Below are 115343 nucleotides of genomic sequence, written 5' to 3'. Positions count from 1 at the left end.
TTGGATTCTAACTGCTCGGTATATTCATCAGCCAACGGCAGACGCCATGCACGATCGCCAGCTTGCTCTGACGCATTCAGTAGTTCATGTGCCAGTGGATTATGGTTAGACATCAGGCCGGTATAATGGCCGCCCAGAGCGACGACACAGGCGCCGGTCAAGGTTGCGACATCAATAACCAATTCTGGCTCAAAACGCTCAACATAAGTCAACGCATCACACAATACCAGACGACCTTCCGCATCGGTGTTCGTCACTTCAACAGTCTGGCCGGACATGGTAGTCAGAATGTCTCCAGGGCGATAGGCGCGTCCGCCCGGCATATTTTCACAGCCTGCCAGAACACCGATGACATTGATTGGCAATTGCAGCTCGGCAACAACGCGCATGGCACCATAGACAGAAGCAGCCCCACACATATCATATTTCATCTCATCCATGCCTTCGGCTGGTTTGATAGAAATACCGCCGGAATCAAAAGTCAGCCCTTTGCCCACTAATACGATAGGTTTCGCATTGGCGTCTGTGCTGCCTTTATACTCCATAACTGCCATCAGGGATTCATTCTGCGACCCTTGACCAACCGCCAGATAAGAATTCATACCCAGCTCTTTCATCTGCTCTTCACCAATCACTTTGGTGGTCAGATTAGCCGCATTGTCAGCAAGCTGGCGCGCCTGTGATGCTAAATAGGCAGCATTACAGATATTGGGTGGCATATTGGCGAGATCTTTCGCCGCCTTGATACCCGACGCAATGGCAAGACCGTGCTGAATAGCGCGTTCACCACTGGTCAATTCGCGGCGGGTTGGTACATTGAACACCATTTTACGCAGTGGGCGACGAAGTTCATTTTTGCTGCTTTTGAGCTGATCGAAAACATACAGTGACTCTTTAGCTGTTTCGACCGCCTGACGCACTTTCCAGTAATTATTGCGTGCCTTCACATGCAGTTCTGTCAAGAAACAAACTGCTTCCATTGAACCAGTTTCGTTGAGGGTATTGATCGTTTTCTGGATAATTTGCTTATACTGACGTTCATCCAGTTCACGCTCTTTTCCACATCCAACCAGCAAAATACGTTCAGACAGTACGTTCGGAACATGATGTAGCAACAAGGTTTGACCTACCTTGCCTTCAAGTTCACCACGGCGTAATAAGGCACTGATATAGCCATTACTTATTTTGTCAAGTTGCTCTGCGATAGGGGAAAGACGGCGGGGTTCAAACACGCCGACAATAATACAGGCACTGCGCTGTTTCTCCGGACTACCGCTCTTTACACTAAACTCCATGAGTTCTCCTGAATCTTAAAGACAAAGACGGATACAATCGCTAAAATATCGCGTTCCGCATTAATTCATCCCAAAGAAAATTAACGGTTATGTTAACTAAGCATATTATTTTTTGGTACTTAGATAACGATAACTATGTTCTAATTGGGAACCAATATATGGAATGCTTTGGTATCATTTTAGCGATGGGGAAGCCAAACTGATTCATATAAATGGTAGATATACGACGAAGTTAGCGACTTTCCTGCAAAAAGACAAGTTTTCACAGGCGTAATAAGCGTGATCATCATTAGATATCTAGTACGGGAAACCCTGAAAAGTCAAATCGCAATACTGTTCATCTTATCGCTGATCTTTTTCAGCCAGAAATTAGTTGAAGTATTGGGTGCGGCAGTGGAAGGGAATATTCCCGCAAATTTGGTTTTATCGTTGTTAGGTTTAGGTGTGCCAGAGATGGCGCAGCTTATTTTGCCCCTGAGTTTATTTCTTGGGGTATTAATGACGTTCAGTAAACTCTATACCGAAAGTGAAATCACCGTCATGCATGCCTGCGGGTTGGGCAAAAGTGTCTTGGTGAAATCAGCCCTTATTCTGGCTCTATTCACATCAGCCTTGGCGGCGGCTAACGTTATCTGGATCACGCCGTGGTCTGCCAAATATAAAGCGCAAGTGCTGGCGGATGTAAAAGCCAATCCAAGCCTTGCAGCGATTGTCGAGGGGCGGTTTAAACCTTCTCGTGATGGCAACATGGTGCTGTATATCGGTAATGTGAAGGGTAATTCTTTTGAAAATGTCTTTCTGGCTCAGCTCCGTCCGACAAATGACCAGCGCCCCTCTGTGGTAATTGCAGATGGTGGGCATATGGAAGAGCGCCCGAATGGTAATCAGGTGGCGGTACTCCATCAAGGAACGCGCTATGAAGGCACAGCACTGTTACGTGACTTCCGCATAACTGAATTCACTAATTATCAGGCCGTGATTGGGCATCAAAAAGCGGATATCGATAATAAAGTTGAACAAAAATCGATTGAGCAGCTTTGGCATGGCACCGACAACGACTCCCGCGCGGAATTTCACTGGCGTCTGACGTTGATTGTTTCGGTGCTAATTATGGCGTTGATGGTGGTGCCGTTAAGTGCCGTAAACCCACGTCAGGGGCGGATACTCAGTATGCTGCCAGCCATGTTGCTCTACCTGATTTTCTTCCTGTTGCAAAGCTCTCTGCACTCTAATGGTAGTAAAGGCAAGTTAGACCCCCTGTTCTGGATGTGGTTAGTCAATGGCGTGTATTTTGCGTTGGCTATAACGCTTAATCTATGGGATACCGTACCCATGCGTAAACTGCGTTCACGCTTTAAGACTCAAGGAGCATCATGATGTTTGGGGTATTGGATAGATATATTGGCCGAACCATCCTGCAAACCATCCTGATGACTTTGTTTATGCTGGTATCACTTTCCGGCATTATTAAGTTTGTCGATCAGCTCCGCAAAGTGGGGCAAGGGGAATATACTGCACTTTCCGCAGGCATTTATACCCTGCTGAGCGTTCCCAAAGATATTCAGATCTTCTTCCCAATGGCCGCTCTGCTTGGGGCATTATTGGGTTTGGGAGCACTGGCAACACGCAGTGAGCTGGTGGTCATGCAGGCATCTGGTTTTACCCGCCTGCAAGTGGCAGGCTCTGTCATGAAAACGGCAATCCCGCTGGTCTTGCTGACGATGGTAATTGGTGAGTGGGTTGCTCCGCAAGGAGAGCAGCTTGCCCGTAATTATCGCTCCCAAAAAATGTACGGTGGTTCATTGATGTCCACCACTAAAGGGCTTTGGGCGAAAGATGGCTATGATTTTGTCTATATCCAGAGTGTTGATAAGGACAATGCCCTAAACGGCGTTAGTATCTATCATGTTGATGACAATCAAAAACTGTTATCCATAAAATATGCAGCTTCAGCGGTGTATGACCCAAATCACCATCAATGGAAGTTATCTCAGGTTGAAGAGTCTGATTTAGTCCAAAATGGACAGATCACAGGGTCACAACGTATTTCTGCGGACTGGAAAAGTCGTCTGACACCAGAAAAATTAGGCGTAGTTTCCCTCGATCCTGAAGCGCTTTCCATACGCGGCCTGCATCAATATATTACCTACCTGAAACAGGGGCAGCAGGATGCCGGACGTTACCAGCTTAATATGTGGAAAAAAATCTTCGCACCTTTATCGGTTGCGGTGATGATGCTGATGGCTCTTTCCTTCATCTTCGGGCCACTGCGTAGTGTGCCGATGGGATTTAGGGTCGTTGTGGGTATCAGCATGGGGTTTGTGTTCTATGTCTTGAATGAGATATTTGGTCCACTGAGTCTGGTTTATAGTATGCCGCCGATATTAGGGGCGCTGTTGCCAAGTTTATTGTTTTTTATAGTGAGTGTTTACTTACTTCTGCATAGAAAATAACACTACTAAACTGCTCATTCAGTAAACCTATCTGACGCCTCCACCTTAATCGTGGAGGCAATCCCTTCCTTAACGAAACTACATTTGATGATGGTTTTGTGCCAATGCGGCAACTAATTCATTAACGCCATTTGTCACGCGACTAAATTTACTTTGCTCCTTGCGCGTCATCACTACAAAAACGCCGATATTGCTTTCAGGTATCATCGCCATATAGGTATTAAATCCGCCACCACCGCCAGTTTTCTGATAAATGCCGGGAACATTGCCTTTGGCATCCATATATACCCAGCCAAGCCCGATACCATCTGCCGAACCGGCAACATCCATCCCTTTGATTGAGGTCAGTTCGGCACGTTTAAAGTAGATACCTTGTTCACGGCTGGCAGTCTGTTTTCTCAATTGATTATGGGAAGATAAAAATTGTTGCATCCAGCGTTGCATATCTGCGGGAGTGGAATAAATTCCGCCACTACCCGCTGCGGCAGTGGTATGCATACAAGGACTTGATTCCACGCCAGCCATCAAACGGGCACATTGGGATTTCGTGGGGGTCAGCGTTGTATCCCGCATGTGATAAGGATGGGTAATCTCCTCTTGCAACAGATGGGGATATGGCTTTCCCATAGCCTTGGAAAGGGCATCTGCCAGTAAATCATAGGCCAGATTAGAATACGAAGCTGTTTTGCCAGGGAGAACCTCTATTCCTGCGGTTTTCAGCCATGTCCAGCGGTTCGATTGGGTCGGCCAAATAAACACAGGGCGTCCCCACTTTCCGCCCGGCTGTTCCCGTGGTAACCCGCTGGTATGGCTCGCCAGATGATACAGCCGGATTGGTTGAGCGCCATAATCCGGTACACGGACACCGAAATAAGCGTATTTCTGCAATGGATCGGTAATCTTAAGGTGCTTTTTCTGCGCCAACTTAACCATGACCTCGCTGGTCATCAATTTGGTAATAGAAGCAATACGAATCAAAGAATCCTGTCGTGGCCGAACGCCGCTTCCTGGATAAGTTTCTCCAAAACTGCGATGTATGACTTGATTATTATCGATGACCACCATCGCCATTCCCAAAGGATTGCCCTCTTTAAAGATGGATTGGGAATACTGCTCGACCAATGTTGTAGCCATTTTCTTGATATTGTCATTACTTTCGAACACTTCCCATTTTGCCGGTTGCACATTGGATTGCTGAAGTTTTTTCTGGTGTAAATGACCATAATCCGCACAAGCTGAAATCGTCCATGCCATGACGGAAACTGCACACAGTTTATATAGCCGTTTTTTCATTTTTGGATTAACCAATCAGGAAGTATTCAAATGGAAGGATAAAGCTGTTATTTATTTTTCTTAAATATCGCCATAATGGCACCAATAGCGATACCCAACAGGATACCTGTAAAAATCCAACTGATAATAGTCATGATAATTTACCTCATAGCAGTGTATTGTTTTGAATTATATAAGGAGTTTATAGGTTGTCTATGGGGTGGAAGGAATTGTGTGAGGAGGAATTTGCGGAGTGTGGTGGAAAAGATGGTTGTGTTTTAAGCGCTGCGGGTAAGAAATTGGTGAAAAAACAGAATAAACGATTCTTTTTTCGGCACTTGAACAAAATCGAAAGGATAAGTGTTGCGAATGCGCTTCTGACAGGTATAATTAGCCCCGTTCTCCGAATCATTTCAGTGCCGAAGTGGCGAAATCGGTAGACGCAGTTGATTCAAAATCAACCGCCTTCGGGTGTGCCGGTTCGAGTCCGGCCTTCGGCACCATTCGTTAGTTTCCTAACGTCTACCCAAGTCTACAAACTCCCAAAAAACTCCAATAAATCAATAAAGTTTGTTATTTTGATGTCTATTGTGGTCTGTTGCAATCAACACGCAGTAAGGGGCATAATTTGGGGCACCGACACTTCGATTTTAAATGTGCCCCAAAAATGAAACTAAACGCCCGACAAAACATCAACACGCCCTAATAACATTAGCAGGCTTTTGAGGTGTCTGAGATCTTTATACCATTACAAGCTCGCTTAAAACCCATTCTCCCGTTCAGCTTTTGCCACCATCTTTTTCAATGCGTGGGATACAGCAACAAAACCAAAAGTCGCCGTAACCATCGTTGCGGCACCAAAACCAGAAGCACAATCCATTCGCTTAGAACCATCCGCCGTACTTTTGGCAGTACAGACTGAGCCGTCAGATTGCGGATAAACTAGCTGTTCTGTTGAAAAAACACAGTCAATACCTAACTTACCCTTGCCGTTTTTCACTACGCGGAAATCTGACTTCAAGCGCTCTTTCAATTTCGCCGCCAATGGATCTTGCACCGTTTTCGCTAAATCCACCACCTGAATCTGGGTAGGATCAAGTTGCCCACCCGCTCCGCCAGTCGTCACAATCGGGATCTTATAGCGGCGACAATAGGCCAATAACGCTGCTTTTGGCCGTATGCTATCAATAGCATCAATAACATAGCCAAATCCCGTGGACATCAATTCAGCCACATTATCAGGTGTGACAAAATCATCAATGCAAGTGACCTGGCACTCAGGATTGATCGCTCGTATCCGCTCCGCGATGACTTCCGTCTTTGGCAAGCCCACATTCTGTACCAAAGTGTGTAATTGGCGATTGGTATTGGTGATGCAAACATCATCCATATCAATCAACGTAATAGCACCAATACCGGTACGTGCCAGCGCTTCTGCCGCCCATGAACCCACACCGCCAATACCCACAACACAGACATGTGAACGGGCAAATAATGAAAGCGCTTTCTGGCCATATAACCGCGCCGTACCAGCAAAACGCTGAAGATAAGCATCAGAGAGAGAAACTTGCATTGCTAAATAAATCCTGCATAAAACCCACCTCTATTGAGACAGGTTATCGATTGATGGTTTGAATTGGAGGGGATCTTACTGGTTTGCCGCCAAAAAACCAGATGATGCTTTCTTCAATACCCAAACACGGCCATAGTGATTATAAAAACCCGCCATTTCACCAGCCTTCTCCCCAACTCCGTGATAAATATCGAAATGATTCCCTTTAATGGCACCACCAACATCCAGTGCCACCATCAGACGCATTCGATACTGGCCGGTGAATTTGCCTTTTTCATCCAGCACAGGCACTTCCGCCAGTAATGCGGTTCCAGGAGGGATCAATGATTTATCAGACGCTACTGAGGCTTTTGCAATAAGGGGCACAGCACTGGCTCCTCTCACAAGGGTATAGGATTCAGGCTTAAAGAAAACAAATGAAGGATTCTTCTCCAACAATTCTCTCACTTCGGCCTCGCTGTGTTGTTCTCCCCACTGACGGATCGCTTTCATCGACATTTTTTCGCTCGGTACTTCTCCCCTATCGATCAGCACTTTGCCAATACTACGATAGGCATGCCCATTTTTTCCCCCATAACCAAAAAAGGTCAATGGACGTCCATCACCAAAATCGACATAGCCACTCCCTTGTACTTCCATCATAAAATTATCCATCAGGGAGTTACTGTACCCAATAATAAATTTCTTGCTCAGGGCACCTCTATATATCTCAGAGCGACTTGGCAAACGGGTACGTAAATGAGTTGGCATACGATACAGCGGATATTTAAACTCTCCTTGCTTGGTATGCCGTGCTTGCAAAACGGGCGTGTAATAACCGGTAAACTTCACGTTGCCGTATTTATCTTCACCTTCCATCTGATAAGCCAGCAGACCGAACTCATTTAAATCACGGGTATCACCACCAGATAGCATCCAGTGCTCAATTGCATTAAATAATTCACGATTATTACCATAGAGACGAGGAGAAGTGTCGCTAATATATTTAACTTGAGTGGCAAAGTCCTTAGCATTAACCGGAGAACCTTCGGCATTAGGGATATTAACTAACTGCAAGTTTTGGGTAATTCGCCCATCCTTATATTGCTGTGCCTGATCAGTGGGGCGAAAATGGCATCCCGATAATAACGAAATGACGCATCCAAATAGAAGATATCTGCCGTAAACTCTCATATTAATGCCTTATCTCTGGCTATCACTTACTCGAACCACGAACAATACCAAACACTTATAAATAATGAAATGTAGTTAGATAAAATAGCTTACCATTTTAGCCAGACCTATCGAACAAAAACAAAACAGTTAGATCACTTTCAAAGCAAAGGCCAAATAAATTTAGTAAATATCAATAAAAAAACTTGCAACTGCTGCGTTCCAGAGTATAGTGTGCCGACATCAGACGCGGGGTGGAGCAGCCTGGTAGCTCGTCGGGCTCATAACCCGAAGGTCGTCGGTTCAAATCCGGCCCCCGCAACCAACTTGATTTTATATTAACCTTGGTATGATGTAGCGTAGATTTGCTCTGACAGCAAAGACAGCTTAGTAGTAAAAATGTCATTATTTAGTGTTTGCATTCATGATTGCTAATCAAGATTTGCAGATAGACGGACGCGGGGTGGAGCAGCCTGGTAGCTCGTCGGGCTCATAACCCGAAGGTCGTCGGTTCAAATCCGGCCCCCGCAACCAACACTATATGATGTCATTATTCAGTGTTTGCATTTGATTTGCAGACAGACGGACGCGGGGTGGAGCAGCCTGGTAGCTCGTCGGGCTCATAACCCGAAGGTCGTCGGTTCAAATCCGGCCCCCGCAACCAATTTTCTTTTTTCCTATTTTCCCTTCAGTTTTCATCTCTGCTTTATATTTTCTAATTTGATTACCTAATTTCCACTCATTTTTACATTCGTGTTTAAATATTATTTCATTCCAGCTTAAACATGCTTAAACATGAATGTAAAAAAAATAGCCATCATCGCATCATAAGCAATAAGCTTTAGCGGATATTTCACCGCCGTGCCAATTCTGCTCCGTTTTTGAAATACGCCTTAATACCAGCAAAAATAGATTCCGCCACTTGTTGTTGGAATTTTGCTGTCTTAAGTTTACGTTCTTCTGCCAAGTTACTGATAAATGCAGTTTCTACCAAAATAGAAGGAATATCTGGAGCTTTCAACACCGCAAATCCGGCCTGATCGACGCTATTTTTGTGCAGTTTATTGATTTTTCCTATCCGCCTGAGCACTTCGTTACCAAATTTCAAGCTATCATTGATAGTCGCAGTTTGAACCAAATCCAACATGGTATGATCCAAATATTTATCGCCACTTTTGCTGACTCCACCAATTAAGTCAGCTTCGTTCTGAGTTTGGGCGAGAAAACGAGCTGTATTGCTGGTTGCGCCCTTAGTCGAAAGAGCAAAAACGGATGAACCCCGTGCAGAGCGATTTGTAAAGGCATCCGCATGAATAGAAACAAAAAGATCAGCCCGCATTTTACGCGCCTTTGCCACTCTCACCGTCAAGGGGATAAACACATCTTCATTACGCGTCATGTAAACTTTCATGCCTGGCTCACGTTTGATGAGTGCCTGTAAACGACGGGCAATCTGCAACACGACATCTTTTTCACGGGTTTTATATTTCCCAATCGCACCAGAGTCTTCACCACCATGACCCGGATCGAGCATAATCACAATTGGCCTGTCTTTGCCTGCCTTGCCGGGTTTACGTGTCTGTGCGGGCAAATGCTGTTCTAAACTCCCACTGTTGTACTCTTCAAGCAGGGCTAATAAAGGATCATTAGCCACATCAACAGCCTTTTGGGGATACAGGTCGAGCACCAGACGGTGTTTAAACTTCGCAATGGGTGGCAATGTAAAAATATGCGGGGAGACAGGTTGTTTTATTTCAAAGACTAAACGCACTGTTTTAGGATTAAATTGCCCTGCCCGTACTAATTTTAAGTAAGGATCACGTTGCTGAACCTGTGCCCCCATGCTGCTCAAAATGCTATTAAGCTGGACACCCTGCAAATCAATGACAATACGATTAGGGTTTGAAAGCGAAAATTGGCGATACTTAAGTGGAATATTAGACTCCAACGTCACTCTGGTATAACTCGATGCAGGCCAAATACGAACAGCAATAACTTTTGAAGTCGCTGCATGACCTATTGGGCTGATACTTAATAACCATACAGCGGCTGCTCCTTTCAGCAGGCGACGACGTGAAGTATTATGGTCTGAATAACTCATTGTTTATTCCGCTTCAAAACAACCAAACGCAGTAATTTCTACCAAACATAATAGTTAGGCAGGAACTCTAATTAATTAGCAAACTTCTGTCATCAAAAAACGTATTTTTTGCTCATTTAACTTATTTATATCAATATAAATAATAACGTTATTTTTATCCATGTTTCCTCTTGCCATTTCCCCTCAAAAAGAATAAAAATACAAAAAATACGAATAGAAATTCAATCAGAGAGGGTTTCATGAAAGAACGCAGTACCGAATTGGTTGAAGTCTTCCGTCACTCGGTTCCATATATCAATGCCCATCGCGGCAAAACCTTTGTCATTATGCTGGGAGGTGAAGCCATCGCCCATGAGAATTTCTCCAATATCGTCAACGATATTGGATTACTGCATAATCTGGGCATTCGCTTAATCGTTGTTTATGGCGCCCGCCCACAAATTGAGCAGAATATAGCCGCACACAATTGCCAATCGATTTATCACAAACACACCAGAGTAACCGATACCAAAACACTGGATTTGGTCAAACAGGCAGCCGGCCTATTACAGTTAGAGATTACAGCGCGCCTTTCCATGGGTTTAAACAACACCCCATTACAAGGCGCTAATATTAGTGTTGTCAGCGGAAACTTTGTTATCGCCCAACCTTTGGGAATCGACGACGGAGTCGATTATTGCCATAGTGGCAGGATCCGCCGTATTGATGAAAGAGCGATCAACCAGCAACTGGATAGTGGTGCTATCGTGCTAATTGGACCAGTTGCGGTTTCTGTTACAGGAGAAAGTTTCAATCTCACTTCCGAAGAAATTGCAACACAGTTGGCAATCAAATTAAAAGCAGATAAATTAATTGGGTTTTGCTCATCTCAGGGCGTACTTGACGCTAAAGGCAATACCTTATCAGAGATGTTTCCCAATGAAGGGGAAGTACACCTGAACGAACTGGAAAATGCTGGTGATTATTATTCAGGAACCGTGCGTTTCTTAAGGGGAGCAATCAAAGCTTGCCGCCGTGGCGTTCGCCGCAGCCATTTAATCAGTTATCAAGAAAATGGTTCGTTGATTCAGGAACTATTTTCCCGCGAAGGTATCGGTACCCAAATAGTTATGGAACGTTCGGAACAGATACGCCGCGCCAATATCAATGACATTGGTGGCATTCTCAAACTTATTCGCCCATTAGAGCAACAAGGTATTTTGGTACGCCGTTCACGTGAACAACTGGAAATGGAAATTGATAACTTCACCCTGATTGAACTTGATAATATCACTATCGCCTGCGCCGCCCTATACCCTTATCCTAATGAAAAAATTGGAGAAATGGCCTGTGTTGCTGTACATCCAGATTACCGAAGCTCTTCCAGAGGTGAAATTCTGCTAGATTCTATTTCCAGTCAGGCAAAACAGAAAGGATTGGAAAAACTTTTCGTGCTCACGACTCGCAGTATTCACTGGTTTCAAGAGAAAGGCTTTGAGCCAGCAGGGATAGATATGTTGCCCGTGGAAAAACAAGCGCTGTATAACTATCAGCGCTGTTCCAAAATTTTGATGCTGGATTTACAGAATTACTAACCATACAACCCTTAGCCACATCGCCTTCTTATTGCGGGTTGAACCAATCTGTCAACCCGCTTCGTCGCTGTGTTGCTGTAGCTACAGCTTTATCTAAAACTGGTTTATTGGCATAAATCGTTAGTTTTTCCCTCGCCCGTGTTAGTGCGGTATACACTAATTCTCTGGTGAGTATTGGTGAGTATTGAGTCGGTAACACCAAGGCAGTATGCTCGAATTCAGATCCTTGAGATTTATGCACTGTCATCACATAGGCTGTTTCATGTTGAGGTAATCGACTCGGCTGAAACCCTTTAATCTGTCCATCAGACAACTGGAAATAAGCTTTCAGCTCATTATTCTGATTGTTGAGCATAATCCCGATATCCCCGTTAAACAGCCCAAGGGTACTGTCATTACGCAATATCATGATAGGTCGCCCAACATAACCACGGCTCTCCACATGTTTGGGCAGGATAATAACACCTTTTCTATGCAGTAATTGTTCCATTCGTTGGTTCAGCCCCGTAACACCAAAAGGGCCTTCCCTTAACGCGCACAGCAATCGAAAGCGATTGAATTCCGCTAAAATGGCTTCTTCTGCCGCCCGTTCATTTGCCATTGCTAAATACTGAGAATAACCAGCAGCGGTTTCCGCCAACAAACGCTGATAATCTTCATTCGCTGCAAGTGGATAAAAATTAACATCGGGAAAAGACTGATTCAGCACTGCCGCAACACCTCCTCGATCCCCTTGATTTACAGCCGAAGCCAATTGCCCAATACCAGAAGACGAGTTGAAACGATAACTTTTGCGCAGCAAGCATAAACAATCCCGCACGGTGGAAGCATTTTTATCGGAATGTAAGGTGAAATAAGGTGTTAACTGACATCCGGTTAATCGCGCCAATTGCTCAGTACGCTTGGAACTATAGCCTTGTTCAGCAAAACGGCAAATATCTCCCAATACTGCTCCTGCTTCAACCGATGCAAGCTGGTCTTTATCCCCGAGAAAAATGACTTTCGCCCGCGGTGGCAAAGCATCAATCAAGTGAGCCATCATCGGTAAATCCACCATTGAAGCTTCATCAATGATCAAAATATCTAGAGACAGCGGATTATCACGCCCATAACGCAATTTCTGGCTATTGGGTTGTGCGCCCAGTAAACGGTGGATCGTTTGTGCCTGTTCTGGAATGCTATGCCACTGTTCTGGCGTTAAATCGAGTTTCTTGACCGCTTCCCTTAGCGATTCAGTTAATTTGGCCGCTGCCTTACCGGTTGGTGCCGCCAATTGAATACTTAACTTTTTTCCTTCATGTAACTTGATCAAGGCAGCCAATAATTTCGCTACGGTTGTGGTTTTTCCGGTTCCTGGCCCTCCAGAGATCACTGAAATACGGCTGGTTACAGCCACTGCCGCCGCAACTTTCTGCCAATCGATTTCCCCTTCAGCAGTGATACCAAAAAGCTCATCCAAAATACGACGCAATTGAATTTCATCAAAAGTCGCGGTGAACTCCACAGCAGCAAAAAAATCCGCCACCCGCCGTTCACTTTGCCACATACGTTGTAAATATAGGCGGTAATCACCCTCCCTTTGATGGGTAAGGATCATCGGTGCCGGAGATTCTCCCAGACTTACCGCCGGACATGCCTGCAAAATAGCCAAAATTTGCTGTTGATCGGGTTCTCCGACTAAAGACCAAAGCGATGCAGCTAATTCCGGTTGTCTGCCTTCAAAAAAATATTTTGGGGAAATCCGCTCCAACGGTAAACAAACATGCCCTGCGCCTGATTCAGCGCTTAACAAGGCTGTAATCAATAGTAGCAGCGGATTTTCATCTTCAATCATCGCATAAGCAAACTGGACATCCAAAGGACGCAGCAGCTTCTGGCTCACCGCTTGTTGCAAGAATGACATCATGGAATTCATACGCTTTGCTCCTCATCAACAGCACTGAAAAGCGTATCCAGTTCGTCAATAAATTCAAAGGGAGGCAAGTAGGAGTAAATACCATGCCCTGAGTTATCTTTATCAATACCACGCAGAAACAGATAGATCACGCCACCAAAATGGCGACGATAATCATAATGGGTTAATCGATGGCGTAAATAACGGTGCAGAGCTAAAGTATAAAGCTGGTACTGGAAATCGTAACGATGCTCTATCATGGCTCTTGCCATCGCTTCTTGCGTATATGACTGACTGTTCTCACCTAACCAGTTTGATTTGTAATCCACTACGTAAAATTTATCTTGCCAGCAAAAAACCAAATCAATAAAACCTTTTAACATGCCTTTGACTTGATGAAAGGACAATGGGGCACATTGCGCAGACAACGGATCATAACGACGGGTTATTGCATCCAGCTCTTTTGCATGTAATAAGTTATCCACTGGCAAGTAAAACTGCATTTCACTTTGCTGGAGGTGACGAGGCACACTGGCAAGTTTCATTCCTTGCCCGTCTAACTCTGCGCCCAGAATATCCTCTATCCACTGTTCCAATACGGGTGCCCAGTTTTCATCAAACCCTGACGCTAACAATTTCTCCACCAACCATGCCTGATCAGGGGACTTCCTGAAATCCAGATCTTCTAAGATACTGTGCAGGAATGTACCCGCAGACGTACCACGTGGAAAAGTATGCGGCGTCATCTGTCCTGATTGCTCTCCCTGCTTTTCACCACGAGCATCAATATCCAGCTTTGGCGAAATGGATTGCACAATCACATCAACTGATTCCTCAAATGCACCAACATAAGTAGGGGAAATAGCGTGGGAAGCGGAATATTGTAACCCCGAATAACTCGTCACCCGCCAATCATCCCGAACAGAACGTTGTAATTTTCTGGCTTCCAGCAACAGAGTATTTTCACTTTGTGGACACCATTGCAAATCAGTAGCATCTCCCACTTGCTCTATCTCTGTGCCATCATCACAAAGCTCATTTAAGCTATTAACCAATAGTTCTGCATCACCTTTCTGCCCCTTTTGCAGCAAGTATCCAAGGGCAGATAAGTGCAAATCAGTATCACCAGCTTTCCCTCTATTCCCTTTGATAAGCGGAGCTACCCCAACGCTACAGTGATAAACCGAGCGTGTTAATGCAACGTAGAGCAAGCGTAAATCCTCAGCCAAGCGTTCTTCATCAGCCAGCTCCAAAGCTTCTTTCAACGCTTCATCATCATGGGAAATATTAAGGTGAGCCTCAAAGTTATGGCGATCGTGGTAAACAGCCTGCTTCTGCTTCCTGTAACCACAAACAAAAGGCAGACAAACCAATGGATATTCAAGTCCCTTAGATTTATGAATGGTACAGATCTGCACTAGATGCCTATCACTTTCCAATCGCAGTTGTTGGTTTTCTGATTGCGGATTAGGGCGTGAAATCTGTTGCGCCAGCCAGCGGGCAACGGCATGTTCGCTATCTAATTGCTGAGATTCCTCCTGTAACAGCTCACTAATGTGCATAACATCGGTAAGCCGGCGTTCACCATCATCACCGGCCAGCAGATTTTCTGCTATCCGATATTTCACCATTACTGCCCGCAACATGGGTAATACGCCACGAGTACGCCATAAACGGGCATAACCATCAAATTCATCAACCAGACGATCCCAGGCTTTTTCATCATTATTCAACTGGTCAATTTGTTGTGCACTTAAGCCAAATAGACTACTGGCTAATGCACTGCGTAATTCGCGCGCTTTTTCCGGTGCCAATACTGCCTGTAACAACCACAGCAAATCTTTCGCTTCTGGGGTATCAAACACACTTTCTCGGTTGGAAAGATAAACTGATGGTATCTTCAGCACGTTCAATTCCTTACGGATTAACGCTGCCTCTCGGCGATCACGCACCAACACCGTAATATCTGCCGCCATAACCGGACGGCTTTCTTCTGTTTGTTTATTTTTTGCCTGATATAAAAGCGCCTTCCCTTCTTGCCCTGCCTGCAACCAATCCCGTATCTGGGCAGCACATTGTCGAGCCATAGTTTGCTCATATTCCCCTTTGGAAACACCTTCACCAGACTGTAACCAAAAGCGTAAGGATGCTTGATCCGTACCATGCAAAGAAAATCTCAGGCTATGATTTCTCTCTGCTGCATTGACGTTAATAAATGGGATTTGTGCAAACAAAAACGGGTGTTGCGGGCGAGAAAACAGTTTATTGACAGCCTGAACCATTGACGCAGAAGAACGCCAGTTCGTTTCCAACGTGTAATGGACTTTAACGTTAGAACGGGCACGAATGTAGGTAAAAATATCCGCCCCACGAAACGCATAAATCGCTTGTTTGGGGTCGCCAATAAACAGCAAGCCAGTTTCATTTTTAGCCCGCTCATTTTCTGATTTCTGGCAATATATGGCCTGAAAAATGCGATATTGTTGTGGATCGGTATCCTGAAACTCATCAATCATTGCAACGGGATAGCGCTGCCGAATGGTTGCTGCAAGCTGCTCCCCTTCTACACGCCGCAAAGCACTATCCAGACGGGTTAGCAAATCATCAAAGCCCATATAGCCACGGTTCAGCTTTTCCTGATTAATCGCTTGGCGAACTTCAACAATCGCTTTGGCGATGATGATATCTTTTAATGTCAGCGGATGCTGATATAAACCATCAATTGCTGCAAACAGCGCGTGCTGTGGAGCCTCCCCTTTTTTGGTCTTTTCTAACAAGCGCGATTGACAAAATTTATCCAAATCTTTGGGTAATAGATAATCTTTAGTCGGTGATTTAGCCCACTCAGAAACACTATTCAGCCAATTAGGTAAATACTTTTTGCTGTAACTACGCTTATCAACACCTGAATGAGTAATAAGTTCCTCTAGCTCAGAAGCAGTATCATTCCACTGCTGCTTTATCGCATCAATCTGCTCAATGATTTTCTGATGACGGCTAAACAACGTTTCATCACCATCCGGTGCATTGACGATATACGGCATATCTCCTTGTAAATAGCTCGAAATATCTTTCAATAATGCTTCCGGCCCACTCCATATCCGGCTGACTTCCGCAGCGATTGGCAAGGGTAGGGGATAACAGTGACGCCGCCAAAAATCGGCACAGCCTTGTTTACGTAACTGGTTTTCATCCTGAATTAAGGTCTGATCAAACAGTACACCCGACTCAAACGCATTGTGTACTAACATACGCTGGCAAAAACCGTGGATGGTATAAATCGCCGCCTCATCCATCTGGCGTTCAGCAGCTAATAACCAACTGGCCGCACTTTCCTTGTCAGAAATTTCATCCAATAATTGCTGATAGATAGGATCGCTAGCCGCTGTTTCTTCCCGTATACAAGCCAAACGGAGCTGGTGGATATTCTCTCGGATACGTCCACGTAATTCATCTGTCGCCGCTTGCGTAAAAGTAACAACCAGAATTTCTTCAACATTTAGCGGGCGGGAAAAGGCGGCAGAGCCACCCAATCCCAGTAACAACCGGAGATACAACAAGCCTATCGTATAAGTCTTTCCTGTTCCCGCAGAAGCTTCGATCAGCCGCTGACCATACAGCGGCAGTGTTAACGGATTAAGCTTATGAGAGAGTATTTCTTTGCTCACTGAGCATTCACCTTAACCGGTAATTGTTTTTGGAAATCTGACACATAATCGTAAGTTTGCCAGCCTTTCAGTTCTGCATATTGATGAGCTGTACCTTTTTTTCCTGTAATTTGGGAAATCAGCGCCAATCCCTGACGTTTAAGCACAGCTTTTTCATAAAACGCAATAATCTGTGCTTTAGTGGCTTTCTCCATCGCGGCAATGACTTTCTCACGTGTATCAAATTTGAAGTTGTTGCGCCCAAAATCTGCATCAAAGACAGCCACTTCTGAATAGAAAGTCTGTGGCGGCTCACGCATTTCTGTCAGCAGTGATTTTTTATACTGTTCAAACTCAGCATCAGACATCGCTTTCAGCTTTTTATCAGCCTGTTGATAGAAGCTCTGGTAACGTCGATGCAGGTAATCCGGTTGTTTACTGTTACTTTGCAGCAAGAAACCTAATCCCCACTGTTTACCTATATTTTGGTTAAAAGCAAAAACCGCATAACCAAGCTGTTCTGTCGTTCTCAATTGATCATAGAACCACGGTGACAAAATGTTACTCAGTAAATTGGAATAGACATATCCCTTGATACGGTCATACCCCGTTGGAATAAAAATTTCGGCCAGAGCGTTATCTGTACTATTCGCGGTACCATTGAAATTAGCCGCATAATTACGATCAATGACAAGACGTTCGCCAGTCCACCATATTGTTCCTTGGTTAGCTAGCTGCTTTTGTGCTGACTGAACGATATCGATACTCTGCTGTTCAGTAAAATTACCGAAGACTAAAGCCTGTAATGCCGCGTGTTGGATCATGCTCTGACGGTATTTCACGATGTCATCAATAGTGATGGTATCCAGCACTTGCAATTTTTCGGCTTGTTCAAAGTAAGGTACGCCAGAGAGGCGGGAAATAGGTTGCATAGCCATTTGAAAAGCTTTGCCATTATTGGCAACTTCCATTTGTTCCCGATACCACGATTTCGCTTGAGCCAGTTCTTCTTGAGTCGGTATAAACGAAATATATTGATCAATCGCTGAAGTTAACAACTCTGGTAAGTGTTGTGTATAACCATTAACACCGATCTTCAAACCATCAACATAGCTTGTATAAACCCCCATTCCGCCAACCGATGCCTGATAACCTAGTTGATCAAGTGTAAGTGCAGACAAATAGCTCAATAAGGTATCTGAAACCTGATCTTTGATGTTTTTCAATCCATTGGGGTTACGCATCTCCAGTGCAATACTGCCTTTAGGTTCATCCGCAAAATATTGGCTCGGCATATACAGCAAGCGAACATTTGGCTGTTCCAAAATCATTTTAGGGTGTTCTTGGCTGCCAGATGTTTTAACCAAGGATAAATCATCAGGAATATAGGGATTTAATTCAGGCAAAGAGAATAGATCTCCTTGTTCGAGTTTTTTCCATTCTGCCAACTGTTTTGGCGTAATTTTATTAACTTGATACGGTGCCTGCACAAAGTAAGCTTCTTTGTTATGTGGTTCTGTTGGGCTGATAAACCAGATACGCGCATTTTCAGGTGTTAATTCGTCCAGACGGCTAGCTATCGCTTTTGGATTAAACTCATCTGCAACGTAATCCGCATCCAGCACATGGGATATAGGCAATACCAGCATGGCATCAGACAGCCCTTCAATGTAGTTCATATTCCGTACGATTGATGCATACTGGAAAGACAAATTCAGAACCTTAGCCATTTCATCGAAATAACTCTTGTTAATCCCCTGTTGCTTTAACAGATTAATATAAGAAAAGATGGCTGCAATAACTTGATCACGATGCTCAAGACCCTTATCCGTTAGCGAAACATAAATATCAAACGACCCTGAATTACCATCAGCTTTGGGGTTTGCACTAGCGCCAATACTTTCGATTAATCCCTGCTTTTGCAACCAGTCAGACAAAGTATTTTGGCTGCGATTACCAATCAAATACCCGACATACTCATCTGTTTTGCTGAGAAAATCTGCACTGTTGTCAGCAATGCTAAACTCCAGCCGCAACGCTTTGTAAGGTGTTGCCGGCACATAATGGATAATGGTGCCTTTTTCTTTATCTGTGATAGCCGGAACTGAAATGGCAGGCACCGAAGCATGTCGGTTTGGAATACGGCCAAAGGTTTCTGCTGCAATCTGAGCCAATTTATCGATGGATTGATTACCATACATCACCCCTTTCATCAAATTAGCGGAGTAATAGCGTTGGTAAAAATCAATCAAGGTCGTCTGTAATTTGCTGTCAGGTTTGTCTTTAAGTGTTTCTAAATTTCCACCAGCAAAGCGAGCATTGGGGTGAGCCGGATTAATGGTCTCAGAACGGACTTGCCATAAGCGATGCGCCTCCCCCGCACGAGCGATGGTCATTTCATTATCAACCGCATGGCGTTCACGATCAGCATTGCCTGGTTCCAGTAGAGGTTCAGCAAGCGCATCTGCAAGGCGATCAACTGCTTCTCTTAAGGAACTATTTTCAACTTCCAGATAGAATGCCGTACGATTGGCAGTGGTACTGGCGTTACGGCTTCCCCCATGTTTCTGCAAAAATTCAGCAAACTCTCCTGGTTGCGGGTAACGTTTGGAACCCATCAATACCATATGCTCAAGATAGTGGGCCAAACCAAGCTGATTATCTGGATTTTCCATATGACCAACCGGAAGAGATACAGCAGCTAATGATTTAATCGCTTTTTCATCAGAAACCAGCAGAACTGTCATGCCATTTTGCAATTTAATAGCTTTATATTGACGAGGATCGCGATCACTTTTGTGGATAGTATCTGGCAGTGGCTGCCAAGGTGATTGTGCATATACAGTAACTCCAAAAAATAGCAGAAAGAGCACCGTCACGATACGGATAAGACATTTAGGCATAACCTAATTTCTCCCTAATTATTTAAATAATGATCCATTGGAATAGCGTGCCATTGGCAGTAAATAGCGCTGAGTTTCACGCTTCATTCGCTCCAAAAGTGATTGATCAATTTGCCGGAAAGCCCGTTGTACATAGTGATCAACGCCTTCCCCTTTTCTATCATGTGTTCCTAACCAGAGTTCCATTAATTTGTTTTCTGCACCTTGTTGAACCCCTTCGTTAAAATCGATTTCACGAGTTTCCTTATCAAAACAGCCAACCAGCCATGCCCAGCCGCTTCGGCAAAACAAGGGGAGAGGCTCAGACATTCCTTGAAAATAGCCCTCTACCATTTGGTTCAAATATTGTTTCGCCTCTTCCTGTTTTAGTGGTAAGAAACGATATTCTGACACCTTTTTATCTTCCTTCTCTTTTTTTCCCTTTTTACCGGTTCCATACATACGGCTTTCACTACTTCCACCTGAAAGACAATAGGCAAGATGTTCAATCCATAATTGGATACCATCATTGGCCGTTAAGTTCGCTGGTCGCCAACGTAAAATTCCATCTGGCTGTACCTGATTAATTCTGCCGGTCAATACCACTGTGTCTAATGGCTCATACAGGTCAATAAAAGAGGAAGCCGTTCTCTCTTCACGTACTCTGGAGGCTAAAGGCTGCATGGATTCCAGTTGCTCTATCCAATACACTTCACCAAAGGAACCATATGGCAGCCCTCCCGACGCACGGAGATGGTAAAACAGAGATTCAGGTGCCCCCTGCTCAATCAAGATGCTCAATAGCAGTTGGTTAAATTGATAACGTTGTAGGTTATCCAGCACAAAAGGTTCTTCTTCCGGTAATTCCATCTCTTCAATGATAAAATGCACTTTCAACCGTTGCTGAAAAAATGCCCGGACAGGGTGCCGATAAAAGCGGATCAGTTCATCTAATGCAATTTCTTTTATTTCACTGCGATCGAAAGCAATCGGCTGGCAAAAATCAGTTGCTAAAATCCCCTGTTGTGTCGCGGCTGGCAACCATTCTGCGGCATAACTTTGTAAGTGGTGGTCAGGTAAGAAATTTTCTATCGCAAAAGGCACTCGGGTATGCTGTGAAAGCAGATGTTTTCTGACATTTTTGGCACTTTCATCAACATTCAGCATTTCATCGCCGGATAAGCAAAAACTCTGGCAAATATAATCCAATAATTCGTTGACCAATACGGATGGATTGCACTCCGTATCATCGCGAATCGATTTGCCGATATAGCTAATATAAAGAAATTGTTCAGCCGAAACCAACGCTTCCAGAAAGAGATAACGGTCATCGTCACGCCGTTTTCTATCCCCTCTCTGAGTCTTTTCTGCCATCAGATCAAACCCAAGTGGCGGGATAGTACGTGGATAAATGCCATCATTCATTCCTAACAGACAAACAACTTTAAAAGGAATAGAGCGCATAGGCATCAGGGTACAAAAATTGAGTGCTCCGGCGAGGAAACGCTGGCTGATCTTCTCATCATCAAAACGAAGCACCAGTTCATCACGCAGCAGCACCAAAGGGATGCTTTCTTCATAATAGGCATTCAGACCAGAATCAATCACTTTTTGCCATTGCTGCGTGATAAGCGCCAGAACCAATTCAATTTCATCATCTGCTGCGAAAAAAGTTTCCAGCAGTTGTGGGCATACATTCAGCCAATCCATCAATCGCTGTTCTTCACTCAAAATTTTGCGCCAGCGATTCAGTGCCATTAAAAACTCGGCCAGTTGCCCTGCCAGTTCGGCAGCAAGGCCACTGGATTCATCATAAGGTAAAACATCATTCCACGGTCCGACATGGCTATCCATCGCATAACCCAATAGCATACGTGTCAGGCCAAAGCGCCAGGTATTTTGCCCGGTTGCGGGCAACGATAATGCTTCAATATTGTCATCATCCAGCCCCCAACAAATTCCCGATTCTTTTACCCAACGCCGTAATAAACGCAACCCTTCTTCCTGAATTGCAAATTTATTAGCTAAAGCAGGGACTTCCAATAATGCCAACACCTGTTCCGCCGTAAACCGGCTTTGCGGCAGATCCAATAAGGTAATGAATGCCTGTAAGACAGGATGTGCCTGGCGCACTTTACGGTCAGAGATGGCAAAGGGAATATAACGCTCATCAGGTGCACTACCAAAAATAGCCTGAATATAGGGGGCATAACTATCGATATCTGCCATCATCACAATGATGTCCCTTGGTGTCAGTGAAGGGTCATCATCCAATAAGTGCAGAATTTGATCCTGCAATACTTCAACTTCTCTCTGCGGGCTATGGCATGAATGAAAAGTCAGTGAGCGATCAGCACCATCAAATGGACGCTTCTTCAGACTGTTTTTGAAAGAGTCTTCTGTAGAGCCAATCTGGGCATGATCTTCAAGATTAAGAATATCTTGCTGGATTTGGTGCAAGATAGAATCAGGTTCTAATTCAACAAAGGCATGAATATCAGAATCTGGCTCCAATTGTGACAGCAGGTAGAGGTGATCCCTTCCTAATTTTCCCCAAGATGCCAGCAATGGGTTATTCAGATCCTGCTCTCCTTCTGCATTAAAGAGCGTGGGAGCCTCTTCGGGATTTTTAAATCTTTCCAGCAATTGTTCGCTTTTATAATGCTTTGGTTTACGGCTACTTAGCTTGGCAAGAAAGGCATAACTCTGGATATCCCCCAGTAATATTGGCATGGATTAGTGAACATAAGATGAATATCAATATGTTTACCTAATGCTTTCAATACTTGCAGGTAAGCAGGGGGCAATACAGATACTCCACAGATAAAAATACGCGAGGGAAGATCCTCCAATGGAAAATTCCCTTCTTCCAGTGCCAAGATAAATCGTTGGTATAAATTGGCTCGGTGCCACAAAGGTTGTTGTAGCTGACGGGTATACTCTGTCAGTTCAAACCATAACCTTTTTTGCCATAACTGGTTGCTGTTGCTGCCCAAACTATCAATTAGTTGACCATTTTCCCAACTTTCTAACCATTGGGGGCGATAAACCAGATATTGGTCAAACAGATCGGCAATTCGGCCCGCTAACTGGTGAATTTTGCGTTTATCAATATCTTGATCAAGATAATGCCTGAGCGCTGAAAATTCCGGCTCCGTCAACAAATCAGGCAGTAAGGTCATCAACTTCCACTTCATGGCATCCTTACTGAAAGCACTTTCTTTGGGAATATCAGGCAACACTTTGGTAAACATCTGCCAGATAAATGTTGCAGGCAGTGGGAACTCCATATTCGCAGCAATACCCAATTTTTCTGCCAACTGAATTTGCAACCACTGTGACATTCCCGGGCTTTGAACCAAAATCACTTCTTTGCCAAATGGGTCAGAAAGGGGATTTTCCCTGATCAATATCGCCATCAGCTCTTTGAGAATATCGAGCTGATTTGAATGATAAACTCTAAACATCAATGCTCCCACTTGCACAAAACCAGCGTTCTAATTTACTCGGCTTATTGTAATGTACTGTCAGCTTAATCGTTACCTGATAGCACCCCCAGGAACGAAATTCTCGTTGAACTTCCATTTTCCATCCCCGCGGTATGGCTGCCCTTTCTTCTTTCTGCAAATCAATCTGGCCTGACAAACGTTCATATTGTTCCAATTGATCATGGGCATATCGTACTGTCTTAAGCTGCCCCCAATATTGCTGGAAGTTGGCTGACAGTGTTTGATGGTAACGCATTAAACCCAATAAAGAGATCGCAAATACGGCAGATGCAATCATGACTTCCGGTAAACTCATTCCCTCTTGTCGTTCGATTTTCATAAACAAAACTCGGCTTGAGCAACAGGGCAAAAATCCAGCCAACCGCTTTCAATCGGGATCAGTTCAACAGGAATAAGTGTATCCTGATTTAAGAGTTTCATCTGTTTCATCCATTGATAAAGTTCCAATTTTTCTCCTGATGCAAATTGAGCAACACCTTTTAATAAAAAAAGGGTATCTGAATAGTGTTTGATGCAACTTTTTAAATTAAATTCAGCGTGTTGCAGACAAAACCAAGCCCCTGCTTCTTGCTGATTGATAGGCCATGACTGCGCCTTTCCCCATATCAGTGATGATTCAGCGCGCCAAAAAGCCTGCAAATAATTTTGTTCATCTATCATCATAAGCATCGCACTTTCCTGTTGGTAGTGGAGCGCTTTTAACATCATCAAACTCAGCGCCAATAACATCATTATTGATATCAGCAGAATATTTCCCTGTTGCTTATCTGCCATCTGTTTTTTCTCCCGATATCTTTATTTTCGGATATTGCGTAGCCGAATTGTTGCTTGATGGCGATATACAATCGCTGGGGATTTCAACCAATGGGCATCAATAGACAACGTGACAAAAATCATCCCACCTTTTGCTTGTGATTTCTCAAGATGAAAAGCATCAATAACAATCTCTTTTGGATCAAATAACCGTTCCCAGCCACTTTCCTGACAATCTCCTACTCCTCTCCCCCACTCAATAGCTCGGTTATTTAAGCGATAACCAAAAAATTCAGATTCAATATGACCAGATTTTTCCCATTGGTTATTTAAATTGAGATCAAAAGCAATAATAAAGCAGGAGTTGGCAGTTTCAGTATTTTTATTGTTAATGACCAATGGATCACCTCTACACTGTTCGCTGTCCCTGCAATAACCTGCCCGCCGTATATCCTTTTCCATCAAATAGGCCGTTCTGTTAACCAAATAATGCAATCTATATTTACGATAGAGATCGAGAGTTTGGCCTGATAAAACCGGATATGTTTTTGTCATGGCAACAAAAATTACACTACTGATTAACAGAGCTACCATTATTTCTAATAAAGAGAATCCTTCTTGTTTTTGCTTGAAACAGAAGATAGTCAGAATCATGGGATTTTTATTCCCTCACAATTGGGAAACGATCTAATTGTATTGCTGCATGTCCTGATTCGCCCACGCCCAGAAACGATGACATTAATTTCACCTGCTGAGTTTGCCAACGTGAAACTGGCTGGCATTGCTGTATTCCTGATCCCATAAAAATCAATGCGTTCAATCGTGGAAAATGATAAAAACACATCTTCGTGAGGAGAATAAACTCGCTCTCCATCACCTTCATCACAAGCAGCGACTTTAGTTACAGACGATATCAAACACCAAGGCTGCCCCATCACTAACCATAAGGTACGATCCTGATTTAAATAATTTGCTAAAGCCTGCTGTCTTTCCATAAAAGACAACACATTATGTACTGCTGATTGTAACCGCAGGCGGCTTTGATATTTCCCCCAATGATACAATCCCCAGGATAAGCTAATCGAAATGATGAGCATTGCTATCATTAATTCTAACAATGTAAATCCGTTTTTCTGATTAATGCATTTATAGATCATTATTTTCTGATTTATTTACCGTTCGGATTTTGGTCAGGTGAAATATCTACTATTAGAAACAGAATAAACAGCACTACTGTTTGATTATGCGAAGAGATTTGAAAAAAAAGCAGACACGTTACTTTTTTACACTTTAATTGCGTAATGGCTCACAAAATTACATTTAAAAATCATAACATAAAAAAAGAGTAAATTAGAAATTTACTCTTTAATAGTTGTTTTTATATTGATTGATATTTTTTAATATAAATGTGGTTTTAATAAATTTAAATAAATTGAGTGTAAATAGTTTTAAGTGCTCAAGAGAAATTAATATTCATGCTATTCAAATGTTATTGGATTATTGTTAAAAGAATAAATTATTATCTTTAACACTACGCTAATTAAATTAAAAACACTGAACTGTAACTATGAAGTGGCACACTAATTTTGGTCACCATTGAGATACTCATCGGGATTCAATTCCGGTGAATATGCCGGTAAATAAAACACCACAATCCGATTCCGATGTTTTTCTAACCAACTCGTCACTATTCTGGCATGATGCACCCGTAAGTTATCCAGAATTAAATAGACCTTGCGGCTCGCTTCTTTTATCAAACGTTGAAAAAATGATCACCTCAGCAAGCATCAACCCACTCCACCGCCTCTCGTGCCAAATTACCGATTTTTTTCCATTCCTTATCTCGGATCAACTGTGGGCTAACCATCCATGAGCCACCACATGCCACAATTTGTGGGATAGCAAGATAATTGCGAATATTCTCAATATTGATCCCTCCGGTTGGCATGACCTTTAACTGTGGGTACGGGGCAAGGAGCGCTTTAATCATCGCTATTCCACCTGATGGTTCGGCAGGGAAGAATTTGACAAAATCGATACCTAATTCCAGCGCCTGTTCAATTGTGCTGGCATTGTTCACGCCGGGAATGACAGGGATACCGATTTGCTGGCACGCCTGTACGGTATTTGGGTTAAGCCCTGGTGAGACAACAAACTCGGCACCAGCCGCTTTTGCCTGACGAACATGTTCACGATGAAGCACGGTGCCTGCACCGATCAGCATATCTGGACGTTCAGCTTTCAGCAGGCTAATTGCTTCGGCAGCACTCTCGGTACGAAACGTGATTTCAGCCACAGGCAGGCCGTTGTCGGCTAATGCGTGACCTAATGGAATGATATCTCTGGCTTCTTCAATGGCTATCACAGGCACAATTTTAATCTGACGCAGACGCACCATCATCTCTTGCATTTTCATTCTCTCCAATTTCGTTCGAATTAAAAAAACGGGCGATAACCCCTTGTGTCACGGCTTGTGGAACAATCGCACCTTTATGCCGGATTACAACTCCTGCGAGCTGATGCCCCATTAATGCCGCATCATGAATGGATTTCCCATGTAACCACCCCGCGATAAAACCGGCATTAAACGCATCGCCCGCCGAAGTGGTATCAATGACAGGTGTAACAGGTTGAGTTTCAATATGTTGTGTGGCATCGCAGCCGCTTAAGTCACGATAAAAACAACCCCGTTCACCCGCTTTGATAATGGCTTGTTTAACCCCCATACTTTTCAGGCGATGAAAAATTTCCTCTGTTGACGTATCTCCCCAGAGATCCGCTTCATCATCGTCAGTGACTAGCGCAATATCCGTGATGGCATACATTTGCTGATAACACACACGGGCGTGTGCTTCATTTTCCCATAAGGCCGGACGATAATTACTGTCAAAGAAAATAACCTTTCCTTCAGAAGATAACTGTTTCAAATCAATGAGCAGCCGTTGGCGATCATTTTCCGGCAAAATCGCCAGACTGATCCCGCTGAGATAGAGCACATCCATGCCCTGCAATTGTTGGCGCACTATGGGGTAGTCAGGATGGCGCAAGAGATAACGCGCGGCTGAGTTATTGCGCCAGTAAAGAAACGTGCGTTCACCTTTTTCATCAAGCTGGATCAGGTATAAACCGGACTGACGTGCGTTATCACGCAACACTAACGAGGTATTAATGCCTTCTTGCTGCCAGCGTGAGATCATGCCTTCGCTTAAAGGCTCTGTTCCCATCGCCGTGACAAAATGGACATCAAACTTATCGCCTCTTGCGCGAGCCAGATAGACCGCACTGTTCAGCACATCACCGCCATAGTTTTGTGTCATGGCACCAAATGAGGTGCCATTCAGCTCAATCATACATTCGCCAATCAGGGCAATTTTCTGCATCTGCATTCTTTAATCCTTCCTGGCCTGAAAATAACGTTCAGCATTATTGAAACTGATATCCTGAACTATCTGTCCCAGCATTTTTTCATCATGGGGAATTTCACCATTTTCGACCCCGTTTCCCAGCATATTGCAGAGAATACGCCGAAAATATTCATGACGGGTATAGGATAAGAAACTGCGTGAATCTGTCAGCATACCGACAAACTGGCTTAATAAGCCTAATTGGGCAAGCTGCTCTAATTGACGCTGCATACCGTCTTTTTGATCGTTAAACCACCAGCCCGATCCAAACTGGATCTTACCCCTGATACTTTTCCCATCCTGAAAGTTGCCTATCATAGTCGCGATCACTTCATTATCACGGGGGTTTAAGCAATAGAGAATGGTCTTCGGTAATTCATCAGTTTTGTCCATCTCATCCAGCAAGCGAGATAATGGGTAAGCGATAGGATTATCTCCAATGGAATCAAAACCGCTGTCTGCCCCTAACAGATTAAACATCCGCGTGTTGTTATTGCGCAAAGCACCAATATGCATCTGCATGACCCAGCCGCGTTTTGCGTACTGCTGACCTAACCAAACCAGCACCGCCGTTGTGAACTGCGCTATTTCTAATTCACTGAGTGATTGCCCTTGCCTGCGCTTTTGCAAAATAATATCTAACACGTTTTCATCAGGTATCGGCGCATAACGCATGTGTTCAATGCCATGATCCGATGCCACACAACCGTGATCCTGAAAGTGTTCGAGGCGGCGCTCTAGTGCCTGCAATAAATCAGCAAAACGCCCGATAGCGATATCTGCGACTTCTCCTAATCGTTCGAGATAGTCACAAAAACCCGATAACTCAATTTTGAAAACTTTGTCCGGTCGCCAGCTTGGTAACACTTTGAGGGTGAAATCTTTGTCCTGAGCGATCTGTCGATGATATTCGAGAGAATCAATGGGATCATCCGTTGTTCCTGCCATTCGTACCTGCATTTGCTGCATAATGCCACGGGCAGAAAATTCACTTTGAGAGAGCTTTTCGTTCGCCTCATGCCAGATAACCTCTGCGGTGTCAGGTGCAAATAATTTTCCGCTAATGCCAAATGGGCGTCGCAATTCCAGATGTGTCCAGTGATAAAGTGGATTACCGATCGTCAGAGGAACCGTTTTCGCCCATGCAAGGTATTTTTCGTAATCACTGCTTTCAGCGCCGGTAATCAGCGCTTCTTCAATCCCTGCCGCACGCATCGCCCGCCATTTATAATGATCGCCCTCCAACCAGATTTGACCAAGATTGTGGAAACGGCGGTTTTGTGCAATCTCTTTTGGATCGAGATGACAATGATAATCATAGATAGGCATCAATGCCGCGTAATCATGATAAAGGCGGCGGGCAACGTCATTATTTAACAGAAAATCTTCACACATAAAGGTTTTCATGCTGTTTTCCTCTATGCTCAAAGAGCCGCTACTGCTTGGCGGGCGCCAACATTCAGTAAGTGTTGATAGGCTTTGGTGACGTTAGCGACAAAGTCACGGTTTTTGGCTAATTCCTTACCAAAAATCGATTCAATTGCCAGTAACGCTTCCACCACCGCAACAGAATGACCATATTGCGCATAAATCGCCGCAAAAGCCGCTTTTAATGGATCACGCACATCAATGGGTTGTCCTTGCTCATCCAAGCCACTGATATAACGCATCCAACCCGCCACACCGAGCGCTAAATAACGATAATCACTTCCCTGAGCGAGATGCCATTCAATAGAATCAAGCATGCGCTGTGGCAATTTCTGGCTGCCATCCATCGCAATTTGCCATGTCTGATGTTTTAATGCCGGATTAGTAAACCGCTCAATCAAGTTATCTGCGTAGGCGACTAAATCGGTATCTTCTGGCATCGACAGTGTTGGCGCTTGTTCATTCAGCATCAATGCATACACTGCCCGACGATAATCGGCGTTTGTCATCGTATCGGAGATATGTGCATAGCCGCCCAAATAGCCTAAGTAAGCCAAAAATGAATGAGCGCCATTTAACATGCGCAATTTCATCATTTCAAATGGCACCACATCGTCCACAAATTGCGCACCCGCCAGATCCCAATCTGGACGCCCATTGACAAAATTATCTTCAATCACCCATTGACGGAAAGGTTCGCAGGCAATCGCACAAGGATCTACAACGCCCAGCCGTTGGGCAATTTCGGTTAACGTTTCTGATGTCGCTGCCGGCACAATACGATCTACCATCGTGCAGGGAAATGTCACCTGGCTTTCTATCCACTGCGCCAAGTTTTCGTCCTGCAAACGCGCCAGACTCAATACGGCTTCACGGGCGACATGTCCATTTTCCCGCACGTTATCGCACGACAAAATCGTCACCGCGGATAGGCTTCGCTCAAAACGCAATTTTAATGCCGCAGTAATGTACCCGATGGCTGATCTTGGCACGGCGGGATTTGCAAGATCTTTAATAATCAATTCATTATTTGGATCTAAACGCCCTGTTGCGGCATCAGTACAATAGCCTTTTTCGGTGATGGTCAAAGAGATGATGGCAACATCAGGATGCGCCATTTTTTCGATAATCGCCTGAACGCCATCAATTAAAGGGTGCATCCCTTCTTTCATTGAGCCAATAATTTTTAATGTGATCCCCTCCTGCCCTTTCTCTGCGACGGTATAGCGCATAGATTGTTTTTTAAGGTTTTCGATAAGTGAAGCATCGCTTAGCATCAAATTTACTTCACAAAATCCCCAATCAGTGTCTGTTTGTTCTAATACATGATGTGTATAAAGCGCCTGATGCGCCCGATGAAATGCACCGCAGCCTAAATGCACCATGCGGGAAGTAAGGCGTTCGGTTGTCCAGCGAGGGCATGGAACAGACGCATTGACAAGATTTTTTTCCATAACGGACTCACAAATAAGCAGTAGGGTTCAAGGTCAGAAAGTCCAAGGCCAGAAATTATTTTTGGTAAAATGCACGATGAATACCCAACTCAAGACCACGAATTTCAGCCAATCCTTTCAGGCGACCGATTGCCGAATAGCCGGGATTCGTTCTCTTTTTCAAATCATCAAGTATTTGATGACCATGATCAGGCCGCATTGGGATCAGGTGATTTTCACCCGCTGCCAACCGACGGTGTTCTTCTTCCGCGACCGCTTTGATCACCTCATACATATCCACATCACCGGCAAGATGCGCCGCCTCGTGGAACGTGAAGGGGTTCTCTTCCCGTAGGGTTGAGCGCAAATGGAGGAAGTAGATACGGGAACCAAATAATTTGATCATCTGCACCAAATTATTATCCGCACGCACGCCATAAGATCCGGTGCACATCGTATAACCATTGGCATGACTATCTACCGTTTCCGCGATCCAACGCATATCCTCTATCGTAGAAACAATGCGTGGCAAGCCTAAGATCTCACGAGGTGGATCATCAGGATGAACAGCCATTTTGATGCCAAGTTCTTCCGCAACCGGAATGATCTTTTGCAGGAAATAAGCAAAGTGTTCACGCAGTTTGGCTTTATCAATGCCGGTATAACGTTTTAGGTGTTGGCGAAATTGTTCTAAGGTATAGCCTTCCTCTGCCCCTGGAAGACCTGCAATAATCGTGTTTGTCAGTTTTTGTTTTTCTTCTTTTGTCATTGAAACAAAACGTGATTGTGCCTGCGCAATTTCATCATCGGAATACGCTTTTTCTGCACCACGACGTTGCAAAATGTGGATATCAAAAACAGCAAATTCGATTTGATCAAAACGCAACGCTTTTGAGCCATCAGGTAATTCATATTCGAGATCTGTACGTGTCCAATCCAGAACCGGCATAAAGTTGTAACATACTGTTTTGATCCCGCAGGCAGCGAGGTTACGCAAGGTTTGTTGATAGTTTGCGATCCATTGGTCATACTCCCCAGTATGCGTTTTGATATCTTCATGAACGGGAACACTCTCTACGACTGTCCACTCAAGTTGATTAGCTTCAATCACTGCCTTACGTTGTGTTATCTCTTCGATAGGCCAGATTTCGCCATTAGGAATATGGTGCAATGCCGTTACAATTCCTGTTGCTCCTGCCTGACGAATATCCGCTAATGAAACAGGATCTTCAGACCCATACCAGCGCCAAGTTTGTTTCATAACTCCCCCTATAACTAATTCAAGACTAATTCCGGTAACCATAAACTCAATTGCGGCAGATATGTCACGAGCGCGAGCGCTAAGATCAACGCAACATACATCGGGAGCAAGGGTTTCAGTACCTTATCAATGCTCACTTCCCCCACAGAGCAACCCACAAATAAAGCACTGCCGACGGGAGGTGTACAAATTCCAATGGCTAAATTAAACGTCATGATGATGCCAAAATGAACCGGATCGATCCCCATGCTCATCGCAACGGGTAAGAAAATCGGCGTGAAGATCAAAATGGCCGGAGTCATGTCCATAAAGATCCCCACGATCAGCAAGATGATATTAATGACGAGCAGGATGGTCAGTGGATTATCAGAAACCGCCATCAATGCATCCGCAATCATATACGGCAGATCAGCATTAGCCATCGCCCAGGACATCCCCATTGATACACCAATCAACAATAAAACAATCGATGTGGTCACGGCTGAATCAAGGATAATTTTGGGCAATTGCTTGAAACTGATTTCACGATAAATAACCACTGCGAGGATAAAACTGTAAAGAACCGCAATGGCTGATGCTTCTGTCGCCGTGAAGATCCCCGCGATAATCCCCCCCATAATCACCACAATCAGCATTAATGACGGGATGGCTTTCCACGCTGTATCCAAAAACTCGTGCCATGTTGGTCGGGGAGCAACAGGGTAGCGTTTCCTCTTGGCAATAATGGCAGACACAATCATGAGTGACATTCCCATAATAATGCCAGGTATATAACCCGCCAAGAACAAGGCTGCAATGGATGTTCCTCCGGAAACTAACGAGTACACAATTAAGGTATTGCTAGGTGGGATCAGCAGGCCAGCAGGACAAGACGCGATATTCACAGCCGCAGACAACTCAGGATCATATCCTTCTTTTCTCTGCATCGGCGCCATTGTTCCCCCGACCGCAGCGGCGGATGCCACTGCCGAGCCGGAAATGGCACCGAAAAGCATGTTCGCCATAATATTGACGTGCATTAACGATCCCGGTAAACGGCCGCCGACCACTTTAGCCAGATTGATCAAACGTGCTGCTATTCCACCTTGGTTCATCATATTTCCAGCAAGAATAAAGAACGGGATCGCTAATAATGAGAAGTTATCGACCCCCGCCGCCATCCGTTGCGCAACAACTGTGATCGCAGATTCAAGCGGCAATGTCATCGTAATGGCGACTAACGAAGATAAGCCGATTGCAAAAGAAACAGGGACACTCAATGCCAGTAATAGTGCAAATGTGCCAAAGAGTGCGGTAATGACAGACCAATCCATACTCTAATCTCCACAAATCAATGATTCTCAGACACCACTGGCGGTTGACCAGAAAAATGCTGAAATATTGAGATCACATCAACCATCGCATAGAAAATCATCAATATTCCGCTAATAGGCAAACATAAGTAGATGTATCCCATCTTCCAACCTAATGCCGGTGTGATTTGACCATTTTCCAGTGTCGATGAAACAAGCAGGCTGCCACCATAAAGCAGCACAATTGAAGAAAACGAAATGATGGCTGCCTGAATAATCAGCCCGATAATGCTTTTTTTGACGCCTGTTAATTTCATGACCAGCAGATCGATCGCAAGATGACGATGCTGCCCTGTTGTATATACCGCGCCAATCATTGCAACCCACATAAACAGATAACGCGCTAATTCATCTGTCTCAGTGCTCGGTGCCCCCAGGACATAACGAGAAATAACCTGCCATGACACACATAAAACCAGAAAGGCCAGCAGGCAGACGATAAAAAATGCCAAACTTTTATTGGTAATCGCTACAAGGTTTTTCATTTATTCGCTCCCCTGTCATTTTGGTTTACCAATTAAAGTCTGTGTTGGCAGCAGAGTCTATACCGAACGCACTAAAAACCGTGAAATAACTGCCTGAAAGAGAGTGAGAGAGATCACAAAACCAAAAGGTTAACCAATAGTGCTATCTTTTTGTGATTAAGGTCGACCAATTGGATTTTGCCTTTTGCCCAATCAGTAAGATCTGACTATGGTTTGTCCACAGAAAAGAATAAAAACCAACACTTACCTCTGGAGAATCAAACATGCAAAATCGCAAACGAATCTTAAACACAGTGACGAGCATAGCGACCGGCATTATGTTTATGCTGGGGACATCTCAGGCTTTCGCCGTGACGACACTGAAACTCAGCCATAACCAAAACCGAGAACATGCTGTCCATAAGGCGATGGCCGAGTTCGCTAACGAAGTGAAAGAAAAAACCAACGGGGAAGTTCGTATCCGTATCTATTCTGATTCCCAATTGGGCAACCAACGTGAATCCATTGAATTGATGCAAAATGGCGCCTTGGATATTGCTAAATCCAATGCAGCAGAATTAGAAGCCTTCTCTCCGGCTTATTCCATTTTTAATCTGCCCTACTTATTCCGCGATAAAGCGCACTATCAACAAGTCATCAATAGCGATATTGGTAAAGAAATCCTCGCTTCAAGCCAAAACATGGGATTTATTGGTCTGACTTACTATGATGCGGGCGCCCGCAGTTTTTATGCGAAAAAACCGATTAGAACGCCTGACGATCTAAAAGGTTTGAAAATTCGCGTACAACCCAGCCCTACCGCCATTGCAATGGTGAAAGGGTTGGAAGGAAATCCAACGCCGTTAGCTTATGGAGAACTCTATACCGCATTACAACAGGGGGTTGTGGACGCGGCTGAAAACAACATTACTTCTTTTACGCTAAGCCGCCATAGCGAGGTGACAAAATTCTTTTCCCTGGATGAGCATACGATGATCCCTGATGTGCTGTTAATATCGAACAAATCGTTGAATAAACTAACGGCGGAACAGCAAGAGATTGTGAAAAAAGCGGCGCAAAACTCCTCAGAATATATGGTTCAACTGTGGGAAAAATCAGAACAGGAAGAGCGTGCTAAAGCAGAAAAACACGGTGTTGAGTTTATTGTTGTGGATAAAACCCTCTTTCAAGACGCGGTTAAACCCCTGTATGGCGATATTGCCAAAACCCAACCGGAATTATCCGAAATGGTAAATCGGGTGCGTAAAATAGAATAGTTTTCTCTCAAAACCACCTATTGTAACAAGAATAGGTGGTTATATTTTTGGTATTGATATCTTAGAATAACATCATTTTTAGTCGTTTCATTTAAATCTACTACCTTACGGCGGCATTAAATGATGAATTTTGCAGACTCCAGGCGCCCCTATCATGAAGTAGCCCAATCATTACGTCAGATGATTATAGAGATGGATTATTCTCCCGGCGATCGTCTGCCGACAGAAAGAGAAATTGCAGAAAAATTTGGCGTTTCCCGCACACTTATTCGTGAAGCGTTAATTGTACTGGAATTGGAAAACCTGATTGAAGTACGCAAAAGCTCAGGCATTTATCTCATCCGCCTGCCACGCTCCTTTTCAAGCGATACCACCATCAATGCCGCAGGGCCTTTTGAGCTATTACAAGCGCGCCAATTATTGGAAAGTAATATCGCTGAGTTTGCTGCACTCCAGGTAACTCCGGTCGATATTGCCAATATGCGCAAGGCATTGGAAAAAGAGAAAAAAGATCTGATTTCGGGAGAAAGTGAATCTGGTGATAAGGCGTTTCATTTAGCTATCGCTCAGGCAACGCATAACAGCATGTTAGTTGAATTACTTAAGCAATCCTGGGCGTGGCGTGAAAATAATCCTATGTGGATAAAACTACATAGCCGAATTGCCAATACCGACTATCGTAAAGCGTGGTTGAATGATCATCAGGCAATTTTGGCAGCGATGATCAAAAAAGATCCTGCGGCAGCGAAACAAACGATGTGGCGACATTTAGAAAATGTGAAACAGAGTTTGCTTGAATTATCCGATGTCGATGATCCTAATTTTGATGGATATTTGTTTGAGTCGTATCCGGTAGGGATTGGGAAGTGAGTTTTTGACGCGATCAGAAAGTGAAAGCTCTAGTTGATGATTTCTGGGCTGATGATGAAGGAATAAGACTTACACATTATCTTTAGTCGAGATGTTACCTATAGGTTCACACACAGCAGATCTTATCTTAAATTACATCATTTGCATTTCAAAGATAACGGATTTTCTCTCAAACTGATGCAATTTAGGTGAACTAACGGCTATGTTTCAGTATATTGTTTTGTCTTTTTCGACAGCAAAACCTATCTGTTAATCCGATTATTAAACATTGGGATCACAGCAATCCCAATAACGTGGCGGAAAAGTACAGAGACATCAATCTAATGAATAAGCTGGAAAAAATTGCAAAAGTATTTCCAGGAAAATATCAAATAGTTTATATGGACACTGACTCAACTCAAGTTGGTATCCATATACTTTATTCAGTATCTTCGATGATTAGTCAGGGACTTATCACTCCACAAAAAAATACAATCTAGATTAATATCATAAACATTAATCTACAAGCCATAATTTAATTAATTGACTCTTTAAATAATCGTGCCTTCCGCGTATAGTTTCAATATTCCAATCATTAACTTTACAAACATCACGGGTCAAATCAAAAGAACTCTTGCTATTTTGTTTCTCATATATTGATTTTTTCTTATCAAAATCATAATTTTGAGCTTCTGAGTTTTTTACTCCACTAATTAGTGTTAAATTCCCAATTTTATGCAGCCATGAAGCATGTTCATTAGCATCAAATCTATCAATCCAATATTGGTTAATTCGAGCTTGAGGCATTATGTGTTCAATAGTTATACGTCCAGTATATGTTTTAATAACACTATCATCCTGTTGTTCCATATCTAGACGTAATAAAATAGCCTTAATCAAATTTACCTGATTAGGCCTAGGCTCATATAAATCCGCATCCAAAGATGAAGAAAATCCTTTATTGTCGGCGTGTTGATTAACGTGATTAATTATTTCTTGAAATGGCAAATCGTTATTTATTGCGACCAAAGAAGAATAACAAACCATTTCCCTCTTGCTTTTTATTTGTTTTTTTAACCAACCATGCATATATACTTTTTCAAATGCCGAGATGAACTGTGAAAATTCACTCCAACCAAACTCTTCAGTTCTCATCATTCTATTTAAAAAAGCCATTATAGGAGGGATCCATTCATCAGTAGCTAGGTTAGTAAGAGATACAATTCTGCGCTTAACTTGTGGATGTTCAAAATCATTCTCTAGTATTCTCATGTAATTTTTTGCTGAGTTAACCAGTACTAAAGACATGTCAATAGCATTTCCATGAAATTGCTTCTCTAGGTTATCAATAAATGCTTCAAATCCTTTTTGTAAAACCCTGTCACGATCCTTTTTCTCAGATAGCTTATGAAACGCTAGGAATTTATCTAGTCTTTTGACACCCACCATATCTTCAATCTGAGACCATGCTGATTCGATCTGACCTGCGTTCTTCTTATATAAAGAGGCTGACTCAAAAAGAGCATTTTTTAGTAAATCAGCGTTAGTAAGTGGTAAACCACGGCTATTAAGAACATTAAAAAGGCGAAATGATGAAGCAAAGTCATCAGCTTGAACAAAAACTATATATACATTTTGTAAAATATATTTAGCTAATAATTTTAAATTATCAATTGAGATACACTCCAAATACTTTCTTATAACTTCTGAATTCTCTATAAAAACAAGATCTGTATCAGATGGCTTCTCAGGTCTATAATCTTTTAAATCTTGTAATATATAATACTTATATAATTCATACTCTTTTTTTCTAACAATGAGTCTAGGTTCATCTGTTTCATCTGAATAAACATCTATTGGTAATATACGCTTCTGGAGATCATCTTTAATGCCTTGTACAGGTATTAGTTTTTTGAGTTCCGAGACAATTATACTTAAAGTTGTAAGTCGTTGTTGTCCATCAACAACCTCATACTGGTTATTACCTTTATTTATACAAATCATACTCCCAATAAAGTATTCATTCTCTGATGAGAGAGTACTTTGATAAACATCATCTATTAGTTGTTCTGCATTATCTATAGTCCAACTATACGGACGTTGATAAGATGGTATTATATATTTTTTATTTTCTGTTAAAATATCTTGTATCTTACACTCTTTGGCTTCCATTTTTCCATCTGCACTATATTAAAAATAATAATATAAATTATAATTAATTTTGTGAAAAATTCAATTTTTAATTTCAATTATTTATTGACATCAGTCACATTGTAAATAACCCGAATTCTGGATAAGAAATTGACGAGAAGCCTGTTCCAGGAGCAAAGTTTTGGTGCACACCGAAAACAACTCCGAGGGGGAACAGGCTATGGACAAGTTAGTTGAAATTTTCTGTGATGTCGATGATTTTTGCCGTTTTTTCATTCCTCAATGGGAACAATTTTGTCTTGAGAGTGGGCATCGTTTACGCCGCCGACAAGGTCATATGTATCCCAGTGAAATCATGACCATTTTGATCCTTTTTCATATGTCGCATTACCGTGATTTTAAAAATTTTTATTTGAAACATATTTGGCAATACCACCACCGCGACTTCGCCACTTTACTCAGTTATACCCGTTTTATCAGCGTTGCCCCTTCCGTTTTGATGCCATTATGCAGCTATCTGACTCAATTAAAAGGGAAACCCACAGGCATTGCTTTTATTGATTCCACCAGTTTGAGTGTCTGCCATAACATTCGCATCCCTCGACATAAGGTCTTTGCGGGGATCGCACAGCGTGGAAAAAATTCAATGGGATGGTTTTATGGTTTCAAATTACACTTGGTTGTCAATCATCAGGGGGAAATTCTCGCGCTTAAAGTCACGGCCGGTAATGTGGATGATCGGGAACCGGTTCGCGAATTAACCACAGAATTAATGGGTTCTCTTTACGGCGATAAAGGTTATCTGAGTCAGGAATTGGCGGACGATTTAGCCAACAGCGGTGTCACTTTCATCACGAAAAAACGGCGTAACATGAAAGCCCGTATGCAAGCTGAGTGGGATAGGCTAATGTTAAGAAAGCGTTTTATCATTGAAACGATTAATGGACAATTAAAATTAATTTCTCAGATAGAGCATTCTCGCCACCGAAGTATAAGAGGATTTATGTTGACCGTTTTAGGTGGACTGATCGCTTACTGCCTTAAATTGAAAAAACCATCACTGAAAGTTTTCTACTCAGAAGACGCTGTTCCAATGATGGCTTAAGCAGAATTCGGGTTAAATAACAAAACAAAAACCCATAATATAAAAATACACCTAAATTTAATTATCTATAATAACCAGGAAATAAATCATAAAAATTTGTCTGACTATGAGATTTATCATTATCATCTAATTCTGTTATCCATAATTTAATAGGCATATGAAAAATGGCAATGCTAAAAATACATTTATCAGTTGGAATTTTTGAAACAGATTTCTCTATGGCTCGATCAACATAATAAACTTATTTTCAATAGAAAATAAGTTTTTTGATTATGGCTTTAGCCAGTTTAAGTCGCGTTAGCGTCTTAAACATAAAACCACCCGCTTTGCGGGTGGAGTTCAAAGGTTATACCAAGAAAAACACCTTTCCGTTACGATATAGATGTTCAAGCTAATATTCGTAACTCAAATAAGGAAAGGTGTTTATGGGCATTAAAGCACAAAGCTCAGCGCATACAAAGTGGCTGTGTAAATACCATATCGTCTTTTCGCCGAAATATAGACGGAAAGTGATTTTTAATAATATTCGTTCAAGTGTGGGAGAGATCCTCAGAGACCTTTGTAAGTATAAAGGTGTGGAAATAATCGAAGGTCATCTCATGCCAGATCATGTTCATATGTTGGTGAGTATTCCACCAAAGCTAAGCGTTTCAAGCTTTATGGGATATTTGAAGGGTAAAAGTTCGTTGATGATCTTTGAAAGTTCGTTGATGATCTTTGATAGACACGCCAATTTAAAATATAAATTTGGCAACAGAAAGTTTTGGGCGGAAGGGTTCTATGTCAGTACGGTAGGGCTAAATGAAGCGACAATTCAAAAGTATATCAGAGAGCAAGAAAAGTCGGATTTAATCTCGGATAAATTGAGTAGTAAAGAGCATGTAGACCCCTTCAAGGGGTAGGCCAAAGCAGCAAAGACACTTAGCTTGAACGAAGAGAAAGCAGCGTCATTTAGGCGCAGTCGGTAACAAGCCCTTATAGGGCAAGAGCAAACCACCCGTTATACGGGTGGTTATGATTATGGCTTTAGCCAGTTTAAGATGCGTTAGCTTCTTAAACATAAAACCACCTGCTATGGCAGAATAACCATAATTTGACGTAGCCTACCTACTTCATAAGTAATGCAGTCTTGTCATTCATACTAAAACGTTATGTCATATTATTTTGGTTCTGCTATATGCAGGGCGCGAGCATACTTTGGTTAATATTCACCCAAAGAAAACTCGCGCATGATAATCATCACTCCAGCCTGCTTTTTTAAGTTTATTTCGTTGGCTTGGTGCCCCACAATCACATTGTTTGACCATATTCAATACAATACGCCGGAATAACGCTAAATTTTCAATGGCTCCGTCCAAAACAATTCGTGAATCATCCTCTTTAAAAACCACATCAAGGATGTAATGCTGGCTATTCTCAATGCGCCAATGCTGGCGAATGTAGTGCCCTAATGATTTATGCCGGGGAGACAGCGAATTGACATAATAGGACGTATCTACCGTGCCTTTGCCGTTTTCTGACCTGTGTCGTTCGACCGCAATAGTCCCCGCACCACCGGGTATTTGGGCTAGCCGGGGCAAAATGCTGCTGCAAAAAATCCGGCGACGCCACGTGCTCTTTCCCCGGTGGACGATAACGGTGAGCCCCCGGCTGACGACTTTGCAGGCCGCATTCTTGCATGAGCCGGCGAGCCAGCCAGCGCCCAACCGGTGTGCCCTCATTGGTCAGCAAGTGGCTCAGGGAGCGGCTGCCGATGGCTCCCCGACTTTGGTTATACAATTCACGGGTCCGGATGCGCAGCCGCAGACGCTCTGTATCGACCGGACGTTCTCGCCAATCGTAATAGGCGCTGCGTGACACCTTAAGTGCCTGACAGAGTTCCGTGACCGGCCATTGGGCACTCAGCCGTGTGATCAACGAATAGCACCACTGCGTATCTCGCTCATCAACACGGCCGCCTGCTTTAAAATTTCTTTTTCCATTTCCAGACGCCTGACCTGTTTTTCCAACGCCTGTATCTGGCGTTGTTCGGGCGTTAAGGCTTTACCGGCAGGCGTTACCCCCTGTATTTCGGCCTTATACTGGCGGATCCATTTTCTCAAGGTACTGGCATCAACGGCCAGTGAACGGGCGATATCAATAACCCGTTGATGATGGAGAACAACCTGCTGAACCGCTTCCAGCTTAAATTCAACGGAATAATGGCGTTTGATCGGTTTCAATTTCATTGTCATACCTCATTGTCATGTTAATAACATTAGCAGGCTTTTGAGGTGTCCGAGATCTTTATACCACTATAATCAGAGCGGGTTTCTTTCAAAACGGATAAATGTTCAATCAGGGTCATAAGCGAGCAATGAAAAGGAAAATAAAGCCAATTAGATCATGTCTCTCGTATCCATTCAATCGACTTTTAAAAAGTATGCTCGCGCCCTGTAGGTAAGGCGGAAAGCATTACGAACAGCGAGAGGAAACTCGCTGCCTCTGAATTTATTAACCCTATGCTTAAAAACCACCCATGTCGCCTTGTTTTGTGATTTCTAGCGTTCAGAGTAATTCTTGCGGTGATGACCATAGCAGGCGGCCATGTTCCATCACATATTTAACAGGAATTTTAGGATTGTTTATATCTTTCCCTCCCCTGTCATGCCACTGACTTTCCCATTTATTATAAAAGGACTCTAAATCATTGGGCATAAGTAAATAAACAGACCTGATAGTAATGTTACTATAAATTGCAAAAATCCATGGAACCTTCCGGTATTTCGCAATTATAGTGGGATTCATATGGTGATGCGTAGAGAAGCTTTTAGTTAACTCAATATTAACCGATTTTAATTCAAATTCAGTGCCAGTAATATCCTGCGCATCATTACCTTCCCGTCCTGGGAGAACTTTTAAACTTAAAAGTAAAAGTACCTGTAAAATCTTTCCACCATTGTCTTGGAATATGTCATAAATTCCATGTTTATTGGCTAAACGCTGGTACTCTTCAACTTGTGGCCATAGACGTATTAGATTTGACCAATCAGGATGCAACTCAAATTTCATGTATCATTATTCTCCAATAGGAAACTAGGAGAGACACCAAGGGCTGAAGCAATTCGGTCAATATTATCTATAGATATGTTTCTCTCACACCTTTCGACTGACCCAATGTATGTCCTATGCAAGCCAGCTAAATCTGCCAAGGCTTCTTGCGACAAACCCTGTTTCTCCCTTAACTTTCTGATGTTACGGGCAAAAATTACTCTTGCTCTTGAGGGGTTTATCTTTAGTTCCATTCGCGAGACAATGCAGTCTTGATGACAATAGATCTACAGACTATGAGTAGCAGTTATGATTTTCGACGGTAAAAAGCCTGCATATAGAACTGATTTAGGCGCAATGTACATTGCAGACTCACTAGAAATGCTTGAAGCGTTGCCTGATAGCAGTTTGAATTTAGTGATGACAAGTCCCCCTTTTGCATTGCAACGTAAAAAAGAATATGGTAATTACGATCAAGAACAGTACATTGATTGGTTTCTGAAATTTGGTGAATTGGTGTTTAAGAAACTAAAGAATGACGGGAGTTTCGTTGTCGATTTTGGCGGTGCTTACATGAAAGGAGTCCCCGTCAGAAGTGCTTACAATTTCCGCGTTATGATAAGGATGATTGATGAAATCGGTTTTCATTTAGCTGAAGATTTTTATTGGTTCAATCCATCGAAATTACCAAGCCCCATTGAATGGGTTAATAAAAGAAAGCTTCGAGTAAAAGACTCGGTAAACACTGTATGGTGGTTCAGTAAAACTGAATGGCCTAAATCAGATGTTACTAAAGTGTTGGTTCCCTATAGTGATAGAATGAAGAAACTTATAGAGGATCCTAATAAATTTTATTCTCCTAAAATGCGTCCATCAGGACACGATATTAGTAGCAGCTTCGGCAAAGATAACGGCGGAGCCATTCCACCGAATTTATTGCAAATTCCAAACTCTGAATCTAACGGAGGATACCTTTCTGGATGCAAAAAGATTGGTGTAAAAGTCCACCCTGCTCGCTTTCCATCGAAATTACCTGAATTTTTTATTAACATGCTAACGGATCCAGGGGATTTGGTAGTTGATATATTCGGTGGTTCAAATACCACAGGCAGCATTGCTGAACAATTGAATCGGAAATGGCTTTCTTTTGAGCTTTCCCCTGAGTATGTCGCCGCATCTATATTCAGGTTTACTGACAAAAATATAAGCTCTGAAAAGTTACAAGAAATGTATGACAGCATACTAAATGGAAAAACTCTTGATTTAAGTTCTACAGACAATCAAATCAATTTAGTATTAAATTAACACTTTAATAATAGCCATTCTTATTTATAGATTAGCTATATTAATTTTTAAGAGTCGCAACTTGATCTGGTAATAAAATCATTTTTTATTGTCAGATCAACTTGTTTCATTCAAATGATCACATGAATCTTATTGCATAACAAATAATTTAACTTAAAAATAATCAAAAAACATCACTAAATCAAATAGTTAACTAGCTCCCTCGAACCATCAATATACCCATCCATGTTCCATTCTTTTTAAGAAGAACTGGAGTTTCACCACATCCAATAATAAATTTCTCAACCCCAATATTTTTAAGTTGAGAAATAACTGGTTTTAATAATCGATACGCCATTTCCTCATTTCCACTTTTATAAATCAAAATACTTTCCATAATAATTTTTTGTTGAATATCATCAGGAACTACAAAGTTCAATTTTTCTTTTTCCAACTGAGATTGATAAAGGCCTGCCTTTATCGTCCCAGTGGTAGCAAGAATCGCAACGTTATTCATCCCTTCTTTCACTATTTTATTGCAAGTAACGTCAATTCAGATTGAAAAATAAAATATTAGGTCATGTATTCAAAGCATTGATCACCCTCAAACATAATATTCACGTTCAATGAAAGTACCAATGATTTTGTCATGTATTTCAGGTGATTTTGAATAACCAAGTGTTTTACGGTTCAGGCGCTTAATTCGGTTACGTAACGTTAACGATAATTATCAGTACACCAAAAGGTCACCTTGCATTTAGGGTCTGTTGATGTTTTAAGGTCATAATTCATTCAACCCACATGGGCAACCAGACAATGATAAACGCCAGAGCCAACATACTGGCGTAATTCCGTTCAAGCTTATCGTATCTTGTTGCTATTGCACGAAAATGTTTAACCCTAGCGAACGCATTCTCCACCAAATGACGATAACGATATAAACATTTATCAATCTGTTTATCCGATTTTCGGCTATTTTTCCGGTAGGGAATAATCGGTGTTGCTCCTTGCTGTTCAATATGATTTCTGAAAGCCTGACTGTCGTACCCTTTGTCAGCTATCACAAAGTCCGAAGGGGGCGATTGTTCGACTAAACTTTCAGCATGAACAATGTCATGCACTTGTCCCCCGGACAATTCAAAATGAACAGGCAAGCCATAACTATCGACGGCCAAATGAATTTTGGTTGAACGTCCACCACAACTTTTGCCAATCGCCTCATCATCATCTGAAGCCGCTCCGGCACTGTGCTGATGAGCACGGACGATACTCCCATCAATAAACAACCATTCCCTATCAGCAAACCCAGATAACCACTTGAAAATGAGCTGTAAAACCCCTTTCTTTGACCACGCATTGAAACGTTGAAAGACACTATTCCATTTGCCGAATTCTGGCGGTAAATCGCGCCAGGGAACGCTCGTTCTCATTCGGTAAAGAATGCCTTCAACGGTCAAACGGTGTTCAGGTTTGTGATAAATCCAACCCGCATGTTGCATTAACGCAGATAGCTTATTCCATTGGAGATCTGTTAACATAGTTCGCGGCATGATGGTGAGGTCTGGTTGTTTTTTGGCGAAAGTAATTATACCAAATCATCATGCTATCTAATAATCCCTCACAAAACATCAACACGCCCTAGACAGTTTTTTCAATAACTTTTTCAGCGTTTTCTTATTTCGTTTACCAAAAGTATGCGCGATGATACGTTTCAATCGGGGTTCCCAAGCATACCATAACCAACGCTGGCACTTTTTATTCCCGCCGAATGACCACATTTGGTGAGTAGACCTGCCCAGTCACCCGGGCAGATCCCTCCTCAGAACCGGACATGCAGAACTACCGCATCCGGCTCCCGACAGATCCCAGTCGTCACACCTATTCAGCAAGAATTGAACATTGAATGGACTTTCCAGCTTGAAGGATAACCCAGCACTTTCAGGATCAGAGTCAGCTTTTCCCACGTTAGCCCCCGACGCCCTCCCTTCCGGTTAAACCATCTGTAGAGTACCCGCTTGCTTTGGTAGATAAATTGCCCGACTCGTCTCTGGTTATCAGAAATACCGTGATAATTTATCCAGCCTTTGATAACCCTGATGACGATAGTCAGAACACGCCTTTTGTCAGGTGTATTCAGGTTCTTCCAGAGGAAGTCCCTGAGCCCCTTCAGATATGTAGTGATGTGATGGACGTCCCCTTTTTCAGCAGCAAATAGTGCCATCTTTTTTTCCGATGCACTGAATTTCGGGAGAACATCTCATGAATGCGATTAAAGTCATTGGCATTGACCTCGCCAAAAACGTTTTTCAAGTCTGTGTCTGGATGGCGGACGGTTCTGTCGCCTCGAACCGAAAAATTTCACGGCAAAAATTGCTTGATACTGTGCGCACTTTTTCGTCAGGAACCCTCATTGCTATGGAGGCCTGTGCAACTTCTCACTATTGGGGCAGAACCCTTCAGGCGATGGGATTTATCATCAGGCTTGTGCCGACCCAGCATGTTAAAGCTTTCAGCCATCATCAAAAAAATGATGCCAATGATGCACTGGCTATCTGCGAAACGGCCTGCCGACCCGGTCTCCATTTTGTTCCGGTCAAGACGGTGGAACAGCAAGATATCAAGGCACTGCGCAGTGCCCGACAACTCATGGTGGAACAACGTACCGCACTCGCCAACCAGATTCGGGCTTTCCTCGCTGAGGAGGGGGTGATCGTTCCTGCTGGTCTTCAGAAACTGCAACAGTACCTGCCTGAGATTCTAGAAGAGGAGAGCCATGAGCTGTCCTCTGTACGACGACGTTTGCTTCATACTTTGGGGGAAGACCTACGGGATCTGAACATTCGCATTCATGAAATGGATAATGAAATAGCGGCACTTTCTCGTCAGCAAAGTGGTTATCACCATCTGCTCACGATCCCCGGCGTCGGTCCTCTTATTGCAGCCGCCTTCGTGAGTGAAGTCAGTGCGCCCCAATTTGCCAATGGCCGGCAACTTTCTGCCTGGTGTGGCCTGGTTCCCCGACAACACAGTTCAGGTGGAAAAAACCGGCTGTCTTCCCTGAGCAAAAATGGAAACCGTCATCTCCGAACGTTAATTATCCACGGTGCTCGTGCCGTGATGCGCTGTGTCCAAAATCGTGATGATTGTCTGGGAGAATGGTTGAGAAAACTGATTGCCCGATGCGGGTTTATGAAAGCCACGATCGCTTTAGCCAACAAACTATAGTGGTATAAAGATCTCGGACACCTCAAAAGCCTGCTAATGTTATTAACATGACAATGAGGTATGACAATGAAATTGAAACCGATCAAACGCCACTATTCCGTTGAATTTAAGCTGGAAGCGGTTCAGCAGGTTGTTCTCCATCATCAACGGGTTATTGATATCGCCCGTTCACTGGCCGTTGATGCCAGTATGGTACAAAGATCTCGGACACCTCAAAAGCCTGCTAATGTTATTAACATGACAATGAGGTATGGCAATGAAATTGAAACCGATCAAACGCCATTATTCCGTTGAATTTAAGCTGGAAGCGGTTCAGCAGGTTGTTCTCCATCATCAACGGGTTATTGATATCGCCCGTTCACTGGCCGTTGATGCCAGTACCTTGAGAAAATGGATCCGCCAGTATAAGGCCGAAATACAGGGGGTAACGCCTGCCGGTAAAGCCTTAACGCCCGAACAACGCCAGATACAGGCGTTGGAAAAACAGGTCAGGCGTCTGGAAATGGAAAAAGAAATTTTAAAGCAGGCGGCCGTGTTGATGAGCGAGATACGCAGTGGTGCTATTCGTTGATCACACGGCTGCGTGCCCAATGGCCGGTCACGGAACTCTGTCAGGCATTTAAGGTGTCACGCAGCGCCTATTACGATTGGCGAGAACGTCCGGTCGATACAGAGCGTCTGCGGCTGCGCATCCGGACCCGTGAATTGTATAACCAAAGTCGGGGAGCCATCGGCAGCCGCTCCCTGAGCCACTTGCTGACCAATGAGGGCACACCGGTTGGGCGCTGGCTGGCTCGCCGGCTCATGCAAGAATGCGGCCTGCAAAGTCGTCAGCCGGGGGCCCACCGGTATCGTCCACCGGGGAAAGAGCACGTGGCGTCGCCGGATTTTTTGCAGCAGCATTTTGCCCCGGCTAGCCCAAATACCCGGTGGTGCGGGGACATCACGTACATTCGTACGCAGGAAGGTTGGCGTTACCTCGCGGTGGTGATGGATTTATTTTCCCGCCGCGTGGTGGGCATGGCCATCTCTTCCTCACCGGATGCAGAGTTGGTCTGTCGGGCACTGAGTCATGCGCTGGAAACGCGCCATATAGAAGGGCATCCAAGGCAGTCAATACAGTAGCAAAAAGTTCCGCCGCTTACTTTGGCGAAACCAGATTATCCAAAGCATGAGTCGCCGGGGCTGCTGCTATGATAATTCGCCGATGGAACGGGTATTCCGGAGTCTGAAAAGCGAATGGGTCCCTCCGGAAGGCTATCTGGATATCCATGATGCAATACGGGATATCACGCAATATTTTGGCGGATAATATTATAATTACATTCGCCCCCATAGTTTTAATGGAGGCATTTCTCCCGTTGAATACGAAAAGCAATGGGAACAGGCTAAAATGGTGTCCGGAAGTTCTTGACCACTACATAATTGTTCCGGTCTGTGGATCACGCAGTAAGGCATTTTCAGGGACAACCAATAACGCAATAATCCCAATGAAAACTAACGCTGATAAACCACTCATCAACAACCCACGGTTTTGTTGCGGAGTGAGTTTTTCCAGCTTCTCATTGTGATCACCTTTCCAGGCGGGAAGACGTGGCTCTACAAACTTATCCGTTAAAATTGCCCCTGCAATTGTCAGGACAATCACCGAAGTTGCCATAAAATACCAGTTATCAATAACACTGACTTGTAAATCAGGATCAAGTATTTTGGCTGCTTCTGTGCTGATACCCGATAACAGAACATCGGTTGTAACAATCAATAGGTTCGCAGTAAATCCCGAAGCAACTCCCGCAATTGCGGCCAGTAATCCGGCAACGGGATGTCGGCCTACTGCAATAAAAATCAGCGCCCCTAGCGGTGGCATGATAACGAGCGCTGCATCCGACGAAATATGGCTAAAAAAGGCGATAAATAGCACCATATAACTGGCATAACGTTGATTAATACCAGAAGCCATTTTGTACATCAGGGCTTGCAATAACCCGACTTTTTCCGCAAGCCCCGCATCAATAACCAAAGCTAATATGGCACCAAGTGGGGCAAAGCTACTAAAATTTTTAACGATATTCGGTAAGATCCACTGTAATCCTTCAGCGCCCAATAAATTTTTAACTTCGATAAGCTCTCCATTAGTGGGATTTTTTACGCTCAAATCAAACCAGGAAAAAATAGCTGTCGCTATCATTAACACAGCAGTTATAGCTAAATCATATCAATATGACATAATATCTAAACCTAAGATGACAAGGCATAAAATGAGATGGGCTACAGTTTAGATTTTCGAAAGAGAGTATTGGCATACAAAGACAAGCATTCGTTGACTTTTGAACAAACGAGTGCACATTTTGAAGTCTCCATGCGCACCTTGTTCCGGTGGTGCAATCAGATAGAACCTTGCATGACCCGCAATAAACCTGCCACGAAAATCCCTGATGCAGTGCTCATGGCGGATGTCCAACACTTTCCCGATGACTATCAATGGGAAAGAGCAAAACGTTTAGGTGTCTCACAATCGGCTATTCATTATGCCTTGAAACGGCTTCGGATCACCCATAAAAAAAACGTTAAAACACCCTCGCGCTGATCTTCAGGCTCGTCAGGCATTTATCGAGCGCATCAGCGACTATGAGCGGGCTGGCAGGCCGATTGTGTATTTGGATGAAAGTGGTTTTGCTCAGGCGATGCCACGTCAACATGGCTATTCGGAAAAAGGGTTACGCTGTTTTGGTTCGCATGACTGGCACGCAAAAGGCCGTATCAACGTCATTGGTGCCATTCTCGAAAATACCTTCGTCACCTTAAGCTTGTTTACCGAGAATATTAATGCCGATGTTTTTTATGCGTGGATGACACAAGATTTGCTGCCAAAGCTTCCACACGGCGCCGTGATAGTGATGGACAATGCATCTTTCCATAAACGGAATGATACGGCACAAGCGATAGCAGACAGCAGATGTCAACTGGAATGGCTTCCCGCTTATAGTCCGGATTTGAACCCAATAGAACACAAATGGGGCGGAGCAAAAGCGATCAGGAGGCAAAAAAGATGTTCGGTTGATGAGTTGTTTACGGAGCATATTGAATATGTCAGGTTATGATGATTCTGCTATAAATAAACGAATAAAATAAAAGGATTTGGAATTTTATTACCGATCCTTTCAATCCAACCAAGAATACGCCCCGGATTTTTATTTACAGGAATAGTTGCTTCACTCATCGTTATTTCCTTTGTGCTTGCTGTCGTTATTATTTTGTCATCAGGTAACATCGAAATAAGGGAGATGCAGGGCGATAGTCGCCAAAGTTTTTACTGCGGTTGCCATCACATTTTCATCAAAGTCAAACCGCTCATTATGGTGGCCTGCGCTGAGTTCTGCGCCGAAAATAAGGTAGGTAGCCTGGCCGCCATTCGCTTTGACACGTTCCATAAAATAGGTTGTGTCCTCCGAACCCGCAGATTGCTGACGGCTTTTGACAACAGATGAAAGCTCTGGAATATATTGCTGGGCTTGCTGGTAAATAAAATCGACCCATGCCGGGCTAGGTGGGCTACTTTGCGCAGCACCCATTAACGCTATTTCATATTCAACATCCTGCATTTTTGCCGCCCCATCAATAATATTCAGGGCTTGATGATAGACAAACTCATTGATCTCATTGGTTTTGCCACGTGTTTCTACTTTCATTAAGGCATAGTCAGGAATAACGTTACGGCCAATGCCTGCCTGCAATACTCCGACGTTAATGCGTGAACTGCCCTCACTGTGGTGAGAAATTGCCTGCAACCCTAAAACTGCGTGGGCGGCAGCCAACAATGCATTTTTTCCATCTTCTGGTTTGGCACCAGAATGGGCGGCAATTCCACGATAAGTGACATCTATTTTGGTCGTGGCGAAAAAATTATCACTCCCGCAGACCAATTCTCCTTGAGGCACGCCGAGACCAATATGAAGGGCGATAAATAAATTAACATCATCAACAACTCCCGCTTCCGCAGGCTGAAAAATCAGTTTTATTTTTCCTGTCAGTTGGCTTTCATATTTTTTCAATATATGGGCAAGCCCCAGGCCAATTGCTGTATGACCATCGTGCCCACAGGCATGCATCATGTTTGCGTTGCAAGAGGAAAAACCTTCCGCGTAAGGAAGATGTCGATGAGTTTGTGCTTCATTCTGGTCAAGGGCATTCATATCAACCCGAAAAGCCAGCGTTGGCCCAGGTTTGCCTGTATCGAGCGTCGCAACAATGCCCGTAAATCCACTTGAAAAATGCGGCAACCATGCAGTCAAAGCACCTTGCCTGATTGCGCGCTGTTCCTGTGCTTGTAGTGACTGCTCCGGCGGTACACCCATTCGGGCGTCTGCCTTGATAACTTCTTTTCCCATTTTCAGGTTATAGCCTAAACGATGCAGTTCATCTGCCACGATAGTTGCAGTTCTGAATTCTAACCAACCTGATTCAGCAAACTGGTGAAAATCACGGCGCCAGCTTTGTAATTTTCCGACAATTTGCTTAACAGATTCGCTTAATAAAATATCCATAATTATTATCTCTTTTAGTTATCTAAAAACATGGTGGGTATTTTTATTCCATCAACATTAATTCACGTTAATAAATTAAGTTAATCTGATTCCAATTAAATTATTTTTATTTAATTAAGAGAATAATTAACAAATATTTTTATTCTTTAATGTGGAACCTGTCTTCATTATTCAACTCTAATGTAGACAGTAAATTTTATTTAAATAAGATACAATTAACTTTTCCTATATAATTAAAAGTTATCGCAAGAGAAAAAAATGGCAACACCCATAAAGCTCAATCAACTACGTGCTTTTGTTGAAATTAATCGTCACGGCAGTATCAGAGCTGCCAGTCGTTTTTTGTCACTCTCCCAACCGGCTTTAACTAAATCAATACGTGATTTAGAAGATTCTCTCGGCGCAAAATTATTTATACGCAGTAATCAAGGTATATGAGCTTAGTCGCTGAAAGTGATTTTTTAACGATTGTGGCGACAGATGTGGTTAATGAAGCCCTATTTGATCAGCAATTTGTCGCTTTAAACCTTAAAGAACAATTACCATTTGCGACTTTTAGACTTGTTCAACGAAGAGATACAAAGCTCACTCCCGCAGGAGAACATTTAGCGCGGCTTTTTCGAAGGTATTGTTGTGATTGATTAGAGCCTGTACTCCCCTGTTTACGATTTTGTGTTATCGCCATTTTATGTGAAACGTGAACGTTTAGCTTAAGATAAGCGGTTGTTAAAGATGGCGATTTGTAACAGAAAGTGAAAAAGACCCGGCTTTTTACTGGACGCTGTGTCGGGGTTAATTGCCTACACATGCCAACCTAAAAAGCCGAGTCTACATTTACGTGATGGTAAAATAGTTATCCTTAAGCTTAAGCAAAGTTACTCAGGGACAAACCACCCCTCCAGACTGCTCTCATCACAGTATATTACTTGAGTTTGAGCTTCTTCCAGAGAACGACCTACGCCAAAACATCCAATAACTTGATAATTTGGCGGATATACCATAGCAGTACCATTAGTATTCTTACTATCTGTTACGTCAAAACTCAATTGTCCCTCAAGATTGTCACCTATTACCTTATTGCTAACAATAAACCTTGGGTCGGTGGTAACTGTGGCGGGGCCATACTTATCGCCGGTATGTTGCTTGAATGCCCATATCAGCCACGTTTGAATAGGAATTTCACCATTCGTATTTACAATAGCGTTACCGTCAGGATCCTGCATCTTCACACTAAGTGTCTGCTTGGCATTACTATTGTCAATCTGCGAAGCGTCATAATCAAAAGACTCTGGCAATATGAACTTCACATCCATAGTCTGAATTTTTCTGCCATCCACTGAAGCCGTTGCGGTAACGGTTTGAGGCTTAGTACTGGTCAATGTTATGCTAACTTTACCATCGTGACCGCTTGTACTACTTGCTGGGGAAATGGTTACCGCGCTCTTGTCACCACCCTGCCCAACGGATATCTCCCAGTTAACTGTCTTGTTAGACAAGACGTTACCATTACTATCAGTAGCGTTGAATTCCAGAGGATGCTTTATATATATTACTGCATAAGGGCTTGTTGGGGTCCTTGCTAAGTGCGGTGTTATTCCCGATAACGATCCTGGTTTGAACTCTACCGAAGAATCTGCTGATTGGACAGGACTCTGTGTTCCAACCTTAAGTGAAACAACGACATTACCAGAGAATTCCTGAGTACTAGTTAAGATTGCCTTTAAGTTTCCGTTGCCATCCGTTTTAGTCTCTGGAGTTAGTATTACGTCAGATTTAGCGGCGCCTGTTATTTTATCTATATTCCAATGTGCATCCTTAATGACTGTACCCGCTTTAACGGGGCTGCCATTAGTATCCAGAATAGTCGCCATAAATTGATACTGCTGGTAACCATCGGCCGATAGAGACGTTAATTCCTCGGATTTAATGCCATTCTTACTAATACTATGCGTAATAAAAGTACGATCCCCCTCTGCAAAGGAATTCGTTATCGTATAGGGTACTAATAACGTGTAAAGGAAAAAGAGTAAAAATATGGCTTTTCCAATATATGATAACATATTTACACACCTCATATGGTTATGTATTAAATAGTTAGATTGAATATCAAAAATATATCAAAAATAGTACTCACGCCAATGAAAGTCCCTATCATTTTTTAGAGTGGCCTATCGTTTTGCGATTCAGTCTTTTGATTCGAGTACGATGAGTTAAATTCGTTCTCTCTATGCGTTGGGTGAACGTCTTTCCCGTCAGATGCCCCTCTTCGGGAAGAAGGTCATAAACCCCATAATCATCCGTACAATAAAATCGGGGATAAAAGGGGGGATAAAAGGGCAAGCATTTACATGACCTTTTAACGATTGTGGCGACAGGTGTGGTTAGTGAGGCTTTATTTGATCAGCAATTTGTCGCTTTAAACCTTAAAGAACAATTACCATTTGCGACTTTTAGACTTGTTCAACGAAGAGATACAAAGCTCACTCCCGCAGGAGAACATTTAGCGCGGCTTTTTACTGGACGCTGTGTCGGGGTTAATTGCCTACACATGCCAACCTAAAAAGCCGAGTCTATATTTACGTGATGATAAAGTAGCTATCCTTAAGATTAAGCAAAGTTAATCTGCAATAATCCACGCTAGATTATCCATATCCAAACTTCGTCCATCACAATATATGTATTGTTTTTGAGCTTCTGCCAAAGTATCACCTATGCCAAAACATGCAAGAATATGATAGTTATGATCAGGTGCTGCTTTTCCCTTAGACGCATTATCCGTTATTTGAATCTCAAACGTCCCATCATTATTGTTAGCGTTTTTTATTGTCTTAATATCATATCTTGAGTCGTTGATAGCCTTGTAGCTTCCAAGCTTATTGTTCTTAAATTCTGCCCCTATTAGCCACGGCGTAATAGTAATATTATCCTTATTTATAAAGATGTTACCGTTATAATCCCGAAACTTCACACTGAATTTTGTCTGCGAATCAGTACTATCTTTCTTGACGTAATCCTTAAACCCTAATACGAACACCACATTCACCTGCGTTTCTCCTAGGCCATCCGTTGAAGCCGTTACGGTAACGGTTTGAGGCTTAGTACTGGTCAATGTTGTGCGAGCTTTACCATCGTTACCGGTTGTACTACTTGCTGGGGAAATGGTTACCGCGCTCTTGTCACCACCCGGCCCAACTGATATCTCCCACTTAACTTCCTTGTTAGGAAAGTACTTATCATCACCATCAGTAACGATGACTTCCAGATCATTACTGTCATATATCATTAAAGGCACACTTGTGGACTTTGATATTGACGATATCTTTCCTGGGTTGAACCCTATCGTAGATTTATCTGATTGGACAGGACTCAGTGTCCCAATCTTAAGTGAAACAGTGATATGACCCTCGAGCTTCTTAGTACTAGTTAAGGTTGCCTTTATGTTTCCGTTGCTATCCACTGTATTATCTGGCGTTAGTACTACGTCAGAGGCAGCGGCGCCTTGTATGTTAACTATACTCCAATGTGCATCATTAATGACGGTACCCGCTTTAACGGGGTTGCCATTATCATCCAGGCCAGACGCCGTAAATTGATACTGTGCGGAACCATTGGGCGATAAAGATTTTAATCTCTCGAATGTAATACCATTCTTACTAATACTATGCGCAATAAAAGTACGATCCCCCTCTGCAAAGGAATTCGTTATCGTATAGGGTACTAATAACGTGTAAAGGAAAAAGAGTAAAAATATGGCTTTTCCAATATATGATAACATATTTACACACCTCATATGGTTATGTATTAAATAGTTAGATTGAATATCAAAAATATATCAAAAATAGTACTCACGCCAATGAAAGTCCCTATCATTTTTTAGAGTGGCCTATCGTTTTGCGATTCAGTCTTTTGATTCGAGTACGATGAGTTAAATTCGTTCTCGCTATGCGTTGGGTGAACGTCTTTCCCGTCAGATGCCCCTCTTCGGGAAGAAGGTCATAAACCCCATAATCATCCGTACAATAAAATCGGGGATAAAAGGGGGGATAAAAGGGCAAGCATTTACATGACCTTTTAACGATTGTGGCGACAGGTGTGGTTAGTGAGGCTTTATTTGATCAGCAATTTGTCGCTTTAAACCTTAAAGAACAATTACCATTTGCGACTTTTAGACTTGTTCAACGAAGAGATACAAAGCTCACTCCCGCAGGAGAACATTTAGCGCGGCTTTTTCGAAGGTATTGTTGTGATTGATTAGAGCCTGTACTCCCCTGTTTACGATTTTGTGTGATCGCCATTTTATGTGAAACGTGAACGTTTAGTTTAAGATAAGCGGTTGTTAAAGATGGCGATTTGTAACAGAAAGTGAAAAAGACCCGGCTTTTTACTGGACGCTGTGTCGGGGTTAATTGCCTACACATGCCAACCTAAAAAGCCGAGTCTATATTTACGTGATGATAAAATAGCTATCCTTAAGATTAAGCAAAGTTAATCTGCAATAATCCACGCTTCAGAGTCCCCCTCATAATTACAATATATTATTTGTTTTTGAGCTTCTGCCACAGTATCACCTAAGCCAAAACATGCAAGAATATGATAGTTATGAGCAGTTGCTGCTGTTCCCCTAGACGACTTATCCGTTATTTCAATCTCAACCTTCCCTTCATTATTGTTACCGTCTTTTACTGTATTAATAACATATCTTGTTGGGTTGTTGATAACCTCGTATTGTTCAAGATTATTGTTATTAAATTTTGCCCCTATTAGCCACGGCGTAATAGTAATATTATCCCTATTTATAAAAGTATTACGGTTATTATCCTGCAACTTCAAACTAAAGCTTGTCTTCGTATCAGTAGTACTGTTTCTATCCCGGGCGTAATCAGTAGCCCCTAATACGAACACCACATTCTGCTCCGGACTTTCTCCCATGCCATCCACTGAAGCCTTTATGGTAACAATTTGAGGCTTAGTACTGGTCAATGTTGTGCTAGCTTTACCATCGTTATTGGTTGTACTACTTGCTGGGGAAATGGTTACCGCGCTCTTGTCACCACCCGGTCCAACTGATATCTCCCACTTAACTTCCTTGTTAGGAAAGTACCTATCATCACCATCAGTAACGATGACTTCCAGATTATTACTTCCAGATATTACTACAGGCAGACTTGTGGACTTTGATATTGACGATATCTTTCCTGGGTTGAACCCTATCGTAGATTTATCTGATTGGACAGGACTCAGTGTCCCAATCTTAAGTGAAACAATGATATGACCCTCGATCTTCTTAGTACTAGTTAAGGTTGCCTTTATGTTTCCGTTGCTATCCACTGTATTATCTGGCGTTAGTACTACGTCAGAGGCAGCGGCGCCTTGTATGTTAACTATACTCCACTGTGCATCATTAATGACGGTACCCGCTTTAACGGGGTTGCCATTATCATCCAGGCCAGACGCCGTAAATTGATACTGTGCGGAACCATTGGGCGATAAAGATTTTAATCTCTCGAATGTAATACCTCCCAGAGCTGGAGTGAACTCTACCGGAGTATCTGTTGATTGGACAGGACCCTGTGTCCCAACCTTAAGTGAAACCACCACATCCCCAGTGAATGCCTGAGTACTACTTAAGATTACCTTTAAATTTCCTTTGCTATCCGTTTTATTCTCTGGGGTTAGTGTTAGGCCAGATTTAGCGGCGTCTGTTGGTTTATCTATCTGCCAGAGTGCATCCTTAATGACTGTACCCGCTTTAACGGGGTTGCTATTAGCATCCAGGATAGTCGCCATAAATTGATACTGCTGGTAACCATTGGCCGATAGAGACGTTAATTCCTCGGATTTAATGCCATTCTTACTAATACTATGCGCAATAAAGGCAACGTTAGTTTTTGCGGAAGCAGCAGTTTTGCCATGAACGGAAAGTGAAACCACCACATCCCCAGTGAACTCCTGAGTACTACTTAAGATTGCCTTTAAGTTTCCTTTGCCATCCGTTTTAGTCTCTGAGGTTAGTGTTATGCCATATTTAGCGGCATCTGATGGTTCATCTATCTTCCAGTGTGCATCATTAATGACGGTATCCGCGTCAACTGGTTTGCCACTAATATCCAGGATAGTCGCCATAAATTGATACTGCTGGTAACCATCGGCCGTTAGAGACGTTAATTTCTCGGGTTTAATGCCATCCTTACTAATACTATAATCTTGGGTATCCTTAACAAAGGTCACTTTGTTTTGTGCAGGGACAGCCGCTTTGCCCTGAATGGAAAGCGAAACTACCACATCTTTCATTTCCTCTTTACTACTCAGTTTTGCCGTTAGTTCCCCATCCGGCGTCGTGGTATCCCCGCTGGTCGTAAACGTGATATTAGGCGCAGTGGTGCTCATATCCTTACCATTTTGCTTAATGCTCCAATTCACATTGTTGATTTTCTGGTTTCCGATCGGCTTGTTATTACCATCTAACACCACTGCCTTGTAGGTATAAGTCTGAGAACCATTGGCTATCAGTGACGGTGTTGCCGGTGAAACCTCAATTTTCTCAAAGTGGAATCCATCTATGTTTATATCAAAGCCGACCTCTCCCACTAATTGTGGAGCCTGGCTATCCATTTTCAGGTACACTTTGACATTTTTATGTGGCTCTTTACTCACTAAGATAGGTTTGTGTTTGAAATGCCCGTTTTCATCAATCGCGGCAGAATCAGAAGTTCCCAAACCAAGCAATTCTAACCCAGTATCTGGGCCGACTTTAGGATCGGTTATCCACTGAACATGATTAATGGTGGCATTTTTTATCGGTGCGCCATCGGCCGTATCAAAAGTAATCACAGGGTCAAACGTATATCCGTCCTTAGCCTCCCCCGTCGCAAGCAATGGCCCTGCAGGAGTAAAGTTAGCTTCTTCCAGCTTTTTCAGCATAAAGGGCTTAACAATGACACGCATTTCAGCAGGCGCTGATTTTTGGCCATTTTCCCACTCAGCAAAAGCAGAAATGGGGTAACTGTTATTTTGGTTATCGCCAGGTAAATAGGTTGGCAGGGTGACTTTGATTGTGTTGCCGAACTGAGAAGAGAGTTTCCCTCCGTTCTTTTCAAAGTCTGGTTTGGTTTCCCAACGAATCTGCTTAGCCGGAGAATCAGAAGAGAATTTGACTGTAACATCCTGCTGATTCCCACTATACCCGATGACAGTATCCGGCAGCGACAATTGAGCGGCTGGCTTTGCCTGATGATCAAGCACGATATGATTATTTCTTTCTACCAAATCATATCGGCTGCCTGCTAATTGCCTTGCCAGCGCCACGTTTTCTGACGATAATTGCGCACTCAGAGGAACACCCAGTTTATAGCTTAAATTCGCCAAAAACTGTGCTTCGCTGTGCCCACCTGCCGCTTGTTTATAATCCACACCCAGAGTAAATAGCGGAACTGGGGTGTAAGACAGCCCCATTATAGCCAGGTTAGGATCTTTCTGTTTGGTGTCACGATCGAATAAAGTCACTTGATCGCCAAAATACTGTTCATAAGACAGTTTGACACCCAGATTAGGGTAAGCGGGTAAGAAGAACTCCCCTCTAATGTCATAACCGTTGGCCGTGCGTTCATGGTAACCGGCAAAATCCCGTGAATTTTTCCAGTCACTTACACGATAATAAGTATTAGCGGATACTTTAACGTAATCTCTCCAGAGTTCCCCGCCCAGACCAAGACGCTGATTTTTGCCCGTCAGGTCATAGTCATAAAAGGTATTCAGGCCATACATCCAGTCTTCATAAAAATAACGGCCACCCAACCCCAGGTTCATGGTATTCCGGCTATCTTTGTTGCGATAACCCAGTTGAGAGAAAAATAACCAATCCGCTTTATTGTCATAAAGTGGTAGTAAAAGATCGAGGGAACTGTTTTTTAGTTTTCCCTCGTTATCTATGGCAAAATTAATTCTGGCAGTACCAAACTGTGACAACCATTTTTGTGCCTCAGACGTTACCAGACCGTTAACTTGCCCTAACGCATAGGATTTGGCTTGTTCTGCCAATTCTGAAGGCGAAGATGACAGGAAATTACCAGCCAATTGAAGGTTTTTAGCAATCACATTTTGTACATCAGCATCTGAGGTGTAATTGTTTTCTTTTACGCCATTGTTTATATGGGTATCAGAATTCCAATATTTTTTATCTGATGTGTTAACTTGCACACCGATATTATTGTTCTCATCTGCTTTTCTCGTATGTCTTTCAGTTGTACGATCCCCTTCTGCAAAGGAATTCGTTATCGTATAGGGTACTAATAACGTGTAAAGGAAAAAAAGTAAAAATATGACTTTTCCAATATATGATAACATATTCAAACACCTCATATTAGATGATCCGGAACTAGTCCTATTATGATGCTAGCTATATATTTTATTTTTGCGTTATTAAAAATGGTTATCATGTGATAACTATTTTTAATAACACGAAATTTTAAAGTGCTGATATTACTATCTAAAGACTTATTCAGGCCGGAGTAAAAATAAATCCATTTAGATTAATGAGGTTTGTGCAGCATAAAATATATAGGCAGATTCAATATCCAACGCATTAACAATAACGCAAAAGAGATACCTTATGAGACTGGAACCATATTAGTTGATATATTAGTTGATATATTGTTTTTATATTCAGACATAAATGAAAAGAAAATTTTACTGGATGCGGAATATCCCCAGAAGATGATCCCAGCCACAAGCGTTGGGATCTTTCCTTTATTTATAAGAGGCGTTCAGCATTTTTCGGAGGAGAATAGTTGTTAATTTACCCACCAACATCAACCTATCCCCAAAACCACCGCCTCAGCCGCCTCGCCACTCACCAACTTCTCCGTCGCCCCATCATAATAAATTTTGCCATCCACAATCAGCAAAGAACGTGGGTTATGTATTAAATAGTTAGATTGAATATCAAAAATATATCAAAAATAGTACTCACGCCAATGAAAGTCCCTATCATTTTTTAGAGTGGCCTATCGTTTTGCGATTCAGTCTTTTGATTCGAGTACGATGAGTTAAATTCGTTCTCTCTATGCGTTGGGTGAACGTCTTTCCCGTCAGATGCCCCTCTTCGGGAAGAAGGTCATAAACCCCATAATCATCCGTACAATAAAATCGGGGATAAAAGGGGGGATAAAAGGGCAAGCATTTACATGACCTTTTAACGATTGTGGCGACAGGTGTGGTTAGTGAGGCTTTATTTGATCAGCAATTTGTCGCTTTAAACCTTAAAGAACAATTACCATTTGCGACTTTTAGACTTGTTCAACGAAGAGATACAAAGCTCACTCCCGCAGGAGAACATTTAGCGCGGCTTTTTCGAAGGTATTGTTGTGATTGATTAGAGCCTGTACTCCCCTGTTTACGATTTTGTGTTATCGCCATTTTATGTGAAACGTGAACGTTTAGTTTAAGATAAGCGGTTGTTAAAGGTGGCGATTTGTAACAGAAAGTGAAAAAGACCCGGCTTTTTACTGGACACTGTGTCGGGGTTAATTGCCTACACATGCCAACCTAAAAAGCCGAGTCTACATTTACGTGATGATAAAATAGCTATCCTTAAGCAAAGTTAAAGTTACGGACTAACAATCCACGCATTGACATCATCATGCTCATCACAGTGTATTACTTGATCTTGAGCTTCTCTCACAGAATCACCTATGCCAAAACATGCAAGAATATGAAGGCTTTCACCTGATGATATAGCCTTAGACTGCGTATCCGTTACGTTAATCTCCAACCCCTCAGCATGATTACCGTCTTTTGTCATCTTAACCTCAAATCTTGTGCTGTCGATAGGTTTGTATGTTTCAAGATTGCCCTTGGCGTCTTTTGCCGCCCCTATTAACCACGCCTTAAAAGGAATATTATAATTTTCTTTAAAAGGATGACCTAGAGTATCCAGCAACTTCACACTAAATTGTGCCTCCGTATTACTTTGATTGTGTGTATGGTTGTAACCTGTAACCCCTGGCAATTCGAACGTCATAGACGTAGGCTGACTGTCTCCTATGTCATCCACTGAAACCGTTACGGTAACGATTTGAGGCTTAATACTGGCCAATGTTGTGGTAGCTTTACCATCATTATTGGTTGTACTACTTGTTGGCGCAATGACTGCCGCGCTCAGGTCACCACCCTGATTAACTGATATATTCCACTTAACTGTCTTGTTAGCAAAGCCCCTACCTTGACCATCCCTAACGATGACTTGCAGATTAGTATATCCATATACTACTAAAGGGATACTTGGGGTCATTGTGACTATCGATATCGATCCTGGTTTGAACTCTATCAGAGAACCCGTTAATGAGACAGGACTTTGTGTCCCAATCGTAAGTGAAACATCGATAGAACCATTTAAATCATCAGTAGATCCTAACGTATTAACACTAGTTAAGATTGCACTTAAGTTTCCGTCTTTATCCACTGTATTATCTGGGGTTAGTTTTACTGCAGATTCATCGATACCTGATATTTTTTCTATCTTCCAGACTGCATCATGAACGACTGTACCCGATTTAATGGGGTTGCCCTTAGCATCCTGGGCAGACACCGTAAATTGATACTGTTGGGAACCATCGGGCGATGCAGATGTTAATGTATTCATTGTCATGGTAGGCGGTATTATCCCCGATATGCCGAACTCTACCGGAGTATCTGTTGATTGGACAGGACCCTGTGTCCCAACCTTAAGTGAAACCACCACATCCCCAGTGAATGCCTGAGTACTACTTAAGATTACCTTTAAATTTCCTTTGCTATCCGTTTTATTCTCTGGGGTTAGTGTTAGGCCAGATTTAGCGGCGTCTGTTGGTTTATCTATCTGCCAGAGTGCATCCTTAATGACTGTACCCGCTTTAACGGGGCTGCCATTAGCATCCAGGATAGTCGCCATAAATTGATACTGCTGGTAACCATTGGCCGATAGAGACGTTAATTCCTCGGATTTAATGCCATTCTTACTAATACTATGCGCAATAAAGGCAACGTTAGTTTTTGCGGAAGCAGCAGTTTTGCCATGAACGGAAAGTGAAACCACCACATCCCCAGTGAACTCCTGAGTACTACTTAAGATTGCCTTTAAGTTTCCTTTGCCATCCGTTTTAGTCTCTGAGGTTAGTGTTATGCCATATTTAGCGGCATCTGATGGTTCATCTATCTTCCAGTGTGCATCATTAATGACGGTATCCGCGTCAACTGGTTTGCCACTAATATCCAGGATAGTCGCCATAAATTGATACTGCTGGTAACCATCGGCCGTTAGAGACGTTAATTTCTCGGGTTTAATGCCATCCTTACTAATACTATAATCTTGGGTATCCTTAACAAAGGTCACTTTGTTTTGTGCAGGGACAGCCGCTTTGCCCTGAATGGAAAGCGAAACTACCACATCTTTCATTTCCTCTTTACTACTCAGTTTTGCCGTTAGTTCCCCATCCGGCGTCGTGGTATCCCCGCTGGTCGTAAACGTGATATTAGGCGCAGTGGTGCTCATATCCTTACCATTTTGCTTAATGCTCCAATTCACATTGTTGATTTTCTGGTTTCCGATCGGCTTGTTATTACCATCTAACACCACTGCCTTGTAGGTATAAGTCTGAGAACCATTGGCTATCAGTGACGGTGTTGCCGGTGAAACCTCAATTTTCTCAAAGTGGAATCCATCTATGTTTATATCAAAGCCGACCTCTCCCACTAATTGTGGAGCCTGGCTATCCATTTTCAGGTACACTTTGACATTTTTATGTGGCTCTTTACTCACTAAGATAGGTTTGTGTTTGAAATGCCCGTTTTCATCAATCGCGGCAGAATCAGAAGTTCCCAAACCAAGCAATTCTAACCCAGTATCTGGGCCGACTTTAGGATCGGTTATCCACTGAACATGATTAATGGTGGCATTTTTTATCGGTGCGCCATCGGCCGTATCAAAAGTAATCACAGGGTCAAACGTATATCCGTCCTTAGCCTCCCCCGTCGCAAGCAATGGCCCTGCAGGAGTAAAGTTAGCTTCTTCCAGCTTTTTCAGCATAAAGGGCTTAACAATGACACGCATTTCAGCAGGCGCTGATTTTTGGCCATTTTCCCACTCAGCAAAAGCAGAAATGGGGTAACTGTTATTTTGGTTATCGCCAGGTAAATAGGTTGGCAGGGTGACTTTGATTGTGTTGCCGAACTGAGAAGAGAGTTTCCCTCCGTTCTTTTCAAAGTCTGGTTTGGTTTCCCAACGAATCTGCTTAGCCGGAGAATCAGAAGAGAATTTGACTGTAACATCCTGCTGATTCCCACTATACCCGATGACAGTATCCGGCAGCGACAATTGAGCGGCTGGCTTTGCCTGATGATCAAGCACGATATGATTATTTCTTTCTACCAAATCATATCGGCTGCCTGCTAATTGCCTTGCCAGCGCCACGTTTTCTGACGATAATTGCGCACTCAGAGGAACACCCAGTTTATAGCTTAAATTAGCCAAAAACTGTGCTTCGCTGTGCCCACCTGCCGCTTGTTTATAATCCACACCCAGAGTAAATAGCGGAACTGGGGTGTAAGACAGCCCCATTATAGCCAGGTTAGGATCTTTCTGTTTGGTGTCACGATCGAATAAAGTCACTTGATCGCCAAAATACTGTTCATAAGACAGTTTGACACCCAGATTAGGGTAAGCGGGTAAGAAGAACTCCCCTCTAATGTCATAACCGTTGGCCGTGCGTTCATGGTAACCGGCAAAATCCCGTGAATTTTTCCAGTCACTTACACGATAATAAGTATTAGCGGATACTTTAACGTAATCTCTCCAGAGTTCCCCGCCCAGACCAAGACGCTGATTTTTGCCCGTCAGGTCATAGTCATAAAAGGTATTCAGGCCATACATCCAGTCTTCATAAAAATAACGGCCACCCAACCCCAGGTTCATGGTATTCCGGCTATCTTTGTTGCGATAACCCAGTTGAGAGAAAAATAACCAATCCGCTTTATTGTCATAAAGTGGTAGTAAAAGATCGAGGGAACTGTTTTTTAGTTTTCCCTCGTTATCTATGGCAAAATTAATTCTGGCAGTACCAAACTGTGACAACCATTTTTGTGCCTCAGACGTTACCAGACCGTTAACTTGCCCTAACGCATAGGATTTGGCTTGTTCTGCCAATTCTGAAGGCGAAGATGACAGGAAATTACCAGCCAATTGAAGGTTTTTAGCAATCACATTTTGTACATCAGCATCTGAGGTGTAATTGTTTTCTTTTACGCCATTGTTTATATGGGTATCAGAATTCCAATATTTTTTATCTGATATGTTAACTTGCACACCGATATTATTGTTCTCATCTGCTTTTCTCGTATGTCTTTCAGTTGTACGATCCCCCTCTGCAAAGGAATTCGTTATCGTATAGGGTACTAATAACGTGTAAAGGAAAAAGAGTAAAAATATGACTTTTCCAATATATGATAACATATTCAAACACCTCATATTAGATGATCCGGAACTAGTCCTATTATGATGCTAGCTATATATTTTATTTTTGCGTTATTAAAAGCGGTTATCATGTGATAACTATTTTTAATAACACGAAATTTTAAAGTGCTGATATTACTATCTAAAGACTTATTCAGGCCGGAGTAAAAATAAATCCATTTAGATTAATGAGGTTTATGCAGCATAAAATATATAGGCAGATTCAATATCCAACGCATTAACAATAACGCAAAAGAGATACCTTATGAGACTGGAGCCATATTAGTTGATATATTAGTTGATATATTGTTTTTATATTCAGACATAAATGAAAAGAAAATTTTACTGGATGCGGAATATCCCCAGAAGATGATCCCAGCCACAAGCGTTGGGATCTTTCCTTTATTTATAAGAGGCGTTCAGCATTTTTCGGAGGAGAATAGTTGTTAATTTACCCACCAACATCAACCTATCCCCAAAACCACCGCCTCAGCCGCCTCGCCACTCACCAACTTCTCCGTCGCCCCATCATAATAAATTTTGCCATCCACAATCAGCAAAGAACGTGGAGCAATTTTAGCTGCATCATCAAGATTATGGGACACCATGAGTAAAGTCATTTGCTGTTCAGTACATATTTGATCCAGTAATTCCAGCATTTCATTGCGTAACGCCGGATCAAGTGCCGAAAAGGGTTCATCCAGCAATAAAATCGGTTGGTGGCGGACTAAACAACGTGCCAATGCTGCTCGCTGGCGTTGTCCGCCTGAAAGTTGAGCGGGCAGGCGTGATAAACATTCTCCCAGTGATACTTGCGAGGCAATCTGTTGCAATGTTTTTTTTTGCTCAGCATTTAGCCGTAATCCCGGATGTAATCCCAAACCAATATTTTGCTCAATGGTTAAGTGGGAAAACAGGTTATTTTCCTGAAACAACATCGAAACCGGCCGCCTGGAAGGTGAAGTCTGCGTATGATTTTCGCCATCCAGCCAGATAGTACCGTGCTCTGGAAACTGAAATCCCGCGATTAAACTTAGCAATGTGCTTTTACCCGCCCCGCTTGGGCCGAGGATTGCAATGCGTTCCCCAGCTTCTACGCTTACATTAAAATGCATGGCAAAGTGTTCATAAGTATAAATGACATTTTCAAGTTTAATCATGGCGTCGGCTCGGTAAGCGTTCAATCACAGTGAATAAAACAAAACACAGCAGGAGCAACAAAAATGCGGTCACGGCGCCATCCTGATTGCGATATGCCCCAATTTGTTGGGAAAGGTAATAAGGCAAAGTGCGGAAATCTTCATTGCCAAATAACGCGATCACACCAAAATCGCCAATGGATAATACACAGGCGAAAGCTAATGCTTGTGCCAATGGAATTTTTAATGCCTTAAGCTCGATCCAGTACAGGCGGTGAATTCCCTGAATATTGAGGGAGCGGCATAGGGAATTGTAACGCTCAGCCAGATCGCGCATTGGGTTTTCCAATACTTTTAATGCGTAAGGGATCGCCATCAATGCATTGGTCAAGATAACCAGCCCGTAAGGTGATTGAGGTATGCCAATAGTGGTGTTTAACAGGAGAAAAAAACCAGTGGCAAGGACGATCCCCGGCATGGCAAGGATCAACAATCCGCTGGTTTCCATTGCTTGTCCCCATCGAGAAAAATGGCGTAAGCGTAATTCTCGGCTGCTCCATAGCAACATCATGGTGAGAATAACACACAGTAATCCTGCACCCAGCGCAATAATGATGGAGGTTGTAAGGGCTTGCCATAAAGCTGTTTGGCTTAAAACATTAAAAATGTCACGGTTCAGGCCATCGATGATGACTGCCAATAAAGGGGGAATTAATAGCAGTAATGCGATGCCAATCAGTAAGCCATCAGATAATTTTTGCAGCCATGGATCCTGTGGATTACGCCATTGTTTTTGATGCCCATAACCCACGGAAAGTGCGCCTTTAAGTTTTTGGCTAAGGAGCACCAAACCGAGACAGCAAAAAAGTTGTATCAAGGCAAGCAGGGCGGCATGACCAAGATCGTAGTCGTAGCTGAGAGCCTGATAAATGGCAAGTTCAATAGTCGTTGCGGCGGGCCCCCCACCAAGAGCAAGAACGGTAGCGAAACTGGCAAAGCACAGCATAAAAATCAGTGCTCCTGTCGGTAAAATTTGGCGGCGCAGATAAGGCCACTCAATAAAACGAAAATGCTGCCATTCGCTCATACCTAGCTGGGCAGCAAGTTGGCGCTGCTCAATGGCAATACTTTCCAGAGATTGCAGTAATAACCGTGTAGCCATTGGCATATTAAAGAAAATGTGTGCCAGCAAAATCCCTTGTAGACCATAAGGTGTAAAACGATATTCAACACCCATCCATTGGAAAATATTAGCCAGCCAGCCGGTCTGACCATAAACGGTGAGAATACCAAACAGGGCAACCAAAACAGGAAGAATCAATGTCATGGCGCATAAGCGCAGAAATAGTGTCTTGCCGGGAAAGTGGCGCCGGAAAAGTGCCCGTGCCAGAAAAATGGCGGGTGTTACCGATAAAACGGCAGATAGAAATGCCTGCCAGAAGGTGAATCGAATGACATGCCAGAGATAACTGTCATTCAATAGTTCCTGCCAATGGCTTTCAGGCGCATTGAACCACAGCGCCCCGAATGCTGACAGGGCAACCATAATTAACAGGCCGGAGGCAATAACCCCCGGCAATAACCAACCCGCGATTAACGGCTTACAGCGCTTTGCCATGTACGTATCCATTTTGTACGGTGTTTTGCCACATCATCTGCGTTGAATTGCAGCGATTTCTCAGGAATGGGAAGTTGTTTGAAAACGTCGTGCAAAGTGATATCAATGACAGGATACATCCATTGGGTTGTTGGAATGACTTGCTGAAATGCCGGAGAAAGCATGAAGTTCATAAACTTCTGTGCCAGTTCTGGCTGTTTACTTGAGGTCACTTGAGCGGCCACTTCAATCTGCAAGTAGTGTCCTTCCTTGAAGATAGCGGCGGCGTAGTTATCTTTTTTCTCCGCCATAATGTGATAGCCCGGTGATGTGGTATAGCTCAGCACCATATCACCTTCACCTTTCAGAAACAGGCCATAGGCTTCACTCCAACCTTTAGTGACGGTGAGTGTCTTTTTGGCAACTTTCTGCCACTCCTGAGCGGCTTTGTCGCCATAGAGTTCCTGCATCCAGAGCAGTAGCCCCAAGCCCGGCGTGCTGGTGCGTGGGTCTTGGTAAATAATCTTCCAATTCTGGTGGTTATTGATTAATTCATCCATACTTTTGGGGGGATGAGGCAGGGTATTTTTGTTGTAAATAAAGGCAAAATAACCGTAATCGTAAGGAATAAACGTCGTGTTGTGCCAAGTGATGGGTAATTTCAGTTTTGAGGTATCGACGTGACTTGGTGTGAATAACCCTGTTTGCTGAGCGGCTTGAATCAGGTTGTTATCTAAGCCCAGTATAATATCTGCTGGTGTTTTTTTACCTTCTATCCTTAAACGGTTCAGTAAGGATACGCCATCTTCCAACGCAACAAGTTTCAGTTCACAGCCACATTCCGCTTCAAAGGCTTTTTTGATGGCAGGCCCTGGCCCCCATTCAGACGCAAATGAATCATAAGTATAAACTGTCAGGGTAGGCTTTGCCTGACCTGTTTGAGCAAAGACACTGGCAGAAATAGATAGCATACTGATAGCAATAAAGCTGGAAAATAATTTCGTAAACACTTTGCTCTCCTATAGTTTCATATATCAATAATTAAAAATATTGATAATTATGTACATTAATTATTAATGTTTATTATTAGCAGATAGCAAAGGATCTGAGAAGATGCTAAATGAAAATGACATCGGTTATATCAATGATTAGCGTCTCAAATCCCTACGGCGGTACTAACCGGTTCAGGTTCGACGGGTCTGTTCTCAGCAGGACTGTTTTGCGACAGCCGCACCCCGTTGAGATGGCGGTATTGTAGAGACTTCGGTTACGTCTGCAAAGTCTAATCATAGAGGTTTAGGTTTACCGCTTGAGATGAGTGTGAAACAATTAGCTATCTTTTTAAATTTGTTATATCGAGAGGTAGTCTGGTGATCGATGATGATGGCTACCGCCCGAATGTAGGAATTGTAATTTGTAATCGCCAAGGGCAAGTTTTGTGGGCCCGCCGTTATGGGCAGCATTCCTGGCAGTTTCCTCAGGGGGGTATCAATCCAGGGGAATCACCAGAGCAAGCGATGTATCGCGAGTTGTTCGAAGAAGTTGGTTTAAGTCGCAAAGATGTACGGGTTCTCGCCTCAACCCGAAGTTGGTTGCGTTACAAATTACCCAAGCGTTTGGTGCGTTGGGATACAAAGCCTGTTTGTATCGGGCAGAAGCAACGTTGGTTTTTATTGCAGTTATTGTGTAATGAAGCGGATATTAATGTGCAGCGCAGTAAGATACCGGAGTTTGATGGTTGGCGTTGGGTTAGTTATTGGTATCCTGTCCGGCAGGTAGTTTCTTTTAAACGGGATGTATATCGCCGCGTGATGAAAGAGTTCTCTTCTATTGTGATGTCAACGCCGGAGCCTGCTTCATTATTGCATTCTCCTTATTTACATCGTCGTAGAAAAAGTTAGGTAATTGCTATGCTCATGCGCTTACGGGAAATTGTCGAAAAGGTTGCGATGGCAGCTAATTTATCTGAAGCGCTTGAGTTATTGGTCAATGAAACGTGTCTGGCAATGAACACGGATGTCTGCTCTATTTATTTGGCAGATCATCAACGGCAATGTTATTACCTGATGGCAACCAAAGGGTTGAGAAAACCCAAAGGGCAAGCAATTAGTCTCTCCTTTAATGAAGGCGTTGTCGGGCAAGTTGGGCGTTTATCCGAATTAATTAATCTCGCTGATGTCCGTGACCATCCCAGTTTTAAATATATTCCTCAGGTAAGAGAAGAAAGCCTGCGGGCTTTTTTAGGTGTACCGATTATTTATAGTCGCCAATTGCAGGGAATATTAGTTGTCCAGCAATATGAGCGACGGTTATTTAATGAAAGTGAAGAATCTTTCATGGTGACATTGGCGATGCAGCTTGCTGCTGTTCTTTCCCAGGTGCAAACAAAAGGATTATTCAGCCGGTATCGTCAGACCCGTATTAAGGCACTTACCATTTCTAATGGCATTGTTATGGCACAGGGATGGCAAGATCGTTCCCAGCCTTTGTTGGAACAAGTGACTGAAACATTGACGCTGGATTATCAGGCTGAGCGCTCCAGGCTGACTTTGGCTCTTGAAGAAGCAACCGCTGAATGCCGTCGTATCAGCAAGCGCTTTACTGCCAGTTCACAGAAAGAAAGCGCCGCCATTTTTGATCTCTATTCCCATCTATTAAATGATCCTCAACTCAAGCGAGATCTGTTTTATTCCGTCGATAACGGTTTTGTGGCGGAATGGGCGGTTAAAACTGTGATTGAAAAATATGCTGAACAGTTTGCCGGCTTGCAAGATCTCTATATGCGCGAGCGGGCATCGGATCTGCGGGCACTCGGTCAGCGGGTACTGTTTCATCTGAATGGCTCCTTCACGGGCACAAGGCAGTGGCCGGAGCGCTTTATACTGGTTGCTGATGAACTCAGTGCCAATTTGTTAGCTGAGTTGCCACCAGATAAATTGGTTGGTGTGATTGTGCGAGATGGCGCAACTCACTCCCATTCTGCAATATTGGTTCGTGCAATGGGTATTCCTGCCATCATGGGGGCGGATATCCAGCCTGAGTTGTTACATAACCGGACACTCATTCTTGATGGTTATCATGGGGAAATTTTTATTGAACCAGAACCTCTGGTTGCTCATGAATACCAGCAACTCATTGAAGAAGAACAGGTTATCAGCAAGTTGGCTGAATATGAACAGCAAAAGCAAGCACGGCTAAAAAGTGGAGAACGGGTTTTGATACAGCTTAACGCTGGCTTGAGTCTGAAACATGAACGGCAGATAGAAGACAATATTGACGGCATTGGGCTGTATCGCACAGAAATCCCGTTTATGCTGCATAGCGGTTTCCCATCAGAAGATGAGCAGAAAAATCGTTACCAAGAGATACTGGAACTTTTTCCTGATAAGCCAGTAGTATTGAGAACACTGGATATTGGTGCTGATAAACAGCTTCCCTATATGCCCATCAATGAAGAAAACCCTTGTCTGGGATGGCGGGGAATTCGCATCACGCTGGATCAACCAGAAATATTTTTGATTCAACTTCGGGCGATGCTAAAAGCTAATGCACAGACTGGCAATTTAAAACTACTCTTGCCGATGGTGACCAGTATTGAAGAAATTGATGAAGCCCGAAAACTGATTAAGAGAGCAAAAATTGAAGTAGAACAAACCCTAGCCGATACAATCGCAATGCCGCAGATTGGTATGATGCTTGAAGTACCTTCTACCCTTTTTTTGCTGCCCCAGTTAAAGAAACGGATTGATTTTGTTTCTATTGGTACAAATGATTTAACCCAGTATTTGCTTGCAGTGGATCGCAATAATATACACGTCGCTTCGCTATATGATCATTTACATCCTGCGGTGATTAGGGCTTTGAAACGCGTTTTTGATGAATGCCTGCGTCTTGATCTCCCTGTTAGTATATGCGGAGAAATGGCTGGTTTACCAATGGGAACACTCATATTGCTTGGCTTAGGTTACCGTAGCCTGAGCATGAGTGGCCGCAGCATTCCTCGTACTAAGTATTTATTACGACACCTGGATGCTAAAGAACTTGAGCATCTTATTGAATTGATTTTGCAAGCTGAAACCAGCCATGAGGTAAAAACACTTTCAGCCGAATTTATGGAATCGCATGGCTTGGGAGGTTTGATTCGAGGGGGTATTTAGATGATTCTTAACGAATTTGTAGTCCACAATGTATTACCAGTAGAGAACGAAATATCATCAACGATAACAAGCGACTGGAACTAACCGAGAGAGACAGTTTGCATGTATTGAACCTTTTGGATAATCCTCCGACACCTAACGATAAGTTAATGGCTGCGGCATTTGCCTTACCAAAGAGGTTATCGTGACGTTACCGCTTTGGCTCGAAGAACCTATCAGTAAGCATCATAATCGTGTTTACCTTCCTCCAATATGGATTGAATAACTTTTTAATAAGTAATACTCACTAATATAATGAATTTTGAAATAATTTTAAATATAGCAGAATCATCATAACCTGACATATTCAATATGCTCCGTAAACAACTCATCAACCGAACATCTTTTTTGCCTCCTGATCGCTTTTGCTCCGCCCCATTTGTGTTCTATTGGGTTCAAATCCGGACTATAAGCGGGAAGCCATTCCAGTTGACATCTGCTGTCTGCTATCGCTTGTGCCGTGTCATTCCGTTTATGGAAAGGCGCATTGTCCATCACTATCACGGTGCCGTGTGGAAGCTTTGGCAGCAAATCTTGTGTCATCCACGCATAAAAAACATCGGCATTAATATTCTCGGTAAACAAGCTTAAGGTGACGAAGGTATTTTCGAGAATGGCACCAATGACGTTGATACGGCCTTTTGCGTGCCAGTCATGCGAACCAAAACAGCGTAACCCTTTTTCCGAATAGCCATGTTGACGTGGCATCGACTGAGCAAAACCACTTTCATCCAAATACACAATCGGCCTGCCAGCCCGCTCATAGTCGCTGATGCGCTCGATAAATACCTGACGAGCCTGAAGATCAGCGCGAGGGTGTTTTAACGTTTTTTTTATGGGTGATCCGAAGCCGTTTCAAGGCATAATGAATAGCCGATTGTGAGACACCTAAACGTTTTGCTCTTTCCCATTGATAGTCATCGGGAAAGTGTTGGACATCCGCCATGAGCACTGCATCAGGGATTTTCGTGGCAGGTTTATTGCGGGTCATGCAAGGTTCTATCTGATTGCACCACCGGAACAAGGTGCGCATGGAGACTTCAAAATGGGCACTCGTTTGTTCAAAAGTCAACGAATGCTTGTCTTTGTATGCCAATACTCTCTTTCGAAAATCTAAGCTGTAGCCCATCTCATTTTATGCCTTGTCATCTTAGGTTTAGATATTATGTCATATTGATATGATTTAGCTATATTTTCATAGAGAGATGACAGAAGCTGCCGGAATGGCATGGGTAAACCGTTATCTGCATCTTCAAGTAATTCTGGCACATGCCGGCTTACCGCAACAGCACCCTGCGGGAGAACAATACCGAATTCAGCCAGCAGTCCTCTGATTTGGTTGATCTGTGCAGTTCTGGCTTTGACAAACCCTGTGCGGGCACGATGAACTGATAATAAAGATTGCTGCTCAGGTGTTTTAATACTCACAAACCGCATGTTCGGACGCGACACAGCCTCACAAATCGCCTCTGCATCCGCCATATCATTCTTGTTTGTTTTTACATAGGGTTTAACAAACTGCGGAGGCATGAGCTTAACAGTATGACCCTGTGCAATGAGGATACGTGCCCAGTGATGAGCACCGGCACAGGCTTCCATACCGATAAGACAGGTGGGCATGTTTGCAAAGAATGCTGTCATCTGGGATCGCTTAATCCTTTTTTTGAGCTGACATTTACCGTTCTCATCAACGCCGTGGATCTGAAACACGTTTTTTGCCAAATCGATGCCAATCGTTATAACAGTCATATCGCGCCTCCGCTGGGATAGAATTATCAGTAATATCCTACCGCTGGTTCAGGGAAGGAGCGACCATTCCATTATTATGATAAACAATAAAAAAGCCCCTGACATTCAGAGGCTAAACTTGCGAAAACATGAGGACAGAATATTTACAAAAGTTTTCAATTACACAGTGATAAATCTTTCACATATGTTGTTGGTGACATCCACGATATTTTATCACATGTCAGATAACCATCATTTTTTAACTTATAGCTAACATAAAAAGAGACAGGTAAGCTGATGATGAATGATAAAATTGCCAACCAAACCATAAAGTTAACAATCACTTTATTAAATTTAGGTTGCCTATTAAAAATAAAGAAAAAAATAGAGCATAATAACGCGTAAAATAATAGAGGTGAAGTCATGACACCAATAACAACAGTGGCAGAAAATGTTATTTCATCTTTCATTAATATTAATGAAACAGCATCGCCAATAACGAAAATAACCGTAAATATTACTAACAATAATAATATTAACACACCTAATGCTTGGAGGTATTTACTATTCACCTAAACCTTCCTAATTCATTAAAAAAATGCTGTAAATCCACTTCCAGTGTTCTTGGTTTTCTTTTCATTTCTTCTTTCAAAAGTGCTATTAATTTTTCACTTATCCCATATTGCTTATCAAGAGTATCTAAAATATAAGCCGCTAGAACTCCAACAGCTAAAACTATCAGAGCAACGGCAATAATACTTCCACCTAAAAATGCAGTGGCAGTTAAAAGTGATCCTACAACCCAGGAGGAAGCAGCAATAATAGCAGTTTTAGCCATATCCATGGTTACATTTCCAAGAAAATCGGCTAGCGTATATTCATCCTTAAAAATACTTTCTATTACTCGATATCCAATAGAAAAAATGATGGAGAATCTAACTCCTTGAACAACGCTTGCATTAAGACCCTGCTGCCCAATTCCCATTCCAAGCATTTGGGGATTTTGGGCACGATATCGTGTCCCCATGATACGATTCCGAAGACCTGCATGCCCTGATATGTGAATATACCTTTCCCCATTTTTTCCTATATGTTCTACCGCTTTAATGCTTAAGCTCTTAAATTCTCGAACAACATCATGGAATCCACGTGAATCATAGATATTTCCTGCGTAGGTAGATATGGGATCAGTGACAGAAAATACACGCGCCATAGGATCTTTTTTCTTGTTTCCTGCGTCCACACCTCTTGCAAATGCTTCTTCATAACTTAGGTGTGTTTCGTTCATACCTCTTGCAAATGCTTCTCCATGATTTGGACTTTGTGGACGGCGGGAACTGATATCCTCAATAATGCTTTGAGCTTCTGATAATGTGAGAACAAAGTGATACTGGGTATTATCCCTCAATACTTTTTCTAGACCAATAGCATCAAAAAATTCATGTTGAGGCTTTAGCTGATTAATTCCCACATTCCCCCTTAAAACATCCCCCATATAGCCATCCCAAGTGGGATTATATTTCTTATGTGTCATTCCTCAATTCTCCGTAGCACTCAATATCAAATTAATAATTGATTGACTTGTGTCAAGATTTCCGATGTAGCATCAATTAAGCAGGATATAACAACAATGCTTACCCATTCCAGCATGGAAAAGATCCTCCTTTAAATTTGTGATAAATCTCTATTCTTAAGCAAAATCAGACAATTACTTAATTTTAATTTCAGTCATACCATAATAAAAAAATTATGCACTAAATTTATTATCCCAGACTTATCCGGCTTTTATTTGCCTGCCAGAGATACCCCCTATAAATCTTTTTTCTCCTCCCAGTTATGCACCCTCTGCACATTCCCCTGAAAGCCTTGCTACATCTGATCTTACGGTAATTAATATGATATTCACTGACTGTGTCCCCTGTTCACCCACTTTTTACACTTAATGAAGAGAATGTATAGTTGATGTATAGTTAAAAAATAACTATACATCTATTATTTTCTTTTAAATACAGCTAGATATTTGAATATGGTGTATGGAATGTAGACCTAAAGCCAAAAGTTTTATACAGGTGATTTAAAGTCTCGACACTCAGGCACTGACGGTAGCCATTCTTCGGCCTCTTCCGATAATTCAACGTTTCCACATATCCCTCCCCATATTAAAAAAGTGAAAATCCACTTTTCTATCGTTACCAAGCGATTAAGGTATCCTGTGAATCGTTTTCAGGTTCTAGGATGCCGTAGACAAGTATTTTAGGTTACTTCTGGTTATTTATACAGTTGTTTTATTGTTCATAATTAATTGAAAATTAAGAATAAGTATAAATAAGTAGAACGTTAATTCCCGCCTCATAATCGCTTGGTCGCTGGTTCAAGTCCAGCAGGGGCTATCAAATTTTAGCTGTTAAATCAGCATATTAGACCACTTTTAGACGAGTGGTCTTTTTTATTTCTTTTGGTCGATGCCCCCTTTTTGTCTCCTGAGAAAAATTTAGTGTCCCTACCCCACATTCACTGACATATAAAAAAAGTTTGTTTTTCAACCAAACAAACCAATCCGGAAAAAAATTTCTGCCACAGAAAATATCTTTACCGATTCAATTGATTTCAGTTGCCTTATCAATGCAAAACCACATGGCTACTCCGTTCTAAAATTTTCCTTAGCTTGCCTCCGCGATCTAACTTCCTACGTAAAATAGAATTTCCCTTTTAATATCATTGCATTGATATCTTCTCCGCGATCCACCGTTGATCCAAAAACTGAAATTCCCTGAAAATCTTTTCACTCCTTTCAATTTGTGATTTTTTCCACAGCGCCAGCACGGGCGCGGTCTGGCGATTCGGTTTGCAGGATTTTCAAACTGAAAAAACTTTTTGATCCAAAACGTGCAGGCGGGTGCGGTGTCCGAGATCTTTATACCACTATACCCTTAATATCAAAGGCCACCGGACGGTTAATCCGATGGCCTTTATGCTATTACTGAGATTGGTAGCCTCGGCTCTAGCGCATGGAATAAATAATTAATGAGGATAAATACATTTTCCATCCCCAGATTTGAGGATGGAAAAAGAGGATTAAATTGCGACAGGTGCTTTAATACCAGGGTGTGGATCATAATCCACAATTTCGAAGTCTTCGAATCGATAATCAAACAATGATTCTGGTTTACGCTTAATAACTAACTTAGGTAATGCACGTGGCTCACGACTTAATTGCAGTTTGGTCTGTTCCAAATGGTTGCTGTACAGGTGAGTATCACCACCAGTCCAAACAAAATCACCCACTTCAAGATCACACTGTTGAGCCATTATATGCACCAACAAGGCATAACTGGCGATATTAAATGGTAACCCTAAAAACACGTCACAAGAGCGCTGGTAAAGCTGGCAGGAAAGTTTGCCATCCGCTACGTAAAACTGAAAAAAAGCATGACATGGCGCCAACGCCATTTTATCCAGCTCCCCAACGTTCCATGCAGAAACGATGATCCGACGTGAATCAGGATCACTTTTCAACTGCTCAATAACCTGAGTTAATTGATCGATTTGGCGACCATCCGCAGAACCCCAGGCACGCCATTGTTTACCATAAACAGGCCCTAAATCGCCATTTTCGTCAGCCCATTCATCCCAGATAGACACGCCATTATCATGCAGGTATTTGACATTGGTGTCGCCATTCAAGAACCAAAGCAATTCATGAATAATGGAACGAAGATGGCAACGCTTGGTTGTTACCAATGGGAAACCTTCTTGCAAATTGAAACGCATCTGATGACCAAAGATAGAGAGTGTTCCTGTCCCTGTACGGTCATCTTTTGCTGTGCCCTCTTCCAGCACTTTTTTCATTAAATCCAGATACTGCTTCATTTTGCCTCTTGTACCTTGTTATTGCGGGTTTTGTTGCCAGGGCATTTATACGCCCATATCATCATAAATATTCCGAACAAAATCATTGGGATGGACAGCATTTGCCCCATACTTATCCCGTCAAACAACCCAAGCTGTGCGTCAGGCTGGCGGAAAAATTCGACTATTATGCGAAATGCACCGTAACCAATCAGGAATAAACCTGAAACACTCCCCATCGGGTGCGGTTTACGGATAAATAAATTGAGAATGATAAATAATACGATGCCTTCAAGCACCATCTCATATAACTGTGATGGATGGCGGGGCAAGACACCATATTTTTCCAGAATAGGCCATAACGAAGGATTGGTGGTAGCCAATGCAATATCTTCACTGCGGGAGCCTGGGAATAACATCGCCCACGGCGTATCAAGTGTCACACGCCCCCACAGTTCACCATTGATAAAGTTACCGATACGCCCCATACCTAAACCAAAGGGAACCAATGGAGCAACAAAATCTGCGACTTGTAAGAAGTGGCGCTTGGTACGGCGCGCAAACCACCACATAGCGCAGATAACCCCTACCAATCCACCGTGGAAAGACATTCCTCCATCCCAAACTTTAAACAGATAAAGAGGATTATCAAGGAACATTGGGAGATTATAGAACAGAACATAACCGAGGCGTCCACCGACGAAAACCCCGACAAACCCTGCATACAGTAAGTTCTCCACTTCGTCTTTGTTCCAGCCACTGTTCGGCTTTGCCGCCCGGCGATTTGCCAGCCACATGGCAAAAACAAAACCAACCAGATACATAAAACCGTACCAATGGAGTGATACAGGCCCGATTGAAAATATGACTGGGTCAATATTAGGAAATGCCAGATAGCTAGTGCTCATCGTTCCCCACTAAAAATAATGTTGTGTGAATGAATGATCTTGTGCGAGTAAATTATATGACTTGAATGGATTAAGACAAATAATCGCAGATGATAACATAGGCAAGTGACTTGCTCCCACCACTAAACCGTAAGTGGCAAGCGCTAAGATCTTTCGTACAGTATCTGTGCTGATAGCTGTCACTGCAAAGAGGGTTTTATGACAGCAAGATACATTCGCACAAAAAAACACCAATACTGCTGTATCAGCATATACCGTACCAACCGACAAAACAGATAGGGGGGAAAATAACCTCAATTAACGCGATGCTCGACTTTCGAGGTGAGTTGAAATGACATAGCCACTCCTTTATAACTTTAAGTCGCCAAACTGAGAGAAATAAAGGAACAAGGGCTATGTCACAGCAAGATTTTATCATTTGGGTGTTTTGTTGGGTAGACGATAATTTAACAGCGTTACAGCAAGGCACACGATTGAGGAGCCGGGGGATCCCACCTAAGTTGAGTGATGCGGAAGTCATCGCGATGGAAGTGATTGGTGAATTCTTAGGATTTTCAACAGATAAAGGCATTTGGACGTATTTTTGTACCCACTGGCGCGCATGGTTTCCGGGGTTAGGTTCACGCGCTAACTTTGCCAAACAAGCCTCTAATCTTTGGGTTGTCAAACAAAAACTGCAAGAAAAGCTGGCGAGATTATTGGGCGCGTTCGACAAGCCGGTACATATTATCGACGGATTTCCGCTGTCCGTCTGTGGATTCAAAAGAGCAAAAGGCAGTGCCAACTTTAAAGGACAAGCCGATTATGGGTACTGCGCCGCCAAAAACGAAACTTACTACGGCTTTAAAGGGCATCTTATGATAGATGAAACCGGCGTGGTAACGGGGTTTACGCTGACACCCGCCAATGTCAGTGAGCGTGAAGCAACCTGGGATGTAATCGGCCCGATAAAAGGCTATTTGCTGGGTGATAAAGGGTATTTAGGTACTGAATTTAAACAAGAAATGAAAAAAGAAGGCATTGAAATGATAACCCCGGTGCGTGCCAATATGGATGACCCTGTCCCCAGAGAGACGAGAAAGCGCATTAATGCCAGGCGACGTTTAATTGAAACCGTCATTGGCCAACTCGCCGGGCAATTTGCTATCGAAAAGTGCTGGGCACGGGACTTGTGGCACTTGAGTAATCGAATAGCCAGAAAACTGCTTTCTCACACGTTGGGTATTTTTGCCAATTTTAAACAAGGAAAAAATCAACGCGACTGGCTCCAACAAGCCAAGGTTATAGGGTGTTAAAGTCGAGCATCGCGTTCAATTAAATTGTATTTTTGGTTACATTAGATCGGGTTTCTTCAACAATTACCAATGAAATATTTTCCCGCTATGAATTATATTTTCAGTAATAATGATTGTTAGAACAATCATTATTACTGCTAAGTGAAAAATAAAACTAATTGTTTTCAGGAGTTATATCAAAGTAAGCCACTTCTGTTAATGAACACTCTTCCGCTGATATGATTGATGAAGCGATGAAAATAACAGGTTTTTTGTGATTATCGATATATGGAATAGAAATTTCTATTGTTTGAGTATACAACTGCCCCCAGTCTTCGAATGTGATTGGTTTCTTTCCTTTTACCAATTTATGTCTTTCAATTAGAGAAGAAGTCGCTTTCATTCGATCAAGCTGTTTATTTCTCTCGAATGCTGCATCTATCACTTTTTGTGCGGCCCAAGATTCGGTTGTGGCACAATAATCTAAAGCTTCTTTCGTTGAGGATAATGCAATACCAGGAACACATAGCATTGCAAGTAAAATCAGTTTTTTCATACTTATTCCACCACTAAATCTCTATCTACAGAATGGATTATTTCCCTTCTTGCATTCGGTCCTACAATGATACAACCTTCTGATGCTTCTCCTGGGTGTTCTCTACTATCACCGTGAATCCTAAAAAGATTTCTTCCATACATATTATTACAATCACAAGGTTCTAAAATTATGGTCATCGGCCCCTTACTATTCGTATATCCACCTATAGTATATCGTCCTCTAGGGATAGGACCCTTTCCTCGTACTGATTCTGATGCTGGATTATTTTTATATGTTCCTTTACCACTATATCCACGATCAACTAACTTATCATTATGATATAACTCACCTGAATATTGATGATAAATCCAAACCATTTAAAACTCCTTTTTAGATTTCTACAGGAATATGTGATAATTATGAATAGTGCATTGAGTGCAAAATATTACATGCAGTTATTCTATCATTTGACTATTTAAATATTCAATAAATCTTATCATTAACTTTAAGAAAAAATATAACTGATAAGTTTTTATTTATTATATTAGAATATTCTTTTCTATATTTTTAATTTAAGTTAAATAAACTAAAGTTGGAGTTAAGTCAGACTAATCAAATTCTATAGCTAAATCATATCAATATGACATAATATCTAAACCTAAGATGACAAGGCATAAAATGAGATGGGCTACAGCTTAGATTTTCGAAAGAGAGTATTGGCATACAAAGACAAGCATTCGTTGACTTTTGAACAAACGAGTGCCCATTTTGAAGTCTCCATGCGCACCTTGTTCCGGTGGTGCAATCAGATAGAACCTTGCATGACCCGCAATAAACCTGCCACGAAAATCCCTGATGCAGTGCTCATGGCGGATGTCCAACACTTTCCCGATGACTATCAATGGGAAAGAGCAAAACGTTTAGGTGTCTCACAATCGGCTATTCATTATGCCTTGAAACGGCTTCGGATCACCCATAAAAAAAACGTTAAAACACCCTCGCGCTGATCTTCAGGCTCGTCAGGTATTTATCGAGCGCATCAGCGACTATGAGCGGGCTGGCAGGCCGATTGTGTATTTGGATGAAAGTGGTTTTGCTCAGTCGATGCCACGTCAACATGGCTATTCGGAAAAAGGGTTACGCTGTTTTGGTTCGCATGACTGGCACGCAAAAGGCCGTATCAACGTCATTGATGCCATTCTCGAAAATACCTTCGTCACCTTAAGCTTGTTTACCGAGAATATTAATGCCGATGTTTTTTATGCGTGGATGACACAAGATTTGCTGCCAAAGCTTCCACACGGCACCGTGATAGTGATGGACAATGCGCCTTTCCATAAACGGAATGACACGGCACAAGCGATAGCAGACAGCAGATGTCAACTGGAATGGCTTCCCGCTTATAGTCCGGATTTGAACCCAATAGAACACAAATGGGGCGGAGCAAAAGCGATCAGGAGGCAAAAAAGATGTTCGGTTGATGAGTTGTTTACGGAGCATATTGAATATGTCAGGTTATGATGATTCTGCTATATAAAGCAGTTGAGTGAACACATTGAAACTCTGGAAACTGCAATCAATGAACAATTCAGACAGGATGCGTTGTGTAAAAAAATAGCCGCAATCCCGGGTGTCGGAGTCCTTACCGCAACCGCGATTGTCAGTGCTGTCGGAGATGGTAAGGGCTTCAAAAATGGCCGTCAGCTTGCCGCCTGGCTTGGGTTGGTTCCGTTACAGCATTCCAGCGGAGGTAAAAATGTTCTGGGCAGGATAAGTAAACGGGGTGACTCTTATATCCGGACTCTTTTAATTCACGGAGCCCGTTCTGTCATACTCGCACGGAGACACAAACTCTTGCCCGGAAGCTGGCTGAGCAGGCTTCTCGCCCGACGAAATAAAAATGTGGCTGCCGTGGCACTGGCCAACAAAAATGCCAGAATGCTCTGGGTGTTACTGACAACAGATAAAGAGTTTTCACCTGAACAAACTGTGGGTGCGGTCTATATGTAAATAAACAGCACCTTTTAAATAAAATATCAACTTACTGATTGCTAAGGGTAAACGTGAATTAAAGGCCAGACTGGTAAGACTGCGACTCAGTGAACCTGTATTTAACATGGCATAGCTTCGCTAATGCGTCATTATGATTAGGACTGAGTCTGCGAATTCCTTTAGGGACCACGGCATTAAGCCGACTCTGAGTCCGGATGTATGACTGCAATCTTACACGGCTGACTTTTTAACACGGGTACTTGGCAAACAGGAGCGACCATGTATGTTAAATAGTGTTTAAAGCATATAAAAATCAACCACAAAACACCATGAAAAAGCTACTCGAATTACGCCAGCAAAAGGCAGCCCTCACCGAACAAATGCGCACTCTGCTTACCAAGGCCGAAACTGAAAAACGCTCATTGACCGCAGAGGAAGCCAAACAGTTTGACGAACTGCGCAGCCAGTCCGACTCACTGAACGCCGAAATTGCCCGTTATGAGGCTCTGTCTGACGAAGAGCGCCATCAGGCGAAGACCCAGCCGACCAGTGACAAACTCAACAACAACGGGCTGCGCCACTATACGCCGAAGATGGAAGAAGTCAGCATTAAGCTGTTTCCTATCTACGCCTATCCTAAGACTACCCAAGAAATCATCGATTTTAGCGATGTAGATATTTTAGGCTGGCTAACCTCAGAAATTGCAGACACCTTTGTGGATACCGAAGAAACGGATCTTGTGAGTGGTGACGGTAGCAAGAAAGCAAAAGGCTTTCTGTCTTATCCCCGTGATACCCAAGCCGATAAGGTACGCACTTTTGGCACCCTGCAAAAGCTGGAAGCAACCAAACTGGAAGCCGATAGCCTGATTGACCTGAAATTCCTGCTCAAGAATAAATACCGTAAGAATGCGGTGTGGGTGATGAACTCCACAACGGCCGCCCAAGTGCAGAAGCTGAAAAACGGTAACGGGGATTACATCTGGCGCGAACGTCTGCAAGCCGGTGATCCCGATATGTTGCTGGGCTTGCCTGTCCATTACCTCGAATTTATGCCCGATAGCCTCATTGGTCTGGGCGACTTCAAACGCGGTTACTTCATCGTTGACCATGAAACCGGCACCCGTACCCGCCCTGACAATATCACCGAACCAGGATTTTATAAGGTGCACTCCGACAAATATTTAGGCGGTGGGCTGGTGGACTCCAACGCCATCAAGGTACTGGAAGTGAAAACAGCCAGTAAATAAGCAAGAGGGGCACAACGCCCCTTTTTAGTCTTGGAGTCCATAGATGAAAAATGATTTTGAAATCCGCACTGCTTCACTGTCTGCCAGTGATAAGAAACTGACCGGTTATGTGATTAAGTGGAACAGCCGATCACAAGTCTTATGGGATGAGTTTGTCGAGCAGTTCGCCCCAAATGCGTTTAGTGCCAGCTTGACGGCAAATACTGATGTTCGAGCATTGTATGAACATGATCACATGAACCTGTTAGGCCGTACTACGTCTGGTACATTGCAGCTTGCCGAAGATGCCACCGGATTACGCTTTGAGTTAACCCCGCCGGATACCCAATTAGGGCGTGATGTACTGGCACTGGTTGAACGGGGTGATATTTCCGGTATGTCCTTTGGTTTTCGTGCCATTAAAGATCAGTGGGATGTGGGACAAGAGCCGTATCTGAGAACCGTTTTAGAAGCGGAACTACGGGAAATCACTGTCACCAGTTTACCCGCCTATCCTGAAAGTGGTGTTGAGATTGCCAAACGTTCGCTGAATAGGGTTAAGCCTAACAATGTGGATTTGCGCCATTACTGGCTACAACTGTCTGAGGTGTGATTATGTGGCCTTTTAAGCGTAAAGCCGCTGAGACTCGCAGTGTCAGTATTGATGAGTTTCTTTCTCTGGCAGGTATATCTAACACCAAATCAGGCGAGCATGTTTCACCGTCTACAGCCGAAGGCTTACCCGCCGTGATGAATGCTGTCACGGTGATTAGTGAAGCCGTGGCAACCATGCCTTGCTATCTCTATCGGGTTCAGCACCAGAACGGCAAAGAGTCCCGCGAATGGCTCAGTGATCACCCCGTAGATTATTTGCTCAATGAGTGCCCGAACGATTGCCAGACGCCTTTTCAGTTTAAGCGAACGCTGATGCGTCATTGCTTGTTAAATGGTAATGCCTATGCCGTGATAGTCTGGGGAAAAGAGGGGCAATCCTTGCACCCTTACCCACCGTCGGCGGTGGTAGCGCAACGATTATCCGATCACCGGTTCGCCTACACCATCACCGAACCTTATAGCGGCAAGGCGAAAACCTATCTGCAAGAAGAAGTGTTGCATTTGCGCTATGCCACCGAAGATGGCTTTCTTGGTCGATCACCAGTCACGATTTGCCGAGAAACATTGGGGTTGGGGCTGGCACAACAACGCCACGGTTCAAGCATTATGAAAGAGGGCATGATGGCGGCAGGCGTGATTAAATCCGCTGAGTGGTTAGATGCCCGCCAGATGTGCTTGTTATCAAAACCACTCAAGAAGCGGGTATCTATCCAGCAACACAAAGTGACTTATACCAAGAGCAACAGCCTGTTAAAGCCACTGGCAGCCAAAGCCGCCACGATTGAGGGCACGAACCCCAGCCTCGCCATTGTTGATGAATATCATTTGCACCCTGATAACGCGGTTTACTCTGCCCTTGAGTTGGGGATGGGCGCCCGTCCCGAAGGCATTCTGTTTGCCATTACTACGGCAGGCAGTAACGTGATATCCGCCTGTAAACAGCATTATGATTATTGCTGTCAGATACTGGATGGCGAAGAACAAAATGAGTCCCTGTTTGCCCTGATCTACGAACTGGACGATGAGAACGAGATTGATGATGAAGCCCTCTGGATAAAGGCTAACCCGAATCTGGATGTCTCAGTAGACAGCGCCGCACTGCATGACACGATACAGAAAGCCCGTGGCATTCCCTCGCAATGGACTGAGATGCTCACCAAACGCTTTAATATCTGGTGTCAGGGTGAAACTCCGTGGATGGGTGAAGGCGCATGGAAAGGCTGCCAGTCAGACTATGACGAAAACGATCTCAAAGGCTTGGAATGCTACGCTGGGTTAGATTTATCCTCCACAGGTGATATCACCAGTATCTGTTACACGTTCCCCGTAGATAACGAACTGTTATTACTGACCCGCCATTACTTGCCGGAAGCCCAGCTACAGAACCCTGCTAATAAGAATCGGGCAGTGTATCGCCAATGGGCACAAATGGGCTGGATACGTACCACGACCGGCGATTGTATTGATTATGACCGTATCAGTGATGACATTCTCAAAGACAGCCAGCACTTTGATATCAAACTGGTGGGCTTTGACACATGGAACGCCACACACTTACGCACACAACTACAGGGTGCAGGGCTGGATGTTGAGCCGTTCCCGCAAACCTACATGCGGTATAGTCCCGTAGCTAAATCCGCCGAAGTCTTTGTTAACCGCAAAGTCATTCGTCACAATGGCGATCCGGTGCTTTCGTGGGCGATGTCCAATGTCGTGATGGAAACGGACGCGAACGCCAATATCAAACCGAACAAGAAGAAATCTGCGAATAAAATCGACCCTGCCATCGCGTTCCTGATGAGTTTTGGCACATGGCAGGTAGAGCATGAAGAGTTTGCGTTTAGTCTGAGTAATGAACAACAGCGGCGATTGGATAATTTTGATGGGATTTAATTAATTAAAAAACAAAAGGAGCAAAATAGTTCTGATTGCTCCTTTAATTCACTTATCTAATTGAATAATAATAATAAATTAATTTATTCAAATTTTAGAGATAACAATATATCAGTGCTCACATCTTTGTACTGTTCCCACTCATCAACAGTTGTATTAAATGAAACAATTACTGCTTTTCCATTAAATGATGTAGTTAACATTTTATTATGAATGTTTGTATCCATTGCACTTGATATAAAATCTATTATCCTAGCATCTTTTCCATCCACAATTACTTTTTGGAGTGATGGTTGATAGTTTGGCATTAACTTTAATAAAGAATCTGTAAACATATCTAATTGTTCTGGAAGCATAGATACCGTTCCTGCGCTAATTATGATGTTAACTTTTCCACTCTCATCGGTAAAAATGTTTTTTTCATTATTATCTCTCATTGATGGATATTTTAATCTTTTGGATTTTTCGTCCATCAAAGTAAACCTCTTTGGAATTTTAATAGAGAGTGCATGTTTTGGAATTTGTTGTCGTTCCAAACTGACTTTAGCGAGTGTTTTAAACGGCAAAAATAAAATAAATATAATGGGTAATAATTTCCACATTTTTCTCATAGTGATCAATTCCGGCTTGAACGTTTTCAATAGATATTTTGTTTGAAAATAACTCATCATAACGTTTTCTATTTAAAGAAAGTTAATTTTGATTTCCAGTGGTTATTATATGTATTAATGATTTAAATGTTGAGTTATTACCGCAAAAAGTTAAACATTTATACTGGTTCGCTTATTGAACCAGATAAACCAATCAGTTAAAGTAGCCCCGCCATTAGCAAAATCTAGTGGTCAAGGATTCTCACCCTTGTAAAGAACTATCCACTGGTAGGAAGTTTCTGCCAGTGTGTCTGCTCGCCCTTTCAATGGCGGTTCAGACGGGGGAGGCTTCGGCCTCGCTGGAAGATAGTTCCCAGTTGTGAGAACCCTGTCTTGAATCGCCACCATCAATTTTCTCAATTAATGGAAGGGGTAGCAGGAATGTTCAATGTTAAAAAAGACTGGCATCAAGCCGATATTATTGCTGCATTACGTAAGCGTGGAACAACCTTAGCGGCTGTTTCTCGTGAATCTGGACTCAGTTCATCTACACTAGCAAATACTCTCAGTCGGCCTTGGCCTAAAGGCGAATGGATTATTGCTAACTATCTCGAAATACACCCCTCAGAAATCTGGCCGAGTCGCTATTTTGATTCGTATGGTCGATTAATTGAGCGTCACGCTCGCAATAAGCCACTGGAATAATTACTCATCAGTTTTTGAGATTCAAACTTAGCCATTTTTAGAAATCCCGGCGTTTTGCATTTCAAGTGGCGATTAGGGAAGCAAAAAGGCGAACATCGTATGTTCAGAGGATGTGATAAATATCACAGAGAAAAATACGACAACGCTTCATTACCGTAGCGGTGTTAATCGGTTATACCTCACGCTACTGCCAGAAGGTATCCTATGGGTATCCTAGAAAAAACTAAGGGGTCGCACTTTTGATGCAACCCCTTGATAATTCTGGTGGCCCCTGCTGGACTTGAACCAGCGACCAAGCGATTATGAGTACCGTGATAGGTGTCGCAAAATCAATTATATATCAATAAAAACAATAGATTAAATTAAAATAAAGCGCAATGTTATTCAATATTTCTTTTTTTTTTGCGACATTTTTGCGACACTTTATGTGGCATTCTCATTAGAGCCATTCTTGCAAGTTATCACTGGAGATCAATAGGTATAACAGCAAAATTTTCATAGGATTCTAGTTCATCAAAAATCTCAGGGTTCCAGTGTTTGCAATGACAATAGAACCAAAAGCGACGCCCAGGGGAGATGCTACTTTGAAGGATAATTTTTGCACTTTGCTGTGATTCCTTATCTTCTATTTTTTTTATTTTACGTAGAATTTCAGTAAACACTATGCTTTCATTTGTGAAGTAATTGGATAATTTCGTCACATTATAGGCTGTTTCCCACACGGAATTCTCATGTTCTTCAAGTGTGTCATATTTATTCACATAATTTCCTTTGTATGGATATTTAACTACTTTTTTAACTGTATCTAACAAAACGTCAAAAATAAGATCTGATTTACCTCCTAATACTTTGTTTGAGTTTTTATCCATTACATTATTTAGAGCTTTCGATAATACAATGAATTGGTCAAGATTTTTTGTTATCTCTGATTCTTCTTTTTGTTCTTCATAACGTATTTGTTGCTCATTATTACTTTTCTGCATTTCCTTGAGCTGTTGAGAGTTATTTCTCTGCATTGTTTTTAAAGTTTGGATAAGAACAATAATGCTTCCCACTGTGGCTAAAGGCCCCCAAACTCCTCCAACCAAAGAGCCAAAGGCTGCCCAGTCTCCACTGTTATTAGATAGTGAACGGTTGAATGTATAAAAGTAAAGAGCAAGAGGGATAACGGCAATAATAAGTAAAACAAGCAAGTACCAGTATTCTTTGAGTAATTTTTTCATATAACCATCCGTGATAGTGGATTGAGCTTTATTGCATCATCAAGATGCTCAGGAGCGAAGTGAGAATACCTCATTGTCATTTTTATATCAGTATGCCCAAGGATTCTTTGCAGTACCAAAATGTTACCGCCGTTCATCATAAAATGACTGGCAAAAGTGTGTCTTAAAACGTGGGATAGCTGGCCGTCTGGCAATTCAATCTTAGCCCTGTTTATTGCTGATCTGAATGCGTAATAACAAGGGGTAAACAGTTTCCCTTTCTTACTACTCTTAGTATAAATCTCATCATACAAATCTTGGCTAATAGGTACGGTTCGATTACGCTTGCCTTTGGTTTTAATAAAAGTAATTTTATTTGGCGTTATTTGTGAGCGTTGTAAAGTTTCGGCCTCAGCCCATCTTGCGCCAGTTGATAGCGCTATCTTAACTACCAGAGATAAATCTTTAGCACTGCTCTCTTCACAGGCTTTGAATAAGTCAGCAATTTGTTCATGGGTCAGAAAGGCCATTTCTGATTCATCAGTTCTGAACGCCCTGACATTCTCAAGAGGGTTATCACCTTCCCATTCACCTAATCTCTTTAACTCATTAAAAACAGCAAGAAAGTAGGATAGTTCAAGGTTTACCGTGCGGGGTGCAACTGTCTCGACACGTTTAGTTCTGGATAGTTTTCCGGAAAGCCTTTGCTCTCTATATTTGGAAAACAGTTGCGCAGTAAATTCGGTAGCAAGTGGATCACCCATACATTCACTTGCCCAGAGCATCGTAGTGTGTCGCCTTGCTCCGTCACCTAACGTAACGCCATGTGCTTTATACCAAATATCTATTAAGTCACGTAATCTACGTGTGTCTTTGGTATTACTTTCTACCCACGGCTTGCCATTGAGTTTATCTAACTCATAGCGTTCGTAAGCTAATGCCTCACCTTTTGTAGCGAATTTTTTGCGGACACGCTTACCTTTTTTGCCATCAGAACGATCTTCTGAATAGAAATCGGCAATCCATTCTCCGGTAGATAACTTTCTTACTGTCATTGCATTACCCGTCGATAGAGCATTTACCAATAACACGGCCAAGGATATTGATATCATCCAAATTGCAATCAAAAGCCATGCCCACACCAGAAACCCTTACTCGTTTAACAGGGATTCGGGTTAGTTCGCGAAAGCTAACTTTTCCTTCAATATCGACAAGCCATTGACCATCGTAAACATCAGCAAATTTGCGATCAATAATATAGTGAACTTTGTTATCAAGTACGCTGATAGGGTCTTTGGGAAATTGAACACCTGCGCTGAAAAGGACTTTATCAAACATCACATAACCAGACTGATAGAGTTGTCCATCAACTAATTTATGATTGCTTAATTTCAATATATCTAACGTTTCATCATCAAATTTTTTACCTTGACCAGTAACTAACCACTCTAAGCAAACGCCTGTTTCAGCCATACAGCGAACAACCATATCAGCAGGAAAGCCCGGTCTTCTATATCTACCAGACAAACTACTAGCAGCCATTTCAAAGTGGTCAGCTAACATCATTTTTGATGAAAAACCATAGGCTTCCATAATCCTGTCTAGTACTTCAGTATTATTTTCATTCGGTTGAAAGTTAAATTTGCTCATAAAACACTCGCTACCTCTATTCATTTTGAAAATTAACCTATTGACACTTTTCAAAATGAAAAGTAAATTTACATGATAAGTTCCAAATTGGAAATTTTTAGCAATATTTGGCGATATTTAAGATAATGAAACTTAGGAGTTTGCCGTATGCGTCCAAAAATTACAATTTCTATCCCTGAGCCCTATCTGCCTCTAGATGAGTACTGTCGTCGTACGGGTACAAAACTTGGTACTGCTCGCCGTCTTATTGAGTATGGCAAATTACCCATAAAACCCAAGGGCGATCAGAAAAAAGGATTGGTTGAGGTCAATATGGCTGCTCTTACCATCCAGGCGCTCAGCGGTTACGAAGTTTCGCTTGAGCCGTAATATTTCGCTTTTGGAAAATTAACCCTGAGTTTAATACAGAGGTTAATGTGGCAACAGGGATGAGAGCATAATTAGTCTGAGGTCAGTATGAACGCACTAAAGCAACAGCAGCACCAATGCAAACTAACCAGTGAGTCATTCCATACAAAGAAAGGTGACGGATTTATTTTCCCGATTGTTTTATGTTCCGTTGCTTACTTTATTTTGTTTCTAATTAGGTGAGGTTTTTATGAACACGGAATATCAATTTGAGTCAACAGAACAGCGTGCTTTCAAAATGTTCTTTGAAGCGCGTGTTAATGGTTTAAATCACCTCGCTCAACTCAGGGCGAAGCATTTTAAATCTGCCAATGAGCAGTTGGCTGCCTTTATTGCTGAAATGCGTGATAAACGCAATGAGCACTACGCTGATAATATCCGCCTGTTGGGCGCTATTTTCTACCTTGCCCATATTCCTAAAGAACGGCATAAACTGGAATTAAGTCAATTTACCCGTGAAGAAAAAAATAGCCTTATAAAGGCAGTGAATTTAATTAAGGCAGCGGGTGCATTATTGCCAAATCATTTAGCGCTGCCCAATTAAATAATAAATACCGATTTAATTTTAATGGCGTCAACACGTCAGGGAATCCCTTTATCTAAAAATAGGAAATAAAAAATGAATATAGTAGATGATGAGCAGTTAGCTGATGATGAACAGTTAGCTGATGATGAACAGTTAGCTGATGATGAGATGGGCGCGTTAATTGGTATGCTGAGTTTTTATAAGGATAACGAAAAAAAGGCGATAGAACACATCGAACATGTGACATCGCTAATTTCTGCTGCCATTGAAGAATTACGGGTATACAGGAAATACAAGAAATTGTTTGTTAATGCTGACAATACGTTTGCCCCTGCCAAGCGATGGGTAAATATGAAAACAATACATAATTTAAAAATAAGAGGTGTTTATTTTGACGCAGTAAAAAGAGGAGATAAAAAAGCGGAATTCAGAGTCAATGACCGTGAATATAAAAAAGGCGATTTTCTTGGGTTATATGAAATTGATGAGGGTGGTAATTTCACTGACAATTTTATTATTGTCCAAGTGACAGATGTCACCCTTATTGATGTCGATTTATTTCCATATATCGGCGGCGAATTTGTCATGCTTTCGTTTGAATTATCTTCTATGAATTGCGTGCTTGCATGAGTCTTGTAGAAAAAGCAGAACAATATAGCAGTAAATTTCAGCCAGAGATGCCACAAATCGCAACTCTGGCTGAACGCATTATGTGGGAAGTAAACCCTGATGATTACACATGGTGTCACCAGTATTTTGGACACCTGCCGGATTCGTTGGCGATTTACTTCGTCAATCGTTATGCCAACATCTTCAAACAGTCAGGCCGCGACGGTCGTCGCCGTGCTAATACATTTTTGCGTCAGTTTAGCCAGAATGTATTACCACGGTTCAATCTGGTCAGTGAACAATATCAGTTTCAAAGTCAGTTCGTGGGTGCTGCACCTTTTCCTTTCATTGAGCAACTTGACCGCCTTTCCACATTCGGACGTCAAGAGATCAAATTACTGGCGCACGGTGTGGCGCGGTATATGACCGACAGTTACGAACATCTGGTGAATAACTCAGTCACCCCGGACAATGAACAAGACGCCCGCAAAAGGTTAATTCACATCTATACCCGGTTGGCAAAATTAACTCAGCAAATTGGGACTATCGCACCTTATTCACAACAGTTTGCCAAAGGTCGGATTTCACCGACAGAAGATCAATTGTGTGCAAGTTTGCTGCGCATGATGTCGGATCAATGGTGGTATGCCCGTTTAAAGCGTATGCGTGATATTCGTGCTGAACATATGGCCATTGCCGTGGGTCAGGTACAAAAGGCCGCTTCATCCTATGTTTCACGTAAGACATTACAAGAATGGACAGAACAGAAGCGCCGCAATTGGGAATTCCTGCAAGAGTTTGAGTTAGAAAACGAAGAAGGTGAGCGGGTTTCATTAAGCGATAAGGTCTTGGGCAGTATTGCTAACCCTGCCGTTCGCCGCTGTGAACTGATGGTTCGTCAACGTGGTTTTGAGGATTTAGCCAATGAAATGGGGTGTGTCGGTGATTTTTATACTATCACTGCACCGTCTAAATACCATTCGGCACACAGTGGCGGCGGTTTTGTGAAGAACTGGAACGGCGCAAGCCCGCGTGATACGCAAAAATATCTGTGCGGCGTCTGGGCAAAAATCCGTGCCGCGTATTCCCGTGCGGGGATCAGCGTCTTCGGTTTCAGGGTCGTTGAGCCTCATCACGATGGTACACCGCATTGGCACTTGTTGTTATTTATGCTTCCTGAGCATGTCGAACAGATGCGCGACATTGTACGGAAATATGCGATGCAGGAGGACGCTCACGAATTAAACAGTGAAGCGGCGCGCAAAGCCCGTTTTTGGGTGAAGCGGATTGATCCAGAAAAGGGCAGTGCAACGGGCTACATTGCTAAATACATTTCAAAGAATATCGATGGCTATGCGCTGGATGGCGAAATAGATAACGAAACAGGTGGAAACCTCAAGGATATGGCACGTTCAGTTTCTGCATGGGCGAGCCGCTGGCGCATTCGCCAGTTCCAGCAGATTGGTGGTGCTCCGGTGTCTGTCTGGCGTGAACTGCGTCGCCTAAAGGGTGACAAACAGATTTTGCCGGATGAAGATATGGATAACGTCCGCTTTGCGGCTGATATTGGTAACTGGTCAGCCTATACCGAATGTCAGGGTGGGCCACTTGTTGCCCGTAAAAATCTTACTGTGCGCCTTGCTTATGAAATCACAAAGCAAGGTAATGCCTATGGTGAAGATGTTCAGCGTATTTCTGGTATTTACTCGCCCTGTCTGGGCGAGTCCTCTTCTTTTGTTACCCGTACAGTGAAATGGAAGATTGTGCCGAAATCCCAGCCGCTAGCTGCGGACAAGGGTCTTGACCTTGATTTTTCTTCCTCTTGGAGTTCTGTCAATAACTGTACGGTGGCACGAAGTACGGTTAACAAAGGAACTCAAGACAGTGATCTGTGTTTGGAGGAATTCCAGAGAAGCTGGTATCAGATGGATGAGCGCCAAAAAATAGAACGTGTTTATGAATCAGCCAAATCACAGGGTTTAGAGATGAGTGACAATCTGGCGCAGGGATTATTACGGGGTAATAGCATGATGGTCGACGGCCAATACTATCGGCTATCTATGTTTGGTCATCTGAACAGAACGAAACCGCCACAGACGGAAAGAACAAAATTGCTACTAAATAGATTAAGTAAAATTTCATGTATCGATATGAATATTAACGAAATTATTTGTAACCCTAAAGGGGTTTATCAGGGTATTTTGAAGGAAAATTCTGGAAACATTAAACAAATCACATAACTAACTATTTCTTAGTGAAATTAATTCAAATAATAACTATATTAATTTGTCTGTTTATATATACAGTATAATAATAGTAGGGATATGATGTCTGATTCTTTAAATACATTTGTTCTTTTAGAACGTATCGAGTTAATTTCTAAAATTGGTGGTGGGGAGTGTTTTAACGATAAAGATAGGCAAATAGCATTATATTGGGTTGGGGAACTGGCAGAACAGGTAAGAAGTGAGTTGATAGAAAAGCCACTGAGAGTGGCTTCTTAAAACTTAAGTCATGCCGCATTGGCTTGCAGCAAGTCTAACGCCATCTGGCGCTGTTGCGGATTGAGGTTATTAATCACGGTCTGCAACAGGATATTGCCCGTTTTGGCGCTGGGGCTGATAGTGTGTGAAAACGCCAGGTTCATCACAAACGTATGGCCGCACTCAACATCAGAGCATGAACAATACACATCAGCAATTTCGCGGTGCATCCGGTTAGTTTTGCGAATGACGGCCTTAGCACCGCACTCGGTACAGATGATTTTTAATACGCGCATGTTCCTCATTCCCAATGTATCGATTTGCCTCGATTTTACCATTTTCTTGCTCATTCTTCACCCGAAATTGCGTTATCTTGTTGAAAACGGATATGTAATATTTCTGGCACATCAGGGGTATTTATCGCATTCATGAACATATTTTGAACAGGGATAACTTCATCCAGACGGTAGGCAGCCCGCGCCTTTTCCGGATCTCCCAATCCGGCGGCATTGGTCGGGATAATACCCGCCAGTCCGGCCGGAAATCGGTGGGCGGTCAGCACGTCTTGTGAGCTGATACTTTTGACATTGGCAAATTCATCATTGGCGGAAATGTCCCCGACCGGAATAAACTTGATGCCGTCAGGGTCGCCATTGGGAATATTCACGAACAGGGTGTCAAAATTACCGATCCCCTTGCTTTGTTGCAGTTTCCGGATAATTTCTTCTTCGGTTTCATCAGAGACATTGGGATCATTGGTGTAAATGATGCCGCCTGTGTGGGCACCATTGTGGTAATAGCGGCGGCGAAAGATGGTCGCTTCTGAGTTGAGCAAGGCCGCATGGATACCGCCGATATAATCCGGCAAGCCATAAACCTGCTGTTGTGGGTCATATTGCTTAATGAAGATCACTTCTTCCGGTGAGTAAACCAGTGGCTCACCTTCCTGCAAGACCACAAAATCGCCGTCCTGACGGCGGCGCAGGTAAAGGGAGGGCAGCACCTCCAGTCTGACAATATCCCCCCAGAAGTTGCACACTTTCAGGATGGCCACATCCCCGAAAATCAGGAAATTGATAATAGCTGCCCTGAATTGTTCGTGGCTCAGTCCGCCACCGAGGTAATCAGAGGCAATCATATTGTGGCGGGAGTAGATTATACCGCCGTGTTGCCCGTTCATGTTGGTGAGCTGCGCCAGTGCCAGACGGTCAATGGGCAGGGTGTAATGATCATAATCGTTGTCATACCAGATTTTCTGGTAATCCGTCATAGTGGTGAGTATTGGTTCAGGCTTACCCAGTGTGATCAGGCTCATTTTCCGTTGACGGGGGTTAGTATGCGCTGCCTTGGCGGTTTTCCTTAACGTTTTCTTGCTCATCATGCTGCCTTTGAAAATTGATATTTGGAGGTGCGTTTCTTCTCGTAATTGAGGGGTTCATTCATCAGGGCATGGGAGATAGCCCAAAACACGTCGGCGTGTCCGGTTTCCTGCGAACGGTCGGCAACAAAGGTCATGGCACCCCCTTTGCCCGTGGTGGTATGGCGGATAGCCAGGAATGAGGCCAGGATTTCTTTTTGTTCCCCGTCCCATTCGAGACGTTCTTCGCTGACCACATCGATCATCTTCATGACCAGTTGGTTTTTGCTTTGCTGGCTGTAGTGAATGGCCTGTGTCTGGCGGGGCGCGAAGTCCTGCACCATTTCATAGACCCCGTGCCCAATGCCCGTGGTATCAATGCCGATATGGGTAAAGCGGTAACGCTTGAACAGCTCTTCAATCAGTTTCGCCTGGTGCTTCCAGTTCATGCCCTGCCAGTAGAACGTGGCTAACACCCGAAAGGCTTCGCCTGCCATCAACGGCGGGGCAACAATCACAAAGGTAGAGGTATCACCGGAACGGGCAGGGTCGAAGCCGCCCCAGACTTCACGCTCACCAAACGGACGCGAGGCGTTGGGGTTGTGATCTTCCCAGAGATTGATATCTACGCCGCATTTATCAACCTGACTGTAGGTAAACACTGATGCACCGCTGTCAACAAACACACACATAAACAGCATGTTAAATGAGTCTTTATTGTACTTATTGCGCAGTCGGTCGATACTGGCGAGGTTAAAGCCGCCCTTGATAGCGTCTTCCAATGTAATGACGTAACGCCACTGACCATCAGGGCAATCGCGCCCGCCATCGCGGTATTCATCAAAAGTAGGAAAGGCCACATTCTTACGTTTAGCATCATTGCCGCGCCATTCGTCCCCTGTCCAGAACGGATAGGCAGGGTGGGTTTTCGCACTGGGGGTAGAAAAATAAGTTGTGCGGAAATGATCTTGTGTTGCCATTGCGGAAGCGACTTCATTGAATCGTTTAAAATCAGGTATCCAGAAGTATTCATCACAATAGAGATGGCCGTTGTAAGATTGTGCCGTGTTCTTATTGGTCGAAAGAAAACGCAATTCAGCACCATTACTCAGGCGGATGTGCTCACCCGTTAACGTTATTCCGAAAAGCTGTTCGGCAAAGTTCACGATATAGGAGCGGAACACCTGTGCCTGTGGTTTGGAGGCGGATAAGAAAACTTGCCTGTTACCGTTTAACACCGCATCTTCAAAGGCTTCAAATGCAAAATACCATGTTGCCCCGATTTGGCGGGATTTTAAAATATTGCGCACACTCTTCTGTTTGTTAGTACGTAAATGTTTTTGGTAACCAAATAAATTACTATCAACAAAAGTCTGGAAATCTTCTTCTGTCAGCGCTGAAATATCATTTTTACGGTAGCGTTTCTTTTTCTTCGGTTCACCGTCCCCAGATGGGGCATATTCGCTTTCACTGCTAGAGCCTGCCCGCGCCTTGATCTCAGCCAGCTTCTCTTTATGTTTATTTTCCTGTGCTATCAGTTTGACATGATGGCCTATCAGGCGGTCGAGTTCGTCCTGTTCGGGTGCGGTCTTATTATTGCGCTCACTGAGCAATGCAATGCGGCGATTAATGGCCTCAATCACACTTTCATGACTGAGCATATCCGCCCAGTGCCCTTTTTCCGCCCAGTAATAAATGATCCGCCGATTGGGTAGATTTAATTCACGGGCAATTTCAACTGGCGTATAGCGGCGCAGATAAAGCGACTTTGCTACTTTGATCAGTTCATCTGAGTATTTGGCCATTGTTAAACATCCTTGTTTTATGATGCCCTCATTATGCCGTGCGAACAGGCGGCTTTCGTCTGGTTAACTTCGGTTTCATTCGGTTATGCGTTATATCCGAATTCATCCGCATTGCACCGCTCGCCGTCGCTGATTTAATTCGCAATACTGTGTGTGAAGCAATGATAAGGAATGCGATATGTCTCAGTTAATGACTAACTGGATATGTATTGCCATGGAAGGCGACACCGTTGATGGCCGGGTGATGGAACCGCAATGGATTCTGGATGCCGCAGAGCTTTATGATCCGCAACTCTATACTGCTGTTATCTGGCCGGAGCATGAACGCTGGATGGGCGCGATGGGGGAAGTGTTGGCGGTCAAAGCCGAACGGGGCGACGATGGGCTGTTACGCCTTTATGCGCAACTGCGACCCAATCACCGTTTGTTGGATGCCAACCGGGACGGGCAACTGTTGTTTACTTCCGTGGAATTTACGCCAAATGGTAACTTTCGCGGGACAGGCAAATCATATCTGGAAGGGCTGGCAGTCACCAGTTCGCCAGCCAGTGTGGGCACCACGCGCCTGCAATTTAGTAAAAAGAAAAAAACGCATCGGTCGGGGACTTATAAACCGCTGGTGATTGATGAAATCAGGGAATTTAAGCAAAAGGGAACAACGATGGCTAAGGGAACAAAAGGCACAAAGAAGACATGGCGTAGCCTCTTCAATATTGAAGAGCAGGCAGAAACCCCCACCGAGCAACCCGCTGGTGATGATGATGGTGATGCGTTGCAGGCAATCGCGGAAGCATTAGCCAGAATGGAAGATCGACTGGCCGCTGTGGAAGCGGCGCAAGCATCCACTGAGCAGGTCGTGGACGAAGTGCAGGAAGATGTCGAAACCGTTAAGGAAGTGGTCGATACCGAAGAGTTTGCCCGTTTACGTGACAGCCTGCCGTCGATTTTAAAGAACTTCGGCAAGCTGAATAAGATGGCAACGCCGTTGCCGAAGAGAAATCCGCAAGGCAATAAAAACAAAAATTTTAACTATCTGTAACGCTTGATAGAGCAAAGGGAAGAGCTATGCAATTAAATCAACGGGCACGCGCTTTTTTGCAGAATTATTCTGCTGGACTCGCCGAAGCCTATGGGGTTCCTGATACTTCACGTTACTTCGCACTGTCTGATCCAAAAGAAACCGCGTTGCGCAGTGCGCTGCTGGAATCGGTTGAATTCCTCAACATGATCACCTGCGCGGATGTGGATCACCTTTCCGGACAAGTTGTCTCGGTCGGTAATCCAGGGCTTTTTACCGGGCGTAAAAAAGATGGTCGCTTTATCCGTGCCACGGGTGTCGATGGCAATGAATATAAATTGGCGGAAACTGATTCCGGCGCCGCGCTGAAATGGGACTTGTTGTCCATTTGGGCGAACTCCGGCAGTGAAGAAGAATTCTTCCAGCGTATGCAGGCATTCACCAATGAATCGTTTGCGCTGGATATGCTTCGCGTGGGCTTTAACGGTCAGCGAGTGGCGGAGACAACCCAACCGGACGAAAACCCGAACGGCGAAGATGTCAACAAAGGCTGGCATCAGATTGCCAAAGAGTGGAACGGCGGCAAGCAGGTCATTACCACGCCCGTGAAACTGGATGAACACGGTGATTTTAGCTCACTGGATGCGATGGCTTCCGATCTGATTAACACCTGCATTCCGCAACAGTTCCGCCATGATCCGCGTTTAACGGTACTGGTGGGTGCGGATTTGGTCGCCGCAGAGCAATACCGGCTGTATCAGGCTGCCGACAGGCCAACGGAAAAGATCGCCGCGCAAATGCTGGGGAGTTCTATCGCAGGGCGTCCGGCGATGGTGCCGCCGTTTATGCCGGGTAAGCGTATGGTGGTCACCATGTTGCCGAACCTGCAAATTCTGACCCAGCGCAATACCCGTCAGCGTAAGGCCGAGTTTGTCGATGACCGTAAGCAGTTCGAAAACAAATACCTGCGCAACGAAGGTTATGCACTGGAAACGCCGGAATTGTACGCAGCCTATGATGAAAAAGCCGTGACGATTGGCACGGTGGCTGAACCTGCGGAAAAAGTGGAAACAGACTGATGTTGTCACCTGCTCAACGCCATCGGGCGGAAGTGGAGCTGCGCCAGAAACTGGCACGGCAACAGGCGGTTGCCATTGCCGATGGCGCGAGTATGCACCTGCAAGCCCGTGCCATTGAGCAGGATGTTAAGCGGTTGCGCCAGTTAACGCTGACCGCAGAACGGGTTGAGATGAAAAAGCGGGAACTGTTACCCAATTATCTGCCCACAGCCCAACGTTATCTGGATGAGGGCGAAGTGTACGGCAACCCGATTTTTGCCTACTGCGTGATTTGGTTATTTGATATTGGGGAGTTTGACCACGGTCTGGACTGGGCGGATATCGCCATTGAGCAGGGACAGCTCACCCCCGACCATTTTCGCAGTAGCTTCCCGGCATTCGTGGCCGATACCGTGTTGCTTTGGGCACACAGGGAAGCCGAAGCGGGTCATTCTGTTGAACCCTATTTTTCACGGACATTTCAGAATGTGACTGAAAAATGGCAAGTTCACGAGAAAATCAAGGCCAAGTACTACAAATTTGCTGCGTTAATGCGACTGAAAGGGGATAACGCTGACATTAAAGCCAGCAACGTAGAGAGCCTGGATGTGCTGGAGAAAGCCGATAGCTGGCTGGCAAAAGCGCATCAATGCAACCCGGCATCAGGCGTGAAAACCTATCGGCAACGGATTGCCGCCCGTATACGGGCACTGACAACCGAATCATAACGACTACCGCAAGCCGGAGCGGGCGCGGTGGAGGCAGGGCAATTGATTGCTGATGGCCGTGGAAACCGGACAGCCCGCTTTTTTTCAAGGAGAAATGCGATGTTTAATGGCAATACCGTGGATTACCGGGACGCCCCATTGACCAATGATGGCTTTTGGCCGGATTTAAATTTGCGGGAATTTCAGGTCAATCGCAAGCTGCCTGCGGACTTAGATAACGATATGTTAGCCAATGCGCTGCTGGCGACTGTGGCCGAGATCAATCTGGATTTACAGCGCCTGAGATCACGTTTGCAGGCCAAAGGTTATCAGCGGGCGGCCGATGTAGCAGGCATTACCATCAACGGGAGTAACGCCCTGGTCAGCCAGTATAAAAAAGCAGTATATGCCAGGGCAAAAGCCGATTTACTGGGGGAATACACAACGCTGGTTAGCCGTGCCCCCAATCCGGGACAGGAAAGCCCGGAAGTGCGCACCCGCCTGCTGGCAGAAGCTGCTATGGTACTGCGCAATATGAAAGGGCATGGACGTGTGACGGTACGATCCATATGAGTAAGTTACAGCATCTCACGGCTTTTTTACGGAATAACCTGCCGGAACGCCTCTGCGAGACGGAATTCACCAGTGAAATGGATGAAATCCGCTTTATTCCGGCACAGCGGGATTTAGGGCTGGGGCAATACCAGATGTTTGTCCAGCAATATGAGGCGGTGATTGCGTGGGGGCGCTTCCCCTATCGGGAGTGTGATCCGCGCAATATCCCCTTGCTGATTGATGCATGGTTAACTGCCCAGGGAAATAGTTTCGGTGATGCCAATGTCGAGCAGGAACAACCGACATTAACCGTTGAAGTGGACGGCAATACGGCGGTTGTCGTGGTGTCGCTGTCGCTGGCTGAACCCGTGGTGATACGGGAAGACCCGAAAGGCATGATCCCGTTTGATGGCAAGCGCTGGTCACTGGCCGAGTCCGAAGTCTGGTTCGCTGAACAAGGCGCGGTGCACAGTGTGGATGAGACGGGTGCCCACATAGGGAAACACCCTGCATGATCTACAGCCAATTAAACCGCAACCAGCTTAAGAAATTGCAAGATGAGTTGCGCAGCCTTGATTTGCCGGAGAAAAAGCGTCAGCGCCTATTATGGCGCATTGCCAAATATGGGTTGATTGATGCCGCCAAGCGCAATGTACGCAATCAGCGTTCACCCGAGGGCGAAAGCTGGCCTGCCCGAAAAAGCCCAAGGCGACAGAAGATGCTCAGGAACATGCCGAAGCTGTTACATATCCGGGAAATGCCGGAAATTGACGCGGTGCGTGTTTATCTGCAAGGCGGGCATTACCGGAATGGCAGCCAGCCAGTGCCCGCAGGTGTGGTGGGTTATGCACAGCAATACGGGATGAATGTTCAGATTAGCCGGCAGCAGGTGAAAAAGAACGTTGACCGTGAACGGATGGCGACTATCAGGCAAGCAAAGAAGTTGCGTGACTTAGGCTATAAAGTCAAAAAAGGGAAACGCTGGCGTAAACCCCCAATCAAGGAGATTACTGCCAATATGAAATTTATTCAGGCCGGAACGATAATCCGCATATTAAGTGGCGAAGAAATCAAAAGCCAATGGGAAATTACCATCCCCGCCCGCGCGTTCTTGGGTATGAATGATGAAGAATTCAGCAAGGCGCTGGAACGTCAATTACAAGGGATTGGGTACGGCGCAGGATAAGCGCCTCAATAAAGGAATAATTTATGTGGCCACATGTTCAGGTTAACCAGGTTAACCAACTGCAAGGCGAAACACGGGAGATTGAGCGGGTATTGCTGTTCATCGGGACAGGCAAAATTAACGCAGGAAAGACGATTGCCGTCAATACCCAGACGGACTTTGATTCAGTATTGGGCACAGCAAACACCGCGCTCAAACGCCATGTCCTGGCAGCGATGGCAAATGCGGGGCAAAACTGGTCGGGCTATGTCCATATCCTGCCCGAAACGGCGGATGAACTGGCGTTTATCGAGGCCGTGACCGCGGCGCAGACGGTTGCCAGCGTTGAGGGCTATGTCCTGACGGTCGGTGCCAATAAAGCCATGATCAAGGCAGCACAAACCTTGCGTGCCAACACCATCGCCAGGTTTGGCCGCTGGCAATGGGCGATCCTGGCCGTGGATAGTCCGCAATCCAAAGAGCCGTGGACGGATTATGTTAACCGACTGGCGGAATTGCAAAAGGGTGAGGCTGTGCCCTCAGTGCAGTTGGTGCCGTGCCTGTGGGGCAATGAGGCAGGCGTACTGGCCGGGCGTTTATGCAACCGTGCCGTCACGGTGGCTGACAGTCCCGCACGGGTACAGACAGGTGCCGTGATGGATTTAGGGTCAACCGATTTTCCGTTGGATGGTACAGGCCAGCCGATTGATCTGGCTACCTTGCAGGCACTGGAAAAACTGCGTTTCAGCGTGCCGATGTGGTATCCCGATTATGACGGGTTGTACTGGTCAGATGGCCGCACTCTGGACGTGGAAGGCGGGGACTATCAGAGCATCGAAAATTTGCGTGTCGTCGATAAAGTGGCACGCAGGGTGCGGTTACAAGCGATTGCTAAAATTGCTGACCGCAGCTTAAACAGTACGCCGGGCAGCGTCGCCGCACATCAGGCTTACTTTGCCCGCACGTTACGTGAAATGTCACGTAGTACCGACATTAACGGGGTGACGTTCCCCGGCGAAGTGAAGTCGCCGAAAGAGGGCGATATCACTATTACATGGCGGAATAAAAACACGGTGGAAATTTATATCACTATCCGCACCTACGAATGCCCGAAAGGGATTTCGGTCAGTCTGTTGCTGGATAGCAATCTGGAGAAAAGCGCATGAGCCAACGTATTTCAGGCCAGTCGATAGATTTTAATATGGATGGGGATCTGGTTCATGCGGAAAAGGTCAACCTGTCTATTACGGATAATACTGCTGCCGCCCAGACGCAGGGTGTACCGGATGGCTATATTGCCGGTGATGTGGCAGCGGAAGGGGAAATTGAACTCAGCACCAAATATCTGGAAATCGTGACTGCTAAAGCGCGTTCAGCCGGATCATGGCGCGGCATTCAGCCCGTTGACCTGATGTGGTATGCCAAGGCAGGCAATGAAGAGATCAAGGTCGAAGCTTATGGTTGCAAACTGATTGTCAGCGATATTCTGGATGTCGACCCGAAAGGGGGCAGTGTCATGACCCACAAAGTCAAGTTTGTGGTGACGTCACCCGACTTTGTGCGTATCAATGGCATTCCCTATCTGGAAGCGGAATTGACTCAAAGCCTGATTGGCTAGGGATGGCAGTTCATGGAAGAACATGAAAAGACCTTTGTCACGCTGGTGCTATTGGGGGCACTGATTGCGTTAGGCAAAATGCTGACCGGCCACGAACCCATTACGTTACGGCTGTTTATCGGTCGCGTGATCCTCGGTTCGGCGGTGTCGGTGATGGCTGGTGCCTTGTTAATTTGGTGGCCAGGTATCAGCCCGATAGCGGTGACGGGGATTGGCAGCGCATTGGGTATTGCCGGCTACCAGCTTATTGAGGTTTGGTTACGCAAGCGCGGCAGCGCCTGGTTAACAGGGAAGTTAAAAAATGACACTGAGTGAAAAACAGCAGTTATTTGCCGTACTGGTTGCCCAATTGATCTTATGGGCGGACGAACACGGCTATCGCGTGACGTTTGGGGAAGCCTACCGGACACCGGAGCAGTCGAAGCTGAACATGCAAAAAGGGACGGGCATTGCCAATAGCCTGCATACCCAGCGGCTGGCGGTTGATCTTAACCTGTTTATCCAGGGCAAATACCAGACCCGCAGTGAGACATACTTGCCATTGGGGGAATATTGGGAATCCCTTGGCGGCACATGGGGCGGGCGCTTTTCCCGACCGGATGGTAACCATTTTTCGCTCTCACATAACGGGGTGAAATGATGCTCAAGGTGCGGATGCTCTATTTCCTCATCGTGGCATTGGCGTTCGTTGCGGGCTGGCGCGTTAACCATTATTACCGTGACAGCATGGAACTGAACATCACGCGGGCAGCGGCGAAAACCGGACAGACCCTCCGGCAAGAATTGCAGGCCATTTCCAGCGCCGCCGCCCGGCAATTGGAAGGTAAACTGGAGGAGATCGCCCATGCTGCCCCAGAGAAATACGTACTGAGGTGGTTAAGCCTGTTTTTACTGCTGTGTGCGTTAGCCCTGAGTTTGTCAGGATGTACAACGAGACAGCCGACCGTATTGAACGAGCCGTATCAGGAAAACTTACTGACAACCTGTCAGGAACGGTTACCCCGACTGGCGGGAATGACCGGAAATAATTTAGCCAATATTTTAATTGATTATATCCAACTCTATGGCCATTGCGCCGCCCGGCATAATCAATTAGTGGATGAAATTAATAAACGAAAGGAATTAACTCATGAAAGAAAATAAAATTATCACCTTAATGATTGGTGAAACGGAAATTCAATTTGAACCGAATATTATTGCCTATAACAGCATGATTAATGATATGACACTGGATAATAAGATTGCGCCCATTGTCACGTATTTGCGCCGTATTGTGCAGCCTGCGTCTAAAGCCGTGCTGGATGAGTTCCTGCAAATTCCCGGTGCCGCGATGCAGATTGTAGAACGCGTCAATTCAGAATATGCGCCTAAACTGGACATCGAAATAAAAAACTAAATACACGGGTTAAGGCGATTGATTCGAGTTTATTTGAACAGGCTTTAATATTACGCCGTCATTATTTACCGAATGAAAAAGATAATACGGAAAATTTAGCCCGTGCTATTTGGCTGGATAATCGTTATTGGGAAAATATGCGTATTGCGACGGCAAACGGCATTGCATTGGCGTTCAAGGGTGAACCATGAGTGGGCAATTAGATTTTACCTTAAGCCTGATTGATAAGATCACACAACCGCTGGCAAAAGCCAAAGCGGCGGTGTCCGGGTTTGCCCAGTCGTCGCAGGATGCATTTGGAAAACTGGCCGTGGGCGGGGCGGGATTGGCCGCCTCGTTCTGGTCTGTCAAAGGCTTTCTTGATCCGGCCATTGAAATGGACGAGGCGTTGAAATCAGCGTCTTTGCAGGGCATTGACAGCAGCGTGATGGATAAGGTTGCCAAAGACGCCATGACGTTTAGTTCCCTGTATGGCAAATCGTCCATTGAGTTTGTGCAGTCGGCATCGGAAATCAGCAAGGCGATCGGCGGGCTGTCACAAAGCGATCTGCCCCAGATGACGAATATTGCCAATACAACCGCCGCCGCCCTGAAATCCAGTGGCAGTGATGCCAGCGCTTACATGGGGAAAATGTTCACCCAGTTTGCCAGCCAGGCTAACGAGGTCGGGCATCTCAAGTTTGCTGAGGAACTGGCCGGCAAGGCCGTGATGATGTCGAAAACATTCGGCACATCCATGACCGACATTGCCGACCTGATGGAAGGGGCACGGGCGGCCGGAACCCAGTTTGGGGTCGGGATTGATGAACAGTTGGCGGTACTGGGGGAACTGAATCGCTCGCTGGGCGGTGAAGCCAGTGGTGCCTATGAGTCGTTTATCACGAACGCAGAAGCCAGCGGCAAAAAACTGGGGTTAAGTTTCACCAATGCCTCCGGCAAGTTGTTATCCATGCCGGAAATGCTGGAAAAGCTCCAGGGCAAATACGGCAAGAGCATTGAAGGCAACCTGAAAGCGCAGGCGGAAATCGAGGAAGCCTTTGGTGATTCTGCCATAGTAATCAAGCAGCTCTACGGCAATGTCGATGTGCTGCGTAAGAATATGACGGCACTGGGGGCGAACGATGGCATGAAACGCACCCGTGAAATGGCCGAACTGATGGCAAATCCGTGGGAACGGTTGCAGGCGATTTGGGAAAATATCCGTATTGCCATTGGCTCAACCCTGTTACCGGTGATTGCCCCCCTGGTCAACAAGATGGCGAATGCCAGCCAGATACTGGTGCGCTGGCTGAAGCTGTTTCCCAATATTGCCCGTTGGCTCGGTTATATCACGTTGGGGTTTCTGAGTTTTGCCGCCGCAGGGGCGATTGCCAATATCGTGATGGGCGTGGCTAAATTTATCTGGGTTGGCCTTAAGGGCATTTGGGTCGCCTGTACGCTGGTGATGAAACTGTGGACGGCGGCAGTCTGGCTGTGCAATGGTGCGGTGACCGTATGGAGCGTCGGACTGAGAATATTACGTAATACATTGATGGCTGTTCGTATGCAGGCCATGTTAGCGGGTATCTCATTCAGTTTTATGACCTGGCCGATCTTACTGATTATTGCCGCTATTGCGTTGCTGGCTGTCGGCATTTATCTGCTGATTAAGCATTGGGATACCATCAAGGCGGCCATCATGAACACGACAGCGTTTAAGGTGGTAGCAGCCTGTGTGCAATGGGTCGGGGAGATCTTTAGTCAGGTTTTTGCCTGGATTGGCGAGGCGTGGGATAACCTCTGTAACTGGTTCAGCAACTTTTCACTGGCCGACACCTTTTCCGGCATGGTGGACAGTGTCAGCAATCTCTTTAGTGGCTTATGGGACTGGCTGAAAGGATCATTTGGCGAAGCCTATAATTGGATTATCGACAAATTGAACTACATTCCGGGCGTGAATATTGAAACCCAGGCCATTGAGAAAACGGTCACCGAACCGACCGGAACAGCGGCGGCGCAGGTACAGGGTATAGGGGAAAATACCCAGAAACTGGTAGCCCCACCCAGCGGGATTTTGCAGGGACAGCCTCAAGCAATACCTCAGCCAGTGAAAGCCATTCAGCCGCCCGAAAGCGGGGGCGTATTAACGGGCGGGAAAAAGCAGGGCATTGGCAAGCAGGGTCTGATGAAAGCGGTGACAACAAATTCACAGACTATCACGGATAACAGTCGCCGGATTGAAAATGTGACGCTGAATGTTAAGGGCAACGTCACACCGGCACAACTGACGGAATGGGAACAGGTGGCTTATGGATGAGCCGAAATACATTGATTTATTGATCACGGGCGGTAATTTCACGCTCAACTCAGGCAATGAGCCGCAATTTTGCCATAACCGCGTATCAGTCGGTCAGGATTGTGTTCATGCCATTCTGGAAAGCGGCCTTGCCACAGAACTGGTGGCAGAGCGCAGCCCAACCCTGCGCGCGGACATTCGCACCCAAATAGAAATTCTGGTCGAAGACGACGAGCGGATTATTCCGGGTACGGTCATCATTAACGAAGAGTCGCCGACTCAATTGTGGATCACGGCGGAAACCTATGATTTTGGCCGCCTGAGTGTGAGTGTGGGGCATGGACACTAAACCGACGATAGATTATGAGAAGATCTTGCGTGACAGCGGGATGCCGACCACGGAAACCGAAATCACCGCCGCTTTTGCCAGGGTTGTAGATGACGCGGGTTTGGTGACCAACACCTCGCGTATGTCCCCGTTCTGGCGGCTGATTAATACCATTGTCACGCGCCCGGTGCTGTGGCTGAAAGAGGCGTTAATCAACGTGACGCTGAAAAATATGTATCTGGCGAGCGCATCAGGTTCATGGCTGGATATGTTCGCGTGGGGCGTAAACCTGAAACGCAAACCCGCTTCCGCCGCGCAAGGTGTGATCCGTTTTTACAAATCGGCGGGCGCTTCGGCGGTGACTGTGCCCGCTGGAACGGTGATCCAGACTGAGCGCATTAATGGCGAGATCTACCGGGTCAGCACCACAGAAAGTGTTGTGATGGCCGAAGGGGTCAGCAGTGCTTTGTTGCCTGTGACGGCCGAAGTGGCAGGCGGCGCATTCAATCTGGCACCCGGTTATTTTCGCATTTTGCCTGTGGCCGTTTCCGGGATTGCGCGGGTGCAGAATGAAGAAGGCTGGCTGTTAACCCCCGGCGCGGATGCGGAATCCGATGATGATTTGCGCGACCGTTGCCGCAACCAATATAACCTCGTCGGTCACTACCATACCGATGCGGTTTACCGCGGCATGATTGCCACTGTTGCGGGGTTGAGCATTGATCGCATCTTCTTTCTGCATGATGCACCTCGTGGGGCAGGCACCGCCAATGCGTATCTGTTGCTGGATTCAGGGGTAATTAGCCAGCCGTTTATTGAGGCGGTTAACGATTACATCACCAATCAGGGGCATCACGGGCATGGCGATGATATGCAATGCCTGCCCATGCCGGAAACCCATCACGCGCTAACCGTGACGCTGTTTGTGGCGAACAGGGCGAACTACAGCCAGGAACAGATAGCGACACTTAAAACGGATGTCAGCAACCTGATCCGCTGCGCCTTTCGGGAAAATACGGATTACCCGGTTAAAAAAACGTGGCCGTACTCACGCTTTTCTTTTTCCAATCTGGGGCGTGAGCTACACCGTGAATTCACTGAGATTGAATCCCTGACCTTTTCATTGGGTGACATTCTCAGTGAGCTGAGTGTGCCCCGGCTGCAATCGTTGTCTGTGGAGGTGAAAAATGGCAGCGTTTAAGGAACGCCTTAAGCGGCTGGCTCTGCCCTCCTGGATGGACAAGGGCGAACCTGCCAAATTATTGGGCGCGGCGCGGGCATTCTGGACACAGGTTTACGGCTGGCTTAAATGGCCGCTCGCCCAACTGGACGCAGAAACCTGCTCAGAGGCGCTGTTGTCGATGCTGGCGTACCAGCGTGATATCCGGCGCTTTAACGGTGAACCGCTGCCGTTGTTTCGCAAGCGGGTAAAGTACGCGTTTATCAATGCCAAAGATGCCGGCAGCATCGCCGGATTTATTGCCATTTTTGAACGACTGGGCGTGGGGTATGTGGAATTACTGGAACGCCAGCCGGGCATTGACTGGGATGTGATTATTTTGCGCCTCAGTGACGGCCAGATAGCGGCTAACCCCGATTTGCTGATGAATATCATCCGCCAGTACGGGCGCACTTGTCGTCGCTACCGTTTTGAAGTGATAGCGAAAAATCAGTTGTTGATGCGAGTGGGGAGCATGGGCGCAGACTATTGCACTTATGCCGCTGCCATCCCGACCCCGCCATTATTAATAAAAGTAGGGCATATCGCAGGCGTTGCCGTCTGTGACAGTGCCAGCCTCAAGGAAAGCCATGCACCGAACGTCACCTACGGTGCCTCATTATAAGGAAATAAAAAAGATGTCCTCAGTGATTACCCTGGACTTTGAAAACTGGAAGGCACAGCAAGTCGCCGCAGGAAATCCCGTGGTACTGGACGAATTTGTCTTTGCTTATGTACCGGATTTAGATCCCGCCCAACCCATCAACCGTAATGAGAAATTGCCTGCCCAAAGCCATATCGTACACCGTCAGGCGGTCAATAAAACGGGGCTTGCCAGTGAGAACGCCGTCGCTTATAGCGTGACGCTGGGCACGGAAGTGGGGAATTTTGATTTTAACTGGATTGGCTTACTGAATAAGGCCTCTGGTGTCATTGGTATGATCACCCATGCGCCGACGCAGAAGAAAATCAAGACCGCCAATGGTTTGCAGGGGAATGTCCTAACTCGCTCTTTTTTGCTGGAGTTTGAAGGTGCGGCCAAAGAAACGGCCATTACCACTACGGCGGAAACGTGGCAAATTGATTTTACCGCGCGTTTGACGGGCATTGACGAAATGCAGCGTTTGATCAATACCGACAGCTACGGCGAAGCGGCGTTCTTCGGTGATGGCTTTGCGGTGATCCGCAGTGGTGACCAATACACGGTAAAAAAGGGTCTGGCCTATGTGGGCGGCTTGCGTGGGATACTGAAGTTTGACCAGACCTTAAATAGTCTGCGCAATACCCGTGTGTATGCCGATTTTAGCTATCAGGGGAATTTGGTCAGCCAATGGAAAACTGCAGTGAAAATTACCGCTGCTAATGACCTGAAAAACTACATTGATGCGGCAGGGTATCCGCATTATGTCTTTGCGGTTGCCAGTATTGATAATAACGGTGATATTTCAGATTTGCGCCCTAAAGGGACGTTGAGTGATCGTGACCTTGCTGAACTGGATGAAGAGTTAGGCAAGGTTAAACAAGATTATGCACCCAAGAAATGGGTAGCGGGTAGTTTCGCCCGTGGCGATGAATCATCCGTCGTCATTAAGGGGAGTTACCCCCGCGTTAATTTTATGCAATCCAATATTAATAGTGATTATTTGGCATTTGAAGCGGATTTTAACAGTGATACACGTGACCTTTATTTGTATCGTCGGGATTCACAAAGTGACAATGTTTATGTACTTGGGTTCCCTAAGAAAACAGGGATGTTGGCGACACTGGATGACATTACTCTCGGTCTGGCGGAGACAAAAGAAGTGGCGGACAATGCGGCACCCAAGAAATGGGTAGCGGGTAGTTTCGCCCGTGGCGATGAATCATCCGTCGTCATTAAGGGGAATTATCCCCGTGTTAATTTTGCGCAACCGAATATCAACAGTGATTATTTGGCGTTTGAGGCGGATTTTAACAGCGATACACGAGACCTCTATTTATATCGTCGGAATGCACACGGAGATAATGTCTATGTTTTAGGGTTCCCTAAAAAAGCGGGGATGCTGGCGACATTGGACGACATTTCCAACAATCTGGCGGGGACAAAGGAAGTGGCGGACAATGCGGCGCCCAAGAAATGGGTAGCGGGTAATTTCGCCCGTGGAAATGAATCATCTGTCGTCATTAAGGGGAGTTACCCCCGTGTTAATTTTGCGCAACCGAATATCAACAGTGATTATTTGGCGTTTGAGGCGGATTTTAACAGCGATACACGAGACCTCTATTTATATCGCCGGAATGCACACGGAGATAATGTCTATGTTTTAGGGTTCCCTAAAAAAACGGGGACATTGGCGAGATTAGAGGACATCACTAAAAGTTCAGCGCTCAAATCGAATGATGGATGGTGGGAATGCGGTGATACAGGGGTTATTATCCAATCAGGTATGATTTCAGTCGGTGATAATGATGTTGTCACTGCTAAATTTCCTGTCCCGTTCCCTAATGAATGTACTTCGTTAGTCGTCACCGCTCGTTCAGAGTCGGGGAACTGGGGGTCGGATGTCTTGTCGGCCTATGGGGTTGCTATCAGTCAATCGCATATGCGCGTGTCTCTCTGTGCGAATTTTTCAGCCGCCATTGCGGGTGTCAGCTTCATTGCGATAGGGTATTGATATGTACGTATACAGCGCTAAAACAAATTCATTTTATCCCGTTAAATTGCAGCCACGTTATATGGACGCTGGCTCTTGGCCGGATGAGGGTAGAGAAGTGAGTGAAGAAACTTACCTTGATTTTTCGATCCCACCAGAAGGTAAAATGCTGAGTGCAGACAAAGATGGTCTGCCCGTATGGGCAGATATCCCACCGCCCACACCGACAGAATTACAACACCGTGCGGAATCTAAAAAACAGTACCTGATAAAGATTGCCAAAGAAAAAATTGATATTTGTCAGGATGCGGTTGATTTAGGGTTAGCTACTGACGTAGAAAAATCGACATTAACCCAATGGCGCCGCTACAGGGTGCTACTCAACCGGGTAGATTGTGCTATCGCCTCTCATATTGATTGGCCGGAGCAACCAGAGTGATGCGATGGCAGCATAAAACCCTGCAACTGTCCCCGAATTTGTCGGGGATATCGGTCGCCATTGTGCCCGTACACCCGTTTATTTATGGTGTCGGGCAGCAGGCAGACAGCGGCAGTTACCTAAGCCCGACAAACGCCCTTCATTATCTGGCAAATAAATTGATAGGTGCAGGGAATCTGAACGCGGTTGTTCTGATGATCTGCGCTAAGACCCACGATGAATTTATGCAGAATTTAATGCAATTTTCATCGGTGTTACCGCTTCCGGTGTTTGCCCAGGTCAAGCGTATGGCAAAAACAGCAGAAAGCCTTGCTATCACCAAGATGCAATTGCCGGGCAAGCAGGGCGGTGGGCTGCCATTGCCGCAACCGCTGTCAACCGCAACCAGCCGCTTGGCCGTCAATGCACAATTAATCGAACAGGCCAAAGCACAGGCCAGTGCAGGCAGTGGTATTGCCGGGTTAAAATCCCAATTATCTACCTTTACTTCCACCCGGCAATCTGCGTTGCAGCAAGTCGCCGATGCCATGATTGGGTTGGCGGGAAAATCTGCCACGGTTTGGGCGTTCTCAGGGAAAGGGAATGGCACACACATTGCGGAGAAACTGCGACAGAATATTCCCGAACCCGACGCGGTTTATACCCTGGCAACGTTATTTGCCGGAGATGATCTTCGCCCATTAGAAAGGATGCTATCGCATGAGCCAAATTATCACCCTCGCCCTTGATGGCGAGGCGATCCCCTTAAAAAGTCTCACTGTTACCCCCTCCATGATGTTTCAGGATACCGACCAGAGCGGACAGTCTTCCAGTACGGCGGTGGCTGAACAGGGCATTAAGCCGAAAGAGCTGCGTATCACGGGCATTATTCCCTTTACCGAACAGAAAACCCTGTCCCGCCTGTTCGCGTTGGCGGAAGCGAAAGACAATGGCAACCTGAAACGCTACCGGGTCGCCAACCTGACCGCCCAGGCCATTAACTTTCGTATCGGCACGTTTACGGGCACAATTGATGCCAGCAAAGTGGACGGTAAGCAGGCCTGGCAAGTGACCTTTACCTTACGGGAACATTTGTCGGTATCTGAAAAACGCGATGCCCGCGCCTCTGGCAATGTTTCAGCCAAAAAACAAACAGGGCAGGGAAGCGGTGCCGCCAGGGAAGAGCCAGAAAAGTTAAGCTGGTTTGAACGCGAGGTGTTAAAGCCCATTAATGACAGTATAGGGTCAGCAAATGAAACCGATTAACCGACTTTACCTGTCCGGTGATGAGATCCATTTGGTTGACGTCAATATTATGTTGGAACTTTCATCTTGTGGCCGGGGTTTTATCACGGCGGAAACCACGACCGATTACACCGGAAAACTGGTGCGCCTGGATGTGGGCTATACCGATTTGGTGCTGCGCTGGTTTACGGGCTATGTGGAACGTTCACAGCCTGCCCAGAATGGTTATCAGCGCTTGTTTGTGCGTGAGCTGGTTGGTGTGTTTGATAAAGCGTGGCCGTGCTCGTTTCAGCACCCGACCTTGCGCCAGATAGTAGACTGGTTGCAGGCGCACAGCGGCCTGACGTTCACCTTACCGGAGGCACCTTATACGGATAAGCCGATCCCGCACTATACCCATCACGGCACAGGCTACCAGCTATTGGCAAATCTGGGGCAGGTCTTTGCCATTGACGATTATATCTGGCACCAATTGCCGGATGGTTCGGTCTATCTGGGCAGTTGGGCGCATTCGATGTTTCAGGGTAATCCAGTCGAGATCCCCAATGAATTTAGCCAGCAACAGACCGCGGGCAATACGATGACCATTCCGATGATCCAATCCCTGCGCCCCGGTTTTGTGGTCAACCAGCAGCGGCTTTGCAAGGTCAACCTGAACAACGAAAATATGACCCTCACGTGGTTGCCCAACGGGAAGGCCGCGGATAAAACCCCCGCTCAGCGCCAGGTTGATGCCGCTTACCCGGAATTATCGGCGGGCACGCACCTGCCCAAATTTGCTCGCATTGAAGCCCACACCGAAAACACGGCCAGCGGCGATATGGCCGATCCCTTCCGGCCACGCTATGCGGTTGATGTGCAATTGCTGGAATCGGACGGCAAAGACGCCGCCGCGCCAGTTTACCGTGCTGTCCCGTTGCCGTTGCCGATGGCAGGCGCTGAATCGGGCATGTTCCAGTATCCGCCCATCGGCACCGTGGTTGAGATTGCTTTCGAGGGTGGCCGACCTGACAAGCCCTTTATCCGCCAGACCTTAAGCCAGGGCAACACGCTGCCCGATATTAAGCCCGGTGAACAATTGCAGCAGCAGCGGGCGGAAGTCTCGCAACGGGTCACACAGGAAGGCAGTTGGATCAGGCAGACCGACCAGACCATTAATGAATCGTCTATGCACCGCGAAGTTAAGGCCGATACAGAAACCCGTACCGTGGTAGCACGGGAAACCACCCTACAGGCCACAGATAAAACGATAGTTTTAGGCACATCAACACTACTGGCGGGCGCTGTCCAGCACATTGCGGACGGGGATTACTGTATGGCAACGTCATCAAATCTGGTTGCCAGTGTGGAGAAAGACGCGAATATCGAGGTTGGCCAAAAGCTGATTGAGAAAATCGGGATGCTTAAGCAAAGCATTGCCGGAGTCAAACAAGAGATCGTGGCGCCGGTGGTTTGGGTGGGCAGCCAACAACTTAACGTGATGACGTTGATGTTAGAGACACTGGATGTGGTTAAGGAGTTGGCCGAACTGACCGCCGCCCATACCCATCACAACACCGGCACACCGCAGAACGCCAGCGCGATAAGAAACACAGCCTATAAATCGGATGGACTGAAACAGAAATATTCGCCGGTGATTGGCTGAATATCGTTTATTTGTGTGAGATCCTCTGCGCCGTACCATAGGTTGATATTTTATGCTACAGATATTAGACTGAAGACGTTAGTTTAGATGTGTCGCGCTAGAGCCGAGGCTACCAATTTCGTATAGCACACAGGCAAATATCCTGCACCAAGCGTAAAAGCAAAGAAGCCAACCTCACCAATTGATTGTCTGTTTATCAAGTAACCCTGCTTCGGCGGGGTTTATTTTTATCTTCCTCTTTTTGTGTAAACAAAAATGTTGACATGGTAAGCATAAATGCTTACTATAATCTCATGTTCAACAGAATGGAGGAGCAGTGAAGCAAAGCGAGTTTAGACGGTGGCTGGAAGCTCAGGGCGTCGAAGTTTCAAACGGGACAAACCATCTGAAACTGAGGTATAAGGGGAAGTACAGCGTCATGCCAAGGCACCCCGCCCATGAGATAAAAGAACCACTGAGGAAAGCAATCATCAAGCAGTTAGGATTGTAATAAAAACCCGTCTCATCAGAGGCGGGTTCTCGCACAGCTTCACTATCAAATACTATGCGATATCCCGTAATACTCGAACCTGTAGAAGAGGGTGGTTATTTCGTCTCAATCCCAGATATCCCCGAAGCCTTGACCCAAGGGGAAACACGGGAGGAAGCGTTAGAGATGGCGCTTGATGCGCTGGTAACCTGTTTCGAATTCTACTTCGAAGACAGTAAGAAAATTCCCTCACCCAGCCCGATAAAGCCCGGTGATGATTATGTCGATGTGCCCTTAAGCGTGGCCTCAAAGGTGTTGATGCTCAATGCGTTTGTGGATTCCAGCCTGACACAAACTGAACTTGCGCACCGTATGGGCGTGAAGAAACAGGAAGTGACCCGCCTGTTTGACCTGCATCATTCGACCAAGATTGATACGGTCGCTAAGGCGGCAAGTGCTATCGGGCATCAATTAACCCTGTCGATCAAGTAACTGAGATCACTATCCAAGGCCACCTTAAACCGTGGCCTTTTTTACGCCCTCACCAAACGCAACCAGACGCTCTATAAGCCACTCACTGATTAACTTGCTGTCTGGATGCGGTTTATTTGGATCGCGTCACCACCTCGCGTATACGCCACGTAATCCCCACGAAATAAACGGAAGCCCCACGTAAAACGGACTACACCGCACCCGCCTGCACGTTTTGGATCAAAAAGTTTTTTCAGTTTTAAAATTCGACAAACCGAATCGGCAGAGCGCGCCAGTACTGGCGGTGTGGGAAAAATCCCGAACTGAAAGGCGTGAAAAGATTTTCAGGGAATTCCAGTTTTTGGATCGCAAACGGATCGCGGGGATAATATTAATATGATGATTTTAAAAGAAAAATTATATTTTACGTGAAGT

Annotated in this window: 102 protein-coding genes, 4 tRNA genes, 18 pseudogenes and 1 riboswitch (1 of these 125 cut by a window edge); of the genes and pseudogenes, 62 read left to right on the top strand and 62 right to left on the bottom strand. The window is 44.3% G+C overall.

Going from position 1 to position 115343, the window contains the following annotated elements:
- A protein-coding gene (gene pepA, locus Xish_RS06245; RefSeq protein ID WP_099117155.1) for a leucyl aminopeptidase crosses the window boundary here: on the bottom strand, positions 1 to 1295 show its 5' portion. The gene continues 214 nt to the left of window position 1, outside the view; 1295 of the gene's 1509 nt are visible here — the first part of the coding sequence; it begins with the start codon at positions 1293 to 1295; the stop codon falls past the left edge of the window.
- 279 nt (positions 1296 to 1574) lie between these two features.
- Here pepA and lptF point away from each other — a divergent pair, with 279 nt between their 5' ends.
- A complete protein-coding gene (lptF, locus tag Xish_RS06240) occupies positions 1575 to 2672 on the top strand; it encodes an LPS export ABC transporter permease LptF (protein WP_099117154.1) in 1098 nt (365 codons plus the stop codon).
- Positions 2672 to 3748, top strand: a complete 1077-nt coding sequence (gene lptG, locus Xish_RS06235; protein WP_099117153.1) for an LPS export ABC transporter permease LptG — start codon at positions 2672 to 2674, stop codon at positions 3746 to 3748. Before lptF ends, lptG begins: the two co-directional genes overlap by 1 nt.
- Before the next feature lie 78 nt (positions 3749 to 3826).
- On the opposite strand, the gene ampH is transcribed toward lptG, so the two are convergent.
- Complete coding sequence (gene ampH / locus Xish_RS06230) at positions 3827 to 5041, bottom strand: D-alanyl-D-alanine-carboxypeptidase/endopeptidase AmpH (protein WP_099117152.1); 1215 nt, start codon at positions 5039 to 5041, stop codon at positions 3827 to 3829.
- A 397-nt stretch (positions 5042 to 5438) separates the two neighbouring features.
- Between ampH and Xish_RS06220 the strand changes: the two genes are divergently transcribed.
- Positions 5439 to 5523 (top strand) — tRNA-Leu (locus Xish_RS06220).
- 257 nt (positions 5524 to 5780) lie between these two features.
- On the opposite strand, the gene tcdA is transcribed toward Xish_RS06220, so the two are convergent.
- Together tcdA and mltA are read right to left on the bottom strand one after the other, a co-directional pair.
- Positions 5781 to 6593, bottom strand: a complete 813-nt coding sequence (gene tcdA, locus Xish_RS06215; protein ID WP_099117150.1) for a tRNA cyclic N6-threonylcarbamoyladenosine(37) synthase TcdA — start codon at positions 6591 to 6593, stop codon at positions 5781 to 5783.
- Positions 6594 to 6668: 75 nt separating this feature from the next.
- On the bottom strand, positions 6669 to 7766 hold the full coding sequence (gene mltA, locus Xish_RS06210; protein WP_099117149.1) for a murein transglycosylase A: 1098 nt from the start codon (positions 7764 to 7766) through the stop codon (positions 6669 to 6671).
- A 227-nt stretch (positions 7767 to 7993) separates the two neighbouring features.
- Here mltA and Xish_RS06205 point away from each other — a divergent pair.
- The 3 genes from Xish_RS06205 (at position 7994) to Xish_RS06195 (ending at position 8409) form a co-directional block, all read left to right on the top strand.
- Positions 7994 to 8070, top strand: a tRNA-Met gene (locus Xish_RS06205).
- A 132-nt stretch (positions 8071 to 8202) separates the two neighbouring features.
- Positions 8203 to 8279 (top strand) — tRNA-Met (locus Xish_RS06200).
- Positions 8280 to 8332: 53 nt separating this feature from the next.
- A tRNA-Met gene (locus Xish_RS06195) sits at positions 8333 to 8409 on the top strand.
- 189 nt (positions 8410 to 8598) lie between these two features.
- On the opposite strand, the gene amiC is transcribed toward Xish_RS06195, so the two are convergent.
- A complete protein-coding gene (gene amiC, locus Xish_RS06190) occupies positions 8599 to 9846 on the bottom strand; it encodes an N-acetylmuramoyl-L-alanine amidase AmiC (RefSeq protein ID WP_099117148.1) in 1248 nt (415 codons plus the stop codon).
- A gap of 239 nt (positions 9847 to 10085) precedes the next feature.
- On the opposite strand from amiC, the gene argA reads away from it, so the two are divergent.
- A complete protein-coding gene (argA, locus tag Xish_RS06185) occupies positions 10086 to 11420 on the top strand; it encodes an amino-acid N-acetyltransferase (RefSeq protein ID WP_099117147.1) in 1335 nt (444 codons plus the stop codon).
- Positions 11421 to 11448: 28 nt separating this feature from the next.
- Here argA and recD read toward each other — a convergent pair whose 3' ends face one another.
- The 16 genes and pseudogenes from recD to Xish_RS06105 form a co-directional block, all read right to left on the bottom strand.
- The gene (gene recD, locus Xish_RS06180; RefSeq protein ID WP_208614845.1) at positions 11449 to 13326 is read right to left on the bottom strand and encodes an exodeoxyribonuclease V subunit alpha; all 1878 of its coding nucleotides are present in this window, start codon (positions 13324 to 13326) and stop codon (positions 11449 to 11451) included.
- 5 nt (positions 13327 to 13331) lie between these two features.
- Positions 13332 to 16982: an exodeoxyribonuclease V subunit beta gene (gene recB, locus Xish_RS06175; protein WP_099117145.1), complete on the bottom strand. Its 3651-nt coding sequence runs from the start codon at positions 16980 to 16982 to the stop codon at positions 13332 to 13334.
- Complete coding sequence (gene ptrA / locus Xish_RS06170) at positions 16979 to 19864, bottom strand: pitrilysin (protein WP_099117144.1); 2886 nt, start codon at positions 19862 to 19864, stop codon at positions 16979 to 16981. Before ptrA ends, recB begins: the two co-directional genes overlap by 4 nt.
- An 18-nt stretch (positions 19865 to 19882) precedes the next feature.
- Positions 19883 to 23310 (bottom strand): annotated as a pseudogene (gene recC / locus Xish_RS06165) (exodeoxyribonuclease V subunit gamma).
- Positions 23303 to 23671, bottom strand: coding sequence for a prepilin-type N-terminal cleavage/methylation domain-containing protein (locus Xish_RS06160; protein ID WP_099117143.1), 369 nt, complete (start codon positions 23669 to 23671; stop codon positions 23303 to 23305). Before Xish_RS06160 ends, recC begins: the two are co-directional and overlap by 8 nt.
- Complete coding sequence (locus tag Xish_RS06155; protein ID WP_099117142.1) at positions 23668 to 24126, bottom strand: YgdB family protein; 459 nt, start codon at positions 24124 to 24126, stop codon at positions 23668 to 23670. The genes Xish_RS06160 and Xish_RS06155 overlap by 4 nt, the downstream gene beginning before the upstream one ends.
- 21 nt (positions 24127 to 24147) lie before the next feature.
- Positions 24148 to 24759, bottom strand: a complete 612-nt coding sequence (locus tag Xish_RS06150; protein ID WP_099117141.1) for a prepilin peptidase-dependent protein — start codon at positions 24757 to 24759, stop codon at positions 24148 to 24150.
- Positions 24756 to 25262 carry a prepilin peptidase-dependent protein gene (locus Xish_RS06145; RefSeq protein WP_244185945.1) on the bottom strand — a complete coding sequence of 169 codons (507 nt, stop codon included), beginning with the start codon at positions 25260 to 25262 and terminating at the stop codon, positions 24756 to 24758. The genes Xish_RS06150 and Xish_RS06145 overlap by 4 nt, the downstream gene beginning before the upstream one ends.
- A 432-nt stretch (positions 25263 to 25694) precedes the next feature.
- A pseudogene (locus tag Xish_RS06140) lies at positions 25695 to 25874 on the bottom strand (transposase); the annotation flags it as partial.
- Positions 25875 to 25882: 8 nt separating this feature from the next.
- Positions 25883 to 26515, bottom strand: a complete 633-nt coding sequence (locus Xish_RS06135) for a bifunctional 4-hydroxy-2-oxoglutarate aldolase/2-dehydro-3-deoxy-phosphogluconate aldolase (RefSeq protein ID WP_099117139.1) — start codon at positions 26513 to 26515, stop codon at positions 25883 to 25885.
- A complete protein-coding gene (locus Xish_RS06130) occupies positions 26481 to 27491 on the bottom strand; it encodes a sugar kinase (RefSeq protein WP_099117138.1) in 1011 nt (336 codons plus the stop codon). Before Xish_RS06130 ends, Xish_RS06135 begins: the two co-directional genes overlap by 35 nt.
- Before the next feature lie 3 nt (positions 27492 to 27494).
- Positions 27495 to 28916: a glucuronate isomerase gene (gene uxaC / locus Xish_RS06125; RefSeq protein WP_099117137.1), complete on the bottom strand. Its 1422-nt coding sequence runs from the start codon at positions 28914 to 28916 to the stop codon at positions 27495 to 27497.
- A 17-nt stretch (positions 28917 to 28933) separates the two neighbouring features.
- The gene (locus Xish_RS06120; RefSeq protein WP_099117136.1) at positions 28934 to 30391 is read right to left on the bottom strand and encodes a fructuronate reductase; all 1458 of its coding nucleotides are present in this window, start codon (positions 30389 to 30391) and stop codon (positions 28934 to 28936) included.
- A 55-nt stretch (positions 30392 to 30446) separates the two neighbouring features.
- Complete coding sequence (gene uxuA, locus Xish_RS06115) at positions 30447 to 31631, bottom strand: mannonate dehydratase (RefSeq protein WP_099117135.1); 1185 nt, start codon at positions 31629 to 31631, stop codon at positions 30447 to 30449.
- Between the two features lie 14 nt (positions 31632 to 31645).
- Complete coding sequence (locus Xish_RS06110; protein ID WP_099117134.1) at positions 31646 to 32944, bottom strand: TRAP transporter large permease; 1299 nt, start codon at positions 32942 to 32944, stop codon at positions 31646 to 31648.
- A gap of 17 nt (positions 32945 to 32961) precedes the next feature.
- Positions 32962 to 33468 (bottom strand): TRAP transporter small permease, encoded by a 507-nt coding sequence (locus tag Xish_RS06105; protein WP_099117133.1) that lies wholly within the window; start codon positions 33466 to 33468, stop codon positions 32962 to 32964.
- A 263-nt stretch (positions 33469 to 33731) separates the two neighbouring features.
- Here Xish_RS06105 and Xish_RS06100 point away from each other — a divergent pair, with 263 nt between their 5' ends.
- On the top strand, positions 33732 to 34724 hold the full coding sequence (locus tag Xish_RS06100) for a TRAP transporter substrate-binding protein (protein WP_099117132.1): 993 nt from the start codon (positions 33732 to 33734) through the stop codon (positions 34722 to 34724).
- Between the two features lie 120 nt (positions 34725 to 34844).
- Positions 34845 to 35594, top strand: coding sequence for an FCD domain-containing protein (locus Xish_RS06095; RefSeq protein WP_099117131.1), 750 nt, complete (start codon positions 34845 to 34847; stop codon positions 35592 to 35594).
- 495 nt (positions 35595 to 36089) lie between these two features.
- Here the strand turns inward: Xish_RS06095 and Xish_RS18915 are convergent, their stop codons facing one another.
- Entirely contained in the window at positions 36090 to 36443 is a 354-nt protein-coding gene (locus tag Xish_RS18915) for an HNH endonuclease family protein (protein WP_341865768.1), read from the bottom strand.
- A 705-nt stretch (positions 36444 to 37148) separates the two neighbouring features.
- Positions 37149 to 37745: pseudogene (locus tag Xish_RS18910) on the bottom strand (DUF262 domain-containing protein); the annotation flags it as partial.
- A gap of 199 nt (positions 37746 to 37944) precedes the next feature.
- Here Xish_RS18910 and Xish_RS06080 point away from each other — a divergent pair.
- Both Xish_RS06080 and tnpA read left to right on the top strand, forming a co-directional pair.
- A complete protein-coding gene (locus Xish_RS06080; protein WP_099117129.1) occupies positions 37945 to 38829 on the top strand; it encodes an IS982 family transposase in 885 nt (294 codons plus the stop codon).
- Positions 38830 to 39254: 425 nt separating this feature from the next.
- Positions 39255 to 39731 carry an IS200/IS605 family transposase gene (tnpA, locus tag Xish_RS06075; protein ID WP_099117128.1) on the top strand — a complete coding sequence of 159 codons (477 nt, stop codon included), beginning with the start codon at positions 39255 to 39257 and terminating at the stop codon, positions 39729 to 39731.
- A gap of 306 nt (positions 39732 to 40037) precedes the next feature.
- Here tnpA and Xish_RS06070 read toward each other — a convergent pair.
- The 5 genes and pseudogenes from Xish_RS06070 to Xish_RS06050 form a co-directional block, all read right to left on the bottom strand.
- Positions 40038 to 40370 (bottom strand): annotated as a pseudogene (locus tag Xish_RS06070) (ISAs1 family transposase); the annotation flags it as partial.
- Entirely contained in the window at positions 40285 to 40689 is a 405-nt protein-coding gene (locus Xish_RS19360; RefSeq protein ID WP_167383229.1) for an IS3 family transposase, read from the bottom strand. The pseudogene Xish_RS06070 and the gene Xish_RS19360, both read right to left, overlap by 86 nt.
- Positions 40690 to 40742: 53 nt before the next feature.
- Positions 40743 to 41057, bottom strand: a complete 315-nt coding sequence (locus tag Xish_RS06060; protein ID WP_167383211.1) for a transposase — start codon at positions 41055 to 41057, stop codon at positions 40743 to 40745.
- A 319-nt stretch (positions 41058 to 41376) separates the two neighbouring features.
- Positions 41377 to 41880 (bottom strand): PDDEXK family nuclease, encoded by a 504-nt coding sequence (locus Xish_RS06055; RefSeq protein WP_099117127.1) that lies wholly within the window; start codon positions 41878 to 41880, stop codon positions 41377 to 41379.
- Entirely contained in the window at positions 41877 to 42113 is a 237-nt protein-coding gene (locus tag Xish_RS06050; RefSeq protein WP_099117126.1) for a helix-turn-helix domain-containing protein, read from the bottom strand. The genes Xish_RS06055 and Xish_RS06050 overlap by 4 nt, the downstream gene beginning before the upstream one ends.
- Positions 42114 to 42168: 55 nt before the next feature.
- Here Xish_RS06050 and Xish_RS06045 point away from each other — a divergent pair, with 55 nt between their 5' ends.
- Positions 42169 to 43164 (top strand): DNA-methyltransferase, encoded by a 996-nt coding sequence (locus Xish_RS06045; protein ID WP_099117125.1) that lies wholly within the window; start codon positions 42169 to 42171, stop codon positions 43162 to 43164.
- A 193-nt stretch (positions 43165 to 43357) separates the two neighbouring features.
- On the opposite strand, the gene Xish_RS06040 is transcribed toward Xish_RS06045, so the two are convergent.
- The 5 genes and pseudogenes from Xish_RS06040 to Xish_RS06020 form a co-directional block, all read right to left on the bottom strand.
- Positions 43358 to 43660: an aspartate/glutamate racemase family protein gene (locus Xish_RS06040; RefSeq protein ID WP_099117124.1), complete on the bottom strand. Its 303-nt coding sequence runs from the start codon at positions 43658 to 43660 to the stop codon at positions 43358 to 43360.
- 87 nt (positions 43661 to 43747) lie between these two features.
- Positions 43748 to 43867 (bottom strand): annotated as a pseudogene (locus tag Xish_RS06035) (IS1 family transposase); the annotation flags it as partial.
- A 64-nt stretch (positions 43868 to 43931) separates the two neighbouring features.
- Complete coding sequence (locus tag Xish_RS06030) at positions 43932 to 44693, bottom strand: IS5 family transposase (RefSeq protein WP_099116347.1); 762 nt, start codon at positions 44691 to 44693, stop codon at positions 43932 to 43934.
- Positions 44694 to 44783: 90 nt separating this feature from the next.
- Positions 44784 to 44924, bottom strand: a pseudogene (locus Xish_RS06025) (IS1 family transposase); the annotation flags it as partial.
- A 101-nt stretch (positions 44925 to 45025) separates the two neighbouring features.
- A pseudogene (locus Xish_RS06020) lies at positions 45026 to 45313 on the bottom strand (group II intron reverse transcriptase/maturase); the annotation flags it as partial.
- Between the two features lie 89 nt (positions 45314 to 45402).
- Here Xish_RS06020 and Xish_RS06015 point away from each other — a divergent pair.
- From Xish_RS06015 to Xish_RS06005, 3 genes and pseudogenes are all read left to right on the top strand, one after another.
- Positions 45403 to 46368 (top strand): IS110 family RNA-guided transposase, encoded by a 966-nt coding sequence (locus tag Xish_RS06015; protein ID WP_141553956.1) that lies wholly within the window; start codon positions 45403 to 45405, stop codon positions 46366 to 46368.
- Positions 46369 to 46434: 66 nt separating this feature from the next.
- Positions 46435 to 46662: a transposase gene (locus Xish_RS06010; RefSeq protein ID WP_099117123.1), complete on the top strand. Its 228-nt coding sequence runs from the start codon at positions 46435 to 46437 to the stop codon at positions 46660 to 46662.
- Positions 46619 to 47782 (top strand): annotated as a pseudogene (locus Xish_RS06005) (IS3 family transposase). The gene Xish_RS06010 and the pseudogene Xish_RS06005 overlap by 44 nt, the downstream one beginning before the upstream one ends.
- Positions 47783 to 47788: 6 nt before the next feature.
- Here the strand turns inward: Xish_RS06005 and Xish_RS06000 are convergent.
- Positions 47789 to 48562 (bottom strand): annotated as a pseudogene (locus tag Xish_RS06000) (AbgT family transporter); the annotation flags it as partial.
- A 69-nt stretch (positions 48563 to 48631) separates the two neighbouring features.
- Here Xish_RS06000 and Xish_RS05995 point away from each other — a divergent pair.
- Positions 48632 to 48955, top strand: a complete 324-nt coding sequence (locus Xish_RS05995) for an IS630 transposase-related protein (protein ID WP_099116405.1) — start codon at positions 48632 to 48634, stop codon at positions 48953 to 48955.
- A complete protein-coding gene (locus Xish_RS05990) occupies positions 48924 to 49469 on the top strand; it encodes an IS630 family transposase (protein ID WP_341865764.1) in 546 nt (181 codons plus the stop codon). Before Xish_RS05995 ends, Xish_RS05990 begins: the two co-directional genes overlap by 32 nt.
- A 159-nt stretch (positions 49470 to 49628) precedes the next feature.
- Here the strand turns inward: Xish_RS05990 and Xish_RS05985 are convergent, their stop codons facing one another.
- A complete protein-coding gene (locus Xish_RS05985; protein ID WP_099117122.1) occupies positions 49629 to 50912 on the bottom strand; it encodes an amidohydrolase in 1284 nt (427 codons plus the stop codon).
- A gap of 258 nt (positions 50913 to 51170) precedes the next feature.
- Here Xish_RS05985 and Xish_RS19355 point away from each other — a divergent pair, with 258 nt between their 5' ends.
- The 3 genes and pseudogenes from Xish_RS19355 to Xish_RS19345 form a co-directional block, all read left to right on the top strand.
- Entirely contained in the window at positions 51171 to 51350 is a 180-nt protein-coding gene (locus Xish_RS19355) for a LysR family transcriptional regulator (RefSeq protein ID WP_425274992.1), read from the top strand.
- Complete coding sequence (locus Xish_RS19350) at positions 51347 to 51553, top strand: hypothetical protein (protein ID WP_425274991.1); 207 nt, start codon at positions 51347 to 51349, stop codon at positions 51551 to 51553. The genes Xish_RS19355 and Xish_RS19350 overlap by 4 nt, the downstream gene beginning before the upstream one ends.
- 124 nt (positions 51554 to 51677) lie before the next feature.
- Positions 51678 to 51776 (top strand): annotated as a pseudogene (locus Xish_RS19345) (IS982 family transposase); the annotation flags it as partial.
- Positions 51777 to 51787: 11 nt separating this feature from the next.
- Here Xish_RS19345 and Xish_RS05975 read toward each other — a convergent pair.
- The 7 genes and pseudogenes from Xish_RS05975 to Xish_RS05935 form a co-directional block, all read right to left on the bottom strand.
- Entirely contained in the window at positions 51788 to 52972 is a 1185-nt protein-coding gene (locus Xish_RS05975) for an Ig-like domain-containing protein (RefSeq protein ID WP_099117121.1), read from the bottom strand.
- Between the two features lie 91 nt (positions 52973 to 53063).
- Positions 53064 to 53225 (bottom strand): annotated as a pseudogene (locus tag Xish_RS05970) (IS1 family transposase); the annotation flags it as partial.
- A 304-nt stretch (positions 53226 to 53529) separates the two neighbouring features.
- Complete coding sequence (locus tag Xish_RS05960; protein WP_099117120.1) at positions 53530 to 54687, bottom strand: Ig-like domain-containing protein; 1158 nt, start codon at positions 54685 to 54687, stop codon at positions 53530 to 53532.
- A gap of 57 nt (positions 54688 to 54744) precedes the next feature.
- Positions 54745 to 54952 (bottom strand): annotated as a pseudogene (locus Xish_RS05955) (IS1 family transposase); the annotation flags it as partial.
- Between the two features lie 445 nt (positions 54953 to 55397).
- Complete coding sequence (locus Xish_RS05945) at positions 55398 to 59255, bottom strand: inverse autotransporter beta domain-containing protein (protein WP_167383227.1); 3858 nt, start codon at positions 59253 to 59255, stop codon at positions 55398 to 55400.
- Between the two features lie 464 nt (positions 59256 to 59719).
- Positions 59720 to 59824 (bottom strand): annotated as a pseudogene (gene thiQ, locus Xish_RS18905) (thiamine ABC transporter ATP-binding protein); the annotation flags it as partial.
- 73 nt (positions 59825 to 59897) lie between these two features.
- A pseudogene (locus tag Xish_RS05935) lies at positions 59898 to 60059 on the bottom strand (IS1 family transposase); the annotation flags it as partial.
- A gap of 347 nt (positions 60060 to 60406) precedes the next feature.
- Between Xish_RS05935 and Xish_RS19340 the strand changes: the two are divergent.
- Positions 60407 to 60514 (top strand): annotated as a pseudogene (locus tag Xish_RS19340) (IS982 family transposase); the annotation flags it as partial.
- Between the two features lie 2 nt (positions 60515 to 60516).
- On the opposite strand, the gene Xish_RS05925 reads toward Xish_RS19340, so the two are convergent.
- The 4 genes from Xish_RS05925 to thiB form a co-directional block, all read right to left on the bottom strand.
- Complete coding sequence (locus Xish_RS05925; RefSeq protein WP_167383225.1) at positions 60517 to 64395, bottom strand: inverse autotransporter beta domain-containing protein; 3879 nt, start codon at positions 64393 to 64395, stop codon at positions 60517 to 60519.
- Between the two features lie 464 nt (positions 64396 to 64859).
- Positions 64860 to 65555 carry a thiamine ABC transporter ATP-binding protein ThiQ gene (gene thiQ, locus Xish_RS05920; RefSeq protein ID WP_099117115.1) on the bottom strand — a complete coding sequence of 232 codons (696 nt, stop codon included), beginning with the start codon at positions 65553 to 65555 and terminating at the stop codon, positions 64860 to 64862.
- Complete coding sequence (gene thiP / locus Xish_RS05915) at positions 65548 to 67152, bottom strand: thiamine/thiamine pyrophosphate ABC transporter permease ThiP (RefSeq protein WP_099117114.1); 1605 nt, start codon at positions 67150 to 67152, stop codon at positions 65548 to 65550. Before thiP ends, thiQ (Xish_RS05920) begins: the two co-directional genes overlap by 8 nt.
- Positions 67128 to 68141: a thiamine ABC transporter substrate binding subunit gene (thiB, locus tag Xish_RS05910; RefSeq protein ID WP_099118688.1), complete on the bottom strand. Its 1014-nt coding sequence runs from the start codon at positions 68139 to 68141 to the stop codon at positions 67128 to 67130. Before thiB ends, thiP begins: the two co-directional genes overlap by 25 nt.
- A 133-nt stretch (positions 68142 to 68274) precedes the next feature.
- A riboswitch (TPP riboswitch) is annotated at positions 68275 to 68379 on the bottom strand.
- 122 nt (positions 68380 to 68501) lie between these two features.
- Between thiB and rppH the strand changes: the two genes are divergently transcribed.
- From rppH to Xish_RS19335, 3 genes are all read left to right on the top strand, one after another.
- Entirely contained in the window at positions 68502 to 69032 is a 531-nt protein-coding gene (gene rppH / locus Xish_RS05905) for an RNA pyrophosphohydrolase (RefSeq protein ID WP_099117113.1), read from the top strand.
- A gap of 9 nt (positions 69033 to 69041) precedes the next feature.
- The gene (gene ptsP / locus Xish_RS05900) at positions 69042 to 71288 is read left to right on the top strand and encodes a phosphoenolpyruvate--protein phosphotransferase (protein ID WP_099117112.1); all 2247 of its coding nucleotides are present in this window, start codon (positions 69042 to 69044) and stop codon (positions 71286 to 71288) included.
- 98 nt (positions 71289 to 71386) lie between these two features.
- Positions 71387 to 71476 carry a type II toxin-antitoxin system TacA family antitoxin gene (locus Xish_RS19335; RefSeq protein ID WP_425274990.1) on the top strand — a complete coding sequence of 30 codons (90 nt, stop codon included), beginning with the start codon at positions 71387 to 71389 and terminating at the stop codon, positions 71474 to 71476.
- 142 nt (positions 71477 to 71618) lie between these two features.
- Here Xish_RS19335 and Xish_RS05890 read toward each other — a convergent pair whose 3' ends face one another.
- The 7 genes and pseudogenes from Xish_RS05890 to lgt form a co-directional block, all read right to left on the bottom strand.
- Positions 71619 to 72110: an IS630 family transposase gene (locus Xish_RS05890; protein WP_244186112.1), complete on the bottom strand. Its 492-nt coding sequence runs from the start codon at positions 72108 to 72110 to the stop codon at positions 71619 to 71621.
- 22 nt (positions 72111 to 72132) lie between these two features.
- Positions 72133 to 72456: an IS630 transposase-related protein gene (locus Xish_RS05885; RefSeq protein ID WP_099116405.1), complete on the bottom strand. Its 324-nt coding sequence runs from the start codon at positions 72454 to 72456 to the stop codon at positions 72133 to 72135.
- Between the two features lie 59 nt (positions 72457 to 72515).
- Positions 72516 to 73076 (bottom strand): annotated as a pseudogene (locus Xish_RS05880) (IS110 family RNA-guided transposase); the annotation flags it as partial.
- A 155-nt stretch (positions 73077 to 73231) separates the two neighbouring features.
- Entirely contained in the window at positions 73232 to 73627 is a 396-nt protein-coding gene (locus Xish_RS05875; RefSeq protein WP_099117111.1) for a DUF1240 domain-containing protein, read from the bottom strand.
- The gene (locus Xish_RS05870; protein WP_099117110.1) at positions 73624 to 74589 is read right to left on the bottom strand and encodes a hypothetical protein; all 966 of its coding nucleotides are present in this window, start codon (positions 74587 to 74589) and stop codon (positions 73624 to 73626) included. Before Xish_RS05870 ends, Xish_RS05875 begins: the two co-directional genes overlap by 4 nt.
- A 1541-nt stretch (positions 74590 to 76130) precedes the next feature.
- A complete protein-coding gene (thyA, locus tag Xish_RS05855; protein ID WP_099117108.1) occupies positions 76131 to 76925 on the bottom strand; it encodes a thymidylate synthase in 795 nt (264 codons plus the stop codon).
- Entirely contained in the window at positions 76922 to 77812 is an 891-nt protein-coding gene (gene lgt, locus Xish_RS05850) for a prolipoprotein diacylglyceryl transferase (RefSeq protein WP_099117107.1), read from the bottom strand. The genes thyA and lgt overlap by 4 nt, the downstream gene beginning before the upstream one ends.
- Positions 77813 to 78207: 395 nt before the next feature.
- Between lgt and Xish_RS05845 the strand changes: the two genes are divergently transcribed.
- Entirely contained in the window at positions 78208 to 79107 is a 900-nt protein-coding gene (locus Xish_RS05845; protein ID WP_099116351.1) for an IS982 family transposase, read from the top strand.
- A gap of 154 nt (positions 79108 to 79261) precedes the next feature.
- Here Xish_RS05845 and Xish_RS05840 read toward each other — a convergent pair whose 3' ends face one another.
- Positions 79262 to 79642 carry a hypothetical protein gene (locus Xish_RS05840; protein WP_099117106.1) on the bottom strand — a complete coding sequence of 127 codons (381 nt, stop codon included), beginning with the start codon at positions 79640 to 79642 and terminating at the stop codon, positions 79262 to 79264.
- Between the two features lie 2 nt (positions 79643 to 79644).
- A complete protein-coding gene (locus Xish_RS05835; RefSeq protein WP_099117105.1) occupies positions 79645 to 80001 on the bottom strand; it encodes a tlde1 domain-containing protein in 357 nt (118 codons plus the stop codon).
- A 306-nt stretch (positions 80002 to 80307) separates the two neighbouring features.
- On the opposite strand from Xish_RS05835, the gene Xish_RS05830 reads away from it, so the two are divergent.
- From Xish_RS05830 to Xish_RS05805, 7 genes and pseudogenes are all read left to right on the top strand, one after another.
- Positions 80308 to 80631 carry an IS630 transposase-related protein gene (locus Xish_RS05830; RefSeq protein WP_099116405.1) on the top strand — a complete coding sequence of 108 codons (324 nt, stop codon included), beginning with the start codon at positions 80308 to 80310 and terminating at the stop codon, positions 80629 to 80631.
- Positions 80600 to 81145 (top strand): IS630 family transposase, encoded by a 546-nt coding sequence (locus Xish_RS05825; RefSeq protein ID WP_341865766.1) that lies wholly within the window; start codon positions 80600 to 80602, stop codon positions 81143 to 81145. The genes Xish_RS05830 and Xish_RS05825 overlap by 32 nt, the downstream gene beginning before the upstream one ends.
- A 21-nt stretch (positions 81146 to 81166) precedes the next feature.
- The gene (locus tag Xish_RS05820; protein WP_167383224.1) at positions 81167 to 81634 is read left to right on the top strand and encodes an IS110 family RNA-guided transposase; all 468 of its coding nucleotides are present in this window, start codon (positions 81167 to 81169) and stop codon (positions 81632 to 81634) included.
- Positions 81635 to 81945: 311 nt separating this feature from the next.
- Positions 81946 to 82866, top strand: coding sequence for a phage major capsid protein (locus tag Xish_RS05815; RefSeq protein WP_099118686.1), 921 nt, complete (start codon positions 81946 to 81948; stop codon positions 82864 to 82866).
- Between the two features lie 43 nt (positions 82867 to 82909).
- On the top strand, positions 82910 to 83458 hold the full coding sequence (locus tag Xish_RS05810; RefSeq protein ID WP_099117103.1) for an HK97 family phage prohead protease: 549 nt from the start codon (positions 82910 to 82912) through the stop codon (positions 83456 to 83458).
- A 2-nt stretch (positions 83459 to 83460) separates the two neighbouring features.
- Positions 83461 to 84405, top strand: a pseudogene (locus Xish_RS18785) (phage portal protein); the annotation flags it as partial.
- A complete protein-coding gene (locus tag Xish_RS05805) occupies positions 84382 to 85353 on the top strand; it encodes a terminase TerL endonuclease subunit (RefSeq protein WP_425275021.1) in 972 nt (323 codons plus the stop codon). The pseudogene Xish_RS18785 and the gene Xish_RS05805, both read left to right, overlap by 24 nt.
- Before the next feature lie 83 nt (positions 85354 to 85436).
- On the opposite strand, the gene Xish_RS05800 is transcribed toward Xish_RS05805, so the two are convergent.
- Positions 85437 to 85964, bottom strand: a complete 528-nt coding sequence (locus Xish_RS05800) for a hypothetical protein (protein ID WP_244185943.1) — start codon at positions 85962 to 85964, stop codon at positions 85437 to 85439.
- 420 nt (positions 85965 to 86384) lie between these two features.
- On the opposite strand from Xish_RS05800, the gene Xish_RS05795 reads away from it, so the two are divergent.
- Positions 86385 to 86648, top strand: a complete 264-nt coding sequence (locus Xish_RS05795; protein WP_099117102.1) for a helix-turn-helix domain-containing protein — start codon at positions 86385 to 86387, stop codon at positions 86646 to 86648.
- Positions 86649 to 87109: 461 nt separating this feature from the next.
- Here the strand turns inward: Xish_RS05795 and Xish_RS05790 are convergent, their stop codons facing one another.
- The 3 genes from Xish_RS05790 to Xish_RS05780 are packed head-to-tail and all read right to left on the bottom strand — an operon-like array spanning position 87110 to position 89500.
- The gene (locus Xish_RS05790) at positions 87110 to 87871 is read right to left on the bottom strand and encodes a hypothetical protein (protein WP_099117101.1); all 762 of its coding nucleotides are present in this window, start codon (positions 87869 to 87871) and stop codon (positions 87110 to 87112) included.
- Positions 87868 to 88905: a phage integrase gene (locus Xish_RS05785; protein WP_099117100.1), complete on the bottom strand. Its 1038-nt coding sequence runs from the start codon at positions 88903 to 88905 to the stop codon at positions 87868 to 87870. Before Xish_RS05785 ends, Xish_RS05790 begins: the two co-directional genes overlap by 4 nt.
- A 4-nt stretch (positions 88906 to 88909) precedes the next feature.
- Positions 88910 to 89500 (bottom strand): phage repressor protein CI, encoded by a 591-nt coding sequence (locus tag Xish_RS05780; RefSeq protein WP_099117099.1) that lies wholly within the window; start codon positions 89498 to 89500, stop codon positions 88910 to 88912.
- A gap of 147 nt (positions 89501 to 89647) precedes the next feature.
- On the opposite strand from Xish_RS05780, the gene Xish_RS05775 reads away from it, so the two are divergent.
- From Xish_RS05775 to Xish_RS18360, 5 genes are all read left to right on the top strand, one after another.
- Complete coding sequence (locus Xish_RS05775; RefSeq protein WP_099117098.1) at positions 89648 to 89869, top strand: regulator; 222 nt, start codon at positions 89648 to 89650, stop codon at positions 89867 to 89869.
- 229 nt (positions 89870 to 90098) lie between these two features.
- Positions 90099 to 90452 carry a DUF5347 family protein gene (locus Xish_RS05770; RefSeq protein ID WP_099117097.1) on the top strand — a complete coding sequence of 118 codons (354 nt, stop codon included), beginning with the start codon at positions 90099 to 90101 and terminating at the stop codon, positions 90450 to 90452.
- Between the two features lie 75 nt (positions 90453 to 90527).
- Complete coding sequence (locus tag Xish_RS05765; protein WP_099117096.1) at positions 90528 to 91064, top strand: DUF3850 domain-containing protein; 537 nt, start codon at positions 90528 to 90530, stop codon at positions 91062 to 91064.
- Entirely contained in the window at positions 91061 to 93283 is a 2223-nt protein-coding gene (locus Xish_RS05760; protein WP_099117095.1) for a replication endonuclease, read from the top strand. The genes Xish_RS05765 and Xish_RS05760 overlap by 4 nt, the downstream gene beginning before the upstream one ends.
- 84 nt (positions 93284 to 93367) lie before the next feature.
- Entirely contained in the window at positions 93368 to 93547 is a 180-nt protein-coding gene (locus Xish_RS18360) for a hypothetical protein (protein ID WP_141553952.1), read from the top strand.
- 8 nt (positions 93548 to 93555) lie between these two features.
- On the opposite strand, the gene Xish_RS05755 is transcribed toward Xish_RS18360, so the two are convergent.
- The 3 genes from Xish_RS05755 to Xish_RS05745 are packed head-to-tail and all read right to left on the bottom strand — an operon-like array spanning position 93556 to position 96688.
- On the bottom strand, positions 93556 to 93876 hold the full coding sequence (locus Xish_RS05755) for an Ogr/Delta-like zinc finger protein (protein ID WP_099117094.1): 321 nt from the start codon (positions 93874 to 93876) through the stop codon (positions 93556 to 93558).
- Entirely contained in the window at positions 93873 to 94904 is a 1032-nt protein-coding gene (locus tag Xish_RS05750; protein ID WP_099117093.1) for a phage portal protein, read from the bottom strand. The genes Xish_RS05755 and Xish_RS05750 overlap by 4 nt, the downstream gene beginning before the upstream one ends.
- Entirely contained in the window at positions 94904 to 96688 is a 1785-nt protein-coding gene (locus Xish_RS05745; RefSeq protein WP_099117092.1) for a terminase large subunit domain-containing protein, read from the bottom strand. The genes Xish_RS05750 and Xish_RS05745 overlap by 1 nt, the downstream gene beginning before the upstream one ends.
- A gap of 178 nt (positions 96689 to 96866) precedes the next feature.
- On the opposite strand from Xish_RS05745, the gene Xish_RS05740 reads away from it, so the two are divergent.
- The 24 genes and pseudogenes from Xish_RS05740 to Xish_RS05625 all read left to right on the top strand — a co-directional run bounded on the left by Xish_RS05740 (position 96867) and on the right by Xish_RS05625 (position 114929).
- Complete coding sequence (locus Xish_RS05740; RefSeq protein WP_099117091.1) at positions 96867 to 97727, top strand: GPO family capsid scaffolding protein; 861 nt, start codon at positions 96867 to 96869, stop codon at positions 97725 to 97727.
- A 26-nt stretch (positions 97728 to 97753) separates the two neighbouring features.
- Positions 97754 to 98785: a phage major capsid protein, P2 family gene (locus tag Xish_RS05735; protein WP_099117090.1), complete on the top strand. Its 1032-nt coding sequence runs from the start codon at positions 97754 to 97756 to the stop codon at positions 98783 to 98785.
- Positions 98785 to 99492 (top strand): phage terminase small subunit, encoded by a 708-nt coding sequence (gene gpM, locus Xish_RS05730; protein ID WP_099117089.1) that lies wholly within the window; start codon positions 98785 to 98787, stop codon positions 99490 to 99492. Before Xish_RS05735 ends, gpM begins: the two co-directional genes overlap by 1 nt.
- Before the next feature lie 99 nt (positions 99493 to 99591).
- Positions 99592 to 100044, top strand: coding sequence for a head completion/stabilization protein (locus tag Xish_RS05725; protein ID WP_099118683.1), 453 nt, complete (start codon positions 99592 to 99594; stop codon positions 100042 to 100044).
- On the top strand, positions 100041 to 100541 hold the full coding sequence (locus Xish_RS05720) for a phage tail protein (RefSeq protein ID WP_099117088.1): 501 nt from the start codon (positions 100041 to 100043) through the stop codon (positions 100539 to 100541). The genes Xish_RS05725 and Xish_RS05720 overlap by 4 nt, the downstream gene beginning before the upstream one ends.
- Complete coding sequence (locus Xish_RS05715) at positions 100538 to 101212, top strand: hypothetical protein (RefSeq protein ID WP_099117087.1); 675 nt, start codon at positions 100538 to 100540, stop codon at positions 101210 to 101212. Before Xish_RS05720 ends, Xish_RS05715 begins: the two co-directional genes overlap by 4 nt.
- Positions 101213 to 101235: 23 nt before the next feature.
- Complete coding sequence (locus Xish_RS05710; RefSeq protein WP_099117086.1) at positions 101236 to 102357, top strand: DUF2586 domain-containing protein; 1122 nt, start codon at positions 101236 to 101238, stop codon at positions 102355 to 102357.
- The gene (locus Xish_RS05705; protein ID WP_099117085.1) at positions 102354 to 102809 is read left to right on the top strand and encodes a DUF2597 family protein; all 456 of its coding nucleotides are present in this window, start codon (positions 102354 to 102356) and stop codon (positions 102807 to 102809) included. The genes Xish_RS05710 and Xish_RS05705 overlap by 4 nt, the downstream gene beginning before the upstream one ends.
- Before the next feature lie 12 nt (positions 102810 to 102821).
- Positions 102822 to 103124, top strand: a complete 303-nt coding sequence (locus tag Xish_RS05700; RefSeq protein WP_099117084.1) for a phage holin family protein — start codon at positions 102822 to 102824, stop codon at positions 103122 to 103124.
- On the top strand, positions 103111 to 103449 hold the full coding sequence (locus Xish_RS05695; RefSeq protein WP_099117083.1) for a M15 family metallopeptidase: 339 nt from the start codon (positions 103111 to 103113) through the stop codon (positions 103447 to 103449). Before Xish_RS05700 ends, Xish_RS05695 begins: the two co-directional genes overlap by 14 nt.
- A pseudogene (locus Xish_RS19330) lies at positions 103449 to 103780 on the top strand (hypothetical protein); the annotation flags it as partial. The gene Xish_RS05695 and the pseudogene Xish_RS19330, both read left to right, overlap by 1 nt.
- A 158-nt stretch (positions 103781 to 103938) precedes the next feature.
- Positions 103939 to 104205 carry a putative phage tail assembly chaperone gene (locus Xish_RS05680; protein ID WP_099117081.1) on the top strand — a complete coding sequence of 89 codons (267 nt, stop codon included), beginning with the start codon at positions 103939 to 103941 and terminating at the stop codon, positions 104203 to 104205.
- Positions 104206 to 104222: 17 nt separating this feature from the next.
- A complete protein-coding gene (locus tag Xish_RS19325; protein ID WP_425275020.1) occupies positions 104223 to 104396 on the top strand; it encodes a DUF6890 family protein in 174 nt (57 codons plus the stop codon).
- Complete coding sequence (locus Xish_RS05675; RefSeq protein WP_099117080.1) at positions 104393 to 106501, top strand: phage tail tape measure protein; 2109 nt, start codon at positions 104393 to 104395, stop codon at positions 106499 to 106501. Before Xish_RS19325 ends, Xish_RS05675 begins: the two co-directional genes overlap by 4 nt.
- Entirely contained in the window at positions 106494 to 106829 is a 336-nt protein-coding gene (locus tag Xish_RS05670; RefSeq protein ID WP_099117079.1) for a DUF2590 family protein, read from the top strand. Before Xish_RS05675 ends, Xish_RS05670 begins: the two co-directional genes overlap by 8 nt.
- Complete coding sequence (locus Xish_RS05665) at positions 106819 to 108009, top strand: baseplate J/gp47 family protein (RefSeq protein WP_099117078.1); 1191 nt, start codon at positions 106819 to 106821, stop codon at positions 108007 to 108009. The genes Xish_RS05670 and Xish_RS05665 overlap by 11 nt, the downstream gene beginning before the upstream one ends.
- Positions 107996 to 108652, top strand: a complete 657-nt coding sequence (locus Xish_RS05660; RefSeq protein WP_099117077.1) for a phage tail protein — start codon at positions 107996 to 107998, stop codon at positions 108650 to 108652. Before Xish_RS05665 ends, Xish_RS05660 begins: the two co-directional genes overlap by 14 nt.
- Positions 108653 to 108665: 13 nt before the next feature.
- Positions 108666 to 110681: a phage tail-collar fiber domain-containing protein gene (locus Xish_RS18900; protein WP_244185941.1), complete on the top strand. Its 2016-nt coding sequence runs from the start codon at positions 108666 to 108668 to the stop codon at positions 110679 to 110681.
- Position 110682: 1 nt separating this feature from the next.
- Complete coding sequence (locus Xish_RS05650) at positions 110683 to 111099, top strand: tail fiber assembly protein (protein ID WP_099117076.1); 417 nt, start codon at positions 110683 to 110685, stop codon at positions 111097 to 111099.
- On the top strand, positions 111099 to 111827 hold the full coding sequence (locus Xish_RS05645) for a hypothetical protein (RefSeq protein ID WP_099117075.1): 729 nt from the start codon (positions 111099 to 111101) through the stop codon (positions 111825 to 111827). Before Xish_RS05650 ends, Xish_RS05645 begins: the two co-directional genes overlap by 1 nt.
- Entirely contained in the window at positions 111799 to 112344 is a 546-nt protein-coding gene (locus tag Xish_RS05640) for a baseplate complex protein (RefSeq protein ID WP_099117074.1), read from the top strand. The genes Xish_RS05645 and Xish_RS05640 overlap by 29 nt, the downstream gene beginning before the upstream one ends.
- Positions 112331 to 113968 (top strand): type VI secretion system Vgr family protein, encoded by a 1638-nt coding sequence (locus tag Xish_RS05635; RefSeq protein WP_099117073.1) that lies wholly within the window; start codon positions 112331 to 112333, stop codon positions 113966 to 113968. Before Xish_RS05640 ends, Xish_RS05635 begins: the two co-directional genes overlap by 14 nt.
- A gap of 316 nt (positions 113969 to 114284) precedes the next feature.
- Complete coding sequence (locus Xish_RS05630) at positions 114285 to 114458, top strand: type II toxin-antitoxin system HicA family toxin (RefSeq protein WP_099117072.1); 174 nt, start codon at positions 114285 to 114287, stop codon at positions 114456 to 114458.
- A gap of 54 nt (positions 114459 to 114512) precedes the next feature.
- Positions 114513 to 114929, top strand: a complete 417-nt coding sequence (locus Xish_RS05625; protein WP_099117071.1) for a type II toxin-antitoxin system HicB family antitoxin — start codon at positions 114513 to 114515, stop codon at positions 114927 to 114929.
- Positions 114930 to 115343 lie beyond the last annotated feature (414 nt).

The organism is Xenorhabdus ishibashii, from assembly GCF_002632755.1.
GTDB lineage: Bacteria > Pseudomonadota > Gammaproteobacteria > Enterobacterales > Enterobacteriaceae > Xenorhabdus > Xenorhabdus ishibashii.
This window is presented reverse-complemented; position numbering and strand designations above follow the sequence as displayed.

Bases quoted from the DNA above. Each gene is read 5' to 3' on its own strand.
- lptG (WP_099117153.1), top strand. From the start codon at position 2,672: ATGTTTGGGGTATTGGATAGATATATTGGCCGAACCATCCTGCAAACC.
- ampH (WP_099117152.1), bottom strand. From the start codon at position 5,041: ATGAAAAAACGGCTATATAAACTGTGTGCAGTTTCCGTCATGGCATGG.
- tcdA (WP_099117150.1), bottom strand. From the start codon at position 6,593: ATGCAAGTTTCTCTCTCTGATGCTTATCTTCAGCGTTTTGCTGGTACG.
- mltA (WP_099117149.1), bottom strand. From the start codon at position 7,766: ATGAGAGTTTACGGCAGATATCTTCTATTTGGATGCGTCATTTCGTTA.
- amiC (WP_099117148.1), bottom strand. From the start codon at position 9,846: ATGAGTTATTCAGACCATAATACTTCACGTCGTCGCCTGCTGAAAGGA.
- argA (WP_099117147.1), top strand. From the start codon at position 10,086: ATGAAAGAACGCAGTACCGAATTGGTTGAAGTCTTCCGTCACTCGGTT.
- recD (WP_208614845.1), bottom strand. From the start codon at position 13,326: ATGATGTCATTCTTGCAACAAGCGGTGAGCCAGAAGCTGCTGCGTCCT.
- ptrA (WP_099117144.1), bottom strand. From the start codon at position 19,864: ATGCCTAAATGTCTTATCCGTATCGTGACGGTGCTCTTTCTGCTATTT.
- Xish_RS06160 (WP_099117143.1), bottom strand. From the start codon at position 23,671: ATGAAAATCGAACGACAAGAGGGAATGAGTTTACCGGAAGTCATGATT.
- Xish_RS06155 (WP_099117142.1), bottom strand. From the start codon at position 24,126: ATGGCAGATAAGCAACAGGGAAATATTCTGCTGATATCAATAATGATG.
- Xish_RS06150 (WP_099117141.1), bottom strand. From the start codon at position 24,759: ATGATTCTGACTATCTTCTGTTTCAAGCAAAAACAAGAAGGATTCTCT.
- Xish_RS06145 (WP_244185945.1), bottom strand. From the start codon at position 25,262: ATGATCTATAAATGCATTAATCAGAAAAACGGATTTACATTGTTAGAA.
- Xish_RS06135 (WP_099117139.1), bottom strand. From the start codon at position 26,515: ATGCAAGAGATGATGGTGCGTCTGCGTCAGATTAAAATTGTGCCTGTG.
- Xish_RS06130 (WP_099117138.1), bottom strand. From the start codon at position 27,491: ATGCAGATGCAGAAAATTGCCCTGATTGGCGAATGTATGATTGAGCTG.
- uxaC (WP_099117137.1), bottom strand. From the start codon at position 28,916: ATGAAAACCTTTATGTGTGAAGATTTTCTGTTAAATAATGACGTTGCC.
- Xish_RS06120 (WP_099117136.1), bottom strand. From the start codon at position 30,391: ATGGAAAAAAATCTTGTCAATGCGTCTGTTCCATGCCCTCGCTGGACA.
- uxuA (WP_099117135.1), bottom strand. From the start codon at position 31,631: ATGAAACAAACTTGGCGCTGGTATGGGTCTGAAGATCCTGTTTCATTA.
- Xish_RS06110 (WP_099117134.1), bottom strand. From the start codon at position 32,944: ATGGATTGGTCTGTCATTACCGCACTCTTTGGCACATTTGCACTATTA.
- Xish_RS06105 (WP_099117133.1), bottom strand. From the start codon at position 33,468: ATGAAAAACCTTGTAGCGATTACCAATAAAAGTTTGGCATTTTTTATC.
- Xish_RS06100 (WP_099117132.1), top strand. From the start codon at position 33,732: ATGCAAAATCGCAAACGAATCTTAAACACAGTGACGAGCATAGCGACC.
- Xish_RS06095 (WP_099117131.1), top strand. From the start codon at position 34,845: ATGATGAATTTTGCAGACTCCAGGCGCCCCTATCATGAAGTAGCCCAA.
- Xish_RS18915 (WP_341865768.1), bottom strand. From the start codon at position 36,443: ATGGAACAACAGGATGATAGTGTTATTAAAACATATACTGGACGTATA.
- Xish_RS06080 (WP_099117129.1), top strand. From the start codon at position 37,945: ATGGACAAGTTAGTTGAAATTTTCTGTGATGTCGATGATTTTTGCCGT.
- tnpA (WP_099117128.1), top strand. From the start codon at position 39,255: ATGGGCATTAAAGCACAAAGCTCAGCGCATACAAAGTGGCTGTGTAAA.
- Xish_RS06060 (WP_167383211.1), bottom strand. From the start codon at position 41,057: ATGAAATTGAAACCGATCAAACGCCATTATTCCGTTGAATTTAAGCTG.
- Xish_RS06055 (WP_099117127.1), bottom strand. From the start codon at position 41,880: ATGAAATTTGAGTTGCATCCTGATTGGTCAAATCTAATACGTCTATGG.
- Xish_RS06050 (WP_099117126.1), bottom strand. From the start codon at position 42,113: ATGGAACTAAAGATAAACCCCTCAAGAGCAAGAGTAATTTTTGCCCGT.
- Xish_RS06045 (WP_099117125.1), top strand. From the start codon at position 42,169: ATGATTTTCGACGGTAAAAAGCCTGCATATAGAACTGATTTAGGCGCA.
- Xish_RS06040 (WP_099117124.1), bottom strand. From the start codon at position 43,660: ATGAATAACGTTGCGATTCTTGCTACCACTGGGACGATAAAGGCAGGC.
- Xish_RS06030 (WP_099116347.1), bottom strand. From the start codon at position 44,693: ATGCCGCGAACTATGTTAACAGATCTCCAATGGAATAAGCTATCTGCG.
- Xish_RS06015 (WP_141553956.1), top strand. From the start codon at position 45,403: ATGAATGCGATTAAAGTCATTGGCATTGACCTCGCCAAAAACGTTTTT.
- Xish_RS06010 (WP_099117123.1), top strand. From the start codon at position 46,435: ATGAAATTGAAACCGATCAAACGCCACTATTCCGTTGAATTTAAGCTG.
- Xish_RS05995 (WP_099116405.1), top strand. From the start codon at position 48,632: ATGGGCTACAGTTTAGATTTTCGAAAGAGAGTATTGGCATACAAAGAC.
- Xish_RS05985 (WP_099117122.1), bottom strand. From the start codon at position 50,912: ATGGATATTTTATTAAGCGAATCTGTTAAGCAAATTGTCGGAAAATTA.
- Xish_RS19355 (WP_425274992.1), top strand. From the start codon at position 51,171: ATGGCAACACCCATAAAGCTCAATCAACTACGTGCTTTTGTTGAAATT.
- Xish_RS19350 (WP_425274991.1), top strand. From the start codon at position 51,347: ATGAGCTTAGTCGCTGAAAGTGATTTTTTAACGATTGTGGCGACAGAT.
- Xish_RS05975 (WP_099117121.1), bottom strand. From the start codon at position 52,972: ATGTTATCATATATTGGAAAAGCCATATTTTTACTCTTTTTCCTTTAC.
- Xish_RS05960 (WP_099117120.1), bottom strand. From the start codon at position 54,687: ATGTTATCATATATTGGAAAAGCCATATTTTTACTCTTTTTCCTTTAC.
- Xish_RS05945 (WP_167383227.1), bottom strand. From the start codon at position 59,255: ATGTTATCATATATTGGAAAAGTCATATTTTTACTTTTTTTCCTTTAC.
- Xish_RS05925 (WP_167383225.1), bottom strand. From the start codon at position 64,395: ATGTTATCATATATTGGAAAAGTCATATTTTTACTCTTTTTCCTTTAC.
- thiQ (WP_099117115.1), bottom strand. From the start codon at position 65,555: ATGATTAAACTTGAAAATGTCATTTATACTTATGAACACTTTGCCATG.
- thiP (WP_099117114.1), bottom strand. From the start codon at position 67,152: ATGGCAAAGCGCTGTAAGCCGTTAATCGCGGGTTGGTTATTGCCGGGG.
- ptsP (WP_099117112.1), top strand. From the start codon at position 69,042: ATGCTCATGCGCTTACGGGAAATTGTCGAAAAGGTTGCGATGGCAGCT.
- Xish_RS05885 (WP_099116405.1), bottom strand. From the start codon at position 72,456: ATGGGCTACAGCTTAGATTTTCGAAAGAGAGTATTGGCATACAAAGAC.
- Xish_RS05870 (WP_099117110.1), bottom strand. From the start codon at position 74,589: ATGACACATAAGAAATATAATCCCACTTGGGATGGCTATATGGGGGAT.
- thyA (WP_099117108.1), bottom strand. From the start codon at position 76,925: ATGAAGCAGTATCTGGATTTAATGAAAAAAGTGCTGGAAGAGGGCACA.
- lgt (WP_099117107.1), bottom strand. From the start codon at position 77,812: ATGAGCACTAGCTATCTGGCATTTCCTAATATTGACCCAGTCATATTT.
- Xish_RS05845 (WP_099116351.1), top strand. From the start codon at position 78,208: ATGTCACAGCAAGATTTTATCATTTGGGTGTTTTGTTGGGTAGACGAT.
- Xish_RS05840 (WP_099117106.1), bottom strand. From the start codon at position 79,642: ATGAAAAAACTGATTTTACTTGCAATGCTATGTGTTCCTGGTATTGCA.
- Xish_RS05835 (WP_099117105.1), bottom strand. From the start codon at position 80,001: ATGGTTTGGATTTATCATCAATATTCAGGTGAGTTATATCATAATGAT.
- Xish_RS05830 (WP_099116405.1), top strand. From the start codon at position 80,308: ATGGGCTACAGCTTAGATTTTCGAAAGAGAGTATTGGCATACAAAGAC.
- Xish_RS05815 (WP_099118686.1), top strand. From the start codon at position 81,946: ATGAAAAAGCTACTCGAATTACGCCAGCAAAAGGCAGCCCTCACCGAA.
- Xish_RS05810 (WP_099117103.1), top strand. From the start codon at position 82,910: ATGAAAAATGATTTTGAAATCCGCACTGCTTCACTGTCTGCCAGTGAT.
- Xish_RS05800 (WP_244185943.1), bottom strand. From the start codon at position 85,964: ATGAGAAAAATGTGGAAATTATTACCCATTATATTTATTTTATTTTTG.
- Xish_RS05795 (WP_099117102.1), top strand. From the start codon at position 86,385: ATGTTCAATGTTAAAAAAGACTGGCATCAAGCCGATATTATTGCTGCA.
- Xish_RS05790 (WP_099117101.1), bottom strand. From the start codon at position 87,871: ATGAAAAAATTACTCAAAGAATACTGGTACTTGCTTGTTTTACTTATT.
- Xish_RS05785 (WP_099117100.1), bottom strand. From the start codon at position 88,905: ATGACAGTAAGAAAGTTATCTACCGGAGAATGGATTGCCGATTTCTAT.
- Xish_RS05780 (WP_099117099.1), bottom strand. From the start codon at position 89,500: ATGAGCAAATTTAACTTTCAACCGAATGAAAATAATACTGAAGTACTA.
- Xish_RS05775 (WP_099117098.1), top strand. From the start codon at position 89,648: ATGCGTCCAAAAATTACAATTTCTATCCCTGAGCCCTATCTGCCTCTA.
- Xish_RS05770 (WP_099117097.1), top strand. From the start codon at position 90,099: ATGAACACGGAATATCAATTTGAGTCAACAGAACAGCGTGCTTTCAAA.
- Xish_RS05765 (WP_099117096.1), top strand. From the start codon at position 90,528: ATGAATATAGTAGATGATGAGCAGTTAGCTGATGATGAACAGTTAGCT.
- Xish_RS05760 (WP_099117095.1), top strand. From the start codon at position 91,061: ATGAGTCTTGTAGAAAAAGCAGAACAATATAGCAGTAAATTTCAGCCA.
- Xish_RS18360 (WP_141553952.1), top strand. From the start codon at position 93,368: ATGATGTCTGATTCTTTAAATACATTTGTTCTTTTAGAACGTATCGAG.
- Xish_RS05755 (WP_099117094.1), bottom strand. From the start codon at position 93,876: ATGAGCAAGAAAATGGTAAAATCGAGGCAAATCGATACATTGGGAATG.
- Xish_RS05750 (WP_099117093.1), bottom strand. From the start codon at position 94,904: ATGAGCAAGAAAACGTTAAGGAAAACCGCCAAGGCAGCGCATACTAAC.
- Xish_RS05745 (WP_099117092.1), bottom strand. From the start codon at position 96,688: ATGGCCAAATACTCAGATGAACTGATCAAAGTAGCAAAGTCGCTTTAT.
- Xish_RS05740 (WP_099117091.1), top strand. From the start codon at position 96,867: ATGTCTCAGTTAATGACTAACTGGATATGTATTGCCATGGAAGGCGAC.
- Xish_RS05735 (WP_099117090.1), top strand. From the start codon at position 97,754: ATGCAATTAAATCAACGGGCACGCGCTTTTTTGCAGAATTATTCTGCT.
- gpM (WP_099117089.1), top strand. From the start codon at position 98,785: ATGTTGTCACCTGCTCAACGCCATCGGGCGGAAGTGGAGCTGCGCCAG.
- Xish_RS05725 (WP_099118683.1), top strand. From the start codon at position 99,592: ATGTTTAATGGCAATACCGTGGATTACCGGGACGCCCCATTGACCAAT.
- Xish_RS05720 (WP_099117088.1), top strand. From the start codon at position 100,041: ATGAGTAAGTTACAGCATCTCACGGCTTTTTTACGGAATAACCTGCCG.
- Xish_RS05715 (WP_099117087.1), top strand. From the start codon at position 100,538: ATGATCTACAGCCAATTAAACCGCAACCAGCTTAAGAAATTGCAAGAT.
- Xish_RS05710 (WP_099117086.1), top strand. From the start codon at position 101,236: ATGTGGCCACATGTTCAGGTTAACCAGGTTAACCAACTGCAAGGCGAA.
- Xish_RS05705 (WP_099117085.1), top strand. From the start codon at position 102,354: ATGAGCCAACGTATTTCAGGCCAGTCGATAGATTTTAATATGGATGGG.
- Xish_RS05700 (WP_099117084.1), top strand. From the start codon at position 102,822: ATGGAAGAACATGAAAAGACCTTTGTCACGCTGGTGCTATTGGGGGCA.
- Xish_RS05695 (WP_099117083.1), top strand. From the start codon at position 103,111: ATGACACTGAGTGAAAAACAGCAGTTATTTGCCGTACTGGTTGCCCAA.
- Xish_RS05680 (WP_099117081.1), top strand. From the start codon at position 103,939: ATGAAAGAAAATAAAATTATCACCTTAATGATTGGTGAAACGGAAATT.
- Xish_RS05675 (WP_099117080.1), top strand. From the start codon at position 104,393: ATGAGTGGGCAATTAGATTTTACCTTAAGCCTGATTGATAAGATCACA.
- Xish_RS05670 (WP_099117079.1), top strand. From the start codon at position 106,494: ATGGATGAGCCGAAATACATTGATTTATTGATCACGGGCGGTAATTTC.
- Xish_RS05665 (WP_099117078.1), top strand. From the start codon at position 106,819: ATGGACACTAAACCGACGATAGATTATGAGAAGATCTTGCGTGACAGC.
- Xish_RS05660 (WP_099117077.1), top strand. From the start codon at position 107,996: ATGGCAGCGTTTAAGGAACGCCTTAAGCGGCTGGCTCTGCCCTCCTGG.
- Xish_RS18900 (WP_244185941.1), top strand. From the start codon at position 108,666: ATGTCCTCAGTGATTACCCTGGACTTTGAAAACTGGAAGGCACAGCAA.
- Xish_RS05650 (WP_099117076.1), top strand. From the start codon at position 110,683: ATGTACGTATACAGCGCTAAAACAAATTCATTTTATCCCGTTAAATTG.
- Xish_RS05645 (WP_099117075.1), top strand. From the start codon at position 111,099: ATGCGATGGCAGCATAAAACCCTGCAACTGTCCCCGAATTTGTCGGGG.
- Xish_RS05640 (WP_099117074.1), top strand. From the start codon at position 111,799: ATGAGCCAAATTATCACCCTCGCCCTTGATGGCGAGGCGATCCCCTTA.
- Xish_RS05635 (WP_099117073.1), top strand. From the start codon at position 112,331: ATGAAACCGATTAACCGACTTTACCTGTCCGGTGATGAGATCCATTTG.
- Xish_RS05625 (WP_099117071.1), top strand. From the start codon at position 114,513: ATGCGATATCCCGTAATACTCGAACCTGTAGAAGAGGGTGGTTATTTC.